General features: G+C 72.5%; 101 protein-coding genes, 1 pseudogene and 1 riboswitch (1 of these 103 running past the window's edge). Of the genes and pseudogenes, 69 read left to right on the top strand and 33 right to left on the bottom strand.

The window, feature by feature from the left end; all coding sequences use genetic code 11:
* Both ACIBTX_RS31140 and ACIBTX_RS31135 read left to right on the top strand, forming a co-directional pair.
* Window positions 1-103, top strand: the 3' end of a protein-coding gene (locus ACIBTX_RS31140) for an MBL fold metallo-hydrolase (protein ID WP_357122354.1). Its footprint begins 530 nt before the window's first position; only the last 103 of its 633 coding nucleotides appear in the window; its start codon lies off the left edge, out of view; it ends in the stop codon at window positions 101-103.
* 4 nt (window positions 104-107) lie between these two features.
* Window positions 108-854: an MBL fold metallo-hydrolase gene (locus tag ACIBTX_RS31135; protein ID WP_363660841.1), complete on the top strand. Its 747-nt coding sequence runs from the start codon at window positions 108-110 to the stop codon at window positions 852-854.
* Window positions 855-920: 66 nt separating this feature from the next.
* Here the strand turns inward: ACIBTX_RS31135 and ACIBTX_RS31130 are convergent, their stop codons facing one another.
* Window positions 921-1,307 carry a hypothetical protein gene (locus ACIBTX_RS31130; RefSeq protein WP_357122360.1) on the bottom strand — a complete coding sequence of 129 codons (387 nt, stop codon included), beginning with the start codon at window positions 1,305-1,307 and terminating at the stop codon, window positions 921-923.
* Between the two features lie 456 nt (window positions 1,308-1,763).
* Here ACIBTX_RS31130 and ACIBTX_RS31125 point away from each other — a divergent pair, with 456 nt between their 5' ends.
* The 7 genes from ACIBTX_RS31125 to ACIBTX_RS31095 all read left to right on the top strand — a co-directional run bounded on the left by ACIBTX_RS31125 (window position 1,764) and on the right by ACIBTX_RS31095 (window position 12,468).
* Window positions 1,764-3,302, top strand: coding sequence for an amino acid permease (locus ACIBTX_RS31125; protein WP_357175119.1), 1,539 nt, complete (start codon window positions 1,764-1,766; stop codon window positions 3,300-3,302).
* 138 nt (window positions 3,303-3,440) lie between these two features.
* Window positions 3,441-4,805 carry a glutamine synthetase family protein gene (locus ACIBTX_RS31120; protein ID WP_357122366.1) on the top strand — a complete coding sequence of 455 codons (1,365 nt, stop codon included), beginning with the start codon at window positions 3,441-3,443 and terminating at the stop codon, window positions 4,803-4,805.
* Between the two features lie 282 nt (window positions 4,806-5,087).
* The gene (locus tag ACIBTX_RS31115; RefSeq protein WP_357175258.1) at window positions 5,088-6,437 is read left to right on the top strand and encodes an aldehyde dehydrogenase family protein; all 1,350 of its coding nucleotides are present in this window, start codon (window positions 5,088-5,090) and stop codon (window positions 6,435-6,437) included.
* Window positions 6,438-6,442: 5 nt separating this feature from the next.
* Entirely contained in the window at window positions 6,443-7,210 is a 768-nt protein-coding gene (locus ACIBTX_RS31110) for a 3-oxoacyl-ACP reductase (protein ID WP_357122369.1), read from the top strand.
* A gap of 20 nt (window positions 7,211-7,230) precedes the next feature.
* Window positions 7,231-8,013: a gamma-glutamyl-gamma-aminobutyrate hydrolase family protein gene (locus ACIBTX_RS31105; RefSeq protein WP_396833352.1), complete on the top strand. Its 783-nt coding sequence runs from the start codon at window positions 7,231-7,233 to the stop codon at window positions 8,011-8,013.
* A gap of 47 nt (window positions 8,014-8,060) precedes the next feature.
* A complete protein-coding gene (locus ACIBTX_RS31100) occupies window positions 8,061-8,612 on the top strand; it encodes a pyridoxamine 5'-phosphate oxidase family protein (protein ID WP_357122375.1) in 552 nt (183 codons plus the stop codon).
* 196 nt (window positions 8,613-8,808) lie between these two features.
* Entirely contained in the window at window positions 8,809-12,468 is a 3,660-nt protein-coding gene (locus tag ACIBTX_RS31095; RefSeq protein ID WP_357122379.1) for a SpoIIE family protein phosphatase, read from the top strand.
* Between the two features lie 17 nt (window positions 12,469-12,485).
* On the opposite strand, the gene ACIBTX_RS31090 is transcribed toward ACIBTX_RS31095, so the two are convergent.
* Window positions 12,486-12,800, bottom strand: coding sequence for an STAS domain-containing protein (locus ACIBTX_RS31090; RefSeq protein WP_357122383.1), 315 nt, complete (start codon window positions 12,798-12,800; stop codon window positions 12,486-12,488).
* A 95-nt stretch (window positions 12,801-12,895) separates the two neighbouring features.
* Between ACIBTX_RS31090 and map the strand changes: the two genes are divergently transcribed.
* Window positions 12,896-13,753: a type I methionyl aminopeptidase gene (gene map, locus ACIBTX_RS31085; protein WP_357122386.1), complete on the top strand. Its 858-nt coding sequence runs from the start codon at window positions 12,896-12,898 to the stop codon at window positions 13,751-13,753.
* A 55-nt stretch (window positions 13,754-13,808) separates the two neighbouring features.
* Window positions 13,809-14,522 (top strand): VIT1/CCC1 transporter family protein, encoded by a 714-nt coding sequence (locus ACIBTX_RS31080; protein WP_357122389.1) that lies wholly within the window; start codon window positions 13,809-13,811, stop codon window positions 14,520-14,522.
* A gap of 7 nt (window positions 14,523-14,529) precedes the next feature.
* Here the strand turns inward: ACIBTX_RS31080 and ACIBTX_RS31075 are convergent, their stop codons facing one another.
* The 7 genes from ACIBTX_RS31075 to ACIBTX_RS31045 form a co-directional block, all read right to left on the bottom strand.
* Window positions 14,530-15,240, bottom strand: coding sequence for a nucleotidyltransferase domain-containing protein (locus ACIBTX_RS31075; protein WP_357122392.1), 711 nt, complete (start codon window positions 15,238-15,240; stop codon window positions 14,530-14,532).
* A 36-nt stretch (window positions 15,241-15,276) separates the two neighbouring features.
* Complete coding sequence (locus ACIBTX_RS31070) at window positions 15,277-15,777, bottom strand: nitroreductase family deazaflavin-dependent oxidoreductase (protein ID WP_357393697.1); 501 nt, start codon at window positions 15,775-15,777, stop codon at window positions 15,277-15,279.
* Window positions 15,778-15,851: 74 nt separating this feature from the next.
* The gene (locus ACIBTX_RS31065) at window positions 15,852-18,626 is read right to left on the bottom strand and encodes an FtsX-like permease family protein (RefSeq protein ID WP_357122398.1); all 2,775 of its coding nucleotides are present in this window, start codon (window positions 18,624-18,626) and stop codon (window positions 15,852-15,854) included.
* A gap of 17 nt (window positions 18,627-18,643) precedes the next feature.
* Window positions 18,644-19,378 carry an ABC transporter ATP-binding protein gene (locus tag ACIBTX_RS31060; RefSeq protein ID WP_396833351.1) on the bottom strand — a complete coding sequence of 245 codons (735 nt, stop codon included), beginning with the start codon at window positions 19,376-19,378 and terminating at the stop codon, window positions 18,644-18,646.
* A complete protein-coding gene (locus ACIBTX_RS31055; RefSeq protein ID WP_357122401.1) occupies window positions 19,375-19,977 on the bottom strand; it encodes a PadR family transcriptional regulator in 603 nt (200 codons plus the stop codon). Before ACIBTX_RS31055 ends, ACIBTX_RS31060 begins: the two co-directional genes overlap by 4 nt.
* A gap of 52 nt (window positions 19,978-20,029) precedes the next feature.
* Window positions 20,030-20,467, bottom strand: a complete 438-nt coding sequence (locus tag ACIBTX_RS31050; RefSeq protein ID WP_355051637.1) for a ferritin-like domain-containing protein — start codon at window positions 20,465-20,467, stop codon at window positions 20,030-20,032.
* Window positions 20,464-20,991, bottom strand: coding sequence for a hypothetical protein (locus ACIBTX_RS31045; RefSeq protein ID WP_357123341.1), 528 nt, complete (start codon window positions 20,989-20,991; stop codon window positions 20,464-20,466). The genes ACIBTX_RS31050 and ACIBTX_RS31045 overlap by 4 nt, the downstream gene beginning before the upstream one ends.
* A 153-nt stretch (window positions 20,992-21,144) precedes the next feature.
* Here ACIBTX_RS31045 and rimP point away from each other — a divergent pair, with 153 nt between their 5' ends.
* The 10 genes from rimP (at window position 21,145) to ACIBTX_RS30995 (ending at window position 31,027) form a co-directional block, all read left to right on the top strand.
* Entirely contained in the window at window positions 21,145-21,846 is a 702-nt protein-coding gene (gene rimP, locus ACIBTX_RS31040) for a ribosome maturation factor RimP (protein ID WP_357393699.1), read from the top strand.
* The gene (gene nusA, locus ACIBTX_RS31035) at window positions 21,843-22,886 is read left to right on the top strand and encodes a transcription termination factor NusA (protein ID WP_357122410.1); all 1,044 of its coding nucleotides are present in this window, start codon (window positions 21,843-21,845) and stop codon (window positions 22,884-22,886) included. The genes rimP and nusA overlap by 4 nt, the downstream gene beginning before the upstream one ends.
* Before the next feature lie 16 nt (window positions 22,887-22,902).
* Window positions 22,903-23,235 carry a YlxR family protein gene (locus ACIBTX_RS31030; RefSeq protein WP_357122413.1) on the top strand — a complete coding sequence of 111 codons (333 nt, stop codon included), beginning with the start codon at window positions 22,903-22,905 and terminating at the stop codon, window positions 23,233-23,235.
* A 93-nt stretch (window positions 23,236-23,328) separates the two neighbouring features.
* On the top strand, window positions 23,329-26,346 hold the full coding sequence (gene infB / locus ACIBTX_RS31025; RefSeq protein WP_357122416.1) for a translation initiation factor IF-2: 3,018 nt from the start codon (window positions 23,329-23,331) through the stop codon (window positions 26,344-26,346).
* A 90-nt stretch (window positions 26,347-26,436) separates the two neighbouring features.
* Window positions 26,437-26,733 (top strand): DUF503 domain-containing protein, encoded by a 297-nt coding sequence (locus tag ACIBTX_RS31020; protein WP_357175144.1) that lies wholly within the window; start codon window positions 26,437-26,439, stop codon window positions 26,731-26,733.
* A gap of 128 nt (window positions 26,734-26,861) precedes the next feature.
* Complete coding sequence (gene rbfA, locus ACIBTX_RS31015) at window positions 26,862-27,359, top strand: 30S ribosome-binding factor RbfA (protein ID WP_357122422.1); 498 nt, start codon at window positions 26,862-26,864, stop codon at window positions 27,357-27,359.
* Window positions 27,356-28,414: a bifunctional oligoribonuclease/PAP phosphatase NrnA gene (locus ACIBTX_RS31010; RefSeq protein ID WP_357122425.1), complete on the top strand. Its 1,059-nt coding sequence runs from the start codon at window positions 27,356-27,358 to the stop codon at window positions 28,412-28,414. The genes rbfA and ACIBTX_RS31010 overlap by 4 nt, the downstream gene beginning before the upstream one ends.
* 113 nt (window positions 28,415-28,527) lie before the next feature.
* Window positions 28,528-28,935: a hypothetical protein gene (locus ACIBTX_RS31005; RefSeq protein ID WP_357122428.1), complete on the top strand. Its 408-nt coding sequence runs from the start codon at window positions 28,528-28,530 to the stop codon at window positions 28,933-28,935.
* Entirely contained in the window at window positions 28,935-29,144 is a 210-nt protein-coding gene (locus ACIBTX_RS31000; RefSeq protein ID WP_396833354.1) for a DUF6186 family protein, read from the top strand. The genes ACIBTX_RS31005 and ACIBTX_RS31000 overlap by 1 nt, the downstream gene beginning before the upstream one ends.
* Window positions 29,145-29,704: 560 nt before the next feature.
* Window positions 29,705-31,027, top strand: coding sequence for an MATE family efflux transporter (locus tag ACIBTX_RS30995; RefSeq protein ID WP_357122431.1), 1,323 nt, complete (start codon window positions 29,705-29,707; stop codon window positions 31,025-31,027).
* A gap of 12 nt (window positions 31,028-31,039) precedes the next feature.
* Here the strand turns inward: ACIBTX_RS30995 and ACIBTX_RS30990 are convergent, their stop codons facing one another.
* Together ACIBTX_RS30990 and ACIBTX_RS30985 are read right to left on the bottom strand one after the other, a co-directional pair.
* Entirely contained in the window at window positions 31,040-32,050 is a 1,011-nt protein-coding gene (locus ACIBTX_RS30990; protein ID WP_396833350.1) for a hypothetical protein, read from the bottom strand.
* Window positions 32,051-32,061: 11 nt separating this feature from the next.
* The gene (locus tag ACIBTX_RS30985; protein ID WP_357122437.1) at window positions 32,062-32,364 is read right to left on the bottom strand and encodes a hypothetical protein; all 303 of its coding nucleotides are present in this window, start codon (window positions 32,362-32,364) and stop codon (window positions 32,062-32,064) included.
* 187 nt (window positions 32,365-32,551) lie between these two features.
* On the opposite strand from ACIBTX_RS30985, the gene truB reads away from it, so the two are divergent.
* The 6 genes from truB to dapB all read left to right on the top strand — a co-directional run bounded on the left by truB (window position 32,552) and on the right by dapB (window position 39,816).
* The gene (gene truB, locus ACIBTX_RS30980) at window positions 32,552-33,436 is read left to right on the top strand and encodes a tRNA pseudouridine(55) synthase TruB (RefSeq protein WP_396833349.1); all 885 of its coding nucleotides are present in this window, start codon (window positions 32,552-32,554) and stop codon (window positions 33,434-33,436) included.
* A 114-nt stretch (window positions 33,437-33,550) separates the two neighbouring features.
* Window positions 33,551-34,480, top strand: a complete 930-nt coding sequence (locus ACIBTX_RS30975; protein WP_357122443.1) for a bifunctional riboflavin kinase/FAD synthetase — start codon at window positions 33,551-33,553, stop codon at window positions 34,478-34,480.
* Window positions 34,481-34,671: 191 nt separating this feature from the next.
* Entirely contained in the window at window positions 34,672-34,941 is a 270-nt protein-coding gene (gene rpsO, locus ACIBTX_RS30970; protein WP_007456699.1) for a 30S ribosomal protein S15, read from the top strand.
* Between the two features lie 226 nt (window positions 34,942-35,167).
* Complete coding sequence (locus ACIBTX_RS30965) at window positions 35,168-37,558, top strand: polyribonucleotide nucleotidyltransferase (RefSeq protein ID WP_357122447.1); 2,391 nt, start codon at window positions 35,168-35,170, stop codon at window positions 37,556-37,558.
* 47 nt (window positions 37,559-37,605) lie between these two features.
* A complete protein-coding gene (locus ACIBTX_RS30960; protein ID WP_363660444.1) occupies window positions 37,606-39,003 on the top strand; it encodes a pitrilysin family protein in 1,398 nt (465 codons plus the stop codon).
* Window positions 39,004-39,063: 60 nt separating this feature from the next.
* A complete protein-coding gene (gene dapB / locus ACIBTX_RS30955) occupies window positions 39,064-39,816 on the top strand; it encodes a 4-hydroxy-tetrahydrodipicolinate reductase (RefSeq protein ID WP_357393707.1) in 753 nt (250 codons plus the stop codon).
* A gap of 221 nt (window positions 39,817-40,037) precedes the next feature.
* On the opposite strand, the gene ACIBTX_RS30950 is transcribed toward dapB, so the two are convergent.
* On the bottom strand, window positions 40,038-42,143 hold the full coding sequence (locus ACIBTX_RS30950; RefSeq protein WP_396833348.1) for a glycogen debranching N-terminal domain-containing protein: 2,106 nt from the start codon (window positions 42,141-42,143) through the stop codon (window positions 40,038-40,040).
* A 145-nt stretch (window positions 42,144-42,288) separates the two neighbouring features.
* Between ACIBTX_RS30950 and ACIBTX_RS30945 the strand changes: the two genes are divergently transcribed.
* The 4 genes from ACIBTX_RS30945 to ACIBTX_RS30930 all read left to right on the top strand — a co-directional run bounded on the left by ACIBTX_RS30945 (window position 42,289) and on the right by ACIBTX_RS30930 (window position 46,631).
* Entirely contained in the window at window positions 42,289-43,275 is a 987-nt protein-coding gene (locus tag ACIBTX_RS30945) for a substrate-binding domain-containing protein (protein WP_357393711.1), read from the top strand.
* Window positions 43,276-43,300: 25 nt separating this feature from the next.
* Window positions 43,301-44,548, top strand: a complete 1,248-nt coding sequence (locus ACIBTX_RS30940; RefSeq protein WP_357122462.1) for an extracellular solute-binding protein — start codon at window positions 43,301-43,303, stop codon at window positions 44,546-44,548.
* 75 nt (window positions 44,549-44,623) lie between these two features.
* The gene (locus tag ACIBTX_RS30935; protein WP_357122465.1) at window positions 44,624-45,745 is read left to right on the top strand and encodes a sugar ABC transporter permease; all 1,122 of its coding nucleotides are present in this window, start codon (window positions 44,624-44,626) and stop codon (window positions 45,743-45,745) included.
* 1 nt (window position 45,746) lies between these two features.
* On the top strand, window positions 45,747-46,631 hold the full coding sequence (locus tag ACIBTX_RS30930) for a carbohydrate ABC transporter permease (RefSeq protein WP_357122468.1): 885 nt from the start codon (window positions 45,747-45,749) through the stop codon (window positions 46,629-46,631).
* 10 nt (window positions 46,632-46,641) lie between these two features.
* Here ACIBTX_RS30930 and ACIBTX_RS30925 read toward each other — a convergent pair whose 3' ends face one another.
* A complete protein-coding gene (locus ACIBTX_RS30925; RefSeq protein ID WP_357122471.1) occupies window positions 46,642-47,235 on the bottom strand; it encodes a GNAT family N-acetyltransferase in 594 nt (197 codons plus the stop codon).
* Between the two features lie 35 nt (window positions 47,236-47,270).
* Between ACIBTX_RS30925 and ACIBTX_RS30920 the strand changes: the two genes are divergently transcribed.
* Window positions 47,271-48,545, top strand: coding sequence for a glycosyltransferase 87 family protein (locus ACIBTX_RS30920; RefSeq protein ID WP_357122474.1), 1,275 nt, complete (start codon window positions 47,271-47,273; stop codon window positions 48,543-48,545).
* On the opposite strand, the gene ACIBTX_RS30915 is transcribed toward ACIBTX_RS30920, so the two are convergent.
* A complete protein-coding gene (locus tag ACIBTX_RS30915) occupies window positions 48,444-48,995 on the bottom strand; it encodes a GNAT family N-acetyltransferase (RefSeq protein WP_357175164.1) in 552 nt (183 codons plus the stop codon). The genes ACIBTX_RS30920 and ACIBTX_RS30915 overlap by 102 nt on opposite strands.
* Before the next feature lie 80 nt (window positions 48,996-49,075).
* On the opposite strand from ACIBTX_RS30915, the gene ACIBTX_RS30910 reads away from it, so the two are divergent.
* From ACIBTX_RS30910 to ACIBTX_RS30890, 5 genes are all read left to right on the top strand, one after another.
* On the top strand, window positions 49,076-50,305 hold the full coding sequence (locus ACIBTX_RS30910) for a DNA glycosylase AlkZ-like family protein (RefSeq protein ID WP_357122480.1): 1,230 nt from the start codon (window positions 49,076-49,078) through the stop codon (window positions 50,303-50,305).
* Between the two features lie 4 nt (window positions 50,306-50,309).
* A complete protein-coding gene (locus ACIBTX_RS30905) occupies window positions 50,310-50,891 on the top strand; it encodes a DUF2752 domain-containing protein (RefSeq protein ID WP_396833347.1) in 582 nt (193 codons plus the stop codon).
* Window positions 50,892-51,417: 526 nt separating this feature from the next.
* Window positions 51,418-52,158 carry an FAD-dependent thymidylate synthase gene (gene thyX / locus ACIBTX_RS30900; protein WP_210786506.1) on the top strand — a complete coding sequence of 247 codons (741 nt, stop codon included), beginning with the start codon at window positions 51,418-51,420 and terminating at the stop codon, window positions 52,156-52,158.
* A 47-nt stretch (window positions 52,159-52,205) separates the two neighbouring features.
* The gene (gene dapA / locus ACIBTX_RS30895) at window positions 52,206-53,132 is read left to right on the top strand and encodes a 4-hydroxy-tetrahydrodipicolinate synthase (protein WP_357122483.1); all 927 of its coding nucleotides are present in this window, start codon (window positions 52,206-52,208) and stop codon (window positions 53,130-53,132) included.
* Window positions 53,133-53,184: 52 nt separating this feature from the next.
* A complete protein-coding gene (locus tag ACIBTX_RS30890; RefSeq protein ID WP_357122486.1) occupies window positions 53,185-54,873 on the top strand; it encodes a ribonuclease J in 1,689 nt (562 codons plus the stop codon).
* Window positions 54,874-55,041: 168 nt separating this feature from the next.
* Here the strand turns inward: ACIBTX_RS30890 and ACIBTX_RS30885 are convergent, their stop codons facing one another.
* Together ACIBTX_RS30885 and ACIBTX_RS30880 are read right to left on the bottom strand one after the other, a co-directional pair.
* The gene (locus ACIBTX_RS30885) at window positions 55,042-56,601 is read right to left on the bottom strand and encodes a YbjN domain-containing protein (RefSeq protein WP_396833353.1); all 1,560 of its coding nucleotides are present in this window, start codon (window positions 56,599-56,601) and stop codon (window positions 55,042-55,044) included.
* Between the two features lie 95 nt (window positions 56,602-56,696).
* Complete coding sequence (locus ACIBTX_RS30880; RefSeq protein WP_355051666.1) at window positions 56,697-57,167, bottom strand: YbjN domain-containing protein; 471 nt, start codon at window positions 57,165-57,167, stop codon at window positions 56,697-56,699.
* A 113-nt stretch (window positions 57,168-57,280) separates the two neighbouring features.
* On the opposite strand from ACIBTX_RS30880, the gene ACIBTX_RS30875 reads away from it, so the two are divergent.
* Window positions 57,281-59,734, top strand: coding sequence for a DNA translocase FtsK 4TM domain-containing protein (locus ACIBTX_RS30875; RefSeq protein WP_357122490.1), 2,454 nt, complete (start codon window positions 57,281-57,283; stop codon window positions 59,732-59,734).
* A 66-nt stretch (window positions 59,735-59,800) separates the two neighbouring features.
* On the opposite strand, the gene ACIBTX_RS30870 is transcribed toward ACIBTX_RS30875, so the two are convergent.
* Together ACIBTX_RS30870 and ACIBTX_RS30865 are read right to left on the bottom strand one after the other, a co-directional pair.
* Window positions 59,801-60,046, bottom strand: a complete 246-nt coding sequence (locus ACIBTX_RS30870; protein WP_357122493.1) for a hypothetical protein — start codon at window positions 60,044-60,046, stop codon at window positions 59,801-59,803.
* 73 nt (window positions 60,047-60,119) lie between these two features.
* Window positions 60,120-60,434, bottom strand: a complete 315-nt coding sequence (locus tag ACIBTX_RS30865) for an SMR family transporter (RefSeq protein ID WP_357122496.1) — start codon at window positions 60,432-60,434, stop codon at window positions 60,120-60,122.
* A 33-nt stretch (window positions 60,435-60,467) separates the two neighbouring features.
* Window positions 60,468-60,539: riboswitch (guanidine-III (ykkC-III) riboswitch) on the bottom strand.
* A gap of 92 nt (window positions 60,540-60,631) precedes the next feature.
* Here ACIBTX_RS30865 and ACIBTX_RS30860 point away from each other — a divergent pair.
* The 7 genes and pseudogenes from ACIBTX_RS30860 to ACIBTX_RS30830 all read left to right on the top strand — a co-directional run bounded on the left by ACIBTX_RS30860 (window position 60,632) and on the right by ACIBTX_RS30830 (window position 67,092).
* Entirely contained in the window at window positions 60,632-61,555 is a 924-nt protein-coding gene (locus ACIBTX_RS30860) for an ornithine cyclodeaminase family protein (RefSeq protein WP_357175167.1), read from the top strand.
* Between the two features lie 80 nt (window positions 61,556-61,635).
* Window positions 61,636-63,144, top strand: a complete 1,509-nt coding sequence (gene rimO, locus ACIBTX_RS30855) for a 30S ribosomal protein S12 methylthiotransferase RimO (RefSeq protein WP_357122502.1) — start codon at window positions 61,636-61,638, stop codon at window positions 63,142-63,144.
* 77 nt (window positions 63,145-63,221) lie between these two features.
* Window positions 63,222-63,815, top strand: coding sequence for a CDP-diacylglycerol--glycerol-3-phosphate 3-phosphatidyltransferase (gene pgsA, locus ACIBTX_RS30850; RefSeq protein WP_357175170.1), 594 nt, complete (start codon window positions 63,222-63,224; stop codon window positions 63,813-63,815).
* 137 nt (window positions 63,816-63,952) lie between these two features.
* A pseudogene (locus tag ACIBTX_RS30845) lies at window positions 63,953-64,456 on the top strand (CinA family protein); the annotation flags it as partial.
* A 291-nt stretch (window positions 64,457-64,747) separates the two neighbouring features.
* On the top strand, window positions 64,748-65,206 hold the full coding sequence (locus tag ACIBTX_RS30840) for a helix-turn-helix transcriptional regulator (protein ID WP_357122511.1): 459 nt from the start codon (window positions 64,748-64,750) through the stop codon (window positions 65,204-65,206).
* Window positions 65,207-65,408: 202 nt separating this feature from the next.
* The gene (locus ACIBTX_RS30835; protein ID WP_357175175.1) at window positions 65,409-66,281 is read left to right on the top strand and encodes a PspA/IM30 family protein; all 873 of its coding nucleotides are present in this window, start codon (window positions 65,409-65,411) and stop codon (window positions 66,279-66,281) included.
* 25 nt (window positions 66,282-66,306) lie between these two features.
* A complete protein-coding gene (locus ACIBTX_RS30830; RefSeq protein WP_357122517.1) occupies window positions 66,307-67,092 on the top strand; it encodes a hypothetical protein in 786 nt (261 codons plus the stop codon).
* A 28-nt stretch (window positions 67,093-67,120) separates the two neighbouring features.
* Here ACIBTX_RS30830 and ACIBTX_RS30825 read toward each other — a convergent pair whose 3' ends face one another.
* Window positions 67,121-70,774 carry a hypothetical protein gene (locus ACIBTX_RS30825; RefSeq protein WP_396833346.1) on the bottom strand — a complete coding sequence of 1,218 codons (3,654 nt, stop codon included), beginning with the start codon at window positions 70,772-70,774 and terminating at the stop codon, window positions 67,121-67,123.
* 168 nt (window positions 70,775-70,942) lie between these two features.
* Entirely contained in the window at window positions 70,943-71,752 is an 810-nt protein-coding gene (locus tag ACIBTX_RS30820) for a DNA-formamidopyrimidine glycosylase family protein (RefSeq protein ID WP_357393729.1), read from the bottom strand.
* Window positions 71,753-71,861: 109 nt separating this feature from the next.
* Here ACIBTX_RS30820 and ACIBTX_RS30815 point away from each other — a divergent pair, with 109 nt between their 5' ends.
* Window positions 71,862-73,130, top strand: coding sequence for a hypothetical protein (locus ACIBTX_RS30815; RefSeq protein WP_396833345.1), 1,269 nt, complete (start codon window positions 71,862-71,864; stop codon window positions 73,128-73,130).
* A gap of 27 nt (window positions 73,131-73,157) precedes the next feature.
* On the opposite strand, the gene ACIBTX_RS30810 is transcribed toward ACIBTX_RS30815, so the two are convergent.
* Together ACIBTX_RS30810 and ACIBTX_RS30805 are read right to left on the bottom strand one after the other, a co-directional pair.
* Window positions 73,158-73,400, bottom strand: a complete 243-nt coding sequence (locus ACIBTX_RS30810) for a CPCC family cysteine-rich protein (RefSeq protein ID WP_039905669.1) — start codon at window positions 73,398-73,400, stop codon at window positions 73,158-73,160.
* 37 nt (window positions 73,401-73,437) lie between these two features.
* A complete protein-coding gene (locus ACIBTX_RS30805; RefSeq protein ID WP_357175186.1) occupies window positions 73,438-74,238 on the bottom strand; it encodes an SAM-dependent chlorinase/fluorinase in 801 nt (266 codons plus the stop codon).
* A gap of 194 nt (window positions 74,239-74,432) precedes the next feature.
* Between ACIBTX_RS30805 and ACIBTX_RS30800 the strand changes: the two genes are divergently transcribed.
* Entirely contained in the window at window positions 74,433-75,041 is a 609-nt protein-coding gene (locus ACIBTX_RS30800) for a hypothetical protein (protein ID WP_357122535.1), read from the top strand.
* 346 nt (window positions 75,042-75,387) lie between these two features.
* Here the strand turns inward: ACIBTX_RS30800 and ACIBTX_RS30795 are convergent, their stop codons facing one another.
* Window positions 75,388-80,070, bottom strand: coding sequence for a DEAD/DEAH box helicase (locus ACIBTX_RS30795; protein WP_396833344.1), 4,683 nt, complete (start codon window positions 80,068-80,070; stop codon window positions 75,388-75,390).
* 178 nt (window positions 80,071-80,248) lie between these two features.
* On the opposite strand from ACIBTX_RS30795, the gene ACIBTX_RS30790 reads away from it, so the two are divergent.
* The 10 genes from ACIBTX_RS30790 (at window position 80,249) to ACIBTX_RS30745 (ending at window position 90,493) form a co-directional block, all read left to right on the top strand.
* Window positions 80,249-80,635: a hypothetical protein gene (locus ACIBTX_RS30790; RefSeq protein WP_357122540.1), complete on the top strand. Its 387-nt coding sequence runs from the start codon at window positions 80,249-80,251 to the stop codon at window positions 80,633-80,635.
* A gap of 149 nt (window positions 80,636-80,784) precedes the next feature.
* The gene (locus ACIBTX_RS30785) at window positions 80,785-83,619 is read left to right on the top strand and encodes a Na+/H+ antiporter subunit A (RefSeq protein WP_357122543.1); all 2,835 of its coding nucleotides are present in this window, start codon (window positions 80,785-80,787) and stop codon (window positions 83,617-83,619) included.
* A 55-nt stretch (window positions 83,620-83,674) separates the two neighbouring features.
* Complete coding sequence (locus tag ACIBTX_RS30780) at window positions 83,675-84,163, top strand: Na(+)/H(+) antiporter subunit C (protein ID WP_357122546.1); 489 nt, start codon at window positions 83,675-83,677, stop codon at window positions 84,161-84,163.
* Window positions 84,160-85,665, top strand: a complete 1,506-nt coding sequence (locus tag ACIBTX_RS30775; protein WP_357393739.1) for a Na+/H+ antiporter subunit D — start codon at window positions 84,160-84,162, stop codon at window positions 85,663-85,665. The genes ACIBTX_RS30780 and ACIBTX_RS30775 overlap by 4 nt, the downstream gene beginning before the upstream one ends.
* Window positions 85,662-86,258, top strand: a complete 597-nt coding sequence (locus ACIBTX_RS30770; protein ID WP_357393741.1) for a Na+/H+ antiporter subunit E — start codon at window positions 85,662-85,664, stop codon at window positions 86,256-86,258. Before ACIBTX_RS30775 ends, ACIBTX_RS30770 begins: the two co-directional genes overlap by 4 nt.
* Complete coding sequence (locus ACIBTX_RS30765; protein ID WP_357122555.1) at window positions 86,258-86,521, top strand: monovalent cation/H+ antiporter complex subunit F; 264 nt, start codon at window positions 86,258-86,260, stop codon at window positions 86,519-86,521. The genes ACIBTX_RS30770 and ACIBTX_RS30765 overlap by 1 nt, the downstream gene beginning before the upstream one ends.
* Window positions 86,521-86,904 carry a monovalent cation/H(+) antiporter subunit G gene (gene mnhG / locus ACIBTX_RS30760; protein ID WP_357122558.1) on the top strand — a complete coding sequence of 128 codons (384 nt, stop codon included), beginning with the start codon at window positions 86,521-86,523 and terminating at the stop codon, window positions 86,902-86,904. Before ACIBTX_RS30765 ends, mnhG begins: the two co-directional genes overlap by 1 nt.
* 161 nt (window positions 86,905-87,065) lie before the next feature.
* On the top strand, window positions 87,066-88,433 hold the full coding sequence (locus ACIBTX_RS30755; RefSeq protein WP_357122561.1) for a hemolysin family protein: 1,368 nt from the start codon (window positions 87,066-87,068) through the stop codon (window positions 88,431-88,433).
* Window positions 88,430-89,494 (top strand): hemolysin family protein, encoded by a 1,065-nt coding sequence (locus tag ACIBTX_RS30750; protein ID WP_357122564.1) that lies wholly within the window; start codon window positions 88,430-88,432, stop codon window positions 89,492-89,494. Before ACIBTX_RS30755 ends, ACIBTX_RS30750 begins: the two co-directional genes overlap by 4 nt.
* A 72-nt stretch (window positions 89,495-89,566) precedes the next feature.
* Entirely contained in the window at window positions 89,567-90,493 is a 927-nt protein-coding gene (locus ACIBTX_RS30745) for a sporulation protein (RefSeq protein ID WP_396833343.1), read from the top strand.
* A gap of 125 nt (window positions 90,494-90,618) precedes the next feature.
* On the opposite strand, the gene leuE is transcribed toward ACIBTX_RS30745, so the two are convergent.
* Both leuE and ACIBTX_RS30735 read right to left on the bottom strand, forming a co-directional pair.
* Window positions 90,619-91,290, bottom strand: coding sequence for a leucine efflux protein LeuE (gene leuE, locus ACIBTX_RS30740; RefSeq protein WP_396833342.1), 672 nt, complete (start codon window positions 91,288-91,290; stop codon window positions 90,619-90,621).
* Window positions 91,290-92,531, bottom strand: a complete 1,242-nt coding sequence (locus ACIBTX_RS30735; protein ID WP_396833341.1) for a bifunctional pyridoxamine 5'-phosphate oxidase family protein/GNAT family N-acetyltransferase — start codon at window positions 92,529-92,531, stop codon at window positions 91,290-91,292. Before ACIBTX_RS30735 ends, leuE begins: the two co-directional genes overlap by 1 nt.
* 34 nt (window positions 92,532-92,565) lie before the next feature.
* Between ACIBTX_RS30735 and ACIBTX_RS30730 the strand changes: the two genes are divergently transcribed.
* Together ACIBTX_RS30730 and ACIBTX_RS30725 are read left to right on the top strand one after the other, a co-directional pair.
* A complete protein-coding gene (locus tag ACIBTX_RS30730) occupies window positions 92,566-93,906 on the top strand; it encodes an aminotransferase class I/II-fold pyridoxal phosphate-dependent enzyme (protein WP_396833340.1) in 1,341 nt (446 codons plus the stop codon).
* 259 nt (window positions 93,907-94,165) lie between these two features.
* Window positions 94,166-94,870, top strand: coding sequence for a UdgX family uracil-DNA binding protein (locus ACIBTX_RS30725; RefSeq protein ID WP_396833339.1), 705 nt, complete (start codon window positions 94,166-94,168; stop codon window positions 94,868-94,870).
* 40 nt (window positions 94,871-94,910) lie between these two features.
* Here the strand turns inward: ACIBTX_RS30725 and ACIBTX_RS30720 are convergent, their stop codons facing one another.
* Window positions 94,911-95,141 (bottom strand): hypothetical protein, encoded by a 231-nt coding sequence (locus ACIBTX_RS30720; protein WP_357122582.1) that lies wholly within the window; start codon window positions 95,139-95,141, stop codon window positions 94,911-94,913.
* Window positions 95,142-95,229: 88 nt separating this feature from the next.
* On the opposite strand from ACIBTX_RS30720, the gene ACIBTX_RS30715 reads away from it, so the two are divergent.
* From ACIBTX_RS30715 to rny, 7 genes are all read left to right on the top strand, one after another.
* The gene (locus ACIBTX_RS30715; RefSeq protein ID WP_363660432.1) at window positions 95,230-95,919 is read left to right on the top strand and encodes a TetR/AcrR family transcriptional regulator C-terminal domain-containing protein; all 690 of its coding nucleotides are present in this window, start codon (window positions 95,230-95,232) and stop codon (window positions 95,917-95,919) included.
* A 111-nt stretch (window positions 95,920-96,030) separates the two neighbouring features.
* A complete protein-coding gene (locus tag ACIBTX_RS30710; protein ID WP_357122588.1) occupies window positions 96,031-97,635 on the top strand; it encodes an FAD-dependent oxidoreductase in 1,605 nt (534 codons plus the stop codon).
* A 249-nt stretch (window positions 97,636-97,884) separates the two neighbouring features.
* Window positions 97,885-99,306: an MFS transporter gene (locus ACIBTX_RS30705; RefSeq protein ID WP_357122591.1), complete on the top strand. Its 1,422-nt coding sequence runs from the start codon at window positions 97,885-97,887 to the stop codon at window positions 99,304-99,306.
* A 4-nt stretch (window positions 99,307-99,310) separates the two neighbouring features.
* Complete coding sequence (locus tag ACIBTX_RS30700) at window positions 99,311-99,511, top strand: DUF3046 domain-containing protein (protein ID WP_357122594.1); 201 nt, start codon at window positions 99,311-99,313, stop codon at window positions 99,509-99,511.
* 184 nt (window positions 99,512-99,695) lie between these two features.
* Window positions 99,696-100,742 carry a recombinase RecA gene (gene recA / locus ACIBTX_RS30695; protein WP_354884861.1) on the top strand — a complete coding sequence of 349 codons (1,047 nt, stop codon included), beginning with the start codon at window positions 99,696-99,698 and terminating at the stop codon, window positions 100,740-100,742.
* Window positions 100,743-100,756: 14 nt separating this feature from the next.
* Window positions 100,757-101,449, top strand: a complete 693-nt coding sequence (locus ACIBTX_RS30690; RefSeq protein ID WP_396833338.1) for a regulatory protein RecX — start codon at window positions 100,757-100,759, stop codon at window positions 101,447-101,449.
* 633 nt (window positions 101,450-102,082) lie between these two features.
* A complete protein-coding gene (gene rny / locus ACIBTX_RS30685; RefSeq protein WP_357122602.1) occupies window positions 102,083-103,849 on the top strand; it encodes a ribonuclease Y in 1,767 nt (588 codons plus the stop codon).
* 107 nt (window positions 103,850-103,956) lie between these two features.
* On the opposite strand, the gene ACIBTX_RS30680 is transcribed toward rny, so the two are convergent.
* From ACIBTX_RS30680 to ACIBTX_RS30665, 4 genes are all read right to left on the bottom strand, one after another.
* Window positions 103,957-104,829, bottom strand: coding sequence for an amino acid ABC transporter permease (locus tag ACIBTX_RS30680; RefSeq protein WP_357122605.1), 873 nt, complete (start codon window positions 104,827-104,829; stop codon window positions 103,957-103,959).
* An 85-nt stretch (window positions 104,830-104,914) separates the two neighbouring features.
* The gene (locus ACIBTX_RS30675; protein WP_357122608.1) at window positions 104,915-105,571 is read right to left on the bottom strand and encodes an amino acid ABC transporter permease; all 657 of its coding nucleotides are present in this window, start codon (window positions 105,569-105,571) and stop codon (window positions 104,915-104,917) included.
* An 82-nt stretch (window positions 105,572-105,653) separates the two neighbouring features.
* Complete coding sequence (locus ACIBTX_RS30670; protein ID WP_357398697.1) at window positions 105,654-106,589, bottom strand: glutamate ABC transporter substrate-binding protein; 936 nt, start codon at window positions 106,587-106,589, stop codon at window positions 105,654-105,656.
* A gap of 57 nt (window positions 106,590-106,646) precedes the next feature.
* Complete coding sequence (locus ACIBTX_RS30665) at window positions 106,647-107,402, bottom strand: amino acid ABC transporter ATP-binding protein (protein ID WP_357122614.1); 756 nt, start codon at window positions 107,400-107,402, stop codon at window positions 106,647-106,649.
* Between the two features lie 194 nt (window positions 107,403-107,596).
* Between ACIBTX_RS30665 and selD the strand changes: the two genes are divergently transcribed.
* Together selD and ACIBTX_RS30655 are read left to right on the top strand one after the other, a co-directional pair.
* Complete coding sequence (selD, locus tag ACIBTX_RS30660; protein WP_396833337.1) at window positions 107,597-108,586, top strand: selenide, water dikinase SelD; 990 nt, start codon at window positions 107,597-107,599, stop codon at window positions 108,584-108,586.
* Between the two features lie 240 nt (window positions 108,587-108,826).
* Window positions 108,827-109,306, top strand: coding sequence for a hypothetical protein (locus ACIBTX_RS30655; RefSeq protein ID WP_357122620.1), 480 nt, complete (start codon window positions 108,827-108,829; stop codon window positions 109,304-109,306).
* 101 nt (window positions 109,307-109,407) lie between these two features.
* On the opposite strand, the gene ACIBTX_RS30650 is transcribed toward ACIBTX_RS30655, so the two are convergent.
* Complete coding sequence (locus ACIBTX_RS30650) at window positions 109,408-109,662, bottom strand: DUF2277 family protein (protein ID WP_396833336.1); 255 nt, start codon at window positions 109,660-109,662, stop codon at window positions 109,408-109,410.
* Between the two features lie 56 nt (window positions 109,663-109,718).
* Here ACIBTX_RS30650 and miaB point away from each other — a divergent pair, with 56 nt between their 5' ends.
* Window positions 109,719-111,218, top strand: coding sequence for a tRNA (N6-isopentenyl adenosine(37)-C2)-methylthiotransferase MiaB (miaB, locus tag ACIBTX_RS30645; protein WP_357122626.1), 1,500 nt, complete (start codon window positions 109,719-109,721; stop codon window positions 111,216-111,218).
* A 46-nt stretch (window positions 111,219-111,264) separates the two neighbouring features.
* Here the strand turns inward: miaB and ACIBTX_RS30640 are convergent, their stop codons facing one another.
* Entirely contained in the window at window positions 111,265-112,644 is a 1,380-nt protein-coding gene (locus tag ACIBTX_RS30640) for a cellulose binding domain-containing protein (RefSeq protein WP_357175231.1), read from the bottom strand.
* Window positions 112,645-112,988: 344 nt separating this feature from the next.
* On the bottom strand, window positions 112,989-114,596 hold the full coding sequence (locus ACIBTX_RS30635) for a cellulase family glycosylhydrolase (protein WP_355053246.1): 1,608 nt from the start codon (window positions 114,594-114,596) through the stop codon (window positions 112,989-112,991).
* Window positions 114,597-114,968: the final 372 nt, after the last annotated feature.

The raw sequence follows: 114,968 nt of genomic DNA, 5'->3' as shown, positions 1-114,968 counted from the left end.
ACTGTCGGCGGACGTCGGCTATGAGAACTTCGACGGCTGGATGGAGTACAAGGGCGCAACCGAATACCGGCGGATCCCCGTCGGCGACAGCGCGACCCTGTGATCGCGTGCGCATCGTGGTGCTCGGCGGTCTCGGCGCCTGGCCCTCGGCCGACCAGGGCTGTGCCGGCTTCCTGGTCGAGCGCCAGGGTTTCCGGCTGCTGATCGATCCCGGCTACGCGACCCTGCAATCGCTGCTGACCCGGCTGCCCGCCTCGGCGGTCGACGCCGTGTACGTCAGCCACGGCCACCCCGACCACTGCGCCGACCTGCAGCCACTGCTGCGGGCCAGGGCGTTGGCCGACCGACCCGCCCCGGCGCTGCCGGTGTACGCGCCCACCGGCAGCCTCGATGCGCTGCTCGCGATCGACGATGCGGGGCTCGTCGACACGGCGTACGAGCTGCACGAGTTCACCCCCGGCGACACCTTCGACATCGGTCCGTTCACCCTGCGGACCTGGTCGTTGCCGCACTGGGTGCCCAACGCGGGAGCCCGCATCACCGCCGGCGGGACGGCGCTGGCGTACACCGGGGATACCGGCCCGAGCCCGATGCTGGCCGAGCTGGCCCGCGACGCCGACCTGCTGATCGCCGACGCGACGTACGTCGACGAGATCCCGGACCGGCAGGTCGGATTCCTGTCGAGCGCAGCCGAGGTGGGCCGTCACGCCAGTACGGCACGCGCCAGAGCGGTCCTGTTGACCCACCTGTGGCCCGGCACGGACCCGGAGGCGGCGATCGCCGCGACGCGGCAGGCGTACGCGGGACCGGTCGCCGTGGCCCGACCGGGCGTGGTGCTCGATCTGCCCGGCTGACGTCCGGGCCCGGCGGGACAGGGGGTGCCCGGTCAGCCGACCGGGCACCCCTCAGGGGCGTAGGCCCTAGTAGTCCTGGTAGGCGGTATACCGGCGGCTGCCCGTCGTGCCGTCCTGCACCCACACGGTCACCCGGACGGTATCGCTCAGCTTCGGCGTGGGATAGGCGTGGTTGCCCTCGTCGCAGGTGTCGTTGAAGCCGTCGGCGTCCTCGGCGGTCGCGATGACCTTGCCCGTGGTGAGGTTCCGCATCTCCGCCCGCGCACGGTAGCCGTCCTTCTTGTCGTCGCAGACCGACAGCTCCCAGGCGTTGTAGACCTCCAGGTACGCCGTCGCGGAGTCGTTCGTGGTCTCCACGGCGATCTCGTAGAGGGCGGCGGTCCGCGCGGCAGCGGTGCCCGCCTGGGCCGCCGTCGCGCCGACGGGCAACAGCATGAGCGTGGCCAGAGCCATGGTTGAGATCCTTCGCAGCACTGTTCGTCCTCCCGGTCGTGTGCCGGCCGGAATCAGGTCGGCCGGATGACTCCACGATGGGGAGGCCGGATCAACCGGGGCAACGGTGGACGGCGTTCGGGACGGATCCGAACAGCCCTGCCGGGGCCGGGCGCGGCGGCGCGGGGCACCTTCGTCGGATACGGCGGGAGGCCGTACGCGAGAGAGAGGCGGCGCCCCGCGCCACCGTGTGCCGGACGTTGCCGAGCGCCCGGCGGAGCCCGTCGCGATCGGGCCTGGTCACGGGTAACAGCATGCGGTCGTCAAGCGTGCGGTGGCAACGGGATTAGCGGGACGGTACCCGCGACGTATTGACCGCCCCTGATCATCGGGACGACACTTTGCGCACTCGTTGACGGAACCACCTCAGGGAGGTGCGCAGTGGCCACGACGCCCGTTCCGACCGCAGAGCAACCGATGGATGACGACGCCCGGCGTCTCGCCGAACTCGGCTACAAGCAGGAACTGCGCCGCAAGTGGAGCGGCTTCTCCAACTTCGCCATCTCGTTCTCGATCATCTCGATCCTGGCCGGCTGCTTCACCACGTTCGGCCAGGCGTGGAACAACGGCGGACCGGTCGCCATCTCCTGGGGTTGGCCGCTGATCTCACTGTTCATCCTGATCATCGGCTTCTGCATGGCCGAGCTGGTGTCGGCGTACCCGACGGCGGGCGGCATCTACTGGTGGGCGGCGACCATGGGTCGCCCGGCGCACGGCTGGTTCACCGGCTGGTTGAACCTGATCGGCCTGGTCGCCGTCACCGCGTCGGTCGACTACGGCTGCGCGACCTTCCTCAACCTCACCCTGTCGGCGCTCTTCGACGGCTGGGCCGGGACGCTGCGGCAGGCGTTCATCCTGTTCGTGATCATCCTGGCGCTGCACGGCCTCATCAACATCTACGGGCACCGGATCATCGACGTACTCCAGAACGTCTCGGTCTGGTGGCACGTGGCCGGCGCCGCCGTCGTGGTGGCCATCCTGGTGTTCGTCCCCGACAACCACCAGAGCTTCCAGTTCGTGTTCACCGAGCGGTTCAACAACTCGGGCTTCGGTGACGGTGACACCGGCGGCCTGACCTTCTGGTTCTACGTGCTGCCGCTGGGCTTCCTGCTCACCCAGTACACGATCACGGGCTTCGACGCCTGCGCGCACGTGTCCGAGGAGACCCGGGGCGCGTCCCAGGCCGCCGCCAAGGGGCTCTGGCAGTCGATCTTCTACTCGGCGGTCGGCGGCTGGATCCTGCTGCTGGCCTTCCTGTTCGCGGCCACCGACGTCGAGGCGGTCAACGCCGCCGGCGGCTTCTCCGGCGCCATCTTCGAGTCCGCGCTGACCCCGGTCTTCTTCAAGGTCGTCATCATCATCTCCACCATCGGGCAGTTCTTCTGCGGCATGAGCTGCGTGACGTCGATGAGTCGCATGGCGTACGCGTTCAGCCGTGACCGGGCCGTGCCGGGCTGGCGGCTCTGGTCGAAGGTCGACCGCAACGGCACCCCGGTCAACGCGATCATCGGCGCCACGGTCGCCGGCCTGGTGCTCACCCTGCCGGCGCTCTACGAGAGCTCGGCCGGTATCCCGATCGCCTTCTACGCGGTGGTCTCCGTCGCGGTGCTCGGCCTCTACCTGTCCTTCCTCATCCCGATCGCGCTGCGGCTGCGCATGGGCGACCGATTCGTGCCCGGTCCGTGGACGCTGGGACGCAAGTACAAGCTGTTCGGCTGGGTCGCGGTCATCGAGATCGCGGTCATCGCCGTGTACTTCGTGCTGCCGATCGTGCCCGCCGGGGTGCCCGGCGACGACGAGTTCACCTGGTCCGCGGTGAACTACGCGCCGCTGGCCGTCGGCGGGGTGCTGCTGGTGGTGGCCGTCTGGTGGTACGCCTCGGCCCGGAAGTGGTTCACCGGCCCGGTCCGTACCGTCGAGGAGCGGTCCGCGCGTACGCCCGCCGAAGGCTCCTGACCCCCCTGCGGTGTAAGGAAGGGCCCCTTGTTCAACAAAATCCGATAACAAGGGGCCCTTCCTTGCATCCGGGGCGGTGCGCGGGGGCATTGACGGTGATCCGGTTTGCCAGTAGACCTTGGTGATGGAGGCCCGCTCATGAGGAATGCGCCGCTCACGCTGGAACAACTGCGGGTCGCCGTCGACGATGGCGAGATCGACACCGTGGTGCTGGCCCTGGTCGACATGCAGGGCCGGTTGCAGGGCAAGCGGTTCCACGCGCCCTTCTTCCTCGACCAGGTCGTCGAGGGCGGCAGCGAGGGCTGCAACTACCTGCTGGCGGTGGACGTCGACATGAACACCGTCGACGGGTACGCGATGTCGAGCTGGGAGCGCGGCTACGGCGACTTCGCCATGGTGCCGGACTTCGCCACCCTGCGCCGGGTGCCCTGGCAGCCGGGCTCGGCGATGCTGCTGGCCGACCTCGCCTGGCTGGACGGCTCCGGTGACGTGGTCGCCTCGCCCCGGCAGATTCTGCGCAAGCAACTGGACCGACTGGCTGAGCACGGGCTGACCGCGTACGCCGGCACCGAGCTGGAGTTCGTGCTGTTCCGCGACTCGTACGAGGACGCCTGGCGGCGCGGCTACCGCGACCTCACCCCGGCAAACCAGTACAACGTGGACTATTCCCTGCTCGGGACCGCCCGGGTGGAGCCGCTGCTGCGTCGGATCCGTACCGAGATGGCCGCCGCCGGGCTCACCCCGGAGAGCGCCAAGGGCGAGTGCAACCTCGGCCAGCACGAGATCGCCTTCCGGTACGACGAGGCGGTGGCCTGCGCCGACCACCACGTCATCTACAAGAACGGCGCGAAGGAGATCGCCGCCCAGGAGGGCATGTCGATCACCTTCATGGCCAAGCCGAACGAGCGGGAGGGCAACTCCTGCCACATCCACTTCTCGCTCCGGGACTCGTCCGGCTCGTCGGCCATGCTCGGTGACGGGCCGGCGCACCTGAGCGAGACCGGGCAGCGGGTGCTTGCCGGGTTGCTCGCCACCATGCGGGAGTTCAGCCTGCTCTTCGCGCCGAACATCAACTCGTACAAGCGCTACCAGCCGGGCTCGTTCGCCCCGACGGCGCTTCGCTGGGGTGTCGACAACCGCACCTGCGCGCTGCGGGTGGTCGGGCACGGGCAGGGCATGCGGGTGGAGAACCGGGTGCCCGGCGCCGACGTCAACCCGTACCTGGCGATCGCCGGGCTGGTCGCGGGCGCGTTGCACGGCATCGAGCAGGGGCTGGAGCTGGGCGCGGAGTGCGCCGGCAACGCGTACGACGACCCGGACGCCGAGCGCGTCCCCAGCACGTTGCGCGACGCCCTGACCCTGTGGGAGGCGTCCGAGGTGGCCCGCGAGGCGTTCGGCGACGAGGTGGTGGCCCACTACGCCAACCAGGCAAAGGTGGAGCTGAAGGCCTTCGACGCGGCGGTAACGGACTGGGAGCTGACCCGTGGCTTCGAACGCCTCTAGGGCCTGTTTCATAAGAACTGGCCGGCCTGCGGCGGGCCCGGACGACGACCGGCGGCGTTGCGGTGTCGTCCGGATACAACACCGGTATCCGGACGACACCGCGCCTTGCCGGATCGCCGCCCGGACTCCGCCTCGGCTCGACCGCCCTTATGAAACAGGCCCTAGGGCCTGCCTCCGCCGCGATCTTGCACTTTCTGTCGTTGGTTTGGGGCGACTCGCGGCTTATGTCGGCACAGAAAGTGCAAGATCGCGCGGATTGGGTGAGGGGTGGGACGCGTGAGCGTGCTTGTTGATCCGGCTTCCGGGGTGGGGTTTCGGGAGGTTACCGGGGCCTCGGTGGGGGAGGTGGATGCTGCCATCTCGCGGGCCGCGACGGCGTTCGAGACGTGGCGGGAGGTGGCGCCGGGGGATCGGGGGCGGCTGTTGCGGCGGTTCGCCGCCGTCGTCGACGCGCACCTGGACGAGCTGGCCCGGTTGGAGGTGCGCAACTCCGGGCACACCATCGGCAACGCCCGCTGGGAGGCCGGCAACGTCCGCGACGTGCTGGACTACTACGCCGGTGCGCCGGAGCGGTTGACCGGCCGGCAGATCCCCGTACCCGGTGGCCTCGACGTCACCTTCCACGAACCGCTCGGCGTGGTTGGCGTGATCGTGCCGTGGAACTTCCCGATGCCCATCGCCGCCTGGGGGTTCGCCCCGGCCCTCGCCGCCGGCAACACGGTGGTGCTCAAACCCGCCGAGCTGACCCCGCTCACCGCGCTGCGCCTGGCCGAGCTGGCCCGCGAGGCCGGCCTGCCCGAGGACGTGTTCACCGTGCTGCCCGGCGAGGGCGCGGTGGTGGGGGAGCGGTTCGTCAGCCACCCGGCCGTTCGCAAGATCTGCTTCACCGGCTCCACCGAGGTCGGCACGCGCATCATGGCCGGCTGCGCCGCCCAGGTGAAGCGGCTCACGCTGGAGTTGGGCGGCAAGAGCGCCAACATCGTGTTCGCCGACGCCGACCTGGAGACCGCCGCCGCGACCGCGCCCGGCGCGGTCTTCGACAACGCCGGCCAGGACTGCTGCGCACGGTCGCGGATCCTGGTCCAACGACCGGTGTACGACAGGTTCCTGGAACTGCTCGAACCAGCGGTACGCGCCGTCCGGGTCGAGGACCCGTCCCGCGACACCGCCGAGATGGGCCCGCTGATCTCGGCGGCCCAGCGGGACCGCGTCGCCGGTTACGTGACCGGCGCGAAGGTCGCCTTCACCGGCTCCTGCCCCGACGGCGCCGGCTTCTGGCACGCGCCGACCGTGCTGCTGGCCGATTCGCCCGCCGACCGGCACTGGCGGGAGGAGATCTTCGGGCCGGTGGTCTCGGTGCTGCCGTTCGACGACGAGGCCGACGCGGTGCGGCTCGCCAACGACACCGAGTACGGCCTCTCCGGCTCGATCTGGACCCGGGACATCGGGCGCGCGCTGCGGATGGCGCGGGCGGTCGACTCGGGCAACCTCAGCGTCAACTCGCACTCCTCGGTGCGCTACTGGACCCCGTTCGGCGGGATGAAGCGCTCCGGACTCGGCCGTGAGCTGGGCCCGGACGCGCTGCACTCCTTCACCGACGTCAAGAACGTGTTCATCGCGACGAAGGAGTGAGGCCAGTGCAGGGTCGGTTGCAGGACCGGGTGGCCGTGGTCACCGGAGCGGGCAGCGGCATCGGGTTGGCCACCGTCCGGCGGTTCGCCGCCGAGGGGGCGCGGGTGGTCTGCGTCGACATCGACGCGGCGGCGGGCGAGAAGGCCGCGCAGGAGTGCGGCGGCGAGTTCGTCCGCGCCGACGTCGCCGACGAGGCGGCGGTACGTGACCTGTTCGACGGGGTGGCCGACCGGCACGGTCGGGTGGACATCGCGTTCAACAACGCCGGCATCTCCCCGCCGGACGACGACTCCATCCTGGACACCGGCCTGGACGCGTGGGAGCGGGTGCTGCGGGTCAACACCACGAGCGTCTACCTGTGTTGCAAGTACGCGATTCCGCACATGCGGCGGCAGGGCAAGGGGTCGATCATCAACACGGCCTCGTTCGTCGCGTTGATGGGAGCGGCGACGTCGCAGATCGCGTACACCGCGAGCAAGGGCGGCGTGCTGGCGATGACCCGCGAGTTGGGCGTGCAGTTCGCCCGCGAGGGCATCCGGGTCAACGCGCTCTGCCCCGGCCCGGTGGCCACCCCGCTGCTGCTGGAGCTGTTCGCCGCCGACCCGGAGCGGGCCGCCCGCCGGCTGGTGCACGTGCCGATGGGTCGGTTCGGTGAGCCGGCGGAGATCGCCGCCGCGGTGGCCTTCCTGGCCAGCGACGACGCCTCGTTCATGACCGCCGCGCAGTTCGTGGTCGACGGCGGTATCACCGGCGCGTACGTCACTCCGCTATGAGCGCGAGGAGTGAGCCGGGTTTGCGAGCCCCGCAGTCGCGAACACCAGCGGCTCCGCGGCGGCCCCTGATCGGGATCAGCGCGTACGTCGAGCCCGTCGACTGGGCCGTCTGGCGTGGTGTGCGGGCGGTCCTGGTGCCCGAGGCGTACGTGCGGGCGGTGACCGCCGCCGGTGGCCGGGCGGTGGTGCTGCCCCCGGACGACGTCGACGCCGACGTGCTGGCGGTCCTCGACGGGCTGCTGCTGGCCGGGGGCGCCGACGTGGGCCCGGGGCGGTACGGCCAGCAGCCGCACCCGCGGACCGAGGACCGGCCGGACCGGGACGCCGGTGAGTTGACCCTGCTGGCGGCTGCCCTCGCCGCCGACCTGCCCGTGCTCGGGGTCTGCCGGGGGATGCAGCTGCTCGCCGTCGCCTACGGCGGCACCCTGCACCAGCACCTGCCGGACGTGCTCGGCTCCGAGGCGCACCGGCCGGCGCCGGGCGTCTACGGCGCCCATCCGGTGCGGTTCGCGCCGGGCAGCCTCGCGGCGCGGACCCTGGCCGGGGTTCAGCAGGTCAACTCGTACCACCATCAGGCGGTCGCCACCGCGGGCCGGCTCACGGTGACCGGCTGGGCGGCCGACGGCGTGATCGAGGCGGTGGAGGATCCGGCCCGTGCGTTCGTGCTGGGCGTGCAGTGGCATCCGGAGAACGAGCCGGACCCACGCCCGATCACCGCGCTGGTCCGGGCCGCCCGGGGCACCGGCCCGCCGGTGAGCGACCACGACGAGGGGGTACGCGTGGCCGGATCACCGGTGCTGTGACGCAGGTCGCCCCCGTCGCATGGGTCGGGCGGTGGGAGGATCAGCGTATGGGCAAGGTCTATCCGGAGATCGACGGTCGTCTGCGGGAGTTCATCGCGGCCCAGCAGGTCTTCTTCGTGGCTACCGCGCCGTCCGGTCCCGAGGGGCATGTCAATGTCTCACCGAAGGGCATGACGGGCACCTTCGTGGTCCTCGGCCCGCACCGGGTGGCCTACCTCGACTATCACGGCAGCGGGGCGGAGACCATCGCCCACCTGCGGGACAACGGCCGCATCACGCTGATGTTCTGCGCCTTCGACGGGCCGCCGAAGATCGTGCGCCTGCACGGCAGGGGCCACACCGTGGCGGTGACCGAGGCGGGCTTCGCCGACCGTCTCGCCGAGTTTCCCGCTCCACCGGACGTGCACGCCGTACGGGCCGTCATCACCGTCGACGTGCAGCGGGTCAGCGACTCCTGCGGCTACGCGGTGCCGCTGATGGACTACCGCGCGGAACGCGACCTGTTACTCACCTCACACTCCCGTCGCACGGCCGATGATCTGGTGACCTACCGCGCCACCAAGAACGCCGCGAGCATCGACGGATTGCCGGTCTTCTGAGTGCTCAGGACACGTGTGCGCCCCCGTCGGTGCGCCGCGTCCGCCCCCGTGCCGTCGGGTCGGCGACCACCGGAGTGCACGTAACCAGCGTCCGCGGGTCGTCATGCGTTACGTTGCTGGTCCGCCGGGGTACAAGTCGGAGCACGGCGCGTGGAGATCAACGGCTGAGGGGTACGGCCGAAGCGGGGGAGGCTGCATGAGCTCGGCCCAGGGGGGCGCGGACGCGGGGCGTTCCTTCGCGGACGGCCACGAGATCCCCCCGCTGTTGGCCGCCGCCTTCGCGAACGGCGGTGAGCTGGGCGAACGGCTCCGCGCCCTCGACTGGTCCACCGCGCCGCTGGGCGGGCCGTCCCGCTGGCCGGTGGCCCTGGCCAGCGCCGTCGGCATGATGCTCTCCTCCAGCGCGCAGATCGTCATGTTCTGGGGCGACGACCAGCTCGCCTTCTACAACGACGCGTACCGGCCGACCATCGGCAGCAAGCATCCGCACGTGCTCGGTCAGCCGGCCCGACACCACTGGGCCGAGACGTGGGACGTCCTCGGCCCGCTGCTCGAAGGCGTCCGCAGCACCGGGCTCTCCTACCGGGGCGCCGACCACCCCTTCCTGCTGGACCGCTCCGGCTTCGTCGAGCAGACCTACTTCGACGTCTCGTACGACCCGATCCGCGGCGCCGACGGCTCGGTCAGCGGCGTGTACTGCATCGTCAACGAGACCACCGGCCGGGTGGTCGGTGAACGCCGACTGCGGGCGTTGTCCGAACTGGGCGCCGAGCTGGCCGACGTGAACAGCGCCGGCGAGCTGGGCCGGACCGCCGCCGACGTGCTCGGCCGGCACTCCGCCGACGTACCCTTCGCGCTCATCTACCTCGCCGACGACACCGGTGAGTTCCGGCTCACCGGGGCCAGCGGCGTCGATCCGGCGGCGGTCGACGCTCCACCGGCGACGTTCGCCGAACTGGTCGCCGAGGGCGCCTCCGCCACCGTGCGGGTGCGCGACCTGGTCGCGCGGCGACCGGCCGACGCCTCCGACGTGGCGCTCGTGCTGCCCGTGAAGGCGACCAACGAGACCGTCGGCGCGCTGGTCGTCGGCGTGGCCCGCCTGCTGCCGCTCGGCGACGAGTACCGCGACTTCCTCGACCTGGTGGCCGCGCAGGTCTCCCGGGCGGTCGGCACCCAGCGGGCGTACGAGCAGGAGCGCGCCCGAGCCGCCGAGCTGGCCGCGCTGGACCGGGCGAAGACCAACTTCTTCGCCAACGTCAGTCACGAGTTCCGCACCCCGTTGACGCTGGTGCTCGGCCCGCTGGAGGACATGCTGGCCGACCCGGAACTGCCCGCCGCCTACACCGACCGACTCGTCGTGATGCACCGCAACGCGATGCGGCTGCTCAAGTTGGTCAACACCGTGCTCGACTTCTCCCGGTTGGAATCCGGCCGGCTCGCGGCCCACTACCAACCCACCGACCTGGCCGACTACACCGCCCGACTGGCCAGCACCTTCCGCTCGGCCACCGAACGCGCCGGCCTGCGGCTGGTCGTGGACTGCCCGCCGCTGCCCGCGCCGGTCTTCGTCGACCGGGACATGTGGGAGAAGATCGTCCTCAACCTGGTGTCGAACGCCGTGAAGTTCACCTTGGACGGCGAGATCCGCGTGCGGGTCCGGGCCGACGGCGATCTCGCCCGGCTGGATGTCGTCGACACCGGCGTCGGGATCGTCCCGGACGAACTGCCGCACGTCTTCGAGCGTTTCCACCGGGTGCCCGGCGCGCGCGCCCGTACCCATGAGGGCACCGGTATCGGGCTGGCGCTGGTCCGCGAGCTGGTCGAGATGCACGGCGGTACGGTCGGCCTGACCAGCCAGGTCGACGAGGGCAGCACCTTCACGGTGACCGTCCCGTTCGGGTCCGATCACCTGCCCGCCGACCGGGTGGTCGCGTTCGCCCCCCTGCCGACGGGCGAGCCCGAGCAGGCCCGGCTCTTCGTGGCGGAGACCGCCCTGTGGGCCGCCGAGGACGGCACCGGTGAGGCCGGCCAGCAGCCGACCGCACTCGCCCCGAGCGGCCGGATCCTGGTCGTCGACGACAACGCCGACCTGCGTGAGCACGTCACCCGGTTGCTCTCGCCGACCTGGGAGGTGGTCACCGCCAGCGACGGTCGGGCGGCCTTGACGCTGGCCCGCGAGGGCGGGTTCGACCTGGTGCTCAGCGACGTGATGATGCCCCGGTTGGACGGGTTCGGTCTGGTCGGCGCGCTGCGCGCGGACCCCCGTACCCGTGATGTGCCGATCGTGCTGCTCTCCGCCCGCGCCGGCTCCGCGGAGGCGGTCGCCGGCCTCGCCGCCGGCGCCGACGACTACCTGACCAAGCCGTTCTCCGGGCAGGAGCTGATCGCCCGGGTCCGGGCCAACGTCGAGCTGGGTCAGCTACGCCGCCAGATCATCCGTCGTCTGCGGGCGCTGGCCGACGCGGCGGTGGCGGTCAACACAGCCCGGTCCACCGCCGACGTGCTCCAGGTCGCCGCCCGGCACGCGCTCAGCCTCGCCGAGGCGGCCCGGGTCGTGGTCAGCGCGGCCGGCTCCCGGTTCGAGGCCGACGCTGGCGGTGAAACGGCCGCCGATCCGACCTTCGTGGCCCCGCTCACCGGGACCAGCCGCGAACAGCTCGGCGAGCTGCGGGTCTGGCGGGCCGCCGACGACGACGCGCAGGCCGACGAGGCCGCGCTCACCCAACTGGCCCGGCTGGTCGGCGTCCGACTCGAGAACGCCCAGCTCTACGAGGCCGAACACCACATCGCCACCACGTTGCAGCACAGCCTGCTGCCGAGGACGCTGCCCCAGCTGCCGGGCGCGGTCGTCGCGAGCCGCTACCTGCCGGGCAGTGCCGACGTCGAGGTCGGTGGGGACTGGTATGACGCGCTCGCGCTCGACGCGGACAACCTCGTGCTGGTCATCGGCGACGTGGTCGGCAAGGGCGTCCAGGCCGCCGCGGCCATGGGCCAGCTGCGCAACGCGCTGCGGGCGTACCTGCTGGAGGGCTTCGACCCGGGCGAGTCGCTGACCCGGCTCAACCGGCTGGTCGTGTCCACCGAGGAGTCGTCGTTCGCGACGGTGGTCTGCCTGCTGTTCAGCCCCCGCACCGGTCGCCTGCGCTACGCCAGCGCCGGTCACCCGTCCCCCCTGCTGATCCGAGGAGACGACGTGGCGTTCCTGCACGACCGTGCGCTCGGCCCGCCGGTCGGCGCCATCCCCGGCACCACCTACCGGACCGTTGAGGGTGAGCTGCCCGCGGGCAGCCGACTGCTGCTCTACACCGACGGGCTGATCGAGGACCGTCACCTCGGCATCGACGCCGCGCTGGCACAGTTGCGGGTCGACGCGGCCGCGCCGGGCCACCATGTGGCGGATCTGGTCGACACGGTCGTCGAGCGGGTGACCGGGCGACCACGTCGCGACGACGTGGCGGTGCTCGCCGTGGAGGCGGCGGAGCTGAACCGGTTCGCGTTGCGACTGCCGGCCGACCCGACCCGACTGAGCGTGCTCCGCAAGCGCCTGGAGGACTTCCTCGTCGCGCACAACGTCGGCGAGACGGACCTGTTCGACCTGACCGTGGCGGTCTCGGAGGCCGCCGCGAACGCCATCGAACACCCCGTCCAGCCCGCCGAGGCGGTGATCACCGTGGAGGTGGCCATCGAGGACCGGACGGTGATCGCCACCGTGCGTGACACCGGCCAGTGGCGGGAGTCCACCGACTCCGGCTTCCGGGGGCGCGGACTGTCGCTGATCAAGGCGTTGGGTGACCTGATGGTGCGGCGTACCGACGGGGGGACCGAGGTGACGCTGCGCCGGCAGTTGCAGGGCTGACGGGGCGCGGCCGGGTCTCAGACCGGATCGAGCCAGGGCTGATCGCCCAGCCCGGAGATCTCCAGCACGCGGCGTACCTGCCGGGACGGCAACACGGTGAGCGTGCCGGAGAACCGCTGGGCGAGCCGGACCACCGCGTGGATGGCCGCCGAGTCGAAGAAGGTCACCGCCCGCAGGTCGAGGGTGAGCCGGCTGGCGGGCTCGCGTAGGGCGGTCTGCGCCATCGTGTCGGCCGTCGCCATGTCGACCTCGCCGGTCACCACCACGTGGAGGTGCTCTCCGTCGATCTCCGCGCGGGCGGAGAAGACGGGTGGTGCTCCCCCTTGATCCACGCAGACACGATGGCACAGCCGACCAGGCAGGGCAACAACCGGTACCGACCGGCCGTGGCACGGGTCACGGCGTCAGCGACGATAGGCTGGGGGGCATGACCGTCCGTGCGCCGCTGACCCCCGGCACGCTGTCCCCGACGCGACCGGTGCCCGCCCACATTCCCCGCCCGGAGTACGTGGGTAAGAAGGCGCCGCAGCAGTGGCGCGGCTCGCACGTGCAGACGCCGGAGACCATCGAGAAGATGCGGATCGCCAGCCGCCTCGCCGCCCAGGCGACGCAGCTCGCCGGCGAGCACTGCAAGCCCGGCGTCACCACCGACGAGATCGACCGCGTGGTGCACGAGTTCCTCTGCGACCACGACGCGTACCCGTCGACGCTCGGCTACCGGGGCTACCCCAAGTCCTGCTGCACCAGCCTCAACGAGGTCATCTGCCACGGCATCCCGGACTCCACGGTCCTGGCCGACGGCGACATCATCAACGTCGACGTGACCGCGTTCATCGGCGGTGTGCACGGCGACACGGATGCCACCTTCTGCGTCGGCGAGGTCGACGAGGAGGCGCGGCTCCTCGTCGAGCGCACCCACGAGGCGATGATGCGCGGCATCCGCGCGGTCGCGCCGGGTCGCCAGATCAACGTGGTGGGCCGCGTCATCGAGTCGTACGCCAAGCGGTTCGGCTACGGCGTGGTCCGCGACTTCACCGGCCACGGGATCGGCGAGACCTTCCACAGCGGCCTCTACGTGCCGCACTACGACAGCCCCCGGCCGACGGACGTCATGGAGCCGGGAATGACCTTCACCATCGAGCCGATGATCACCCTCGGCACCTACCAGTACGACATGTGGGACGACGGGTGGACCGTGGTCACCAAGGACCGCAGGTGGACCGCGCAGTTCGAGCACACCATCGTCGTCACCGACGACGGCCACGAGATCCTGACCCTGCCGTGAGCGCGAGGAACGCGGCGAAGCGGAGTCCCGCAGTCGCGAACGAAGGGCAGACGCCGTGACCGAGACCCCCGCCGCCCTGCGCGAGGCGCACCACGCGGACGTCTCCGGTGGCTGGCTGCGCCCGGCGGTCTTCGGCGCGATGGACGGCCTGGTGACCAACATCGCCCTCATCGCCGGCGTCGGCGGCGGTGGCGTCTCGCCGCACAGCATCGTGCTGACCGGCACCGCCGGCCTGGTGGCCGGCGCGATCTCAATGGGGCTCGGCGAGTACACCAGCGTGCGCTCGGCCAACGAACAGGTCGCCGCCGAGGTCGCCAAGGAGCGGCGCGAGCTGGAACGGCACCCCGAGGCGGAGGCGCGCGAGCTGGCCGACGCCTGGGTGGCCCGGGGCCTGCCCCGCGACCTCGCCATGCAGGTCGCCGAGGCGGTACGGCGCGACCCGGAGGAGGCGCTGCGGGTACACGTCCGCGAGGAGTTGGGCGTCGACCCCGACGATCAGCCGAGCCCGTGGGCGGCGGCGATCTCCTCGTTCGTGTTCTTCTCGCTGGGGGCGCTGGTCCCCCTGCTGCCGTACCTGTTGGGCGCCACCGACCTCTGGCTGGCGCTCGCCGTCGGCGGGCTCGGGCTGTTCGCCGCCGGCGCGGTGGTGGCCCGGTTCACCAACCGACCCTGGTGGACCAGCGGCCTGCGTCAACTCGTACTGGGCGCCGCGGCGGCCGGGGCCACCTACCTGGTCGGTTCGCTGATCGGGGTGCAGGGCGGGCTGTGACGCCCGGTCAACCGCCGAGCAGATCGTCGATCGTGCCGTCGACCGGGCGGCCGCGCGCCGCCAGCTCCTCGGCCTGCCGGGTCAGTACCGCACCGACCTCGGTCATGTCCGCGCCGGCCAGACCCGTACGCCGCACCGCGTCGCCCGGATCGCGGAAGTAGGTGCGGCCCAGCAGGCCGGTCACGGTCGCCGCGGCCAACCGCGCCTCACCGAGCATCAGCAGCGCCTGGTCGGTCTCGTACCACTCGGCCAGTCGGGCCGCCCGCGCGTGCGCGGCGCTGCCCCGGTACCAGGCCTGCCGCGCCGCCGTGCTGAACTCCGCCGGCCGGGCCCGGGCGAGTCGGCCGAGGTGCTCGTCGCGCAACGTCCGCAGCCAGCCCGTCGGGTCGAACAGCGACCGGGTGGTGACGTACCGGTCGGCCGTCAGCGGCCACAACGGAGAGAGCATCCGGGCCTGTCCGAGGTAGTCGTCGGCGGCGGCCACGGTCAGGTCGACCAGCACGCCGTCCACCCGCCGGGTCGCCGGCGGCGGCCCGCCACCCGGCCGGTAGGTGACCACCAGCATCCCCACCTCGCCGTTCCCGCCACCGTCGTCGTCGCCGTGCGCGAGGGGCCCGTGGACGGCGATCGCCAGCACATCGGCCGGGAAACGTCGCTGGATCGCCTCGGCCACCCGCTCCGCCACCGACCACCGTCGGTCATCACCGAGCGCGCTCACGGGTCCACAACCTCCCCTGGGGCGACTGGCGTCAGCCTAGCCAGCCGACGGCGGGCTGGCCGGCCCGCCGCGCCCGGTCGGCACCAGCCGGAAGATGCGGATCTCACGGCCCCCGGCCCGCTCGACGTACGTGCGGTACGCCGGCCACTGGGCGACGAGCAGGTCCCACAGACGGTCCCGCTCGGCCCCGGACGCCGGCTCGGCCCGCACCGGGAGCCGGCGGCCCTTCACGTCCACCTCGGCGGCCGGGGCGGCGAGCAGGTTCATCGCCCAACCGGGCTGGTGGGTCTGCCCCCAGTTGGAACCGATCACCACGTACGCGTCGCCGTCGGGCACGTAGAGCAGGGGGTTGCTGCGCGGTTTGCCGGACCGGCGGCCGGTCGTGGTGATCACCAGGGACGGCAGTAAGCCGAGCGCGACCACCCGTCCGCGGGTGAGCCGGCCGACGATCCGGTCGGCGGGTACGAGCAGGCGGGCGGCGGTCCCGAACCAGCGGTGGTGGCCGAGTCGGCGGGTGAGGGTGGTGAGGGCTGACACGCGGATCAGTCTGCCGGTTGCCCGGCACCGGCGGCACCCCCGGACGGTCCGCTTCCGATGGTGCGGTCAAGGCCTCAGTCGAGACGACGTTCGATCGGCAGCCGGGCCCGGGTGAACAGGCCCGCGCCGAACATCGCCACCACCGGCACCAGCACCAGGACGCCCAGCGCCGGCCACGGCACCAGGTACGGGTACGGCTCCATCGCCGGCCAGGCCGTCGCGTACTCCCGGTTGGCCGAGAACAGCACGATCGCCGCGGTGCCGAGACCGGCCACGATGCCGAGCGCCGAACCGAGTCCCGCGATCACCCCGGCCTGACAGATCGCCAGCAGCCGGCGTACGGCGGGGGCCGCGCCGACCGCCGCGAGCGTGGACAGCTCGGCGCGGCCCTCGGCGGCGGCGAGCGCCGTGGCGATCCCGGCCGCGCCCATCGTGATCACTCCGGCCGCGGCGGCGAGCAGCAGCAGCAGCGGCGAGTCGTCACGGGGGGCGGCACCCTGCTCCACCTGGAGGGAGAACGTTCCGAAGCCCCGCAGGTCGGCGGTGAACCGGTCCTGGCGATGTTGGCTGGGCGGCGTCGACGTATTGATCACCCAACCGTTCGAGACCGGCTTCAGGGCGAGCTGCCGGGCTGCCGTCGCGGACAGCAGGAGGCGAGGCTGGCCGCGTGTCGGCGTCAGGGCGTACCCGGGCAGGTCCCATCGCGTGGTGGTCACCTCGTCCCGGCCGGCCCGTACCTCGTTCACCTGCACGGTCACCAGGCCGTCGTGCAGGTAGCGCGGATCGGTCACCACCACGCCCCCGGCGTGCAGCACGGCGGTCGCGGCGGTGGTCGCCGCCGGGTCGGCGCCGGTGAGGAGCGGCAGCGCGCTGCCGTCGTCCACGAGCGTCTGCACGTAGCTCCCGAAGTAGTCCGCCGCGCGGTCCCGGCAGCGCGGGTCGGCCAGCGCCTGCCGACGTTGGGTCGCGGACAGGTTGTCCCCGGGCTCAAAGGGGCAGGCATGATCCGCCGGGAGTTCCGGTACGACGGAGCAGTAGCTGGCCGGGCCGCCCACCGACGGGCAGGCCGTGCCCTGCACCAGGGCGACGGCGCTGGCGCCGAGGTGGTGCCGGGCGGCGGTGCTGACCTGCTCCAACGACGGTTCCGGCCGCAGCGCCGGATCATTGCGGTTGACCAGGACGTGACCGGTGGGCAGCAGCGGCTGATAGGTGCGGGCGTCGCGGACCGCGTCGCTGGCCAGGTAGCCGCCGAGCGCGACGCTGCCGGCCACCGCCGCCATCACGGCGCAGATGGCCGGCGCTGCGGCGGCCCGGTTACGGCTCGCGTCGCGCAGCGCGATCCGGGGCGCCGGCGGCAGCACCCGACCGAGCCGGGCGAGCCCGCCGATCAGGGTGGGTGTGCAACAGACCAGGCCCAGCTCCCCGAGGATCAGACCGGCCAGGATCACCGCGGGGGACGTCCGACTGGCCCCGAACGCCGCGAGCGCCGCCCCGCCGACGACCAGCGCCAATCCGCTGACGAGCGCCCGGGCCCGGGGCGGGGGAGGGGTCCGTCGACCGGCGAGCCCGGCCATCACGTCCTGCCGGGCCGCCGTCCAGGCCGGCGCCAACGCCGCCAGCACTCCGGCCAGCACCGCGACCCCGCCGAGCACGACCAGGGCCAGCGGCCAGCAGCGGTACGCGCCGAAGCGGGTGCCGAACACGTACTGCTCCATGACGGGACGTCCGGCGAACGCCGCGCCGACGCCGAGCAGCAGCCCGGCCACGGCGCCCAGCACCCCGAGCACCACCCCGTCGGCGAGCACGACCCGGCGCAGGTGGGCCGCGTCACCGCCGGCCACCGCGACCAGGGCCAGGTCACGGCGTCGACGGCGGACCCCGACGGCGAACGCCGGCCCGACCAGCAGCACCACCTCCAGCAACCCCAGCCCGGCGATCAGCACCATCGTGCTCAGGTCGCTGGTGTTGGCGGGCCCGACGTACCCGATGAAGCTCCGGGAAGACGTCATCGAATCCGGCACGTGGCGGCGCGCCACCACCACTCCGCGTTCGTTGAGCCGGCCGACCATCGCCGCGTCGACGGTGCCGGGCACGTCGATCAGCCACCTGCTGTCCGGCTGCGCATCGGCCCGGCCGACGGCCGCCGGGTGCAGCGCGATCACCGGGCCGAGGTCGTCGGGGAACTCGACCACACCGACCACCGTGTACGTCCGGGTCCGGTCGGCGGTGGGCACCGCCTCGCCGAGGCGTCCGTCCAGCCGGCGCAGCGCCGTCGGACTCAGCGCGACCTCTCCGGGTTGCTGCGGCGCCCGCCCCGAGCGGAACCGCACCAGACCGCGGGCCAGCGGGTCGGTGAGGTCGAGAATCCAGGCCTGGAGGGTCTCGTCGCCGCGCGGGCCCCGCACCGTCACCGGGCTGCCGGCACGTATCTCGGTGACCCGGCTGCCGGGGCCGAGCAACGCGGTCACCTCGTCGGCCGTGGTCGGACGACTCATCGCCGATTGGCCGTCGTCACGGGGATACCAGGTGTCGCCCCACTCGTCCTGAACGACCGGGGTGTCGGCGAACCACCGCAGCTCCGCGTCGGCGACGCCGAGCCGGCGGTCGAGCTGCTCCTGCGGTGTCAGCTCGGCCATGTCGTAGCTCGCCGCCAGAAAGGCCAGCACCAGCACCGGAAGCGCGATCATCGCCAGCACCAGGGCGGTACGCCGTCGCGCCCGTCGCGACTCCCGGCGAGCGATCCGCAGCGCCGCCCGCCACGAGCCGGTCAGTTCGGCGAACCGTCGCCGCCGCCCGGGTTCGAGCGGTGTCGGCGGCCCGACCGGAGGGTCGGCGCTGCCGCGTGTCACCGGCGTCCGGCGCAGGGTCAACGGTCGCTACCGGAGAGGAGTTGCTCGACGCTGCCCAGCGGCGCGGTCGTGTCGACCAGCACGCCGTCGCGCAGGAACACCACCCGGTCGGCCCAGCCGGCGTGCCGCGCCTCGTGGGTGACCAGGATGCCGGCCGCGCCCGCGTCGACCCGGCGGCGCAACAGGTGCAGCACCGCCTCACCGGTCTGCGAGTCGAGCGCCCCGGTGGGTTCGTCGGCGAGCACCAGCCGGCGCTCGCCGACCAGCGCGCGGGCGATGGCCACCCGCTGCTGCTGGCCGCCGGAGAGTTGATCGGGGAAGCGGTCACCCAGCGCGGGCAGGCCCACCTCGGTCAGCGCGGCCAGGGCGGCCGCCCTGGCCCGCCGGCCGCCGACGCCGTCGAGTTCCAGCGGGAGCGCGACGTTCTCCAGCGCGCTCAGGCTGCCGAGCAGGTTGAGGTGCTGGAAGATGTAGCCGATGCGGCGTCGGCGTAGCTGCGCCAGCCCGCGGCGGTCCAGCGCGCCGAGCGGCTGCCCCTCCACCCGGACGTCGCCACGGGTCGGGCGGTCGAGGCCGCCGGCGAGGGCCAGCAGCGTCGACTTCCCGGAACCGGACGGACCCATCACGGCGACCAGCTCGCCCGGCCGAACGACGAGGCTGACACCGCGCAGCGCGTGCACCGCCGCCGGGCCGACCCCGTGGGTGCGGTGGACGGCGCGCAGGTCAAGCACCGCGTCGCCCGATCCGCTCACCGTCGCGCCTCCTCATCGGCCCACCGTGCGGCGTCGGACGCGTCACCAGCGCCCGGTCGGGGCGGGTGCGGCGGCGGTCCACCCGGCCGGTGCCGCACCAGACTGCTCTCGCAGTGGTCCAGCCAGCGCACCTCGGCTTCGGCCTGGAACACCATCGAGTCCAGGACCAGCCGCCACGGCAGGTCCTCCGGCCGGTCGCTGCCGTACTTCAACCGGGTCAACTCCTGCAACGCGCGCATCGTCGCGCTGCGCTGGGCCTGCACCACCGAGCGGACGTCCACGCCGGGCGTGGTGAGTGCCAGGGCCAGTTTGATCGCCAGCTCGTCGCGCGGCCGGTCGGTACGGCTGATCGGCGTGGCGAACCACAGGGTGAGGTCGGCCCGGCCGGCGTCGGTGATCTCGTACGGGCGCTGGCCGGCCTCGCTCTCCGGCAGCGGGCGCACCAGGCCGTCCCGTTCCAGCCGGGCCAGCGTGGTGTAGACCTGCCCGATGTTCAGCGGCCAGGTCGAGCCGGTCGACTCCTCGAAAGCGGCGCGCAGCTGGTAGCCGTACATCTGGCCGCGTTCGAGGAGGGCGAGCAGCCCGTGACGGATGGACATGGCAACGGAGTATGCATACCTGGTATGGGCTCCGCAACCGGGGCGGATCGGTTCAGCTCGGGCGGCCGGGAAATGCGACAGTCGGTGGGGCCACCCCGGCGGCCTTGCGCCACTTGGTGGCCCGCACGGCGTACTCGACGAGGGCGGCCAGCGCCTGGTCCCGGTCGGCGCCGGTGGTGGACGCCAACGCGGCACGCCAGTGCGCCGCGGTGCGCTCCTCCACCTCGATGGCCAGCCGGAGGGCGCTCGCCCGGTTGGTGACCGGGAACGGCAGCGCGTAGCCGGCCCGGCCTGGTGGAACGGTGCCCCCGGCGGCGCTCAACTGCACCACCACCGCGTCGCGTCGGCGTCGGTGCGCGGCCTCCGCCTGGTGGGCGGCGTCGCGGACCGCGCCGGTGAGTCGGACCCCGATCCGCCCGTACGCGTAGATGGCCGCGTACTCGGCGGTGAGCGCGGCGGCGAGGGCCTCCTCGGCGGTGGGCTGCTTCACTTCAGTGCCTCCTGGTGGGTGGCCCGCGCCGCGGCGATCGATCCGAGCAGCGCGGCCCGTGCGGCGGGCGCGGCGGCGCAGGCGGCGGTGGCGGACTGCTGGGCGGCCTTCTCCCGCGCGCGAAGGTCGGCGAGCGCGCCCGCCGGCTCGGTGGCCGCGGTGGCGCTCGGGTCGACGGCGGGCGCGGACGGCAGGGTGATGCCGACGACCCGGGCGAGTTCGGTGGCGTGCGCGGTGTGCGTCTCGGCGATGGGATTGAGGCGGTCGGCCAGGTCCGGGTGGGCGGCGGCGCTCGCCCGGTACGCCGTGGCGAGGCTCAGTGACTCGTCCACCATCGACCGCAGCGGGTCCGGCGGTGGCGTCGGCTCGTCGTCACGGTCGAAAAGATCACAGCCTGTCAGCGGCGCCACCGCGCCGCCGAGTGCCAGGAGAGCGCCGGCCCGGAGGAGCTTTCGCCGAGATTGCCCGAATACTTCGTCGCGCTGAGTCGTTCTGCCGATCCCCACCGGGCAAGTCAACACCATCGGGTCGGGTCCGGGCGTCACCGGCGTCGGTGCGCCGCCCGGCCCGTCGCCCGGCAGGCGCGTTACGCTCTGCGCAGCCACCGGCGCGTCCGCTCCGGTGGCGTGCCGGCATGGCGGGACGACGTCCCGATCGACCAGGGAAAGGGTGCGTACATGACGCAGCGTGGCCGTACCACCAGGTCGACGGGTCGACCCCGCGACGGCGCGGGCCCCCGCGCTCCACGCGGCGGCGGTGATCTCGCGGCCCGCCGTACCCGGTTGCGGACCGTGATCGAGCCGGTGGTCAACGGCGTGGGCTACGACCTGGAGGACCTGTCGGTCTCCCGAGCCGGACGCCGGCACGTGGTGCGGGTGATCGTGGACGCGGACGGCGGGATCGACCTGGACGCCGTCGCGGACGTCTCCCGCGCGGTCTCGAAGGCGCTGGACGCGGCCGAGGAGGCCGACGGCGACATCGTCGCCGGGGAGTACCAGCTCGAGGTCAGCTCGCCCGGCGTGGACCGGCCGCTCACCCTGCCCCGGCACTGGCGACGCAACGTAAGCCGACTGGTCAAGGTCACCGTCCGGGGCGCCGCGGCGCTGCCCGGCCAACGCGGCGAGCAGCCCTCGGGGGACCGTCAGGTGACCGGCCGGGTGCTCGGGGCCGACGACGAGGGCGTACGGCTGGAGACCGACGGCGGCGAGGTCCAGTGGGCATACGCCCAGCTGGGCCCGGGCCGGGTGCAGGTCGAGTTCACCCGCCTCGCCGAGCTGGGTGAGCCGGACGAGTTCGACGACGCGGACGAGACCGACGAGTACGACGATGCAGAAGACATCGACGACGACGATGATGATGTGGAGGACGAGGAGAGGTGAACATCGACCTCGCGGCGCTGCGCGCACTCGAGCGCGAGCGGGAGATCCCGTTCGACACGATTCTCGCGGCGATCGAGACCGCGTTGCTGACCGCCTACCGGCACACTGACGGCGCTGAGCCGCACGCCCGGGTGGAGATCGACCGTAAGTCCGGCGCGGCCCTGGTGTACGCGCAGGAGATGGACGAGGACGGCTCGCTGGTGCGGGAGTGGGACGACACCCCGCACGACTTCGGCCGGATCGCCGCCATGACCGCCAAGCAGGTGATCCTTCAGCGCCTGCGGGAGGCCACCGACGAGGTGCACTTCGGCGAGTACGTGGGTCGCGAGGGTGACCTGGTCACCGGCGTGGTGCAGGCGCACGAGACGCGTACCGAGAAGGGCATCGTCAGCGTCGACCTGGGCAAGCTGGAGGGCGTCCTGCCGCAGTCCGAGCAGGTGCCCGGCGAGCGGTACGCGCACGGTGAGCGCGTCCGGTGCGTGGTGGTGCACGTGGCCAAGGGCATGCGCGGGCCGCAGATCACCCTGTCCCGCTCCCACCCGGCGTTGGTCAAGAAGCTGTTCGCGCTGGAGGTGCCGGAGATCGCCGACGGCACCGTCGAGATCGGCGCGATCGCGCGTGAGGCAGGTCACCGTACGAAGATCGCTGTCCGCTCCACCACCCCCGGCGTGAACGCCAAGGGCGCCTGCATCGGTCCGATGGGTCAGCGGGTGCGCGCCGTGATGAGCGAGCTGCACGGCGAAAAGATCGACATCATCGACTGGTCGGATGACCCGGCCACCTTCGTCGGAAACGCGTTGTCGCCGGCCAAGGCGCTACGGGTCGAGGTCGTGGACCTGGCTGGCCGGGCCGCCCGGGTGACCGTTCCTGACTTCCAGCTTTCGCTCGCCATCGGTCGCGAGGGGCAGAATGCCCGCCTTGCTGCCCGCTTGACCGGTTGGCGGATCGATATTCGGTCCGATGCGGAGCAGCCGGCTCCGGCCGCGCGCGGGGCCGTGGATCAGGTGCGGGAGCCGGGCGGCGCGATCTCGGGCAGCTAGGGGTAGACTTCTTCCAGTGGTACGACGCACTCAGCCGGAGCGCACCTGTGTGGGCTGCCGGCAACGTGCGCCGGCCAGCGAATTGCTGCGGGTCGTCGCGATCAGAGACGAGGCTGGTCACAGCCTCCGGCCTGATCCGCGCCGCAGGCTGCCGGGTCGGGGAGCGAACATGCACCCGGATCCGGCCTGCTTCGCGCTGGCGGTGCGGCGCCGCGCCTTCGGGCGAGCGCTGCGCATCACCGAGGTCCTCGACCACGGTGTGCTGGCAGAGCACGTCGATGCGCCAACCACTACGTCCGGTCAGCCCGACCGGGCGAGGGTCGCTAGCAGGGTAGGACGACCGACATGAGCACACGATGAAGTCCCTGAAATGACCAGGCTTCAAGTGCACGAGTGAGGTCGCTGCGGGTGCTGCCCGCACGACCTCGGAGTGAGGAGTGCAGTGGCAGGCAAGGCCCGCGTACACGAGCTTGCAAAAGAGCTCGGGGTCGAGAGTAAGACCGTTCTCGCCAAGTTGAAGGAAATGGGCGAGTTCGTGAAGTCCGCGTCCAGCACCGTCGAGGCGCCCGTCGCCCGGCGACTGCGTAACGCGTTCGTCGCGTCCGCCGGGTCCCCGGCTCCGGCCGCCCCGTCGGCGCCCGTGTCGACGCCGGCTTCCAACCCGACCCCGACGCCGTCACCGACCCCGGGCGCGCCCCGGGTCTCGGCCAAGCCGATGCCGCCGCGGCGGCCGGCTGCGCCGGTACCCGGTCCGAAGCCCAAGGGTCCGGTGCCCGGTGCGCCGCAGTCGGCGGCCCCGGTCGCCAAGCCGGCGAGTGCCCACGACATCGAGGTGGCGGCCGCGGAGGCGCGCGCCGCCGCGCTGAAGGCTGAGCAGGAGGCCGCGGTCAAGGCCGCGCAGGCCGCCCGCCAGCAGCAGCGTGACAACCCCGTCCGCCGGGAGCCCCCGGCCGACGGCAACCGGCCCGGTCCTCGGCCGGGTCCTGCGGCGATGCCGCCCCGTCCCGGTTCACCGGCGGCTCGTCCGAACACGCCGGCTCCGGGTCCGGGTGCCCGCCCCGGCGGTCGTCCGCCGGCGCGTGGCGCCGGTAACAACCCGTTCGGCATCCAGGGTGGCCAGCAGCAGCAGCGGCCCCCGGCCGCCGGCGCGGGTGGCCCCCGGCCGAACAGCCCGGCGGGTATGCCGCCGCGGCCGAGCCCGAACTCCATGCCGCCGCGGCCCAGCCCGGCGTCCATGCCGAGTCAGCGTCCGGCCGCCGGTCGTCCCGGCCCCGGTGGCGCGGGTCGCCCCGGTGGCGGCGCGGGCCGTCCCGGTGGCGGTGGCGGCGGGTTCCGTGGCGGTCCCGGCGGTGGCGGTGGCGGCGGCGGTGGTTACCGCGGCGGCCCCGGTGGCGGTGCGGGTGCCGGCGGTGGCGGTGGCTACCGTGGCGGTCCCGGCGGCGGTGGCGGTGCTCCCGGTGGCGGTTTCCGTCCGGGTGGTCCGGCCGGTGGCGGCGGTCGTCCGGGTGCGGGCGGTCGTGGCCGTGGCGGCGGTGCCGCGGGTGCCTTCGGGCGTCCGGGTGGTCGGCCGACGCGCGGTCGCAAGTCCAAGAAGCAGCGCAGACAGGAGTTCGACAACCTGTCGGCTCCGACCATGAGCTCGGGTGCTCCCCGGGGTCAGGGTCAGGTCGTCCGGCTCTCCCGTGGCGCCTCGCTGTCGGACTTCGCCGACAAGATCAACGCCAACCCGGGTTCGCTGGTCCAGGAGATGTTCAACCTGGGCGAGATGGTCACCGCGACCCAGTCCTGTTCTGACGACACCCTGCACCTGCTGGGTGAGCACCTGGGCTTCGACATCCAGATCGTCAGCCCGGAGGACGAGGACCGCGAGCTGCTCGCGCAGTTCAACATCGACCTCGACGCGGAGGTGGCCGAGGAGCGTCTGGTCAGCCGTGCGCCGGTGGTGACCGTCATGGGTCACGTCGACCACGGTAAGACCAAGCTGCTCGACGCCATCCGTAAGGCGAACGTGGTGGCCGGTGAGGCGGGTGGCATCACCCAGCACATCGGTGCGTACCAGGTCCACGTCCCGCACGAGGGCGAGGACCGGGCGGTCACGTTCATCGACACCCCGGGTCACGAGGCGTTCACCGCCATGCGTGCCCGTGGCGCCCAGGTCACGGACATCGTGATCCTGGTCGTCGCGGCCGACGACGGCGTGATGCCGCAGACCATCGAGGCGTTGAACCACGCCAAGGCGGCCGACGTGCCGATCGTGGTCGCGGTCAACAAGGTCGACAAGCCGGACGCCAACCCGGACAAGGTCCGCCAGCAGCTGACCGAGTACGGCCTGGTCGCCGAGGAGTACGGCGGCGACACCATGTTCGTCAACGTGGCCGCGAAGCCGGGCATCGGCATCGAGGAACTCCTCGAGGCCGTCCTGCTCACCGCCGACGCGTCGCTGGAGCTGACCGCTCCGATCGACGGGCCGGCACAGGGTGTGGCCATCGAGGCGCACCTGGACAAGGGCCGCGGTGCGGTGGCGACGGTGCTGGTGCAGAAGGGCACCCTGCGGGCGGGCGACTCGATCGTCGCCGGTGGGGCGCACGGCCGGGTCCGGGCCATGCTCGACGAGAACGGCAACCAGCTCTCCGAGGCTGGTCCGGCGCGTCCGGTCATGGTGCTGGGTCTGACCGCGCCGCCCGGCGCGGGTGACACGTTCCTCGCCGCGGCGGACGACCGTACGGTGCGGCAGATCGCCGAGCAGCGCCAGGCACGGCGGCGGGCGGCGTCCTTCGCCAACTCCCGTGGCCGGGCCACTCTTGAGACGCTCATGGAGCAGCTCAAGGAGGGCGAGAAGACCTCGCTCAACCTCATCCTCAAGGGCGATGTCTCCGGTTCGGTGGAGGCCCTCGAGGACGCGCTGTTCAACCTCGACATCCCCGAGGAGGTCCAGCTCAAGGTCCTCGACCGGGGCGTCGGCGCGATCACGGAGAGCAACGTCATGCTCGCCAGCGCGTCGTCCGAGCCGGTCACGATCATCGGCTTCAACGTGCGGGCCTCGAACAAGGTCCGCGAGATGGCCGACCGCGAGGGCGTGGAGATCCGGTACTACACCGTCATCTACCAGGCCATCGAGGAGATCGAGGCGGCGCTCAAGGGCCTGCTCAAGCCGGAGTACGAGGAGGCCGAGCTGGGCACCGCGGAGATCCGCGACGTGTTCCGCTCGTCCAAGATCGGCAACATCTCCGGTTGCATCGTCCGGTCGGGCATCATCCGGCGCAACGCGAAGGCTCGGCTGCTTCGGGACGGGACGGTCGTGGCGGACAACCTCACGATCACCTCGCTCAAGCGGTTCAAGGACGACGCCACCGAGGTCCGCGAGGGCTTCGAGTGTGGTCTGACCCTGGGTGGTTACAACAACGTCCAGGTCGGCGACGTCATCGAGACCTTCGAGATGCGGGAGAAGGTTCGCGCCTGATCCGGCAGTGACACGCTGATCAAGGGGTTTACGCCGGCCGGCGTAAACCCCTTGATCATGCGGGGTGGGGTGGCGGTATCGTCCGGGGCGATGTTCACCGGAACCGCGGTCTTCGACCTGTTGCTGCCGGGCGACTCCCGGTCGCTCAAAGCCAAGAGATCATATGTACGGCCGATCGTGGCGGCCCTGCGCCGCTTCGAGGTGTCGGCCGCCGAGGTGGGAGCGCTCGACCTACACGGTCGAGCCCAGATTGCGGTGGCCGTGGTCGCCGCCGAGGCGGCGCACGTCCGCGAGGTGCTCGACTCCTGCGAGCGCCTGATGGCCGCCCGTCCCGAGGTCGAACTGCTGTCGGTTCGACGCCGGCTGTACGGCGTGGACGACGACTGACCCACGGGGCCGGCGGTGCCCGGCGACCGGCGCCGCCGCGAAGGTAGTGTTCGAGATGTTGGCCGGTCGGCCGGCGGCCTCCAGGGCCGCCGGGCCGGCCGGGAGCGGGACGCCGTGGAGGTGGCGAGATGTCTGATCCGGCCAAGGTACGCCGGCACGCGGAACGAGTGCGTGAGCTGGTCGCTTCGGTGGTGCGGAGCCAGATCAAGGATCCGCGTCTGGGCATGATCACCATCACCGATGCCCGGATCACCGCCGACCTGCGCGACGCGACGGTCTTCTACACGGTGCTGGGTGACGCGGTGGCCCAGGCGGACACCGCGGCGGCTCTGGAGAGCGCCAAGGGGTTGCTGCGCAGCACGGTCGGTAAGGCGCTCGGGCTGCGGCACTCGCCCACGCTGACGTTCGTTCTCGACGACGTGCAGGACCAGGTCAAGCACATCGACGACCTGCTCGCCGCCGCGCGCAACGCCGACGCGGAGGTGCAGCGGCTCGCCGCGCGCGCCGAGTACGCGGGCGACGCGCAGCCGTACCGCGTCGAGGACGAGGACGAGGACGAGACGGACGAGGAGGCCGACGCGGCCGCCGACGCCACGGAGACCCCCCGGGGTGGGGCGGCGCGGTGACGGGCGCCGCCGGTGCCCAACTCGCCGCGACGGTCGACGGCGGCCCGTCCGAGGCGGACTGGGCGGCGGCCGAGGCGCTGATCCGTGCTCTCCCGTCGACCGGCCGGGTGTTGCTGATCTGCCACGTCAACCCGGACGGTGACGCGCTGGGCAGCATGCTCGGCTTCGGTCTGGGCCTGCGTCAGTTCGGCGTACACCGGGTGCAGGCGACCTTTCCCGGGCCGCCGGAGGTGCCCGAGCCGTTGCGGGGTCTGCCCGGGATGGAGCTCCTGGTCCCGGCGGGCGACGCCGACCCCGCGCCGGACCTGGTGATCTGCTTCGACGCGGCCAGCGAGTCGCGCCTCGGCGCGCTGGCCGACCGGCTGTCGACGGCCGGTGCGGCGCTGGTGCTCGACCACCACGCCTCGAATCCGGGCTTCGGCACGGTCAATCTGATCGACCCGGGTGCCGCCGCCACGTCGGTGGTCGCCGATCGGCTCCTGGCGCGGCTGGGCGTGACGACGGACCGGGCCATCGCCGAGTGCCTGTACGTGGCGCTGACCACGGACACCGGCTCGTTCCGCTTCGAGGCGACCACTCCGGCCGTACACCAGATGGCCGCCCGGTTGCTCGCCACCGGCATCTCGCCCGGTGACATCTCCCGGCGCGTCTTCGACACCCGACCCTTCGGAGCGGTTCGGCTCTTCGGCGAGGTGCTCGGCCGTGCCCGTCTGGAGCCGGCCGCCGCCGACGGTCGGGGCCTGGTGTGGACTACCGCCACCCTCGATGACTTGGCCCGCCACGACCAGCCGCCGTACGTGCTGGAGGCGCTCATCGACTCGGTGCGGTGCACCGCCGAGGCGGACGTGAGCTGCGTGCTGAAGCAGACCGCGCCCGACGAGTGGGCCGTGTCGATGCGCAGCAAGGGCGCGGTGGACGTCAGCCGCGTGGCGGTCGCGATGGGCGGGGGCGGCCACCGGTTCGCGGCCGGGTTCACCGGCCGGGGGAGCGCCGAGCAGGTCGTCGAGGCGATCCGCGGCGAGTTGGGCGCGGCGCTGGTCTCCGGCGTCGGCTGATCCCCGGCGGCCCGCCCGCTGCGGTGGCGCTGGTGGTCCGCACGGCAAGTTCAGGGTCAGCTCCGGGGAGTGTTGGCCTTCCCGCGCTGGGTGAGACCGGGAAGAATTGCGGGATGGAGCAGCCGCACGATCTCACCGTGGAGGCCCCCCGAGCCTGGGACCGGCCCGCCGTCTCCGTTCCGGTTCTCCTCTGCCTGTCCCTCGTCGGGGGGCGGTTCGCGTCGTTCTCCACGGAGGCGAATCTCTACACGCTCGGCACCGGCGGGGTGTTGATCTGGCTCGGTCTGAGCAACCGGGTGCCCCGGCGTCCGGCGCCGCCCCGGCTGCGCGCGGGGGCGGCCTGGTGGGCCCTGCCCGTCGTGATCTTCGGTGTCTTCGAGGGCGCCACCTTCGTGCTCGCCGTGGGCGACGACTTTCCCACCTTCTCCCGGCTCGCCGACCCCCTGCTGGAAGATCATCTGACTCGGTCGGTGGCGTGGTTCGCCTGGTTGGCCGCGTTCTGGGGATTGGTGCGGCGATGATGCGGGCCCTCGCGATCGGCGGTTTCCTGGCCGCGCTCGTGCTCTTCGCCGTCATCGAGGTGCTGGCCCGCCGGGAGGGCTCCCAGATCCCCACGATGAGCGACGTGTGCGCGTACGTGATGCGCTACGAGGTCGGCCCGGTGCCGGTGGGCAGGATCGGTCTGTTCGGCTTCTGGTGGTGGCTGGGCTGGCACTTCCTGGCCCGGTGAGGCGGGCTGCCGAGAGTCCAAATGGCGGGAACCGTGGGCAGCATATGGACCTGAACGATAACTTGGGAAGTGGCCGGCATCACGGTGTGGTGCAGGTCGTGGGTGGTGGTGCCACACCTCGCGCCGCCTCCCTCCAGGGTCGGACCGACCCGGGCTCGCTGCCCAGTCGGCTGCTCCGGTAACCCCGGACCGCCGTGGGGCGCTCAGCACGACCGCCCGTGAGGGCCGCCGCGTGCCGGTGGCTCGCACCCTGGAAGGAGCGCCACCATGCCGAACAAGCCCAAGCCCGAGACCACCGACGACGCCCGCGAGCAGGCCCGCCGCGCGCTGCAGACGTCGATGGACACCCGTCAGTGACCCCCTGGTAGACCAGCGCACTCAAACACCCACCCGGTCTGCCGATCTTGCACTTGCGGTGGCGACAAAGCTGGTCGAAAGGCGCATTTCGCCAGCACAAAGTGCAAGATCGACGAGGTTGGGCACCGCTGCTGGCTCGGTGCGGGGGGTAAGCCTCTGACGCGCTTGTGATCCTTACCGCGCTCGTGTCAGGATCGTCGGCGATGAGCCAGACCGCCACCGTCGACCGATCCGCCTCGCCACGTCGGATCGCGAGCCTCGCCCTGCCGGCGCTCGTGGTGCTCGCCGCCGAGCCGCTCTACGTGCTCGTCGACACGGCCGTCGTCGGGCACCTCGGTCGCGTACCGCTCGCCGCGCTCGCCGTCGGCGGCACGGTGATGACGCTCACCGCCTGGCTCGGAACGGTCGTCGCGTACGGCACCACGGGGCGTTCGGCCCGTCGCTTCGGCGCCGGCGACCGAGCGGCGGCGGTGGCCGAGGGAGTCCAGTCGTCCTGGCTGGCGCTCGGCGTCGGACTGCTGGTGGCGATCGGCATGCAGATCGGCGGGGGCGCGTTGGCGCGTACCCTCGCCGGAGGTGGTGGCGACGTGGCCGGCGCCGCCGCCGCGTGGCTGCGCGTCGCGGCGCTCGGCGCCCCTGGCCTGCTGCTCGCCGCCGCCGGCAACGGCTGGCTGCGCGGCGTGCAGGACACCCGTCGCCCGCTGTACTTCGTGCTCGGCCCCAATCTGGTCTCCGGCCTGCTCTGCCCGCTGCTGGTCTACCCCGCCGGCCTGGGGCTGACCGGCTCGGCGGTCGCCAACGCGGTCGCGCAGACCCTCTCCGGCGTGCTCTTCGCCGGGGCGCTGGTCGCCGAGCGGGTGTCGCTGCGGCCCCGGCCGCGCCTGATCCGCGACCAGTTGGTGCTCAGCCGGGACCTGCTGATCCGGGGTCTGGCGTTCCAGGCGAGCTTCCTCTCCGCGACGGCGGTCGCCGCCCGCTTCGGCGCCGCCGCCGTCGGCGCCCACCAGATCGCCCTGCAACTGTGGTTCTTCACCGCGCTGGTGCTCGACGCGCTCGCCATCGCCGCGCAGTCCCTCATCGGCGCCGCGCTCGGGTCGGGCGACGCGGCGGGCGCGCGGGCGCTGGCCCGCCGGATCGGACTGCTCGGCGGCGTCTGCGGCGTCGCCTTCGCCGTGGTCATCGCCGCCGGCGCGGGCGTCGTGCCGTCCTGGTTCAGCTCCGACGGGCAGGTACGGGAGCAGGCAATGGTCGCCTGGCCCTGGTTCGTCGCCATGCTGCCGCTGGCCGGTGTCGTGTTCGCGCTCGACGGCGTGTTGATCGGCGCCGGTGACGTCCGTTACCTGCGCAATCTCACCATCGTGGCGGCGCTCGGCGGCTTCCTGCCGGCCATCTGGCTGGCGTACGTGCTCAACCTGGGACTCGGTGGCATCTGGGCGGGACTCACCCTGTTCGTGGTGATCCGACTCGTCGCCCTGTTGCTGCGGGTCCGCTCCGGCGGCTGGGCGGTCGTCGGGGCGGTTCGCTGACCCGCCCGCCGGTCAACAGCGGACGGTGGTCGGCGGGGGCGCGTCGAGGTCGAAGATCGTGCCCGGGTCGCCCGCGGGTATCCGATCCCCGTGCGTGTCGGCCACCCAGAACTGCTCCTGCACCCAGCCGTCACGGAGCTTGCCGCAGTCCGCGTTCCAGGTCACCAGCTTCGCTGAGACGATCCGCAGGCCTTGAGTGGAAGCCGGCACGTCCTCCGGGTGCGGCACCTGCCACACCACACGGTCACGCAGCGCCACCACACTGGCGCCGGCCGGCGCTCGCAGGTCCACGTCGAAGGGGTACGCCCACACGAACTCCGTGGAGACCTCCAGCATCCGGGTGCCGTTCTCCGTGGTGGCCCGGTAACTGACCCGTCCGTCGGCCCGGATACCGAGCTCCCAGTCCGAGGGCGACGCCATCCGGGTCGCGTACCGCAGGAAGGCGTTGCCGGTGAAGTCCGACCTGAGCTGCTCACGAATGTCCGGGGCGAGCAGCCGGAGGAACGGTTCCGGGTCGCCCGAGAGCATGGACGTGTCCAGTCGGCTCTCGATCAACCCTTTACGCACCGTCTCCAACGCCGCCCCTACCTGGGCCTCGGTGAAGGGCCCGGTGGCCTTCGCCGTCGGCATCCGCACGGCCTGTTCACCGGGGGCGAAGGAGGCTGCCGGTGAGCCGGCGAACAGGTCCCGCGGTTCGCCCACTCTGCTCACCGCTGCGGTGCCGCTCGGGGTGGGAGTCGCCGAGGTGGACGTGCGGACGTTGTCGGCCAGCCGGTCGACGATCACCAGGCCTCCGCCGACCATCGCCACAGCCAGCAGGAGTCCAAGTCCCAGCATCAGCGCGCCGTTGTGCCGGGCGGAGAAGAAGCGGACCCGATCCCAGCCGGCGGGCTGGTGCTCGGTCCGCGCCGAGTTCATCCACTCCGGGAGCGCCACCGGGTTGACCTCCGCGACGGCGGCCGGCGGCGAGGGCGGATCGGTCGGGCCCGGGGGTGTGGGCTCGTTCGGCGCAGTCTGCGTCATGGCTCTTCCCGTCAGTAATCGCCGCTGGCGGCCAGCGCGAGCAGATAGTAGGCGCCCGTCACCAGAGCGGTGCCGAGGACACCAGCCGCGATGAAGGACAGCACGGCGACGAGGTGTGGATGCGTCTCGCTCCACCGAGCCCGGTCGCGCCGGTGCCACATCGCGCGGCGGGCCGTGCGCAGCGGCGGCGACCGTTCGATCAGATCGTCGACGTAGCGTGCCGGGGTTCGCCGCTTCGGTGTCGGCTGCCGCATCCACTGCGGCAGATCGACCCGAGCGCGGTGCTCGTGGGCCGGACGGCGGTCGGGGGTCATCGGAGTCCTGGTCCTCGTCTACGGGTGCGGGCGGATGATCTTCGCATCTTCGAGAGGACGTTGGCCGACCCGTGGGACAAACCGACCGAACCAGCGAATCGGCCGGACCTGCGCAAGCGGAGGCTCCGGTCACGGCGGGCGTGCCCACGCAGCGCGCGGTCCGGGTCGTCTGGCAGGCTTGGCCGACGTGAGCACCGATGGTCTGATCGTCGTCGACAAGCCCGGCGGCATGACGTCGCACGACGTGGTGGCGCGGATCCGCCGACTGGCGAAGACCCGGCGGGTGGGACACGGCGGCACCCTCGACCCGATGGCCACCGGCGTACTGGTGATCGGCGTCGGCCGTGCCACCCGGCTGCTGACCTACGTGATCGGTGCGGGCAAGAGCTATACCGGCACCATCCGGCTGGGGCAGGCCACCGTCACCGACGACGCCGAGGGCGACGTGATCGCCACGACCCCGGCCGGTCACGTCACCGACGAGGCCGTCCACGCCGCGCTGACCGCGCTGAGCGGCGAGGTCGACCAGGTGCCGAGCGCCGTCAGCGCCATCAAGATCGACGGGCAGCGGGCGTACAAGCGGGTACGCGACGGTGAGCGCGTCGACCTGCCCGCGCGTCGGGTGACCATCTCCCGGCTGGAGGTGCTGGCGATCCGCCGCGGCGAGCCGGACGTGGTGGACGTGGACATCGACGTGACCTGCTCCTCGGGCACGTACATCCGGGCCATCGCCCGGGACGCGGGCCTGGCCCTCGGTGTCGGCGGGCACCTCACCGCGCTGCGCCGGACCGCGGTGGGTGGCTTCGCCCTCGCCGAGGCGGCCACCCTCGAACAGCTTGAGGAGCGCGCCCCGGAGGTGGTGAACCTGCCGCTCGACGCGGCGGCCGACCGGTTCTTTCCCCGCCGTGACGCGACCCCTGACGAGGCGAAGGTGCTCGGCCACGGCGGGCCGCTGGAGCCGGCCGGCATCGCCGGGCCGTACGCCGTGTTCGGCCCCACCGGAGGTCTGATCGCTATCGTCAGCGAGCGGGACGGCCGAGCCCGCGCGGAAATCGTGCTCGCCCCGGCCTGACAGCCGGCGCTGGCGCATCGCTCTGCGCACGGCGCGCGTCGATCAGCGTTAACAAGGTGCCCTTCCTATGCACCAGGCGTTAGGAGGGGGCCCTTCCTTACGGAGAGGAACGGCATGCAGCGGTGGCGGGGGTACGACGCGGCGCCCGGAGGATGGGGGCGCTCGGTCGTCACCATCGGCGTCTTCGACGGCGTGCACAAGGGGCACCAGGCGACCATCGGACACGCCGTGGCCCGTGCCCGGGAGCTGGGCGTGCAGTCCGTGGTGGTCACGTTCGATCCGCACCCGGCCGAGGTGGTCCGCCCCGGCTCACATCCCGCGATCCTCACCGAGCCGGGCCGCAAGGCCGAGTTGATCGAGGCCCTCGGCGTGGACGTGCTGTGTGTGGTGCCGTTCACTCCCGAGTTCTCGCGGCTGCCGCCCGAGCAGTTCGTGCACGACATCCTGGTCGAACACCTGCACGCGGCGCTGGTGGTGGTCGGCGACAACTTCCGCTTCGGGCACCGCGCGGCCGGCGACGTGGCACTGCTGGAGCGGCTGGGCCAGACCTTCGGCTTCGGTGTGGAGGGCAGTCCGCTGATCGCCGCGGCCGGCACGGTCTTCTCCTCCACGTACATCCGCTCCTGCGTCGACGCGGGCGACGTGGGCACCGCGGCGGACGCGCTGGGGCGCGCGCACCGGGTGGAGGGCGTGGTGGTCCGTGGTGACCAGCGCGGCCGGGTGCTGGGCTTCCCCACCGCGAACCTGCTCTGCCACCGGTACGCGGCGGTGCCCGCCGACGGGGTGTACGCGGCCCGCATGATCCGCCGGGGCCAGCCCGAGCCGCTGATGGCCGCGGTGTCGGTCGGCACCAACCCGACCTTCTCCGGCCGGGAGCGGCGGGTCGAGGCGTACGCGCTGGACTTCTCCGGTGATCTCTACGGCGAGCGACTGGCGCTGGACTTCGTGACGCACCTGCGCGGTCAGGTCCGGTACGACTCGATCGAGCCGCTGATCGCCCAGATCGAAGAGGACGTCGAGCGCACCCGACGCGCGCTGGGCTGACCATCCGGGGGGCCACGCGGGGCCTTGGCCGGGTGTTACCGGCGGGTGCTGGTAGTCTTGCGGAGACGTCGGGTGACCGGCGTGGGGCCTCGCGTGCCTGCTCGACGCCGCGGGTGCGAGGAACCGGTCCGTTCCCGGTCTCATCGGGACGACGGACACCTACTTGATCAACCCACCGAAACAGGGAGAACATGGCGCTCGACCAGGAAGCCAAGGCCAGCATCCGCGCGGAGTACGCGACCGCCGAGGGCGACACCGGTTCGCCGGAGGTCCAGGTCGCGGTCCTCACCAAGCGGATCGCCGAGCTGACCGAGCACCTGAAGGTGCACAAGCACGACCACCACAGCCGCCGAGGGCTGCTGCTGCTGGTCGGCCGTCGCCGTCGGCTGCTCAACTACGTCCAGAAGAAGGACATCGCCCGCTACCGGACGCTCATCGAGCGGCTCGGTCTGCGCCGGTGACGTGACGGGGGAGCGGCCGTACGGCGGCTCCCCCGACCCGCGTCCCACCTGAAAGAAAACGGGCCGCGCGACCACCCGAGAGGGAGCCGGTCAGCGTACCGGTCTCCGGTAGTGGCCCCCGGGAACCCGGCAGCACGCCGGCCACCCGGGCGCTTCGATCGAAGACCGGCCGGCTGAGCAGCTCCCCGACGTCGTGGGCCCACGACGCGAAGGAGCACGACAGCACATGACCGAGACCAAACTCGGCACCGAATCCCGCACCGCCGTGATCGACAACGGGGCCTTCGGCACCCGCGAGATCACCTTCTCCACCGGTCGGCTGGCTCGCCAGGCCGCCGGTTCCGTCATCGCCCAACTGGGCGAGACGGTCGTCCTCTCCGCCACCACCGCCGGCAAGCAGCCGAAGGAGCAGTTCGACTTCTTCCCGCTGACCGTCGACGTCGAGGAGCGGATGTACGCCGCGGGCCGCATTCCCGGCTCGTTCTTCCGCCGCGAGGGCCGGCCCAGCGAGGACGCCATCCTCACCTGCCGCCTGATCGACCGGCCGCTGCGCCCGTCGTTCGTCAAGGGCCTGCGCAACGAGGTCCAGGTCGTCGAGACCATCCTCGCGCTCGACCCGGCGCACCCGTACGACGTCGTGGCGATCAACGCCGCCTCGATGTCGACCAAGCTCTCCGGTCTGCCGTTCTCGGGCCCGATCGGCGCGACCCGCGTCGCGCACATCGACGGCCAGTGGGTCGCCTTCCCGACCCTGGAGGAGCTGGCTCGCGCCACCTTCGACATGGTCGTGGCCGGCCGCACCCTGGAGGACGGCGACGTCGCGATCATGATGGTCGAGGCCGAGGCCACCCCGAACGCCGTGACCCTGATCGCGGGCGGCGCCACCGCGCCGACCGAGGAGGTCGTCGCCAGCGGCCTGGAGGCCGCCAAGCCGGCCATCCGCGAGCTGTGCCGGGCGCAGGCCGAGCTGGCCGAGGTCGCCGCCAAGCCGGTCGCCGAGTTCCCGGTCTTCCTGGACTACCAGGACGACGTGTTCGACGCGGTCGCCGACGTGGCCCGCGCCGAGGTCGCCGAGGCGATCACCATCGCCGGCAAGGCCGACCGCGAGGAGGCCCTGGACCGGGTCAAGGCTCGGGTCGCCGAGGAGCTGGGCGCTCGGTTCGAGGGTCGGGAGAAGGAGCTGTCCGCTGCCTTCCGGTCGCTCACCAAGTCCGAGGTGCGCAACCGCGTGCTGCGCGAGCAGGTCCGCATGGACGGGCGTGGCCCGCGCGACATCCGGGCGCTGACCGCCGAGGTCGGCGTGCTGCCCCGGGTGCACGGTTCGGCGCTGTTCGAGCGCGGCGAGACCCAGATCCTGGGCGTCACCACGCTGAACATGCTCCGCATGGAGCAGATGGTGGACACGCTGTCCCCGGAGAACCGCAAGCGCTACATGCACAACTACAACTTCCCGCCGTACTCGACCGGTGAGACCGGCCGGGTCGGCTCGCCGAAGCGGCGCGAGATCGGCCACGGGGCGCTCGCCGAGCGGGCGCTGATTCCGGTGCTGCCGTCGCGCGAGGAGTTCCCGTACGCCATCCGGCAGGTCTCCGAGGCGCTCGGCTCCAACGGCTCCACCTCGATGGGCTCGGTCTGCGCGTCGACGCTGGGCCTGCTCTCCGCGGGTGTCCCGCTGAAGGCGCCGGTCGCCGGCATCGCGATGGGGCTCATCTCCGACGAGGTGGACGGCAAGACCCAGTACGTGACGCTGACCGACATCCTCGGTGCCGAGGACGCGTTCGGTGACATGGACTTCAAGGTCGCCGGCACCCCGGAGTTCGTCACCGCGCTGCAGCTCGACACCAAGCTCAACGGCATCCCGTCGGACGTGTTGGCCGCCGCCTTGCAGCAGGCCAACGAGGCCCGGCAGGTCATCCTCGGTGTCATGAAGGCGGCGATCGAGGCTCCGGCCGAGATGTCCGACTACGCGCCGCGGGTCACCACCGTCAAGATCCCGGTCGACAAGATCGGCATGGTGATCGGCCCGAAGGGTCAGACCATCAACGCGATCCAGGACGAGACCGGCGCCGAGATCTCCATCGAGGACGACGGCACGATCTACGTCGGCGCCACCAACGGCCCGTCGGCCCAGGCGGCCGTCGACCGGATCAACGGGATCGCCAACCCGACGCTGCCGAAGCAGGGCGAGCGCTTCCTCGGCACGGTGGTCAAGACCGCCGCGTTCGGCGCGTTCATCTCGCTGCTGCCGGGCCGCGACGGCCTGCTGCACATCTCCAAGGTGGGCGACGGCAAGCGGGTCGAGCGGGTTGAGGACTTCCTCAACGTCGGCGACCGGGTCGAGGTCGAGATCGCGGACATCGACGCCCGCGGCAAGATCTACCTGGACAAGGTCCGCCCGGAGGGCGCCGAGGCGCCGGCCGCTGGTGAGGCCGCGGGTGGCGACCGCCCGTCCGGCCGGGACCGGGGCGACCGGGGTCCGCGTGACCGGGGTGACCGCGAGCGTGGCGGCGACCGGGGCGGGCGTGGCCCGGAGCGTGGCGGCGAGGGCGGCAACGGCGGCGGCGAGGGTGGTGGCGACGGCGGCGAGCGTCCGCGTCGCCGGACCCGGCACAGCTGACCACCAGCACCTGTAACACCCACCCCTCGTCGAACCGGGAGCACCACGTGAGTCGGGCCTTCAGTGCGCCGTTTCCACCGGATCGACGGGGGGTGGCACCGTCTCGGGACACCGCGGCGGGCCGCTCCGGCGGCACCGCCCGCGCGGTCACGCGGACGCTCAGCGACGACCCGCTGGGCGGCACGATACGACGTACCGTGCTGCCCAGCGGCCTGCGCGTGCTCACCGAGGCGATCCCGGCGATGCGCAGCGTCTCGTTCGGCATCTGGGTGGCGGTGGGCTCGCGGGACGAGACCCGTCCGCAGGCCGGCGCCGCGCACTTCCTGGAGCACCTGCTCTTCAAGGGCACCCACAAGCGGACCGCGCTGGAGATCTCCTCGCAGATCGAGGCGGTCGGTGGTGAGACGAACGCCTTCACCACGAAGGAATACACCTGCTACTACGCCCGCGTGCTGGACGAGGACCTGCCGCTGGCGATCGACGTGATGTGCGACCTGGTCGCCGACTCCCTGCTGGAGCCGGCCGACGTGGAGACCGAGCGTGGCGTGATCCTCGAGGAGATCGCCATGCACGACGACGAGCCCGGTGACGAGGTGCACGACCTCTTCGCCCAGGCCGTCTACGGTGACCACCCGCTGGGTCGGCTGATCTCCGGTACCGAGGAGACCGTCACGCCGATGACCCGCCGGCAGATCCAGACCTTCTACCGGGGTCGCTACACGGCGCCGCAGATCGTCATCGCCGCCGCCGGCAACCTCGACCACGCCGCCGTGGTCAAGCTGGTCCGGCAGGCAGTGCGGGGCACCCCACTGGACAGCGACCCGGCCGCGCCGGCCGCACACCGCGCGGCGACCCCGGCGGTACGCACCAAGCCGGCCACCACCGTGGTCGAGCCGAAGGAGACCGAGCAGGCGCACGTCATCCTCGGCTGCCCCGGCATCGACCGGCTCGACGATCGACGTTTCGCCCTCGGGGTGCTCAACAACGTGCTCGGCGGCGGCATGTCCAGCCGCCTCTTCCAGGAGATCCGCGAGCAGCGCGGCCTCGCGTACTCCGTCTACTCCTACGCCAGCCAGTACGCCGACAGCGGCCTGTTCGCCGTCTACGCCGGGTGCGCCCCGGGCAAGGTGGACGAGGTGCTGGCCCTGACCCGCGCCGAGCTGGCCCGGGTGGCCGCCGACGGGTTGACCGAGGCCGAGGTGGCCCGGGGCAAGGGGATGAGCAAGGGGTCGTTCGTGCTCGGCCTGGAGGACACCGGCTCGCGGATGAGTCGACTGGCCAAGGGGGAGCTGCTCTACGGCGACCTGATGCCGGTGGACGAGCTGCTCCGCCGGGTCGACGAGGTCACCGTCGAGGACGTGAACACCCTCGCCGCCGAGTTGCTGAGCCGGCCGATGTCGCTGGCCGTCGTCGGTCCGTTCGGCGAGGGCGACTTCTCCGGCTGAGGCCGGTCGGGATCTGTCCCGGCCGGAAGGACACGTCCCGATTGGGATAGGTTGTGCCCCGTGACTGACGAGCAGGAGAAGACCCGGGTCGGCGTGTTCGGTGCCCGTGGTCGGATGGGCGTCGAGGTCTGCAAGGCCGTGGACGCCGCTGACGATCTCGAACTGACCGCCGCGGTCGACCAGGGCGACGATCTCGACGCCGCGTCCGCCGCTCGGGTGGTCGTCGACTTCACCACGCCGGACGTCGTCATGGACAACCTCCGGTGGTGCATCGCGCAGGGCATCCACGCGGTCGTGGGCACCACCGGCTTCACCGAGCAGCGGCTGGCGCAGGTGCGTGGCTGGCTGGCCGACAAACCCGAGGTGGGCGTGGTCATCGCCCCGAACTTCGGTATCGGCGCGGTGCTGATGATGCAGTTCGCCGCGCGGGCCGCCCGGCACTTCGAGTCCGTTGAGATCATCGAGCTGCACCACCCCGGCAAGCTGGACGCCCCGAGCGGCACCGCCACGCACACCGCCCGGCAGATCGCTCAGGCCCGCGCCGAGGCTGGCCTCGGCCCGGTTCCGGACGCGACGAAGGACGAGGTGCCGGGCGCGCGGGGTGCCGACATCGACGGGGTACGCGTGCACGCGGTACGCGCCACCGGTCTGGTCGCCCACCAGGAGGTGCTGTTCGGCGGCACCGGCGAGACGCTGACGATCCGGCACGACTCGTACGACCGGGTGTCCTTCATGCCCGGCGTGCTCCTGGCCGTCCGCGCCGTCCGCACCCGCCCCGGCCTGACCATCGGCCTGGACCCCCTCCTCGCCTAACCCCCCAGCGCCGACGCTCCTCCGCGATCTTGCAGTTCCTGTCGCGACAAAGGCGGCATCCTCGCCCATCTCGGCAACACAAACCGCAAGATCGCGCAGGGCGGGGCGGGCCTCGCCTCCCCGTCGGCGTCGATCATGGAGTTGTGGTGCCCCGTATTTGGGGCAGGTGTGGAGCTTTCGCTCGCCACGACTCCATGATCGACGGGCTGGGAGGGGCGAGGTTAGCTCGGGAGGGGGGATCGGGGGGTGCGTTGGGTGGGGAGGATTGGGGCGGTTAGGGGGGTGGGGAGGCCGGTTACCTCGGCTTCGCCGACGTGGTTGACGGTGACACTCACCGGGGTGCCGGCTACCCGGAGGTTGGTGGCGCGCACCGCGCCGAAGTCGGGGCCGGCCAGGGGGGCTACGCGGACCGTGCCGCCCGGCACGTCCGGGTAGAGGCCCGTCGCGGCCTGAAGGAGCAGGACCGCGCCGGCCGCGGCCCACGCCTGTGGACGGCAGGCCGCCGGGTACGGCACCGGGCGGCGCAGCAGCGTCCGGTCGTCGCCGCCGTACAGTTCGGGCATCCGGTAGTCGAACGCCTCGGCCGCCGAGAGCAGCCCTTCGGCCAGGCCGAGCGCGGCGTCCCGATGCCCGCCGCGAGCCAGCCCGGCGAGCACGATCGCGGTGTCGTGGGTCCAGATCGAACCGCAGTGGTACGACAGCGGGCTGAAGCCGGCGTCGTCGGTGGACATCGTCCGTAGCCCGAAACCGCCGGCCAGCGTGTCCGTGGTGAGCAGGCGGGCGATCTGCGCCTCCTCGTCGGCGTCGAGCAGACCGGTGCCGAGCAGGTGACCGATGTTGCTGGTCAGCGAGTCGACGGGGCGCTTGTCCCGGTCGAGGGCCAGGGCGGGCTGCGGGCCGTACCGGCCGTCGACCCAGAAGCTCTCCCGGAACCGGCGGGCGAGGGCGGCGGCGTGTTCGCGCCAGCGGTCCGCGCCGGGGCGGCCGAAGGCGTCCAACAGTGCCGCGCCGTTCACCGCCGCCTCGTGCGCGTACGCCTGCACCTCGGCGAGCACGATCGGCGCGGTGGCCAGGCTGCCGTCGCGGAAGCGTACGGCGTCGCCCGAGTCCTTCCAGCCCTGGTTGGACAGTCCGTGCCCGGTGGTGTCGATGTACTCGACCAGGCCGTCGCCGTCCGGGTCGGCGTGGTCGCCGAGCCAGCGCAGGGCCGCCTCAAGGTGCGGCAGCAGCGGGGTGACCTGCTCGGCGGGCAGGCCCCAGCGCCACGCGTCGTGCAGCAGGTTGATCCAGAGCATGGTGGCGTCGACGGTGCCGTAGTAGGCCGGCGGCAGCCGGAGCCCGTCGTCGGGCAGCGTGAACTCGTGGCGGCGCAGCTCGTGCAGGATCTTGCCGGGCGCCTCCCCGGTGCTCGGGTCGACGCGGGTGCCCTGGCGGCGGGCCAGGACGCGCAGGGTGCCGGCGGCCAGGTCGGTGCCGAGCGGCAGCATCATCCGGGCGGCCCAGAGGCTGTCCCGGCCGAACAGGGTGAGGAACCAGGGGACGCCAGCGCCGAGGAAGACGTCCCCGGGAGCGCCGGTCTCGGCCAGCCGTAGCCCGCGCAGGTCGTCGAGGCCGCGGTCGAGGAGACGGACCAGCCGTCGGTCGTCGGCGGTCACCTCCGGTCGGGCCCACTCCGGCTCGCCGGTCGGGCCGACCACCACGGCGCGGGGGTCCGCGACGGCCAGCCGCCAGCGCAGCACCGTCTCGCCGCGCGGAGGCAGGTCGATCGGCCAGGCCAGCCGGGGCGCGGTGGCCCGCTCGTCGGTGGCGAGCACGGCGGCGTCCGGCGCGGTGACGGTGACGGTGATCCCGTCGGCGGCCCAGGTGAGCAGGCCCGGCTGGCCGGTCTTGGCCTCCAGTGGCGCGGCGGCGCCACCGGACTTGACCACCTCGATGGGCGCCAGGTCGCAGGCGAGGTCGACGCTGACGGTGGCCCGTACGCCGACCGTGGCGGTCGAGACGATCCGCAGCTCCTCGGTGAGGCCGTTGTGGGTGGCCCGGCGGGAGCGGTCGACGCGGACGGTGGGGTCGGGAGTGGGATCGCCGAGCCAGCGGGCCAGAGCCACGAAGCGGGCGCCGTGTGGGCCGTCCTCGCCGTGGGTGAGCCCCTCCAACTCCTGGTCGTCCACGCGCAGCTCGGCCCGGGAGAGCACGCGGGCGTCGGCGTGGAAGACCCCCTGGACGCCGGTCGGGCGGATCTGTCCGGTCGCGTCCCCCAGCGCGCTGGTGGGGGCGAGCACCACCCCCACCAACTCGTGCAGAAGGGGTTGCAGCTGGCGGTCGGTCACGGTGCGGCTCCAGATCATCGGGGTGCGGGGCGGATGTCTTGACAACGCGCCCCGGGCGGTGCAAAGTGCGAAACATTCCAGAAACTTGAACGATCTAATCCTGCACTATCCGAATTGGATCGTTCAAGACGGCGAGAGGGATTAAGTGCCTGAAAAGGTAACCATCGCGACGGTGGCCCGGCACGCCCGAGTGAGCCGCCAGACGGTCTCCAACGTGCTCAACACCCCGCACATCGTGCGCCAGGAGACCCGGCAACGGGTCGAGGACGCGATCGCCGCGCTCGGCTACCGGGCCAACCAGGCCGCCCGGCAGATGCGCACCGGCCGGTCCCGACTCATCGCCGCCCGCATCGAACCCACCCGCGACGGCATCAACGGCTCCGTGCTCGACCGCTTCCTGCACGGCCTCACCGAGACCGCCGACGCCGCCGGCTACCGGGTGCTGCTCTACACCGCCACCGACGACGAGCGGGAGATCGCCACCTACGACGACCTGCTCGGCACGTACGAGCTGGACGCGTTCGTGCTGGTCGGCACCAAGTACGGCGACCCGCGTACCGCCTGGCTCGCCGAGCGGGAGGTGCCCTTCGTGACGTTCGGTCGGCCATGGGACGCGCTCGACGCGCATCCCTGGGTCGACGTGGACGGCGCGGCCGGCACCGCCGCGGCCACCCGGCACCTGCTGGACGCCGGGCACCGGCGGATCGCCTTCATCGGCTGGCCGACCGGTTCCGGCGTCGGCGACGACCGGCGTGCCGGCTGGCGCGACACGCTGCACGCCGACGGCGTCGACCCCACCGGACTGCACCGGGAGACCGAGGACGGTGTCGCCGAGGGGGAACGCCTCATGCGCGACCTGCTCGCCGCCGAGACGCCGACCGCCGTGGTCTGTGCCAGCGACTCGCTCGCGCTCGGTGCCCTGCAGGCGATCCGCGACCTCGACCCGCCGGTGTCGGTGATCGGCTTCGACGACACGCCGGTGGCCGCCGCCATCGGCCTGTCCAGCGTCAGCCAACCACTCGGCGAAGCCGCCGCCCGCTGCGTGGACCTGCTCACCGGCGTCCTCGACGGCAACCAGACACCCACCCCTGTGCTGCTCGCGCCCTCACTGGCCCTGCGGCACACCGCGTAACCCACCCCCCCACCAGGAGAAACCCATGGCACCCAGAACCCTCACCCGGGCAGCGGTCGCCGGCCTCGCCGCCGTCGCGCTGCTCGGCTCCGCGGCCTGCGGCAGCGGCTTCGACGACTCCGGCGACGCCGCCCAGTCCAGCGGCCCGGCCAACCTGCAGATCCTCATCGGCTCCTCCGGCGACGCCGAGACCAAGGCCGTGCAGGACGCCGCCGCGAAGTGGGCCAGCAGCTCCGGCAACAGCGCGACGGTCACCCCGGCGCAGGACCTCACCCAACAGCTCGGCCAGTCCCTCGCCGGCGGCACCCCGCCGGACGTCTTCTACGTCGACGCGGCCCGCTTCGCCGACTACGCGAGCGTGGGCGCGCTCGAGCCGTACGGCGACAAGCTCGCGGACAAGGGCGACTTCTACGAGAGCCTGCGCACCACCTTCACGTACGACGGCAAGCTCTACTGCGCTCCGAAGGACTTCTCCACCCTCGCCCTGCAGATCAACACCGACCTGTGGGCCAAGGCCGGGCTGACCGACGCCGACGTGCCGACCACCTGGGACCAGCTCACCGCGACCGCCCAGAAGATCAAGGCGAAGGGGCAGGTGGCCCTGGCGCTCGGCGACACCCGGGACCGGATCGGTGCCTTCCTGGTGCAGAACGGTGGCTGGCTGATGAGCGAGGACGGCAAGCAGCCCACCGCCGACAGCGCGAAGAACCTGGCCGCCCTGGAGTACGTCAAGACCCTGCTCACCTCGGGTCTGGCCAAGTACCCGAAGCAGCTCGACTCCGGCTGGTCCGGCGAGGCGTTCGGCAAGGGCAAGGCCGTGATGACGATCGAGGGCAACTGGATCAAGGGCGCCATGCAGAACGACTTCCCGAACGTGAAGTACAAGGTGGTGGCGCTGCCGGCCGGGCCGGGTGGTCAGGGCACCCTCTCCTTCACCCAGTGCTGGGGCATTGCCGCGAAGAGCAAGTACAAGGACCAGGCGATCAAGTTCGTCGAGGCGATGACCAGCGGCGAGCAGCAGCTGACGTTCGCCAAGGCGGTCGGCGTCATGCCGTCCCGGCAGTCGGTGCGCGACCAGTACACGGCTGCCTTCCCGGCCGACAAGGTCTTCATCGACGGCGCCGCGTACGCCCAGGGCCCGGTGAACGCGCCGAAGATGGACAGCGTCCTCAAGGACCTCGACACCGGCCTGCAGGGCCTCGCCAACGGTGACCCGAAGACCGTGCTGCAGAACTTCGACAAGAACGCCAAGGCCGCGCTCGGCGGCAGCTGACTCGTTAGGAAGGGCCCCTTCCTATGCACTAGGCGATAACAAGGGGCCCTTCCTTCAGTAAAGGGGGTGAGGACGATGGCAACCGAGACACTGACCGCCGCGGTCACCGCGCCCGGCGCGGGCCGCCGCCGACGCCGTCGTGGCGTTCGCGGCAACGAGAACCTCGCCGGCTGGCTGTTCGTCGCGCCGGTGATCGTCATCCTGGGGCTGTTCCTGCTGCTGCCGATCCTGATGGCGTTCTGGGTCAGCCTGACCGACTGGAACGGCCAGGGCAGCCCGTTCACCGGCGACGTCCCGTTCGTCGGGGGGCACAACTACACCCGGTTGTTCACCGAGGACGGGCTGGCTCGCCGCGACTTCATGACCAGCATCCGCAACACCATCTACTACGTGGCGATCGTGGTGCCGGCGCAGACCGTGCTCGCGCTCGGGTTGGCGCTGATCGTCAACAACCGGATGCTCCGGGGCAAGAGCTTCTTCCGCAGCGCCTTCTACTTTCCCTCGGTCACCAGCTCGGTCGCGATCAGCGTGGTGTTCCTGTTCCTGTTCGCCAACTCGGGCGCGGTTAACGCGCTGCTCGGCTTCGTCGGGATCGACGGACCGGAGTGGTTCGCCGACTCCCGGGGCGTCCTGCACCTGCTGTTCGGCGCGGTCGGCGTCGACACGCCCCCGACGGCGCTGACCGGCGGCGGCCCGTTCGGGCTGAGCTGGTGGGACTGGCTGGCCGGCCCGAGCGTCGCGATGACCTCGATCATCACGCTGGTCGTCTGGTCCACCTCCGGCACGTTCATGTTGATGTTCCTGGCCGGACTGCAGAACGTCCCGGTGACCCTCGACGAGGCGAGCACCCTCGACGGCGCGTCCCGCTGGCAGCGCTTCCGTCACGTTACGCTGCCGATGATCAGGCCGACCACCTTCCTGGTGCTCACCCTCGGCCTGATCGGCTCCTGGCAGGTCTTCGACCAGGTGTACGTCATGAGCCAGGGCGACCCGGCCAAGACCACCCTCACCCCGGCGTACCTGTCGTACCGGACCGCCTTCCGGGACTTCGACTACGGCTCCGGCGCGGCGATCTCGTTCGTGTTGTTCCTGATCATCATCGTGCTCACGCTGGTCCAGCGCCGCGTGCTGGCCGAGCGGGACACCGACCGGCCGCGTCGCGGCCGGTGGCGTCGGCGCGTACCGGAGAGGTCCTGAGATGGCCGTGCTCACCGACCGCCCGGCGGGGCCCGCGCGCGGTGACCAGCGCGGGGCCCGCACGCTGGCCACCCGCTTCCTGGGGTACGCGACGCTGGTCTTCTTCGGGTTGGTGTTCCTCTACCCGTTCGTCATCCAGATCGCCAGCTCGCTCAAGACCGAGCCGGACGCGGCGGCCAACCCGCTCTCGCCGTTCCCGGACCCGCTCACCCTGGCCGGCTTCGAGCGGATCTTCGCGGGCACCAACTTCCCGCTCTGGCTGGGCAACTCGCTGCTGGTGACCGTGCTGGTCACCGTCGGGCGGGTGTTCTTCGACTCGCTCGCCGGGTACGCCCTGGCCCGGCTGCGGTTCGCCGGGCGCGGCGGGTTGTTCGCGGCCGTCATCGCGGTGATGGCGGTCCCCGGTGTGGTCCTGCTGATCCCGAAGTTCCTGGTGCTCAACCAGCTCGGCATCTACAACAGCTACGCCGGGCTCGTGGTGCCGCTGCTGGCCGACGCGGCGGGCGTGTTCATCATGAAGCAGTTCTTCGAGTCGATCCCGGTGAGTGTGGAGGAGGCCGCCCGCATCGACGGGGCGAGCATCTTCCGCACCTTCTGGTCGGTGGTGCTGCCGATGGCGAAACCGGCGCTGATCACCCTGACCATCCTGTCGTTCCAGGGCTCCTGGAACGAGTTCCCGCACAGCCTCGTGTCGGTGCAGGACCCGGACCTGTTCACCCTGCCGCGTGGCCTCGCCGACCTGGTCAGCGGCTCGCTGGGCAGCGGCAACCAGTACCCGCTGAAGCTGGGCGCGGCGCTGCTCGCCACCATTCCCGTGGCGATCATCTTCGTGGTGTTCCAGCGCTACTTCGTCCGCGACGCCAACGACGGTTCGGACAAGGGCTGACCCGGCCGGGTCACTCGCCGGGGCTGTCCTCGGCAAGTGGCTCGGCCGGTACGGCCACGTGCAGGCGCACCTGAGGCACCAGCATGTCGTCGACGTCCAGCGCCCGCGCGGCGCCGTCGGGTTCCCAGCCGGTGCTGGTGAGGAACTTGCGGGTCGCCTCGTCGCCGTCGAACGCCCAGGCCACCGCCCGAGCCATCCCGTCTTCGCGCCACAGGTCGACGGTGGCGGCGAGCAGCCGGCTGCCGTGCCCACGCCGACCCCAGCGCGGTTCGACCAGCAGGTCGGTCACCGCTGCCACGTCCGGGCCCAGGGCGTCGGCCGGCTCACCCGGGGCCAACGCCTCGCCGTCGGCCGGGCCGGAGGCGGCGAACCCCACCAGATACGATTGCTCGGCCTGTTCGACGGCGACCAGCACCCGGTGCGCGCCCGAGGGCGGCTCCAGCACCGCGGCGCTCCACCGCCGGGCGAGGAACGCCTCGTCCAGGTTGTCGAGCACATGCCGAGGCAGGATCCGGCGGTACGCGACCCGCCAGGTCGCGAGCTGGATGCGTGCGATTTCGCCGGCGTCCTCGGGACGCGCCGGGCGGACGTACCCGAGAGCCATGGGACGGAAGCCTACGCAGGGCGGGGGAGGCGGCGGTGGCGCAGGGTGCCAACAGGACGGCCGTGCAGGTCGTCGGGGTGGTGGTGCTCGCCGTGGCGGTCACCGCGTTCCTCTCCGTCGCGGCCGTACGGCACGGCTTCTTCGACCTGAAGGTCTACTACGGCGCGTTGACGTGGTGGGTGCACGACGGTGGCGAGATCTACGACTACCTCAAGCCCAGCACCCAGTACGGCTTCACCTACCCGCCGTTCGCCGCGCTGGTCATGCTGCCGATGGCGTACCTGCCGTGGACGGCCGCGATCGTGGTGAGCGTGCTCGCCAGCGTGGCCACCACCACCGTGCTGATCTGGTGGTTCGTCGACCCGATCGCCCGGCGGGCCGGGTGGACCCGCTGGTTCGCCCTCGCCGTGGCGCTCTGCCTGGCCGCCGCCTTCGAACCGATGCGCGAGACGATCAACTTCGGGCAGGTCAACACGCTGCTGCTCTTCCTGGTCGCGGTGGACCTGCTCCGGCTGCTGCCCGCCGGCAACCGGTGGGCGGGCGTGGGCATCGGGCTCGCCACCGCGATCAAGCTGACCCCGGGCATCTTCATCGTCTACCTGCTGGTCACCGGGCGGTGGCGGGCGGCGCTCACCGCCAGCGGCGCCGCCGCCGCGGTGACCGTGCTGGCCGGCGCGCTCTTCCCGGACGCGTCCCGGGAGTTCTGGACCGAGGCGCTGTGGAACACCGCTCGGGTCGGTGAGTTGGCCTTCGTCTCCAACCAGTCGCTGCGCGGCGTGGTCGCCCGCCTCGACCCGCGGCACCCGAGCACCCTGCTCTGGCTGCTGCTGGTGCTCGGCACCCTGGCGCTGTGGGCCTGGCGTTCCCGCGCGGCCGTCGCGGCCGGCGACGAGGCGACCGGCCTGGCCCTGACCGGCGCGGTGATGTGCCTGGTCAGCCCGGTCACCTGGGTACACCACCTGGTCTGGCTGCTGCCCGCGCTGATCCTGCTGGTCGACAACGCGATGGCCGCGCCGGCCGGCCGCCGCCGGCGCGTCCTGCTGATCGCCGCGACCATCGGGTACGTCCTGCTGATCAGCCGGACCGTCTGGTTCTGGGAGAAGGACTTCACCGGCGCGGACGGCTTCCTCGGCAGCAACGCGTACGTCTGGATCAGCCTGGCTCTGCTGGCCTTCCTGCCGATCCGCCGGTGGCTGACGCCGGGCGGGTCAGTCGTCGAGGCGTCCGGCGTACCGCAGCTCGACGAGCCCGACCGGCCCGCGCCCGCCGGCGAGCGGCACCTGGTAGGTCGACCGCTCACCGTCCGGTGACAGCCCGGCCCGTTCGTAGAACCGGCGGGCCCGCCCGTTGTCGGCCAGCACCCACAGCCGGTAGCCGGTCCAGCCGCGCTCGACGAGACCGGCGCGGGCGGCCGCGAGCAGCGCGGTGGCTGTCCCGTCACCCCAGAACGCCGGCTCGACGTAGAGCGCCAGCACCTCGCCGACGCTCGGGTCCAGGTCGTCCCGGTCCTGGTTGCGGCGGTACGGCCCGAAAGTGGTGAAGCCGATGGCCAGCCCGTCCACCTCGCCGAGGAGCGTGGTGAACGGGTGCTCCGGGTCGGCGGTGCCCACCTCACGGCGGCGCTGCGCCCAGGCCGCCACGTTGAGCCGGCCGAGCACCTCGTCCGGCATGAAACCGGCGTAACCCGACTGCCAGCCGTGCACGTGCACCCGGGCGATCGCCTCGGCGTCGTCCGGCTCCTCCCGGCGGATGGTCAGCATTGCACCGTTCTATGCCCCCGTGACGGTCGGAGTCCAGCTTCCCGCACCGACGTCGTACCGATGATTTATCGTCGCCGACGATGGCCGCACCGGATTCACTCTCGCTCGCGCAGGCCCGGCGGGTGGCGCTCGCCGCCCAGGGCTTCGCCGACCCGCCGCCGACCGGCGTGCCCACCCGCCGGCACCTGCGCCGGGTCCTCGACCGGGTCGCCCTGATCCAGATGGACTCGGTCAACGTGCTGCAACGGGCGCACTACCTGCCGCTCTACAGCCGACTCGGTCCCTACCCGACGACCTTGCTCGACCAGGCCGCCTACCGCCGCCCGCGCGACCTGTTCGAGTACTGGGGCCACGAGGCGTCCCTCGTGCCGGTCGGGCTGCACCCGCTGCTGCGCTGGCGGATGGCCCGGGCTCGCAGCGAGGCCTGGGGTGGCATGCGGCGCATCGCCCAGGAACAGCCGGACCTGGTCGCCTGGGTGCGCGACGAGGTGGCCGCCCGGGGTCCGCTGACCGCCGCCGAGATCGAGCACGACGCGCCCCGGCAGACCGGCAACTGGGGGTGGAACTGGTCGGCCGTCAAGCAGGCGCTGGAGTTCCTGTTCTGGGCGGGTGAGGTGACCGCCGCCGAGCGCAGCACGTCCTTCGCCCGCCGCTACGACCTGCCCGAGCGGGTGCTGCCGGCGTCCGCGCTGGCCGCGCCCACACCGACCGCCGCCGAGGCGTACCGCGGTCTGGTGGCCCTGGCCGCGCGGTCGCTCGGGGTGGCCGCCGAGCCGGAGCTGCGCGACTACTTCCGGCTGCCGGTCGCCGGCGCCCGCCAGGCGGTCGCCGAGCTGGCTGAGGCCGGCGAGCTGGTGCCGGTCACCGTGGCGGGCTGGCGGCAGCCGGCCTGGCTGCACGCGTCGGCACGGCTGCCCCGCTGGGTCCGGGGCAACACGCTGGTCAGCCCGTTCGACCCGCTGATCTGGGAACGTGCCCGCACCGAGCGGCTGTTCGGCTTCAGCTACCGGATCGAGATCTACGTGCCGGCGCCGCAGCGGGTCTACGGCTACTACGTGCTGCCGTTCCTGCAGGGCGACCGGTTCACCGCCCGGGTCGACCTGAAGGCCGACCGCAGGGCCGGGGTGCTGCTGGTGCCGGCCGCCTGGCTCGAGCCCGGCGCCGACGCGGGGGACACCGCCGTGGCGCTCGCCGCCGAGCTGTACCGGCTGGCCGGCTGGCTCGGGCTGGACGCGGTCGCCCCACCCGCCGCCGGTGACCTGGCCGGTCCGCTCACGGCCGCCCTGGCGAGCGTGTCGGGTGTACCGTGAACGCGTGACGAGCGTTCCCGGACCGGTCGACCAGTCACCGCCCACCGTCGGCGCCGTCCACACGGTGCCCGCCCCCGATGCTGCGCAGAACGGATGGTCGGCGGAGCCGCCCGTCGGTTACCACTACCCGACGCCCGAACCCGACCGGCTCACCCGGCTCGTCCTGCGGATCCACGAACGTTCGCCGCGCTGGGCCGTGCCACTGGCCGCGGTCGGCTGCGTCGGGCTCGGCATGGCCTACGCGCTGGTGAGCAACCCGACCCACGCCGACCCGGACGCCGCGCCCACCTGCATTCTCAAGCTGACCACCGGGTTCGACTGCCCGGGCTGCGGCGGCACCCGCGCGCTCTGGTACGTGCTGCACGCCGACCTGCCGGCCGCCGCCCGACACCACTTCCTGTTCGTCTTCTCGCTGCCCTTCCTGGCGTACCTCTTCGTGGCCTGGGCGGGCAACCAGGCGTTCGGCTGGCGGCTGCCCGAGCTGCGGATCAGCCCCAAGGTCATCGGCGGCTTCATGGCCGCGTGGCTGGCGTTCACGGTGGTGCGCAACCTGCCCTGGGCGCCGTTCACCTCGCTCTACGTCTGACCGCAGGGCTCTTGCGTCTGACCGCAGGGCTCTTCGTCTGACCGGGCTGCTCTTCGTCTGACCGGCCTGCTCTTCGTGTGACCGGGCTGCTCTCACGTCTGGCGCCGCTGCTGCCTGACGCGGCCCTGCCCCGACCCGTTCGCCAGCGGGAGGCAGGACGTGGTGGCGTGTCCCTGTCGAGCTGCCCCAGATGTGGGGCGCCAGAGGACGGTAGCGGCGGCACCCCAAGCGAGGGCGTGGGCGCTGCGGGGTGTGCGCTGCGTGCGTGCTGCGGGCGGGCGCTGTGGGGTGGGGCTGCTCCGGGGTCGGTGGGGTGGGGCCGGTGCGCTGTGGGTGCCGGTTCCGTCGGCGGGAGAGAGCCCTTGGCCGTGCGGCTCCTGCCCCAGATTTGGGGCAGCTCGACAGGCTACGAGGGAGACCCACGGTTCCGCGGAGCCCTGGCACGGCTGTCGAGATCTTGGACACCAACGGTACCCGGTGATTCGGGAAGGGGCCGCCGGCCACTACAGTCCCAGGCATGCCGGAGATGGTGCAGCCCCAGGTCAAGTTGATCGCGTGGACCCAGTTCGCGGCCCCGGACGACGTGCCGTGGTCGACCGACGCCGAGGGCGGCCAGGCGCTGGCTGAGTTCGCCGGGCGGGCCTGCTACCAGTCCTGGAAGAAGCCGAACCCGGCCACGGCCACCAACGCCGGCTACCTGGCGCACATTCTCGAGGTGGGCCACCTGAGCGTGCTGGAGCACGGCTCGGTCACCTTCTACTTCACCGGGGTGTCCCGCTCCTTCACGCACGAGCTGATCCGGCACCGGCACTTCTCGTACTCCCAGCTCTCGCAGCGGTACGTCCCCGAGCGGGACGCGGCCATGGTCGAGCCGGCGGTCATCGCCGACGACCCGGAGCTGCACAAGAAGTTCGTCGAGGCCGCCGAGGCGAGCGTGCGGGCGTACACGGAGCTGTTGGAGGGTCTGGAGCAGCGCTTCTCCGACGAGCCGAACCCGACGCTGCGCCGCAAGCAGGCCCGGCAGGCCGCCCGCGCGGTGCTGCCGAACGCCACCGAGACCCGGATCGTGGTCTCCGGCAACTACCGGGCCTGGCGGCACTTCGTCGCGATGCGGGCCACCGAGCACGCCGACGTGGAGATCCGCGAGCTGGCCGTGGAGTGTCTGCGTCAGCTCCAGGGGGTCGCCCCGAACGTCTTCGCCGACTTCGTGATCACCACGCTGCCGGACGGCACCGAGGTGGCGGCCAGCCCGCACGAGGCGTCCTGAGCCCTTCCCCGGCGGGCTCCGGCTGGTCGTCCGCTAGGTTGGAGGGTATGACGCAGGACCACCCCGACGCCGCCGCCCGACCGGTGTCCCGCCCCTTCGGGCGGGTGCTCACGGCCATGGTGAGCCCCTTCACCGCCGACGGCTCACTCGACCTCGACGGCGCCGCCCGGCTGGCGAGCCACCTGGTCGACGAACAGGGCAACGACGCGCTGGTGGTCAACGGCACCACCGGCGAGTCGCCGACCACCACCGACGCGGAGAAGGAACGCCTGATCCGGGCCGTGGTCGAGGCCGTCGGTGACCGTGCCCGGGTCGTGGCCGGTGTCGGCACCAACGACACCCGGCACACCATCGAGCTGGCTGCCGCCGCCGAGAAGGCCGGCGCGCACGGTCTGCTGGTGGTCACGCCGTACTACAACAAGCCGCCGCAGAGCGGGTTGCTGCGGCACTTCACCGCCGTGGCCGACGCCAGCGGACTGCCGGTGATGCTGTACGACATCCCGCACCGCTCCGGTGTGCCGATCGACACCGAGACACTGGTCCGACTCGCCGACCACGGCCGCATCGTCGCGGTCAAGGACGCCAAGGGCGACCTGATCGCCACCAGCTGGGTGACCAGCCGGACCGGCCTCGCCTACTACAGTGGCGAGGACGCGCTCACCCTGCCGGCGCTGGCCGTCGGATGCGTGGGCGTGGTCGGCACCTCCACGCACTTCACCGGGGCGCTGACCGCACAGATGATCCAGGCGTACGACGCGGGGGACATGCCCACCGCGCTGGCCCTGCACCGGCGGCTGCTGCCGCTGTTCACCGGCATCTTCCGCACCCAGGGCACCATCCTGGTGAAGGCAGGTCTGGCATCGCTGGGCCTGCCGGCCGGTCCGGTGCGACCCCCGCTCGTGCACGCCACCAACGACGAGATCGCCCAGCTGCGCGCGGACTTCGCGGCAGCGGGCCTGGAGCTACCCGAATGATCGAACGACACGACGGACGCCGAGTGACGGCGTCGCAGAATGAGGTGGACGCGTGACCGAGGCGCACATCGAGGCGGAACTACCCCCGCCGCTGCCGGAAGGTGGCCTGCGGATCATCCCGCTCGGCGGGCTCGGCGCCATCGGTCGGAACATGACCGTCTTCGAGTACGACGGCAAGTTGCTGATCGTCGACTGCGGGGTGCTCTTCCCCGACGTCGAGCAACCGGGCGTGGACCTGATCCTGCCCGATTTCGGCCCGATCCTGGACCGGCTGGCCGACGTGCAGGCGATCGTGCTGACCCATGGCCACGAGGACCACATCGGCGCGGTGCCGTACCTGCTGGCCCACAAACCCGACATCCCGCTGGTCGGCTCGCAGTTCACCCTCGCCCTGGTCGAGGCGAAGCTGGCCGAGCGGCGGATCCAGCCCTACACGCTGACCGTGCGCGAGGGCGGCCGCGAGCGGCTCGGGCCGTTCGAGTGCGAGTTCTTCGCGGTCAACCACTCCATCCCGGACGCGCTCGCGGTGGCCATCCGTACCCCGGCCGGCCTGGTGCTGCACACCGGCGACTTCAAGATGGACCAGCTCCCGCTGGACGGCCGGATCACCGACCTGGCCGGTTTCGCGCGGCTCGGCGCCGAGGGCGTCGACCTGCTGCTCTCCGACTCCACCAACGCGGAGATCCCCGGCTTCGTCACCCCGGAGCGGGAGATCGGGCCGGTGCTCGACTCGATCTTCGCGAAGGCGAAGGGTCGGATCATCGTGGCCTCGTTCGCCTCGCACGTCCACCGGGTGCAGCAGGTCTTCGACTCCGCGCTGGAGCACGGTCGCAAGGTCGCCCTGATCGGCCGGTCCATGGTCCGCAACATGGGTATCGCCCGCGACCTCGGCCTGCTCAACATCCCGGCCGGCCTGGTCATCGGGATCGAGGAGGCGACGACGCTGCCTCCGGACCAGATCGTGCTGATGTCCACCGGGTCGCAGGGCGAGCCGATGAGCGCGCTCGGTCGGATGGCCAGCGGCGACCACCGGCACATCACCATCGCCCCGGGGGACACCGTGGTGCTGGCCTCCTCGCTGGTGCCGGGCAACGAGACCTCGGTCTACCGGGTCATCAACCGGCTCGCCCGCGCCGGGGCGGTGGTCGTGCACAAGGACGTCGCGAAGGTGCACGTCTCCGGGCACGCGCCGGCCGGCGAACTGCTCTACCTGCTCAACGTCGTCCGGCCCAGCAACCTGATGCCCGTGCACGGCGAGTGGCGTCACCTGCGGGCGCACGCCCGGCTGGGCATCGAGTCCGGGGTCGCCCCCGACCGGGTGGTGATCTGCGAGGACGGCGACGTCGTCGACCTGGTCGAGGGCCGCGCCAGCCTGGTCGGGCACGTGAAGAGCCGGTACGTCTACGTCGACGGCCTCGCCGTCGGTGACGTCAGCGAGTCGCTGCTCACCGAACGGCGGATCCTCGGTGACGGCGGGTTCATCGCCACGACCGTCGTCGTCGACTCGGTCACCGGCAAGGTGGTCGCCGGTCCGACGTTGTCCGCGAAGGGCTTCTCCGAGGACCCGGAGGCGTTCAACCCGGTGATCCCGCTGGTCACCGAGGCGCTCAACCGTGCCGCCTCGGACGGCATCACCGACCCGCACCAGCTTCAGCAGATCGTCCGGCGGACCGTGGGGCGGTGGGTCAACGACGCGTACCGACGGCGGCCCATGATCGTGCCCACCGTCGTCGAGGTCTGACGCACGCGTGACCGGGCCGGTCGCCGACGTCCCCCGTGGATGTCGGTGGCCGGCCCGGATTCTGTTGCGGACCACGGCGGTACCACAGCCGTTGCGCACGTCCGGTTGCGCGCTGTCGGATGTCGCACAGTCACCCGTCGGGCCGCAACCTTCGGGCCCGCTCGCGGGTCAGGGCAGGGCGGCGACGGCCTCCGCGTACGCGACGCCGGTGGCGATGGCGGCGTCCACCAGCACCCGCAACTGCGCCGGCGCGACCCCGTGCGCCAGGTCGGTGGCCGCGTCCCCGGCGAGCACGATCTCGCTGTCGAGGTCGTGCGCGTACGCCTTGGGCAGCAGCCGGTCGTGGTTCCACGCGTTGCAGAAGGCGTACGCCTCGGACCGCCGCGTGGCCGGCAGCCGCCGGTCGGCCATCGCCCGGGTGTGCAGCACCTCGCCCCGCTCGCCAGCCCGTCGGAACTGGATCACCGCGGCGCCCCACCGGCCGACCACCGTGCCGTCGTCGTCGATCAGGTACCGGTCGCCGCGCCGGTCCAGGGTCGCGGTGATGAGGTCGGCGGTGAGCGCCATCAGCTCCCGCTCGGACTCCCCGTCCGGCCCGGGACCGGCGTCGTCCTCCTCGTCGGCGACGTCGCCGCCATCCGGCAGCGGCACCGCCGCCGCGGCGGGACGTTCGGCCAGCCAGGCCGCGATCCTGCCGGACTGGTGACCGGTGCCGTTGCGGGCGTCGAAGCTGCCGGCCAGGTCGGTGGCGAGGCCGAGCAGCAGCGCGCCGAGCGTCGACACGTCCAGTTCGGTGGCCGGACGCTCGCCGTACGCCGGGCGGCGCACCCGTCGCTCGCCCAGCCCCGTCTCGTCGGCCAGCCCGCAGACCAGCGCCCCCGCCGCGGCGAACTCCATGGCGGCGAGGTCGTCGGTGGGCCGGTCCAGCCGGGGCAGCTGCTCGGTCAGGATGGCCAGCCCGCGCTCCAGATGCCCGCCGAGCGCGCAGAACCGCAGGTGGGTCGCGAGATGCCCGAACGCGGCGCGCTCGCGCCGGTGCCGCCGGTACGCCCGCACGTGCGCCGCCGCGGCCTCCTCGGCCGCGCCGAGCCGTAACCGTGGCAGCAGTCCGGCGACCAGCGCCCGCTCGGGCTGGTCGGTGCAGGCCGGGGCGTCGGTGTCGTACGCCTCCAGCTCGGCGCGGGCCTCCCGCCACTCGCCCCAGCCGGCCAGCAGTTCCGCGCGGCGGGCCGGGGCGCAGCCGGGGCACCCGCCGGCCGGACCGCCACGCGTACCCGCCCACTGCCGGTAGAAGTGCCGGGCGGTGGGTTCGTCGCCCAGTTGGTCGGCGATCCGGCAGCGCAGTTCGGCGACGGTCGGCCCGTCGAGCCCGCCCGTCCCCACCCGCTCGGCCAAATCGGTCAGGAGTAGTCGGGTCTGGTCCAGCCCCACCCGGGGGGTGCCGAGCAGCGCCTCCACCGCGTACCGCTGGTAGCGCGTCAGCAGCACGGTCTCGGGGTCGCCGAGCAGCGTGGGCCACCGGTCGGCGGCGGCCCGGCAGCGCCGTACCGGCTCGACGATCCGCCACCGCTCGCCGTGCAGCAGGTACGCCTCGATGAGCGCGAACCTCGCGTCCAGCGCGGACCGGGCGTCCGCGGCGGCGTCGGCGCGCTCGGCGACCCGTTCCAGCGCGGCCAGCCGGCCGGACCCGTCGGGCAGGTCCCGGGCGTCGGCGAGCGCGGACACCAATGCCGGGACGCGCTGCCCGACACCCCGGCCGCCGTCTCCGCTGGCGGGCGCGTGCGCCCGGTCGGTACGGCTGCCCGTGGTCTCCTCCCGGCCGGTCACGTCGACACCGCGCCGGGCAGGCGACCGACCGCCACGGCGAGTTGGCAGCCGGTCGTGATGCCGCAGTCGAGCAGTCGGTCGAGCTGGTGGGGCGTGACGCCACGTTCCAGGTCGGTGATCACCTCACCGTGGATCCGGGCCCGGCCGGCGTCGTCGACGTGCACGAACGCCTTCGGCCAGAGCCGGTCGTGGTTCCACGCGTTGCAGAAGGCGTACAGGTCGGGCACCCGTTCGATCCCGAAGGTCGGCGCGACCATCGTGCGGACCTGGAGCAGCTCGCCATCGGCGCCGAGGCGCAGGAACCAGATCAGGTTGTCGTCGAAGCGTCCCACGAGGTCACCGTCGGGGGCACGGCCGACCGGGCGGCCGCGCGCGGCGAGCACCGCGGCGATCAGCTCGCCGGTCAGCGGGCGTACCGCACCGGGGTGCCCGGCCAGCGGATCGTCCTCGATTCCCGGCGACGCCATCGGGCATCCCTTCTGAGGCGGATATCACGACCGGCGGCGGGGTCCGTGCTGCGACGCGCGGACACGACCCGGAAAAGCGGCGATCTGCCCGGCCCCACCGTTACCGTGACTCTATGGCGGGCCGTACCTCTCAGGCGAGCCGGCGACGCGGCGCGTCGCCGCGCGGTGGCACCAACAGCCGTGCCCGTCAACCGGCGAAGAAGACCCGGGCACCGGTACGGCGACGCACCACACCCGCCCGTCCGGGCCCCGCCGTCTACGTGGGCCGCGCCGTCGGTGCACTGTGGATGGGGCTGGCGCACGGGATGGGGTGGGCGGTGCGGGCCGCCGGCCGGCAGGCCGCCTCCGCCCGCGACCTGGACCCGGAGCACCGCCGTGACGGGGCCGGACTGCTGCTGTTCGGGCTGGCCCTGCTCAGCGCCGTGGCGCTGTGGTTCTCCGGCGCGGGCCCGGTGGGCGCCCGCCTGGCCGACACGGTCCGGCTGTTCCTCGGCGCGATCTCCGTCGTGGTGCCGGTGCTGCTGATGATCGGGGCGTGGCGGCTCATGCGTCAGCCGATCGATCCGGAGCACCGGGGTCGAGGGCTGATCGGGTGGGGTTCGCTGCTGGTGTCGACCGCGGCGCTGCTCCAGATCGGCCAGGACCCGGTGGACACCGTGGAGCGTGACTTCGCCGGTGGCCTCGTCGGCGCCGGCGTGGGCGGGCTGCTGGAACGGGCGGTCACCGCCTGGGTGGCCGTACCCCTGCTGGTCCTGCTCCTGCTCTTCGGCCTGCTCGTGGTCACGGCGACGCCGATCAACAAGATCCCGGAGCGGCTGGGCCTGCTCGCCGGAGGGCTGGTCGCGTCTCCGGAGAGCACCGAGGAGGACGACGAGCCGGTCGCGCGGCCCGCGCGCAGGCGTCCGTCGAAGCGGATGCCGCCACCGATCGACCCGGACGACTTCGAGGACACCGAGGGCGCGGACCTCCAGGAGACCATGGTGTTGCCGCGCAAGGCCCCGGCGAAGGTGCCGGCCAGCCGCAAGCCGGCCGAGCCGCCCGAGCACTCGCCCGCGCCCACCCGCGCCGAGCAGCTCGCGTTGACCGGGCTGGCCGGCGACTACACCCTGCCGCCGGCGAACATGCTCAGCGGCGGAGCCGCGCCCAAGACCCGCAGCAAGGCCAACGACGAGGTGATCGCCGCGCTGACCGGCGTCTTCGACCAGTTCGACGTGGACGCCGCCGTCACCGGCTTCACCCGGGGTCCGACGGTCACCCGCTACGAGGTGGAGTTGGGGCACGGCGTCAAGGTCGAGCGGATCACCCAGCTCTCCCGCAACATCGCCTACGCGGTGAAGTCGCCGGACGTCCGGATCCTCAGCCCGATCCCGGGCAAGAGCGCGGTCGGCGTGGAGATCCCGAACACCGACCCGGAGAACGTGGCCCTCGGCGACGTGCTGCGTTCGCGGGCGGCGACGAGCGACCACCATCCGATGGTGGTGGCGCTCGGCAAGGACATCGAGGGCGGCTACGTGGTGGCCAACCTCGCGAAGATGCCGCACATCCTGATCGCCGGGGCCACCGGCGCGGGCAAGTCGTCCTGCCTCAACACCCTGCTGGTCTCCGTGCTCACCCGGGCCACCCCGGACGAGGTGCGGCTGCTGCTGATCGACCCGAAGCGGGTCGAGATGACCGGCTACGAGGGCATCCCGCACCTGGTCACGCCGATCGTCACGAACGCCAAGAAGGCGGCCGACTCGCTGGACTGGGTCGTCCGCGAGATGGACATGCGCTACGACGACCTCGCGGCCAACGGCGTCCGGCACATCGACGACTTCAACCGCAAGGTGCGCAACGGCGAGATCAAGGCGCCGCCGGGCAGCGAGCGGGAGATGCGCCCGTACCCGTACCTGCTGGTGATCGTGGACGAGCTGGCCGACCTGATGATGGTCGCGCCGCGTGACGTGGAGGACTCGGTCGTCCGGATCACCCAGCTGGCGCGGGCCGCCGGTATCCACCTGGTGCTGGCCACCCAGCGGCCCTCGGTCGACGTGGTGACCGGTCTGATCAAGGCGAACGTGCCGTCCCGGCTGGCGTTCGCCACCTCGTCCCTCGCGGACTCGCGGGTCATTCTCGACCAGCCGGGCGCGGAGAAGCTGCTCGGCCGGGGTGACGGGCTCTTCCTGCCGATGGGCGCGTCGAAGCCGGTCCGCATCCAGGGCGCCTGGGTCACCGAGCGCGAGATCGCCGACGTGGTGAAGTTCTGCAAGGACCAGCGTGAGCCGGAGTTCCGGCCGGACGTGCTGGCCCCCGCCAAGGACAATCAGAAGAAGATCGACGAGGACATCGGCGACGACCTCGACCTGCTGGTGCAGGCGGTGGAGCTGGTGGTCACCTCGCAGTTCGGCTCCACCTCGATGCTCCAGCGCAAGCTGCGGGTCGGTTTCGCCAAGGCGGGCCGGCTCATGGATCTCATGGAGACCCGTGGGGTCGTCGGGCCGTCCGAGGGGTCGAAGGCGCGCGACGTGCTGGTCAAGCCGGACGAGCTGGAGGAGGTCCTGGTCGGTCTGCGCGGCGACGTCGACTGACCACTCGCGACCCCGGACACCCGACGGGCCCGCCGGATACCGGCGGGCCCGTGACGTCGGGGTGGGTCAGTTGTTGATCAGAGCCGCGACGACCACCAGGCCGATGATCGCGGCCACGCCGCTGGCCGCGGCGGCGTACCAGCCCAGCGGCTTGTCACCCAGGACCGCGCCGACGATGCCGGCGATGATGCCGAGCACGCCGAAGATGATCGGGTTGAGCAGCAGGGCGAGCACCGCGAACACGAAACCCACGATGGTGAGGATGCGGGCGGCGTTGCTGCGCGGGCGGGCGGTGGTGGGGATGTCGGCCATGTCGTCCTCCGGATGAGAGCCTGTCGTGACGAACCGATCACTACCCACTGTGGGCGCTCGCCACGCGTGATCGTCAATGGAAGATCTTCAGGCCGACCACGCCGGCGACCACCAGCAGCAGGCAGAAGACCCGGGGCAGGCTCACCGACTCGCCGAGCGCCACCATTCCGACCAGCGCCGTGCCCACCGCGCCGATACCGACCCAGACGGCGTAGCCGGTGCCGACCGGGATGTCGCGCAGCGCGTACGCCAGGCCGCCCATGCTCAGCGCCAGGGCCACCACGAACACCACCGAGGGGAGCAGCCGGCTGAAGCCGGCGCTGCGGTCCAGGGCGACGGCCCAGGCCGTCTCCAGCAGCCCGGAGATCACGAGTACGAGCCAGGCCATCGTTCACCTCACGAGGACGAGTCGGGTCAGTCTGCTGGGGCGTCTTGGCCTGACCGGGTACGCCCACCGCTCGTCCGGAGTGACCACCGCGTCCGGGGCCACCACGGCCGACGCTAGCACCGGCTGGCGGCCCCGGACGGTGACCCACGCCACCACGCATTGACCTCTACTTCGCTTCAACTTGCACTATGGCGGGCATGGCCCTGCTCTATGCCGACCCCGAGGTCGCCGCCGCCCTGGACGCCGCCACCACCGTCGACGCCATGCGGGCCGCCCTGGTGGCCGCGTACGAGGGGCGCCTGGTCGCCCCGCCCCGGGCCGCCGCCCCGCTCGGTGGCGGGCGGATGGTGCTCACCGCCGGGCACCTGGTCGGCGAGTGGTACGGCTACCGCTCGTACGACACGTTCGGCCACCCCCAGGGCGAGCAACTGGTCGTGTTGCACGACGCCGCCACCGGGGCGGTGCGGGCGGTCGCCGTCGGCGAGGAGCTGGGCTCCCGTCGCACCGGTGGACTGGGCGGCGTCGCGGTGGACGCGCTGGCCCGGCCGGACGCGACCACCCTCGGCGTGATCGGCTCCGGGCGGCAGGCCTGGACCCAGGTGTGGGCCGCCGCGGCCGTGCGCCCGCTGCGCGAGGTGGTGGTGCACAGCCGTTCGACCGCGCGCCGGGACGCCTTCGCCAGCCGGGTACGCGCCGAACTGGGCGTGCCGGCCCGCGCGGTCGCCGACCCCGGCGCGGCCGTCACCGGCCGGGACATCGTGGTGCTCGCCACCACGAGCCCCACGCCGGTGCTGCGCGCCGCCGACGTGAGCCCCGGCACGCACGTCAACACGGTCGGCTTCAAGCAGCACGACCGCAGCGAGTTCGGCACCGACCTGCTGGACGCCGCCGACCTGCTGGTCACCGACTCGCCGGCCCAGGCGGCGGACTACCAACCGCCGATGCTCGCGGCGCTGCCCGCGTACGCCGGACGGCTGCGGGACCTGGGCGGCATCCTGGCGGGCGCGGTTCCCGGCCGGACCACGGCGGACCAGGTCTCCGTCTTCTGCTGCACGGGCCTGGCCGGTACCGAGGTCTTCCTGCTCGACGCCCTGACCCGGGCGACCGCCGTGACCCGGTGACCGACGCCCGCACGTGGTGTGATCCCGCCGGCCGCCGTGCCCGCGTGCGCGGGCTACCGCGAGCGGCCCGGTACCCTCGGATGGTGTCTGCCACCTCTCCTTCCGCTTCCGACAACGCCGAGGGCCGTCGCGTCGCCCTGCTCACCCTGGGCTGCGCCCGTAACGAGGTCGACTCGGAGGAGTTGGCCGCCCGGCTGCACGCCGACGGCTGGCAGGTGAGCACCGACGGCGAGGGTGCCGACGTGGTGGTCGTGAACACCTGCGGCTTCGTGGAGAAGGCCAAGCAGGATTCCATCCAGACGCTGCTCGCCGCCGCCGGGACGGGCGCGAAGGTGGTGGCCGCCGGCTGCATGGCCGAGCGGTACGGCAAGGAGCTGGCCGACAGTCTGCCCGAGGCGCAGGCGGTGCTGAGCTTCGACGACTACCCGGACATCGCCGCCCGGCTCAACGCCGTGGTCGCCGGTGAACAGGTCACCGCGCACACCCCGCGGGACCGCCGGGAGCTGCTGCCCCTGACGCCGGTGAAGCGCCGCGACAGCGGGGTGTCCCTGCCCGGGCACGGCACCGTGGCGCGTGCCGCCGTCGAGACCGACGAGCACACCCCGGCGCACCTGCGTCAGGTGCTGCGCCGTCGACTCGACACCGGCCCGGTCGCGTCGTTGAAGCTCGCCAGTGGCTGTGACCGGCGCTGCGCGTTCTGTGCCATCCCGGCGTTCCGTGGGGCGTTCGTCTCGCGAACCCCGGACGAGCTGCTCGCCGAGGCGGAGTGGCTGGCCAAGACCGGCGTACGGGAGCTGGTGCTGGTCAGCGAGAACTCGACCTCGTACGGCAAGGACCTGGGCGACCCGCGCGCGCTGGAGAAGCTGCTGCCGCAGCTCGCCGCGGTGTCCGGCATCGTCCGGGTGCGGGTGAGCTATCTCCAGCCGGCCGAGACGCGGCCCGGGCTGGTCGAGGCGATCGCCGGTACCCCCGGGGTGGCCCCGTACTTCGACCTGTCGTTCCAGCACTCCAGCGAGCCCGTGCTGCGCCGGATGCGGCGTTTCGGCTCCACCGACCGGTTCCTGGAGCTGCTGGCCAGCGCCCGGGCGCTGGCTCCGGAGGCGGGCGCGCGGAGCAACTTCATCGTCGGCTTCCCCGGCGAGACCCGCGCCGACATCGACGAGCTGACCCGGTTCCTGACCGAGGCCCGGCTCGACGCGATCGGCATGTTCGACTACAGCGACGAGGACGGCACCGAGGCCGCCGGACTGCCCGGCAAGGTGTCCGCCGCGACCATCAAGCGGCGGTACGACCGGCTGAGCGCGCTCGCCGACGAGCTCTGCTCCCAGCGGGCCGAGGACCGGCTCGGCTCGACCGTCGAGGTGCTGGTCGACGCGATCGTGGACGGCGTGGTGGAGGGCCGGGCCGCGCACCAGGCGCCGGAGGTGGACGGATCGACCACCCTGGTCGCGCCGGTCGACGGCGGGGTCGACCTGAGCGCACTGCGCCCGGGTGACCTGGTGCGGGCCACGGTGACCGGCACCGAAGGGGTGGATCTGCTCGCGGTGCCGGATGAGATGATCTCGGCGGCGCCCGGCGCGGCACGGTGACGGCGGGTCCGGACGGAGCGGGGGAGCCAGGTGGTGCGGTGTCGGGAACGCCACGGCGGCCCGAGCGGAGCGAGACGGTGACCGGGGCGACGGAGTCGACGCCGGCCCGGGTGGTCGCGCGGGTGCCCGTGCTCAACGCCGCCAACGCGCTGACCGCCCTGCGGCTGGTGCTGGTGCCGGTCTTCGCCGCCTCGGTGATCGTGTCGGGGATGACCCACGCCGGCTGGCGGATGGCCGCCTGCCTGATCTTCGCGGTGGCCTCGGCGACCGACCTGGTGGACGGTTGGATCGCCCGCCGGTTCGGGCTGGTCACCTCGGTCGGCAAGGTGGCCGACCCGATCGCCGACAAGGCGCTCACCGGCGCGGCTCTGGTGCTGCTCTCCTGGTACGACCGGCTGCCCTGGTGGGTGACGGCGCTGATCCTGGTCCGCGAGCTGGGCATCACCGGGCTGCGGTTCTGGGTGATCCGGCACGGGGTGATCGCGGCCAGCCGTGGCGGCAAGATCAAGACCGCGCTGCAGATCCTGGCCATCGCCTGGTACCTCTGGCCGATGCCGGCCGCCCTCGCCGCCGTCGGCCCCTGGATCATGGTTGCCGCCGTCCTGGTCACGGTGGCAACCGGTTTCGACTACATCCTCCAGGCCCTCCGCCTCCGCCGCCCCCACCCCTAACCCGCCCCGCGCCCGTCGCCCCGGCGCGTGATCATGACGTTGTTGCGGTTCGGGCCGGCGTGTCGAGGCGATAACTTCATGATCCACGGGGTCCGGCCGGGAGGGTTGGGGGTTGGCGGGTGGGGAAGGACGGGATCATGCAGCGGGACGAGAACGCGACGGGGAGCGCGGCGGCGGCTGTCGTGCACAGCCTTTCGCAGCGGCACGAGACCCTCGCCACCGTCGAATCGCTCACCGGCGGGCTGCTGGCCGCGTCGATCGTGGAGATCGCCGGGGTCAGCCGGATCTACCGGGGCGGGCTGGTCGTCTACGCCACCGAACTGAAGGCCACGCTCGCCGACGTGCCGTCCGACCTGCTGGCCGAGCGCGGACCCGTCGACCCCGACGTGGCGGCGGCGCTCGCCGAGGGTGGTCGGCGGCGCTGCGGGGCGGACTGGGGGCTCGCCACCACCGGGGTCGCCGGCCCGGAGCCGCAGGACGGCAAGCCCGTCGGCCTGGTCTACGTCGCGGTCGCCGGCCCGACCGGCCTCGAGGTCCGCGAACTCGACCTCGACGGGGGGCGGGACCACGTACGCTCGGCCGCCGTGATCGAGGCGTTGCGGCTGCTCGCCGAACACATCCACGCCGCCGACGAGGCCGCCATCGAGGGCCTGGAGACAACGGACGTGGCCGCCCCCGCTGGCGAGAAGACGGCCGCCGGGGTCGCTGGGAACGGCTCGGGAGCGGCCGCCGAAAGCGTCCGGGACGGTCTGGGCGCGGCCGGCGCGGGGCGTCCGTGAGCCGTCCCGCCAGGATCCGACGGGCGGGGTGGGATGTCGCCGGGGCGCGCAGCGGGTACGGTTGCGGGAAGGCTCCGACGCTCGGAGCCGGCGCGGTCCGCCGCGGCCGGCTGCCCGACGCCGGGCGTGAGGTATCCCTCAGGGGGAGGTGCGATGGTCCTGCTACGCCGGGTGATCGGTGACGCACTGCGGGCGCGCCGGCAGGGACAGCAGCGCACACTGCGTGAGGTGTCCACCGCCGCCAACGTCAGCCTCGGTTACCTCTCCGAGATCGAGCGGGGGCACAAGGAGCCGTCCAGCGAGCTGCTGGCCGCGATCTGTGACGCGCTCGGCGCCCGCCTTTCCGAACTTCTCCGCGAGGTGAGCGACACCGTGGCGCTCGCCGAGCAGATGCCCGCCGGGGTGCTCGTCGGCATGCAGGACGAGCCGGCCGAGGCCGCGCCCGTCGCGCCGGCCGCCGTGCGCAAGGCCGCCAACCGGGGCGTCCGCCAGGTCACCTCCGACGGCAAGGTCGCGGTGTCGGTCCGGCAGGATTCCCCGCTGCGGGCGACGCTGCGCAGCACCCGGGTCCGGCCCACCGAGCGCGACCGGGACGTGGTCTGCGCCGCCTGAGCACCGTGCGTCCGTTGCCCATGGGCGAGGTGGCCCCGGCCGCGTAGGGTTGCCCGCAGGAGCCGACGGTGCCCGTCGTGCGCCCGGTACGGATGCCGCGCTGGCGTTCGGCTGGGACGATGGAGACCGGCCGGGTCGCGGTCGGTCGGCGCAATCCGGCCCGACCGCGGTGCAGCGACGCTACTGAGGGGATACCGCGGAGATGGCGAACCCGTTCGTCAAGGGCTGGAACTACCTGATGGCGCTCTTCGGCGCGAAGATCGACGAGCACGCCGACCCGAAGGTGCAGATCCAGCAGGCCATCGAGGATGCCCAGCGGCAGCACCAGGCGCTGGTCCAGCAGGCGGCCGCCGTCATCGGCAACCAGCGTCAGCTGGAGATGAAGCTGTCCCGGCAGATGTCCGAGGTCGAGCGGCTCCAGGGCAACGCCCGGCAGGCCCTGGTGCTGTCCGACCAGGCCCGCGCCAAGGGCGACGAGGCCGAAGCGGTGCGGTTCGAGCAGTCCGCGCAGGCCCTGGCCACCCAGCTGGTCTCCGCCGAGCAGGCCACCGAGGACCTGAAGACCCTGCACGACCAGGCGCTCGGCGCGGCCGCGCAGGCCCGCCGCGCCGTCGAGAACAACTCGATGATCCTCCAGCAGAAGCTCGCCGAGCGCACCAAGCTGCTCAGCCAGCTGGAGCAGGCCAAGATGCAGGAGACCGTGGCCCGCTCGTTGGAGTCGATGTCGTCGCTCACCGCACCCACCAACACCCCCTCCCTGGACGAGGTGCGGGACCGGATCGAGCGGCGGTACGCCAACGCCATGGGCCGCGCCGAACTGGCCGGCAACTCCGTCGAGGGTCGGATGCTGGAGATCCAGAAGGCGACCATCGACTCGGCGGGCTCGGCCCGGCTGGAGCAGATCCGTTCCAGCATGGCGGGGGAGCAACTCGGCGGCACGGCGCAGCGCCCGGCGGTCCCACAGGGCGAGCAGGCGGGCCCGGGCAGCGACCCGGCCGCCGCCGCCCGGCTGGACGAGCTGCGCGCGAGCATGGCCCGCGAGCGGGGCACCGGCGACCCGACCGCCGCCGGCTGAACGACCGGTCCGAGGGGGTCTTTCGGTGGCAGACGAGCGGACACGCTACTTCCGTCAACTGGGTCGGCTGCGCCGGTCCGCCCGGCGGTGGAGCGTACTGGCCGGTGGGCTCGGCGGGGCCACGGCGGTGCTGACGCCGTACGCCGGGCTCGGTCTGCCGGATGCGGTCTGGGCCGGCGCCGCGGGCAGCGCGCTGGCGTTGGCCGCCTGGCGCTGGATCGACCTGCGGGCGCTGGCCGCCCGGCCCGCGCCCCCGGCGCTGGACCCGGCCGAGGCCGCCGCCCGGTCCCGGGCCCGGCTGGTGGCCGCCGTGGAGCGACTGCCGGTCGGCTCGGGCGTGCTGGCCGAGGTACGCCGGGTGCGCGGCCGGGTCGCGCTGCGTGGCACCACCGCCGGCCAGCAGTGGGCGCGACTGGACCGTGCCTCGCTCACCCTGGCGGGGATGGCGCCCCGGCTCACCGGGCTGGCCGAGCCGGCCGTGCTGGAGGCCGCTGCCGCCGACCGGTCGCTGCGGGAACTCGCCAACCGGGTGGCCAGCGTCGAACGGGCCCTGCGGCTCGCGCCGACCGACGCCCGGACGCCGCTGGCCGACGCGCACGCCGCGTTGACCGCCCAGTTGGAGAGCGGGGTGGCGGCATACGAGCGGTTGGTGGTCGCCGCCGCCGGCTACCTCGCCGAGGACGCCCGCCCGGAGCCCACCCACCCGGCCGCCGACCGGCTCACCGAGGCCACCGACCTCCTGCACGGCGTGGCCTCGGCCCTGGCCGAGCTGCGCGCCGGCGGCGCCGGCCTGCGCGCGCCCACCCGCTGAGCCGCACCCCACGCGCCGCGCCCGCCCGTCACGGTGGCGTCGTGACCGGGATCGGACCGCTGTACGGCGAGCTGCCCACCACGTTGAACGACCGGATCCGGTAGTGGTAGGTCACGCCCCGGGCCAGACCCGTGTTGGTGAAGCCGCGACCGGTCACCGTGAAGGTCGCCACCTCGTGCGCGAACGTCGGGTCCAGCGCCCGCTGCACGATGAACCCGGAGCCCGGGCCGACGGGGGTGTTCGCCGTCCAGACCAGCACCACCGTGGCGGTGTCCGGGCCCGGCGCGCTCGCGGTGGCGTTCACCTCGCCGGGGGTGCTCGGCGCGGGCGGAGTGCTCGCCGCGGCCACCGTCGACCACGCCGAGGCGGCGCCCAGGTACGTGGTGCGGACCCGGTAGTAGTACGTGGTGTCCGGCGCGGCCGTGGTGTCCAGGTGGTTGTCGCCGACCCCGATCGCGGTGGTGCCCGGCCCGCTGGTGAAGGTCGGGTTGGTGGCCCGCTGTACGTCGATGCCGGTGGCGAAGGAGCGGTTCGTCCAGCGCAGCGCCACCCGCAGCGGCGCGGCGGGTGGGATCGCCGCGATCAGGCCGCCCGGCGCGGCGAGGTGCACCGAGGCGGGCACGCTGTTCGACCAGGACGAGTAGCTCACCTCGTTCTCCGCCCGGATCCGGTAGTGGTACGTGACGCCGGGGGTGACCGTCGCGTCGATGTAGCGGGTCGCGGTGGCCGCGACGGTGATCGTGGTGACGTCGCCGCCGAAGGACCCGTCGGTGGCCCGTTGCAGCAGGTGACTCGTCGCGGGCGGGCGACCGCCGTTGCCGGTCCAGGTCAGGGCGATCGCCGGTAGGGCGGTGGCCGAGCCGGGCACGGGTGTGGCGGTGAGTCCGGTGGGCGCCCGCGGCGTCACCCGCAGCACCAACGGTCGGCTCATCCCCAGGTCGCGATGGCCGGCGAGCTGGCTGTGCCAGCGGTACTCCCAACCCAGGTTGACCATCTGGTTGACGACCACGGCCGGTCGCCCGTCGGTCGGGCTGACCGGCGTCGACCCGGTCCGCGCGCCGGCCGGACGTCCGGGGTCGAGCAGCCGCACGCTGTCGCCCAGCTTGAACGGCAGGGCCGGGGCCACCGGACGCAGCGCCACCACCACGTCCTCGCGGGGGTTGACCCGGACGATCTGCTTCCAGCCCAGCTCCGCCGGGTGCGGGGGGCGCTGCGTGCCGTCCCAGCCCACCCGGTTGACGATCTGCACGTCGCAGCCGCCGAAGCGCAGCGGCTCGGTCTGCCGTACGTTGCCGCTGATCCGCCAGAGCTGCGTGCCGTCGGTCGGGGCGCCCACCGGTATGGCCGGGTCGGCCGCGAACAGCACCTCGGTCACCGGATCGGTCGACCCGAGCGGCAGGGTCGCCGGGGCGAGCGGCCCGATGTGCGGATGACCGACCCCGAGACGCCCGGCCAGCCGGCCGTGACCGGGCTCGAAGACCTGCTGCGCGGCCTTGACCTCGATCGGCAGCGTCACCGGACCGGTGCCCGCGAGCGGCGTGAACGTCACCGTGTCGGCGTGCGCGGAGACGACCGTCTCGGCCGTGGTCCGGCTGCCGAACGCCGGGTCGTACGCCGGCTGCGGCACGATCGGCGGGCGCTGGCTGGCCGCGTACGCCGCCGGCAGCCGCTCCCGCAGCCGGTCCACGTCGTACGGCCCGTCGGGCGTGCCGGCCACCCGGAACTGCAGCAGGGTACGGGTGTTCGGGCCGTACCCCGGTTCGGTGGGCGGCGGACCGCCCCCGGCCGTGCGGTCCGGCGCGTCGGTGTGCTGGTCGTAGCGCTCATCGAAGCCGGGCAGCGGCGCCGGGGCGTCGTTGTAGAGGATCAGCGTGCTGCCCGGTTCCACGCTGGAGAAGTCGACGAGCACGTCGGCTGCCTCACCCGGGGCGAGCAGGAGCGTGTGCCCGTCGACGTTCAGCACGGTCGGGTCGAGCCGGTCGTAGCGGTAGCCGATCGGCCGGTTCGGCAGCACCACCGGGGCGGGCAGCAGCCCGGCCTCGTTGCCGATCTGGACGAACTCCGGGCCGGCGGCGCGCGGGTCGGGCACACCGCCGTCACGCCCGTCGCTCGGCCAACCGGCCGGCCGGTCCGCCGACCGCACGGCGGGCACCATCGGCACCTCGCCGGCGTCCGCGTCGGCCAGGCTGCCGTCGTCGGCCCACATCGACGCGTCCGAGCAGGCCCGGTAGAGCTGGAGGTTGAGGCTGCGGTCCAGGCAGGCGTTGAGGATGCGCAGGCGGTACACCGTGGGGCGTACCCGCAGGTACGGGTACGCGACACCGTTGACCAGCGGGGTATCCCCGTACGCCGCGGGCACCGCCGACGGGTGCGGCACCCCGGGGCGCAGCGGTGGTTCGGCGTCACCGCCGACGGGGTCGTGGTGCGGGTTCGGCACCGGCCCCGGACCGGTCAGCGGCGGCTCGCCCGCGATCCGTTCGGCCATCGGCCAACCGTCCACGGTGGGTCCGCTGTCGTCCCGACCGCCGTCCGGCGCCGGACGGCGCGACCAGGGGCCGTAGTCCCACCGACCGGTGGGGTTGCGTCCGCCGGACCGGTACGGGTTCTGCCGGGGCTGGTAGACGTGGGGGTACCACAGGCTGCCGCGAGCCCCCCAGCGTTCCCGGTCCCAGGTCGGATCCTCGGCGGCCAGCTGGGTGTCGTCCGGCACGAACGTCTTGTCCTCGATCACCAGGAGCACCTGCTCGGCCGGCAGCACCCCCTCGGCGACGAGTTCGTCCTCGACCGGGTCGGTGAGCAGGTACGGCGCGAGTTGCCCACCGTAGACGGTGAGCCGGGCCAGCCCGAGGGTGTTGTCGTGGAACGACAGCAGCCGGCCGCTCTGCTCGTTGGGGAAGTAGAGCGTGGTGGCGCCGGAGCCGGGCGCCGGCATGTCCGGCACGGGCGTGAGGCCGGTCCCCGTCGGGTACGGGGTGATCTCCCCGGCCGGGGTGATCCAGTGTCCCGGGTTGCCCGCGCTGGTCCACCCGGTCTGCGCCCCGGCCAGGTGCAGCACCGCCCGGTTCTGCGGGTACGGCGCCGGGCCGTCCAGCGGCCCGAGACCGGCACCCTCGACCGTCTCGTCGACCGGCAGGAACAACTCGCCGGCCCGGCCGGTGGGAAGCTGGTTGATGAACTTCACCCGGACCGGTCGGCCGCGCCGAGCGCGGATCATCGGGCCGAGGTGCCAGGGCCGCTCCGGTGGCGCCACCGTGTTGTGGCCCGACGGGTCGGTGCCCAGGTTGAGCTGTCGGTAGCCGCGCAGCCGGGTGACCGGCAGATCCCGGTGCAGGCGTTGCGCGTACTCCTGGAGCCCGATCTCGTAGTAGTCGCAGCCCGGGTAGCTGATCGTGTCGGGCACCGCCACCGGCAGCGCCTGCTCGCCGGGTACGGGCAGCGCGTCGACGAACTTGCGCAGGCCCGTGCCCGGCACCGGCCGGCCATCGGGGTCACGCGTCGGGCGGGGACTGTACGCGACGTTCGGCACCGTTCCGAAGCAGCGTGGCTCGGCGGACGGATCCAGACTCGCCGTGGGCGCGGCCTCCTCGGCGGTACGCGCCGTGGGAACGGACGCCGTCCGACCGAGGCCGTCAGGGGCGGTCCGGTAGAAGAAGGTGGAGCGGAGTCTGCGGAAGATCGCCATGACTCTCCCCGGGGTCGGGGCACGAGGAAGAACACCACCCCGGCGTGGCGGCCCTCGGCACTCTGCTGACAGGCGGTGAGCACCCAACCGCAGCATGCGACGTCGAGGGGTCGGTTAGGAATTACCCAATCGTCCGTATCTGGGATGACCTCGATCCACAACGCCCGGTCAGCCCGGTGGCGGGCTTCCCGGCCGCTCGGGCTGGCACACCGGGCACCAGTAGGTGACGCGCTCGCCCAGCTCCTCCTTGCTGATGGCGGTGCCGCAGCGGCGGCACGGCTGGGCGCGGCGGCCGTACACGTAGCTGGTCTGCCCCCGGTGCAGCGAGCCGGTGGTGCTCTGCGTCCAGCGCCCACGGTTGGCGGCCAGCAGCCGCTGCGCGAGGGCGACCATACCCGGCAGATCGGGCACCGCGCCGACGGGCGTCCACGGCGACACGCCCCGCAGGAACAGCACCTCGCACTTGTAGAGGTTGCCCACCCCGGCCAGGTTGCGCTGGTCGAGCAGCGCCTCGCCGATGGTCTGCTCGGGATGTGCGGCGAGGCGCTGGGTCGCCTCGGCCGGGTCCCAGTCCACGCCGAGCAGGTCCGGCCCGAGGTGGCCCACCAGGGCGTCCTCCTCGACGGTGGGCACCAGGGTCAGCTCGTGCAGGTGGTAGCCCACCGCCACCGCGCCGGGGCTGCGCAGCACCACCCGGATCAGGTGCGCGGGCCGGCCGCTCCACCGTTCGCCCGGCGCGTACGCCCGCCAGGCGCCGTCCATCCGCAGGTGGGAGTGCAGCGTCCACGGCGCGTCGTCCGGGGCGGAGAGGCGGAGCAGCAGGTGCTTGCCCCGGCTGGCCGACTCGCGGACGGTCCAGCCGGTGAGGTCGGTGGTGGCCAGCCGGGGCACCCGGAAGTCGGAGCCGGACAGCCGCGCGCCGGCCAGCGCGCGGTGCAGCACGCGGGCGGTATTCCAGACGGTGTCACCTTCGGGCACGCTGCCATCCTCCCTCTTTCGAGCATGATTCGCATGTGTCGCTATTTGTAGCCAGGTTCCTCATGATCTCCGGACATGCGATGGTCAGGAGGTTCTGAGGAGAATGCCCATGAGACGACCTCATTGTCTTATCCGACCCTCCACGCTCGCCGCCATCCTCGCTCTCGCGCTCATCGCAGCCCTGGTGCCCGTCACCAGCGCCGCCCGGACCACCGTCCCCGCGACCGCCGGATCGCTCACCCTGACCGCCGCCGCACCGGCCGGGGAACGGTGGAGCGCCGACCTGTCGGTCGTCGACCGGGACGATGTCAACGTCCGCCGTACCGCCGCCGGACTGCGGCTGCGCGAGGCCCGCGCGGGCGGACGCAGCCCTCGCAGCCCGCACAGCGCGCTCGCCGAAGGCATGCTCCTCAGCGCCCCACGCACCCTCGCCCGCCCGGCTACCCGGGTCCGCGCCGAGATCGACGCGGACGTCCCCGCCGGCGCGAGCGCGGAGGCGCAGGTCCGCGGATGGCGGCTCAACGGCTGGACCGAGTGGCGGGCCGCGACCGCCGGCGCGACCTTCGACCGCCCGGTCAGCCGCGTACAGACCCGGGTGGTGCTGACCGCGCGGGCCGGCGGGGCCACCGCGACGGTACGCGCCGTCCAGCTCACCGCCGACGCGACCGCCGCCGTCTCCGCCGCCACACCCGGCCTCACCTACCGGGTGTACGCCACCCGGATCGGACTGGTCGGCGAACTGACCGCCAACGGCCGCACCGTACAGCCGCGCGACCACTTCGTGGCCCTACCGTCGCGCCGGGGCCTCTCGCCACTCAACAGCGGCGACTACACCGTGCGGGTCTGCACCACGACGGGCGCGCGCTGCGAGTACGCGCCGGTCTGGGACGTCGGGCCCTGGAACACCCGGGACGACTACTGGAACCCGTCCGCCGTACGCGAGAACTGGAAGAACCTGCCGCAGGGTCGGCCCGAGGCGCAGGCCGCCTACCAGTCCGGCTACAACGGTGGGCGCGACCAGTTTGGGCGTACCGTGCTCAACCCGGCCGGCATCGACCTGGCCGACGGCACCTTCTGGGACGGTCTGCAGCTCACCACCAACGCCTGGGTGGACGTCGCGTACCTGTGGACCGGCGGCGGTCCGCGCGCCGTGGTGGGCGACGGCCCGCTCAACATCCGCAGCGGGCCCGGCACGTCGTACGCGATCCGTGGCCTCGCCGCGCGGTTCGCCAACGTGCCGGTCCAGTGCTACGTCACCGGCCAGTCGGTCGCCGGCCCGTACCGCACCACCACCAGGTGGAACCGCCTGGCCACCGGGCAGTACGTCAGCCACGCGCACGTCGCCACCGTCTACGGCGGTACCGTACCGGTCTGCTGAGACGACCTCGCTTCGGCGGGCGCCGCGTCAGGGGCGCTCGTCGGGGCGGGCGGGACGCACCATGTCCTGGTAACGCGGGTGGCTGGCCCCGTAGACGGCGTAGTTGAGCCGGGCGTGCGACAGGCTCAGGTCGCCGTTGGCGCCGCCCCGCACCGCGTCCGCGTCGGCGTCGCTCTGGCCGTCGTCCGTCCAGAAGCAGACCGGGCAGGTCCCGCCGCCGGTCCGGGAGGCACAACAGGGACAGCCCACGGGAACTACGTGTTCACCCACCGGTTCACCCACCGGGGCAGCATTCCACAGTCGAATGTCACCCGGCCACCCGCAGGAGGTCACCCGGGCGTACGCCGAGGACGTCCACGGCCCGACCGCCGTTGACCGCAACCGCCACCAGGTCGGCCGAGTCCACGTACACCACCAGGGCCTGCTGCGGCGCGTCGCCGAACGTCCGTCCGTGTACCGCCGCGTGGGACGGCGTCGGCCCGGGCGGGCCGACCCGGACGGTGGCCGCGAGCGCGCCGAGCACCTCGCCGGGCGCGGCGAGCTGCACGTTGCCGAAGTGGTCGACGGTCAGCACCTCGGCGGTGAAGCCGTCGGCGTCACGGATCATGACCGGTGCTGGCAGCCGGACCAGTTCGCCCGGGTCTACGGCTGGACCGGCTTCGGCGAGTGACGCCCCGAGCGCCAGGCGTGCCGCCACCGGGGCGAAGACGTCCCGGCCGTGGAACGTGCCGGACACCCGGGCCGCCAGCCATCGTGGCGCGGTCAGCTCCACGGCGGCGCTGACCCCGCCGAGCGCGGTGGCCGCGTCGAGCAGCAACCCGTTGTCCGGGCCGACCAGCAGCCCTCCCGGGGTGGCCAGCGCGATGCCCCGTCGGGCGGTGCCGACCCCCGGATCGACCACGGCCACGTGCACGCCCACCGGCAGGTACGGCACGGTCTGCGCCAGCACGGCGGCACCGCGCCGGACGTCCGCCGGCGGCACCAGGTGCGTCACGTCGATGACCCGGGCGGCGGGAGCGATCCGGGCGATCACCCCGTGGCAGGCGGCCACGAAGCCGTCGTCGAGGCCGTAGTCGGTGGTCAACGAGATCCACGGTGTGCCGGACACCCCCGCAGGCTAGCGCCCCCGCCCCCCGCGCGTCCCGCGCCCAACGCCCCCCGCGCGTCCCGCGGGTGGTGGTCGGATCGGGCCGTATCGGTGCGGGCGACTGGCAACCCGGCTGACCCTGCTGGCAGATAGCGGACAGCGTGCTGGCCGACCGGCCCCTCGCGCCACCCAGCGTGGTTGGGCAGACTTCGCCTGTGACACTTCGGAGCCTGCCCGCCGTCGGGGTCCTGCTGGTCGCCGCTGCCGTCGTCGCCGGCTGCGGCCGTGGTGACGATCCCGCGCCGTCGAGTGCCGTCCCCGGTGTTACGTCCTCGACCGTCCAGGCCACGGATCTGCCGAGCGTGCCGAGCACCTCGGCGGGCCCGTCCCGCACCGACGGCGCTGCACCGCCGCCACCACGGTCCGTCGCGCCGTCCACCGTGCCGTCGGCGCCACCGCAGGGACCGGTCGAACGCCGGCCGGCCAGTCCGCCGCCGGTGGTACTGCCCCAGCGCCCGGCGGGCGCTCCCAGCGCCCGGCAGGTCATCGACGCGTTCCAGGCCGCCGGTCTGCGGGTCACGCACCCGAAGGACCGCTCGGTTGACTGTGGTCCGGACGGTCTCGGGCTGGGCTGCTCCGAGATCGTCACCACGGACGGCGTCACCGTCTTCGTGTTTCCCGACGAGACCAGCGCCGGCGACATCGCCGAGACGTGGGGCGGCCAGTCGTACCGGCGTGGGGCAGTGGTGCTCAACTACCTCGACGCGAAGACCCCGGCAGCCGACCGCGTGCGCTACGAGAAGGTTCTCAACGGCCTCCGCTGAGGCTGCTCCCGCTGCTCCCGCTGCCTCGCGGCCGCGTTGTCCATCAGGTGGCGGCCGGGGCACAACCTTTGGCTGTGATGCCTGTGAGTCATCAAGATGACTCACAGGCATCAACGTCGCAGAGGTGGTCGACGGTGCCTGGCACGGGAGAGCTACCAGATCGCGTGTGGATACCGCGCGAGGGCGGATCGGCCCCACCAGTGGTCGTCACGCAGGACAGCCCGCGACACCTTCGGAGGCCGGACGCGCGGTCGGCCAGGCGCGCAGGCAGGGGCTGAGCCACGCGTGCGCAGGCGGACGCTTCCACGGGTTGAGCGACCGGCAGACGTAGGCCGCGCGGGTCGGGTCAGCCGCGTAGGCGTAGGCCGCGCGGGGTGGCCCGGAAGCCGGCGGCGGTCAGCGCGTCACGCAGTGGCGACGAGTGCACCGCCTCGCCGTCGGCCCGTTCGACCGACATCGCGCCCAACGCTCCGGAGTGGACGGCGTCGGCCAGCGCCTTACCGGCCGCCGCGAGCGTCTCGGTGTCGTCGGTGAAGGAGAGCAGGGTCCGGCCACCGCGTTCCACGTACAGCACGAGGTCGCCGCCGACCTGCACCACCAGGGCACCGGCCTTACGGCCCGCCCGGTGCCCGGTCGCGGCGGTGGCCCCGTCGCCGGAGTCGACGACGCGGTCCGGCCAGGGGAGTGCCGCACCGTACGGGTTGGCCGGATCGGTGGCCGCCAGGACGGTGGCCGGCCCGCCCCGACCCCGGGCGCCGTCGGCGGGCTCCGCCAGGGCGCGTAGCCGGTCCACCGCGCCGGGAACCGCGAACTGTGCCGCGCCGAGACCTTCGACGAAGTAACCCCGGCGAGCCGCGCCACGCTCCTCCAGCGCCGACAGCACCGGGTAGACCGCCGAGAACCCACCGACGACCTGCTCGGCCATGACCGCGCCCCGGGTGACGACCCCGTGCCGTTCCAGCAGGACGTCGGCGAGGGCGGCGGCCCGCCTGGTCGGGTCGAGATCCCGATCCGGAAGCCGCGACCAGCGGCCGCCGACGGTCGGTGGGCCGCTGCGGGTGGGCAGCGCCACCCGGCCGGGCCGCCGGTAGCGGGTGCGCGGCGCGGACGGGCGCGACCGGTGCGCTCCACCCGCGCCGAGCACCGCCCGCAGCGGGGCGAGGGTGTCGTTGGTGAGGTGCCCGGCCCAGACCAGATCCCAGATGACACCGGTCAGCGCGGCATCGTCGGTGGCGCCGACCCGGTCGGCGAGCGCGCGGAAGAACAGCGCCTGCCCGTCGCCGAGGGCGTCGAGCACCGCGTCGTGCAGCGGGGTACGCGTCAACGCCTCATCAGGCGGCGGAAGCAGCAGCGGCGCGGCGTCCGCGTACGCCAGGGTGACCCAGCCGTCGCCTCCGGAGATCGCCCCGGAACCGGCCCAGAGCACCTCCCCGCTGGCACACAGCTCGTCGAGCTGGGCGGGGGAGTAGTCGGCGACCCGGCCGGGCAACACCAGCCGTTCCAGCGCGGACGCGGGCACGGCAGCGCCCTGCAACTGCTCCACCGTGGCGGCGAGCGCCTCCACACCCCGGGCGGACGAGCCGACCTGCTGCCAGCGGGGCAGGAACGTGGCGAGGGCCCGCGGTGGCACCGGCTCGATCTCCCGGCGCAGCGCCGCGAGCGAGCGGCGGCGCAGCATCCGCAACACCTCGGCGTCGCACCACTGCGCGCCGGCCGTGTCGGGCGTGAACTCGCCGGAGACGACGCGGCCGGTGGCGGCCAGGCTGCGCAGCGTCTGCTCGACCACGAAGACGCCGAGCCCGAAGCGAGCCGCGCAGGTCGCGGCGGCGAACGGGCCGTGGGTGCGGGCGTACCGGGCCACCAGGTCGCCCAGCGGGTCGGCCACCGGCGCGAGGTACGCCTCGGCCACCCCGACGGGCAGCGCCACGCCGAGCGCGTCGCGCAGTCGGGCGGCGTCCTCGATGCCGACCCAGCGCTGCTCGCCGGCGATCCGTACCCGCAGCACCCGGCGGGCGGCCTCCAGCTCGCTCAGCCAGCCCTCCGGCACGCCCCGCTCGGTCAGCTCGACGTCGCTGAGGTCGCCCAGCACCCGCAGCAGCTCGACCACGTCCTCCGCGTCGCGCGGGCGGCGCTGCTCGGTCAGCCAGCGCAGTTGCCGGTCGGTCTCGGCGAGCACCTCCGGATCCAGCAGTTCGCGCAGGTCGACCCGGCCGAGCAGCTCACCGAGGAGCGTGGAGTCCAGGGCCAGGGCGGCGGCCCGGCGCTCGGCGAGCGGGGCGTCGCCCTCGTAGAGGAACGCGCCCACGTAGCCGAAGAGCAGCGACCGGGCGAACGGCGACGGCGCGCTGGTCTCCACCTCGACGAGGCGGACCTTGCGAGCCGCGAGGTCGCGCATCAGCTCGGCCAGCGCCGGTTGGTCGAAGACGTCCTGCAGGCACTCCCGGGCCGCCTCCAGGGTGACCGGGAAGTCGGCGTACTCGCGGGCGACGTCGAGCAGTTGCGCGGCGCGTTGCCGCTGCTGCCAGAGCGGCTGGCGGCGGCGCGGGTCGCGGCGGGGCAGCAGCAGCGACCGGGCGGCGCACTCCCGGAAGCGGGCGGCGAAGAGCGCCGAGGTGCCGACCGACTCCTGCACGAGCTGGGCGATCTCGTCGGGTTCGAAGACGACCACGTCGGCGCCGGGTGGCTCGTCGGCGGTGTCCGGGAGGCGTACCACGATCCCGTCGTCGGAGGGCATGACCTGGGCGTCCACCCCGTACCGCTCGGCCAGCCGGCGACCCACGGCGAGAGCCCAGGGCCCGTTGACCCGCGCGCCGAGGACGCTGTGCACGGCGAGTCGCCAGTCGCCCAGCTCGTCACGGAAGCGCTCGACGACGACGGTCCGGTCGTCGGGCAGGGAGCGGGTGGCCGCCCGCTGGTCGCGCAGGTAGGCCATCAGGTTGGTGGCGGCCCAGTCGTCCAGGCCGCCCTCGCGCAGCGTGGCCAGCGCCGCCTCGTCGCTCTGGCGCAGCAGGGCGCGGACCCGCGCTCCGATGGCCCGGCCCAGCTCCACCGGGCGGCCGAGCTGGTCGCCCTTCCAGAACGGCATCCGCGCGGCCTGACCCGGCGCGGGGGAGACCAGCACCCGGTCGGGGGTGATCTCCTCGATGCGCCACGAGGACGAGCCGAGCAGGAAGACGTCGCCGACGCGCGACTCGTAGACCATCTCCTCGTCCAGCTCGCCGACCCGGGCGGCCCGCTCCGCACCGGCCAGGAAGACCCCGAACAGACCCCGGTCCGGGATCGTGCCGCCGCTGGTCACCGCCAACCGTTGCGCGCCGGGACGGCCGGTGAGCTGGTCGCTGGCCCGATCCCAGACCAGTCGGGGACGCAACTCGGCGAACGCCGTGGACGGGTAGCGGCCGGAGAGCATGTCCAGCACGGCGTGCAGGGCCGAATCGGGAAGCTCCGCGAAGGGCGCCGCCCGCCGGACCAGCACCGCCAGGTCGCCGACCTGCCACGGCTCCAGGGCCACCATCGCGACGATCTGCTGGGCCAGGACGTCCAGCGGGTTACGCGGGTAGTGCAACTCCTCGATCGCGCCGTCGGTCATCCGCTCGGCGACAACCGCGCAGGACAGCAGGTCGCCCCGGTGCTTGGGGAAGACCACGCCCCGGGAGACCGCGCCCACCTGGTGCCCGGCCCGCCCGACGCGTTGCAGGCCGGCGGCGACGCTCGGCGGGGCCTCGATCTGCACCACGAGGTCGACCGCGCCCATGTCGATGCCCAGCTCCAGGCTGGAGGTCGCCACCACCGCCGGGAGCTGGCCGGACTTGAGCGCCTCCTCGATGTGCTTGCGCTCCTCCCGCGAGACGCTGCCGTGGTGCGCGCGGGCGATCACCGGCGCTGCCCCGGCCGCCGCGCCGGACTGGGCCATCACCTCGGCCGGCGCGCGACTGCTGCCCGGGCCGGCGGGGCCACCCCACCGCTGCGCGCCGCTCGCCGGGCCGTCGTCGGCCGCCGGCTTATCGCCCGACGACGACCCCGGGGGTACGACGATCGCGCCCTCGCCCGACGCGGAGGCGATCGCGGCGGTGGCCACCTCCTCGGCGGCCAGCTCGTTGAGCCGTGCGCACAGGCGCTCGGCGCTGCGGCGGGAGTTGGTGAAGACGATGGTGGAGCGGTGCTGCCCGATCAGCGAGAAGACCCGCTCCTCGACGGCCGGCCAGATCGAGGCGCGGCGTGGCCCAGGCCCGCCGAGGGAGTCCTCGGGAGGCTGCTCCTGCTCGTCGAGGCGGGTCATGTCCTCCACCGGCACCTGCACGCTGACCTCGATCGTCTTCGCCGTGCGCGGCTGCACGACGTCGACCGGCCGGGCGCCGCCGAGGAACCGAGCGCAGGCGTCGATCGGCCGGACGGTGGCGGAGAGGCCGATCCGTTGTGCCGGCGTGGGCAGCAGCTCGTCGAGGCGTTCCAGGGAGAGGGCGAGGTGGGCCCCGCGCTTGCTGCCGGCCACCGCGTGGACCTCGTCGACGATCACCGTCTGGACGCCGCGCAGCGAATCCCGAGCGGCCGAGGTGAGCAGCAGGAACAGTGACTCGGGTGTGGTGATGAGGATGTCGGGTGGGGTGCGGGCGAAGGCCCGTCGCTCGTCGGCCGGCGTGTCACCGGTGCGCATCCCGACGGTGATGTCGGGTGGTGGGACGCCGAGCCGGGTGGCCGCCTGCCGGATGCCGGCCAGCGGCGCGCGTAGGTTGCGTTCGACGTCGACGGCGAGGGCCTTGAGCGGGCTGACGTAGAGCACGCGGCACCGCTGGCGAGCCTCGGTCGGCGCGGGCTCGCGGGCCAGCCGGTCCAGCGACCAGAGGAAGGCCGCGAGCGTCTTGCCGGAGCCGGTGGGCGCCACGACCAGGGCGTTACGGCCGGCCGAGACCGACTTCCAGGCGCCGGTCTGGGCGGCGGTGGGCGCGGCGAAGGCGGCGTCGAACCAGGCGCGAGTGGCGGGACCGAACCCGTCCAACACCTCGCCCTTGCCCGTGTCTGCCCCGCTCACCGGTCCATCGTGCCCCGTCGGTACGACAACAACGAACGACCCACGGCGGATCGTGCCGCGCTGTGTGGAAATTGCGCGTGATGCACCTTTAATACGTTAAGTCTCACTTAACTGCTTGCTTGTAAGGAGCAACATAAAGTAACTTCACCCGCAACGCGAATCGGGTGGGAGGGATCGGATGACCGGCGAGCCGCGACACGTCGAGCCCGGCACCGATGTGCTGATCCGCAAGGTCGACAGTCACCTCGCCACGCTCCGCGGCGGTCTGCACGGGCCCGAGCTGGAGCTCGCCGAGCGTCTCGCCGGCTGCCTGCGGGAGCTGGTCGTCTCCACCGCCCAGGCCAGCGCCGCCGACCGGGGGCAGGTCCGCGTCGCGGTGCACTACTTCGTGCTGCGCCGGGAGAGCCGGGGCCGCCTGCTCTCGATGCGGTCCCTCGCCGTCGCGGAGCGGGTCGTCGCCAAGGTCGCCCGCCAACTCGGTCGCGTCGACCTGCTGGCCGACCTGCGCCGAGGTCACCAGGATCTCGACGACGCGCTGCCGGTCGGCGACGCTCTGCTGCGCTGACCGCCGCCGCTGGCGCTCGCCGTTGATCGCACATTGAGCCCTATGGCGGGGCAATTCCGGTAAAACCGCCCGAGGCTCGGGGATCTGGCGTCTGATCGCTGAAGACACCACCGCTGTACGGGTGTCGGCCACCTCGATCGGGAGCGCGAGTGCTGGTACTGCTCATCCTCCACCTCGTGGCGGCCCTCGTCGCGCCGCTTCTCGTCCGGTGGTGGGGTCCGCGCGCGTGCTATCCGCTGGCGCTCGCGCCGGCCGCCGCGTTCGGCTGGGCGCTGGCCCGTACCCCGGCCGTCGCGCACGGCGGCGCGGTCGTCGAGACGTACCCGTGGATCGGGCAGTTGGGCCTCGACATCGCGCTGCGCGTCACCACGCTGTCGTGGCTCATGACCCTGCTGGTCGGCGGCGTCGGCGCGCTCGTGCTGGTCTACAGCGCCCGGTACTTCGACGCCGGCTCCCCCGGGATGGCCCAGGTCGCCGCCGTCCTGGTGGCCTTCGCCGGCGCGATGCTCGTCCTGGTGTTCGCCGACGATCTGCTGCTGCTCTACGTCGGCTGGGAGTTGACCACGATCTTCTCGTACCTGCTGATCGGGCACAGCACCGAACGCCGGGCCAGCCGCTGGGCGGCGGCGCAGGCGCTGACCGTCACCACGCTGGGCGGGCTCGCCATGCTGGTCGGGTTCATCCTGCTGGGCGAGCACGCCGGGAGTTACCGCTGGTCCGAGATCGCCGCCCACCCGCTGCCCGGAGGTGGCTACCTCGTCACGGCGGTGCTGCTGATCCTGGCCGGGGCGCTGTCCAAGTCGGCGGTGCTCCCGTTCAGCTCCTGGCTGCCGGTCGCGATGGCGGCGCCCACCCCGGTCAGCGCGTACCTGCACGCGGCGGCCATGGTCAAGGCCGGCGTCTACCTGGTCGGGCTGCTCGCGCCGGTGCTCGCCACGGTGGGTCCGTGGCGACCGCTGGTCCTCATCGCCGGGGTGGCGACCATGCTCGTCGCCGGTTGGGCGGCGCTGCGACAGAACGACCTCAAGCTGCTGCTCGCGTACGGAACGGTCAGCCAGTTGGGCCTGCTGGTCGCGGTGACCGGCTCGGGTACACCGGACGCCGCGCTGGCCGGCACGGCGATGCTGCTGGCGCACGCCCTGTTCAAGGCGGCGCTGTTCCTGGTCGTCGGCGTCATCGACCACGGCGCCGGGACCCGTGACCTGCGCGAGTTGTCCGGGCTGCGCCGCTGGTCCCGCCCGTTGTTCGGGGTCGCGGTGCTGGCGGCGGCGTCGATGGCGGGCGTACCGCCGCTCGTCGGGTTCGTCGCCAAGGAGGCGGTGTTCGCGGCGTTCACCAGCGATCCGGTGGTCCTCGCCGGGCTGGTCGCCGGAACGGTGCTCACCGTCGCGTACAGCGCCCGCTTCCTCTGGGGCGCGTTCGCCGACCGGCCGGGCGTCGAACCGGTACCACCCGGGCCGGTCGCCGCGTCGATGCTGCTCCCACCGGCGGTGCTCGCCGTCGTCGGGCTGCTCGCCGGTCCCGCCGCCGGCGTGCTGGACGGTCTGCTCAGTCCGTACGCCGAGCTGCTGGGGACCCTCGACGCGCACCTGACGCTCTGGCCCGGACCCACCGCGGCGCTCGGTCTGTCCGTGTTGGCGCTTGCCGGCGGCATCCTGCTCTTCGCGCTGCGCGGGCCGCTCGCCCCCGCGCTGGCCCGGCTCCGGTCGCCGGTCGGCGGCAATCAGGGGTACGAGTGGGTCGTGGGCCGGTTCGACCGGTTCGCCATCGGGGTCACCGGCGCGACCCAGCGCGGCTCGCTACCGCAGTACCTCGGCATCATTCTCGTCACCCTCGTGCTGCTGCCCGGTGGGGCGATGCTCGCCGCGGCGCCCTGGCGGGCCCGGCTCCCGCTCTGGGACAACCCGCTGCAACCGGTGGTCGTGGTGGTCATCGCGGTGGCCGCGCTGCTCGCGGTCGGCGCTCGTCGGCGGTTGACCGCGATGCTGCTGGTCGGCGTCACCGGCTATGGCACGGCCATGCTGTTCATCCTGCACGGCGCACCTGATCTGGCGCTCACCCAGTTCCTGGTGGAGACCGCGACCATCGCGGTCTTCGTGCTGGTGCTGCGCCGCCTGCCGCAGCGGTTCTCGGCCCGACCGCTGCGCCGCAGCAGGTGGACGCGTCGGGCGATCGGCGTGGCGATGGGCGTGGTGGCGGGCGGGCTCGCGCTCGTAGCGGCCGGCGCCCGCCGCGCGCCGGACATCTCCACCGTCTTCCCGGCCCTCGCGGTGGGCGAGGGGTACGGCCGCAACGTGGTCAACGTGACCCTCGTCGACATCCGGGCCTGGGACACCATGGGCGAGGTGTCGGTGCTGGTGGTGGCCGCGACCGGGGTGGCCAGCCTGATCTTCGAGCGGTCCCGTACCGGGCCGAGGCCGCGCCGGCCGGAGTCCGCCGAAGGGGCCGCCCCGCCGCACCGGCCCGTCTGGTTACGGGGTGGCCCGACCCTCTACGACGAGCAGCGCTCGCTCGTCCTTGAGGTGGTCACCCGACTGATCTTCCACACGGTGGTGCTGTTCTCGCTGTTCCTGCTCTTCTCCGGGCACAACGCGCCGGGCGGCGGATTCTCGGGCGGCCTGGTGGCCGGGCTCGCGCTGGTCGTCCGCTACCTGGCCGGCGGCAGGTACGAGCTGACCGACGCCGCCCCGGTGGGCGCTGGCCTGATCCTCGGCGCGGGGCTGGCCCTGGCGGTGGGTACGGGCGCGGTGGCGCTGCTGGCCGGCGGATCGGTGCTGCAGAGCGCGAAGCTCGACGTGTCCCTACCGCTGGTCGGCGACGTCCACCTGGTCACGTCGCTCTTCTTCGACATCGGCGTGTACCTGATCGTGATCGGGTTGCTGCTGGACATCCTGCGCAGTCTCGGCGCGGAGGTGGACCGGCACATCGAGGCCACCGGTACGGAGAGCGGCGGCCTGGCCATCGACAAGGGCGGACGGCCGTGAGCGCGAGGAGTGAGCCGGGTTTGCGAGCCCCGCAGTCGCGAACAGGGGCGCGGCCGTGACGGCGGGTGGCGCCGGGCCGACGCTGGTGCTGGTGCTCGCCGTCGCGGCGCTTGTCGGGTGCGGGGTGGTCCTGCTGCTGGAGCGCAGCCTCACCCGGATCCTGCTCGGCGTCATCCTGCTCGGCAACGGCGTCAACCTGCTGATCCTGCTGGGTGGCCGGTCGGGTGGCGCTCCCGTCGTGGGCACCGGCCCGGTGGACCGGATGAGTGACCCACTGGCGCAGGCGATGGTGCTGACCGCCATCGTGATCACGTTCGGGTTCACCGCGTTCCTGCTCGCCGTGGCGTACCGGAGCTGGTATCTCACCGGCGACGACGAGGTGCCCGACGACCTGGAGGACCGCCAGATCATCCGTCGCGCGGAGGACCACGGGGTGGGCGCGGTCGACCGTGGCGGGGAGGGTCCGAACGGCGATCCGGAGCAGGTCGACCCGGAGCCGGCCCGCCGCCGACTCCGACGTGGCCAGCCGGACGACGCGTCGTGAGTCGGCTCCTGCCCCTGCCGGTGGTGGTGCCGCTGCTCGGCGCGGCGCTGACCCTGTTGCTGGCCGACCGGCCCCGGGTGCAGCGTACGGTCAGCGTGCTCTGCCTGGCGGTGACGTTCACCGTTGCGCTGGTGCTGCTGGTGCAGGCGTACCGGCACGGGCCGGTGGTGCTCGCGGTCGGTGGGTGGCCGCCGCCGGTCGGCATCGTGCTGGTGGCCGACCAGTTGGCCGCGCTGATGCTGGTGGTGTCCTCGGCGGTGACCCTGTGCGTGCTGGTGTACTCGATCGGGCAGGGCCGCAGCGAGACCAGCGAGAGCGCGCCGGTGGTGATCTTCCACCCGACGTACCTGGTGCTCACCGCGGGCGTCACCAACGCGTTCCTGGCGGGTGACCTGTTCAACCTGTTCGTCGGCTTCGAGATCCTGTTGGCGGCCAGCTTCGTGCTGATCACGCTGGGCGGCACCGAGACGCGCATCCGCACCGGATCGACGTACGTGGTGGTCAGCGTCCTCTCCTCGATGATCTTCCTGACCGGCGTGGGACTGGTGTACGCGGCCACCGGCACGCTCAACCTGGCGCAGCTCGCACAGCGTCTCGACGACCTGCCGGACAACGTCCGGGTGACCCTGCAACTGATGCTGCTGCTCGCGTTCGCGATCAAGGCCGCGGTCTTCCCGCTGTCGGCCTGGCTGCCGGACAGCTATCCCACCGCTCCGGCCCCGGTGACCGCCGTGTTCGCGGGGCTGCTCACCAAGGTGGGCGTGTACGCGATCATCCGTACCGAGACGTTGCTCTTCCCGGGTGGCCAGGTCGACGACCTGCTCATGGTCGTCGCCGGGTTGACCATGGTGGTCGGCATCCTCGGCGCCGTGGCGCAGTCGGACATGAAGCGGCTCTTCTCGTTCACCCTGGTCAGCCACATCGGCTACATGATCTTCGGGGTGGCGTTGAGCACCGCGGCCGGGCTCGCCGGGGCGATCTTCTACGTGGTGCACCACATCACCATCCAGACGACCCTGTTCCTGGTCGCCGGGTTGGTCGAGGAGCGCGCCGGCAGCACCGACCTGCGTCGTCTCGGCGGACTGGCCCGGGTGGCGCCCCTGCTGGGCGTCCTCTTCTTCGTCCCGGCGATGAATCTCGCCGGGGTGCCCCCGTTCTCCGGGTTCCTCGGCAAGCTCGGGCTGCTCCAGGCCGGGGTGGCGGCCGGTGGGGCGCTGCCCGCGACGTTGGTGGCGGCCGGGACGCTCACCAGTCTGCTCACCCTGTACGTCGCCTCCCGGGTGTGGAACATCGCGTTCTGGCGGGCGCCCCGGATCGCCACCGACGAACCCGTCGTCCGGCTGCCCGCCCTGACGGTCGGCGCGACCGTCGCCCTGGTCGCCCTGGGGGTGTCGCTGACCGTGCTGGCCGGCCCCCTGTTCGACGTCACCGCCGACGCGGCCACCGACCTGCTCTCGCGTACGCCGTACGTGCGCGCTGTTCTGCCCGGCGGCGTGCCGTGACGGGCCGACGCGGCGCACCCCCGACGGACGCCGCCAGGGAAGGTCGGCTCGGGCGTTGGCGGGACCAGACGCTGGCGCTGAGCTGGCTGGTGCTCGTCTGGAACCTGCTCTGGGGCGAGATCAACCTGGCAAACATCATCGGTGGCCTGCTGGTGGGAGGCGCGGTCCTGCTGTTCTTCCCGCTGCCGGCGGTCACCTTCGGCGGGCGGCTGCGGCCGGGGGCGCTGCTGGCGTTCGCCGGTCGGTTCGTCGTCGAACTGGTCAGCGCGAGCCTGCACATCGCCCGGATCGCCGTGCAACCCGGTTACCGGCCCCGTGGCGCGATCATCGCCGTCCGGTTGCGGGTGCGTACGGATCTGATCCTGGCGCTCACCGCCGAGGCGGTCTCGCTGGTGCCCGGCACGCTGGTCCTCAAGGTGGACCGTGAGCCGGGGGTGCTCTACCTGCACGTGCTGGACACCCATGGCCCGGCCGACCTGGCGCTCGCCCGGGACCGCACCCTCGACGTCGAACGACGCATCGTCCGGGCGGTGGGCAGCGCGGACGAACTGCGCCGCGTGGAGCCCGGTCCCGCCGAGAAGGGATTCGCCTAATGATCACGTTCCTGGCCGTCGTCCTCACCGTCCTGCTGTCGGTGACCGCGCTGCTCGTGCTGATCCGGCTCTACCGGGGGCCCTCGCTGTTGGACCGGGTGATCGCGGCGGACATGCTGCTCGCCACCATGGTCGGCGCGGTGGGCGCGGAGGCGGCGGTCAACCGGCACGCCACCACGCTGCCGGTGCTGGTGGTGCTGTCCCTGCTCGGCTTCGTGGGCTCGGTCTCGCTGGTCCGCTTCGCCGTCCGGGAGCGTTCCTGATGCCGGGCGTGCTCGCGACGATCGCCGACTGGCTCGGGGCCGTCTGCCTGGTCGCCGGCGCGCTGCTCGCGCTGTGCGCCGGCATCGGTGTGCTGCGCTTCCCGGACGCCCTGTCCCGGATGCACGCGGCCACCAAGCCCCAGGTGCTCGGCGTGCTCCTGCTGCTGCTCGGGATCGCGCTGCGGCTGCGGTCCCGGGCCGACCTCGGCATGATCCTGCTGGTCGGGGTCTTCCAGTTGGCCACCGCCCCGGTCGCCGCGCAGATGATCGGCCGGGCCGCCTACCGGTCCGGCCGACTCGACCGGGGCCTGCTCGACGCCGACGAGTTGGCCGGGACCGAGTCGACCGGTGGGCGCGGCGAAAGCCGGTCCCGGCCGGGCTGAACAGGACGATCGACTCCTTCGGCCCACCCCCAGCGGAGTCCCAGGCAACGCCGATAAAATGACGGCATGATCGACTCCTCTGCCCAGGAGGGCAGCAGTAGCCAGCCGGGTCGTGCCCGGCGTATCCCCGTCCCGACGGCCCCGGGAGCCCTGAGCGTCCCGTGTTGATCGTCGTCGGTCTTCTTCTCATCATCGTGCTCACCGCCGCCACCGGTTACTTCGTGGCGCAGGAGTTCGGCTACGTCGCCGTTGACCGGGGCAAGCTGCGCCAGCTCGCCGACGACGGCGACCAGGCCGCCGCCCGGGCCCTCGCCGTCACCAGCCGGCTCTCCTTCATGCTCTCCGGCGCGCAACTCGGCATCACCGTCACCGCGCTGCTGGTCGGTTACGTCGCCGAGCCGTACCTCGGTGGTGGCCTCGCCGACCTGCTCGGCGTCGCCGGCGTCAGCGAGTCCGTGAGCCTGCCGCTGTCGGTGGCGCTGGCCCTGGTCATCGCCACCGTCGTGCAGATGGTCCTCGGCGAGCTCGCGCCCAAGAACCTCGCCATCGCCCGGGCCGTACCGCTGGCCCGGGCGCTGAGCCGGTCCACGCTCTTCTACCTGGCCATCGCCGGTCCGGTGATCCGGCTCTTCGACCGGGCGTCGGTCCGGCTGCTGCGCCGGGTCGGTATCGAGCCGATCGAGGAGCTGCCCAGCGGGGCGACCCCCGCCGACCTGGAACAGATCATCGCCGAGTCACGTGAGGAGGGCAGCCTGGACGCTGAGATGTCCACGCTGCTCGACCGGGGGCTCGACTTTCGTGAGCTGACCGCCGGCGAGGCCATGGTTCCCCGGGTCGACGTGCACATCGTCCGGGGGCACGAGCCGGTGAGCCGGGTGGTCGAGCTGCTGGACACCGGCCACTCCCGCTTCCCGGTCCGTGGCGCGGAGGGTGTCGACGACCTGCTCGGCATCGTCGGCATCGCCGACGTGCTCGGCGTACCCCCCGCCGAACGGGCCACCACCCCGGTCAGCGCGGTGGCGGGCCCGCCGCTGCTCGTACCGGAGACCCTGCCCCTGCCCACGGTGCTGGACCGCCTGCGCTCCGGGCACCGGCAGATGGCCTGCGTGGTCGACGAGTACGGCGGTTTCGCTGGCGTGATCACCCTGGAGGACATCGCCGAGGAGCTGGTTGGTCCGATCCGGGACGAGGACGACCCGCCGGAGCGGGCGCCCGCCCGCCAGGACGACGGCTCCTGGGTGGTGCCGGCCCGCTGGCGGATCGACGAGGTCGCCGACAGCACCGGCATCGCGCTGCCCGAGGCCCCGGAGTACGACACGCTCTCCGGGCTGGTCATGCGGGAGCTGGGCCGGGTGCCGGAGGTCGGCGACCGGTTGGAGATCAGTCTGCTGCCCGAGGGCGTCGAGGCCGACGAGGGCGAGGCGGAGCCCCGGGCGCTGGTCGAGGTGCTGGCCGTGGACCGGCACGTCGCCGACTCGGTCCGGCTGCAACTCACCGACCGTGGCGAGCGGCGCGAGGTGTCCGCATGAGCCCCGGCATCGCGTTGATCAGCTCCGGCGTCCTGCTGGGGCTGAACGGGTTCTTCGTGGCCGCCGAGTTCGCCCTGGTGGCCAGCAAGCGGTACCGGCTGGAGCAGGCGGCGGCCACCGGTGGCCGGGCGGCGCGGGCCGCGCTCGACGGCGTCCGCGAGCTGTCGCTGATGCTGGCCGGTGCGCAGCTCGGCATCACCCTGTGCACCCTGGGGCTCGGCGCGCTGGCCGAGCCGGCGATCGAGCACCTGGTCAGCCCGCTGCTGCACGTGGTGGGGCTGCCCGACGCGGCCAGTCACGTCATCGCCCTGGTCTTCGCCCTCGGGTTGGTGACCTTCCTGCACCTGGTGGTGGGGGAGATGGCACCGAAGTCGTGGGCGATCACCGACGCCGAACGGTCGGCGACGCTACTCGCGCTGCCGTTCCGGGCGTTCGCCCGGGTGTCCCGGCCGGTGCTGTCCGCGTTGAACGCGCTGGCCAACGCGATCCTGCGGCTGGTCGGGGTCAACCAGCAGGACCAGCTGGCCCAGGTGCACGGTCCGGACGAGCTGCGGATCCTGCTGGAACAGTCCCGCGAGCACGGGCTGCTCGGCGCCGAGCAGCACCAACTGCTCACCAGCATGCTCGAGCTGCAGGGCACGTCGGTGGCGCAGGTGATGGAGCCGTTCGCCACCATGGTCACGGTCCGGCGCGACGACCCGGCCGAGCGGATCGAGCAGGTCAGCCGGGATAGCGGCCGGTCACGGCTGGCCGTGCTGGACGCGGGCGGCGACGTCTGCGGTCTGGTGCACGTCCGGGAGGCGGTACGGGCGGTCACCACCGGCCGGGCCGCCGTGGCCGGGGAGCTGATGACACCGGCGTTCACCCTGCCGGCGACGTCCTCGGTCACCGAGGCGGTGGCCGCGATGCGCGCCCGGCAGTCGCAGCTCGCGCTGGTCCGCAACGGCGGTGGCCCGGCCCGCCCGATCGGTTTCGTCGCCCTGGAGGACCTGTTGGAGGAGGTCATCGGCGAGTTCGACGACGAGACCGACACGGTGCCGCGCGGTCGGCGACTCCGCTAGGAGAATTCCCGCAAGTTCCGGGTGACCCCCCGCCGGGTCCGCGACAGTTGAGGTGACCTGGCGGGGGGCGCGATGCGGTTGACGGGGGTGTCTCGGGAGTCCGGCTGGACCGGGCTGTCCGTACAGACCACGCTGGGAAACCCGAGCACCCGTCCGGGCCTGCGCCTGCCCGGGCGGGTGACTCTCGCCGCCGGGCCGGACGACGTGCTCGTACGCCATATCCGGCTCGGCCTGGTCACGACGGTCGAGCCGGACGACCCGGCGGCCCCGCGACGCCTCATGCAGTTCTTCCAGCTCCCGATCGCCGGGCGGTTCGTGGTCCCGGCGGGCCGCCGCCGGGCCGTCGACTTCGCGTTGCCGCTGCCGTGGGAGACCCCGGTGACCACCTTCGGTGGGGTGCCGCTGCTCAGTCTGCGGATGGGTCTGCGAACCGAGGTGTCCGTCGACCCGGACCTGGACCAGGGCGTCATGGTGCCGGTCTTCGTGCACCCGGTCCCCACCCAGCAGCACGTGCTGGCGGCGCTGGACACGCTGGGCTTCTCGATCCGCCAGGCCGGGCTGGTGGAGGGCGGCCTGCCCGGGGTGGAGCATGCTCTACCGCTGCACCAGCGCTGGGGCTACTGGGTGGGGCCGCTCTACGCCGGCCCGATCACCGAGCTGGAACTGATCTTCGTGACGAACTCGGCGGGCCTCGAGGTGATCACCTGGGTGGACCGCAAGCTGGCCCTGGCCGGGATTACCCACCAGAGCATCAGCCGGTTCCGGATCTGGCACGCCGACGCCGGGCAGCGGGACTGGGTCGCCACCGTGGACGGCTGGCTGCGCCACGCCATCAACCGCCACGCGGCGGCCGCCGCCCACGCCGACTGGTCCGCGCAGATCGGCCATTCCGCCCACGTCAGCCGCCACCCCGACGCCCCGATCAAACCCGGCTACGGACTGGGCGGCACAGCCGGAGGAGCCGGGGTCGGCGGCGGCGGAGGAGGCGACGGCACCTGACCCCCCGCGCCGATCTTGCACTTACTGTCGCCGTAGAGCGGTGCGAAAGGCGCAAAAAGACAGCACAAAGTGCAAGATCGCGGAGAGCGGTGGGGTCGGGTGGGCGACGAGCGGTGGGGTCGGGGTCAGCCGGCGCTGGCGGTGGCTAGTTTGAGGCTGAAGGCTAGGAAGAGCGTTGCCACCGCCGTGGTGCCGCCCACCGCGAGACGACGGCGGCGGCGGAACTGGGCCGCCAGGAACGTCCCCGCGAAGATCAGCGCGGTCAGGTAGAGCGCGCTGCTGACCTGGGCGATCAGGCCGAGCAGCAGGAACGACAGCGCCGGCCACGCGTACCCGGGGTCGACGAACTGGATGAAGAACGAGATGAAGAAGAGGATCGCCTTCGGGTTCAGCAGGCTGATCACCAGCGCCTTGCGGAACGGGCTGCGCAGCTGCGCCGGCTCCGCGGCGTCGATCAGCCGCGGCGTGGTCGGGTCGTTGCGGTCGCGCCAGCGCCGCCAGGCGCCGCGCAGCATGGTCAGCCCGACATAACCGAGGTACGCCGCGCCGGCGTACTTGATCACCAGGAACAACGGTGGGTACGCCTTGAGCAGCGACGCCACCCCGGCGGCGGAGAGGACCATCAGCACCCCGTCGCCGACGAACACCCCGCCCGCGGCCCGGTAGCCGGCCCCCACGCCCCGCTTGGCGGCGGTGGAGAGCACGAAGAGCGAGTTCGGTCCGGGCAGCAGGATGATGGCCACGGTGCCCAGCACGTACGTCCAGATGTCGGTGATCCCCAGCACGCCCGCCATCATCACGCCACCGACGCCGTACGGCGAAGTCTTTTCCGCAGCGTGGCCTGTGCGTTCGGCCACTCGTCGACGGTCATCGCGTACTGCACCGTGTCCCGCCATGAGCCGTCCGGGCGCTGGCGGTGCATCCGCAGCACCCCCTCCCGGGTCGCGCCGAGCCGTTCGATGGCCGCCTGGGACCGAACGTTGCGGATGTCGGTGTGCCAGGCGACCCGTACCGCGCCCAGCTCGTCGAAGGCCCGGCCGAGCAGCAGCAGCTTGGCCTCGGTGTTGATCCCGGTACGCCACCACGGACGGCCGAGGAAGGTGTGCCCGATCGCCACCGACCGCCGCTCCGGGTCGATCTCGTAGTACGAGGTGCTGCCGACCACCGTCCCGGTCGCCGCGCAGCGCTGCACCCAGGGCACCCGCTCGCCGCGCTGCTGGGCGGCCAGCGCGGCGGCGATCACCTCGGCGGTCCCGGCCGGCTCGGTGGGCCGTGGAACGGTCAGGTGCCGCCAGACGTCGTCGTCGGCGGTGGCGGCGTGCAGGTCGTCGGCGTGCGCCAGGTCCAGCGGTTCCAGCCGGACGTGCTCGCCGCTCAGCGGCGCCGGGTCGTGCCAGGGCGTACGGATCGTCCGCAGGTACGCCGGCAGCGGCGCGGCGACCCCGGCGGCGGGCTGCGGCAGCCCGGCGGTCAGCCGTAGCGGCAGGACGCCGGCCCAGTGCGGCAGGTGCAGGTCGGCCTCGTCCTCGCGGACGCCGCCGGTGCGCGACCGGACGGACACCTCGCGCAGCGGCAGCGCCAGCACGGCGGTCTCGGCCAGTTCGCGCCGGTTCGGCGGGCGACTGTCCGTGCTGCGGCCCGCGCCCACCTTCTCGACGAGCGCGGTGAGCATGGCGCTCTTCTCCGTGGCGTCGGTGACCAGTCGGGCGGTGCCGTGTGCGACCACCGAGCGGTAGTTGGCGCTGTGGTGGAACTGGGAGCGGGCGTACACCAGCCCGTCGAGCAGCGTGACCGCGACGCAGACGGCCAGACCGTCGCCCCGGGCGGCGAGCAGCGGGCGACTGCCGGTGGAGCCGTGCAGGTAGAGGGTGTCGCCGACGCGGACGTGCAGGGTGGGCAGTACGCGGGGCTCGCCGTCCACGGTGAAGCCGAGCGCGCAGTGGTACGCCTCGTCGAGGACGGCGTGTGCCGCCTCGCGGTCGTAGCTCATCCGCTCGCGGGAACGGGTGGCGGTGGTCCGGGCGGTGGATGGGTACATGCGCGCCCCTTTGTTCTAGTACAATCTCCTGTTTGTGTCAGCACGCTATCAGTTCACCGGGACGACGGCCGCCACGATTTTGGCCAGCATCGAATCGGGCATCCGCACCGGCGCTCTGCCACCCGGCGCGGCCCTGCCGCCGGTGCGGGCCCTCGCCGCCGACCTCGCCGTCAGCCCGGCGACCGTCGCCCGCGCCTATCAGGAGCTGCGCCAGCGTGGCGTGCTCACCACCGCCGGCCGGCGCGGCACCCGCGTCCGCCCACGGCCACCGGTGGCCGCCCGTCGCTCCGCGTTGCGCCCCGCGCCCCTGCCCGGCGCGCGTGACCTGTCCCGGGGCGAGCCCGACCCCCGGCTGCTGCCCCCGATCGGTCCGCACCTCGCCGCGCTCGCCGCCGACGCCGGCCCACCGATCGGCTACTCGCAGGCCGGAGTGCTCCCGGAGTTGGCCGAGGTCGCCCGCGCCCGGCTGCGCGCCGACGGCGTACCCGCCGACGACCTCACCCTCACCGGTGGCGCGCTGGACGGCATCGAACGCCTCCTCGGCGCCCACCTGCGCCCCGGCGACGCGGTCGCGGTGGAGGACCCCGGCTGGGCCAACCTGCTCGACCTGGTCGCCGCCCTCGGGCTGCGCCCGATCGGCGTACCGGTGGACGACGAGGGGCCGCTCACGGCCGGGGTGGCGGCCGCGCTGACCGCTGGCGCGCGGGCGCTGGTGGTCACCAGCCGCGCCCAGAACCCGACCGGCGCGGCCGTCTCCGCCGCCCGCGCCGAGGAACTGCGCGCGCTGCTCGCCGGGCGACGGGACCTGCTGCTGATCGAGGACGACCACGCCGCCGAGCTGGCCCGCGTACCCCTGCACCCGCTTGCCGGCACGACCGCGAGCTGGGCCTTCGTGCGGTCGGTGAGCAAACCCTTCGGCCCGGACCTGCGACTGGCGGTGCTGGCCGGCGACGAGACCACCGTGGCCCGGGTGACCGGCCGGACGCGGGTCGGCGCGGGCTGGGTGTCCACCGTGCTGCAACGGCTGGTGCTGGCCCTGTGGCGGGACCCGGCGGTCGACGACCTGGTGGGCCGTGCGGCGCAGAGCTACGAGCTGCGGCGCGCGGGTCTGGTGGCCGCGCTCGCCGAGCACGGCCTGACCGCCCACGGCCGCAGCGGCATCAACGTCTGGCTGCCGGTGCCGGACGAGACCAGCGTGGTCACCGCGCTACGTGACGCGGGCTGGGTGGTGGCGCCCGGCGCCCTCTACCGGATCGCCGCCCCGCCCGCCGTGCGCGTCACCGTCAGTTCCCTGGCCGTGGCGGACCTGACGCCCCTGGCCGCCGCGCTGGCCCGCGCCACCCGTCCCGATCCACCGTCCGGTTTCGCCACCTGACCCGTGGCGACCTCCGCGGGAGGTTTGCCGGGTCCGTGGCGGGTATGCGCGCCGGTGGAGGTGGCTGACATGGCTTCAGGCGGCAATCGAGGGCTCTGGATCGGGGTCGCGGTCGCGGTCATCGTGATCATCATCGTGCTGATCGCGCTCGCGTCGTGTGGTGGCGGTGGCGGTGGCGGCGGGTACTGACGGGGGGACCGTCGGATCTCACCTAAGGCAGATCCGGCAGGGCCGGCCGAACAGGTATATAACAGTCGGCATGGCCGAGCAGACCGACGCCGCCCCCGGCGCCCAGCGGTTCATCCCTCCCGAGGCCGACACCATCGAGGGGTTGCGGGCGGCCTCGGGCGACTGTCGTGGCTGCGAGCTGTACCGGGACGCCACGCAGACCGTCTTCGGGCGGGGTGACGAGAGCGCTCGCGTGGTGCTCGTGGGCGAGCAGCCCGGCGACATGGAGGACCAGAAGGGCCTGCCCTTCGTCGGTCCCGCCGGTCGGCTGCTGCGCAGGGCCGTCGACGACGCCGGCCTCGACCCGGCCGCGCTGTACCTCACGAACGCCGTGAAGCATTTCCGTTTTGAGGTGCGCGGCAAGCGGCGCATCCACCAGACGCCGGACCGGATCCACATCGTCGCCTGCCGTCCCTGGCTGGTCGCCGAGTTCGCCCGGCTCGACCCGGCGATCGTGGTGGTGCTCGGTGCCACCGCCGCCAAGGCGCTGCTCGGCCCGTCCTTCCGGGTCACGAGGCAGCGCGGCGAACTGCTGCCCTGGCCCGCGGCGGCCCAGCGCCCCGAGGACTTCCAGCGGGTCCCGGTGGACAGCGCCGGCGCGCTGGCCGACGCTCCGCCGACCCGGCTGCTGGCGACCATCCACCCGTCCGCGGTGCTGCGCGCCGACGACCAGGACGCCGCGTACGAGGGGCTGGTCGCCGACCTCACCGTCGCCGCCCGCGCCCTCGCCGGATAGCCGCGCGGCGCCGTCGCGCCCGCTCGCGTCGGGCCGGGCGTCAGCCGGCGGTGTCGGAGTAGACCTCGACGTCGTAGAGCAACTGGACGTTGCGGCGGCCGTTCGTGACGCCGACGAAGACCGGCTCCCCCGCCAGGGTCCGGCCCTGCCGCCACGCCTGTTCCCGGGCCGCCTCCCGCGACTCGTGATGGCTCCTGCCCTCCTGGTGCAGGTGCAGGACGCGCCGAGCGGTGCTCCGGTCGGTGTCGACGTGGACTCGCAGAAGAGGCATGAGGGGACCTCCGTGCGGTGGTCGGTGTACGGATGTTCAGCTAGCTTACCGACGTTAAGTTTCCTGTCCACCGTATTAGGGTGACGGCATGACAGAGCGCCGTTCTCCCTCGTCGGTGTGGCTACGCCCGGAGCCCTCCCGGACGCAGCGCCGGCCACCACTGACGATCGAGCGGATCGTGGGCGCGGCGGTCGACCTGCTCGACGAGCACGGCATCGACGGCCTCACGATGCGCAGCCTCGCCCAGCGCCTCACCGTGACGGCGACCGCCCTGTACTGGCACGTGCGGACCAAGGACGACGTGCTGGACCTGGCGATGGACCAGATCTTCGGCGACGTGCCGATCCCCGACGCGACCGACGACTGGCCGGAGGACGTCCGCCTCCTCGTCCGCGGCTGGCGCTCCGCCATGCTCCGGCATCCCTGGGCGCCGGGCCTGGTCGGGCGTCCGATGCTCGGCCCCAACGTGTTGGCCCGCACCGAGTTCCTCCAGGCGGCGCTGGTACGCGGCGGCTGCCGTGGCCGCCACCTCGCGGTGGCCACGCGAACACTGGCCAACTACGTCATCGGCGCCTCGCTCACCGAGGCCACCTGGCGCAGGAGCGCCGACCCGGACACGCGGGCCACCGCCCGCGACCATGTCACCGCCCACGCCGAGGCCTACCCGACTCTCAACGCCTCCGGCCACCTCGACGACTCCCGGTGGGGCGACGACCTGCTGTTCGAGGAGGGCCTGGACGGCGTTCTCCGCTCGGTGGCGCGGCACCCACCGTCCTGAGGGTCGCCACGGTATTCAGAAGACCGGATACCTACTGGAAACCGCGTTGCGTGAACGGTGTAACACGCCCTCCACAGACTCACGTGAGTCGATCTTGTAGGGGAGGCGTTCATGAGTGATCAGACGCAGTCGACGGTGAGCCGGCGTGGATTCCTGCGCGCGGTCGGGGTCAGCGGCGGGGCCGGCGCGATGCTCGCCACGATGGGCGCCATGGGTCTCGCGCCCAGCGCCGCCGCGTCGCCGACGCCGGCCTTCCGGGCGCCGGAGCCGTCCGACTTCACGCTGTCCGGGCGGCCGGGCGCCAGCGTCGTGGTGCTGGGCGGCGGCATCGCGGGGCTCACCGCCGCGTACGAGCTGGGCAAGGCGGGTTACCACTGCACGGTCCTGGAGGCGCGGCACCGCGTCGGCGGGCGGAACCTGACCATCCGTGGCGGCGACGTCGAGACCGACCTCGACGGCCACACCCAGCGGGCCGGCTTCTCCGACGGCGTCTACTTCAACGCCGGGCCGGGCCGGATCGCACAGTGGATGGTCACCATGGACTACTGCCGGGAGCTGGGCGTACCCGTCGAGGTCTTCACCAACCAGAACGCCGACGCCTGGATCTACAACGAGTCCGCCGGAATGACCGAGCCGGTCCGCTACCGCACCGCCAAGGCCGACGTCTACGGGTACGTCTCGGAGATGCTCGCGAAGGCCACCGACCAGGGCGCGCTGGACGCGCGACTCACCACCGAGGACCGGGAGCGGCTGCTGTCGTTCCTGCAGAGCTTCGGCGCGATCGGCGGGCGTGCCAGCGACTGGGCGTACACCGGGACCAGCCGACGCGGCTTCTCCACGTACCCCGGCGCGGGTAACGACGTCGGCAGCCTGCTCGGCGCGCCGCCGGCGCTCTCCGACGTCTTCGCCAGCAACGTGGGCCGGTACTTCTCCTTCGAGTTCGGCTACGACCAGGCCATGCTGATGTTCCAGCCGGTCGGCGGGATGGACCAGATCCCCCGCGCCCTCGCCAAGGCCGTCGGCGGGCACCGGATCCGCCTCAACGCCGAGGTGACCGGAGTGACGGACCGGGGCAGCCGGGTCGAGGTGACCTATCGCCAGGGCGGCCGGCTGTCGCAGATCACCGCCGACTACTGCGTGGCCGCGCTGCCACCGCACCTGATGGCCCGGGTGCCGCACAACCTCGGCGTCGACGTGACCGCCGCCCTGGCCGACTTCCCCGTCACCGCCGCCGGCAAGATCGGTCTGGAGTACCGCAGCCGCTGGTGGGAGACCGACCAGCGGATCTACGGCGGCATCACCGAGACCGACCTGGACCTGTCGCACATCTGGTACCCGTCCTACGGCTTCCACGGCAAGCGGGGTCTGGTCGTCGGCTACTACAACACCGGGGCGAACGCTCGGTCCTACAGCGGGCTCACCCCCGAGCTGCGCCAGGAGCGGGCGGTCAGCCAGGGCGTGAAGATCCACGGCGACAAGTACCGCAGCGAGCTGGTCAGCTCGTACTCGCACGCCTGGGACCGGACCCGCTACATCGAGGGCGCCTGGACCTCACCCCGGTACGGCACCGCCGGATACGACCGGCTGCTCCAGCCGGCCGGACGGGTCTACTTCGCCGGGGACTGGCTCAGTCACGAGGTGGCCTGGCAGCACGGCGCGTTCGTGGCGGCCCGCGCGGCGGTGTCCTCCCTGCACCAGCGGGTGATGACCGGCTGACGTCCACGCGTCCCCGCCGGTACTGACCAAGATCCGCGCACCTTCGGGGAACCTGCTGCTTCCCGGCGCGCCGAGCCAGCAACTTCCCTGAAGTTGCGCGGATCTTGCGGGCGTGCGGGCGTGCGGGCGTGCGGGCGTGCGTCCGGGCGTCCGGGCGTGCGGCAGGGCGGGGCGGGTAGCGCCGCCTGCGGGGCGTCGGGGTTCGGGGTGGGTGCGCGAGGATGGGAACCCCGTCCTCGAGGAGCGCCGATGGCCACCGACCTGACCGAGCCGCGTACCGCCGCCCGACTCGACGTCGCGCCGATTCAGCGGCGCACCATGCGGCTGCTCGTCACCACCCAGATCATCGGTGGCATCGGCGTGACCATCGGCATCTCCGTCGGCGCGCTGCTCGCCGCCCGGGTGGCCGGCACCGCGCTGGCCGGCATCGCGCAGAGTGCCGGGGTGGTCGGCGCGGCGCTGCTCGCCGTCCCGGTCACCCGGATCATGGCCCGGCACGGTCGCCGGCCCGGCCTGGTGCTGGCGTACACGGTGGGCGCCGTCGGTGGCGTCCTCGTGGTGTTGGCGGCGGCCACCCGCTCGGTGCCGCTGCTCCTTCTCGGCATGCTGCTGTTCGGTGGCGGCACCGCCGCCAACCTCCAGGCCCGCTACACCGCCGTGGACCTCGCCGAGCCGGCCCGTCGAGGTCGCCAGCTCTCATTGATCGTCTGGGCCACCACCATCGGCGCGGTGGCCGCGCCGAACTTCGCCGCCCTGGCCGACCGGGTGACCACCGGCTGGGGGCTGCCCGCGCTGGCCGGTCCGTTCGCGTTCAGCGCGGCGGCGTTCGTGCTGGCTGCCGTCGTACTCCTCGGCCTGTTGCGGCCCGACCCGCTGCTCACCGCGCGGCGACTCGCGGCGGCCGACGCCGCATCCGTGCCCGACGGTCCCGGGCCGGTCGCCGCCGTGCCGCCGGGCGGTGCGGCGGCGGCGACCGCCCCCACCGCCGGGACCGCCGGGTCGCCGGCGGGCGGTGGCGTCGGGCCGGCCGCCGCGCCGGTCGGTGCCCGCGCGCCGCGCGGCGCCGGGATGCGGGCGGCCTGGTCGGTGGTACGCGCTCAGCCCGCCGCCCGGCTCGGCATCGCCGCGGTGGCGGTGGGTCACCTGGTGATGGTGGCGGTGATGGCGATGACCCCGGTGCGGCTCGGTGAGTCGCACGCCGACGCCGACGTGCTGCGGCTGGTCGGGATCGTGCTGAGTCTGCACATCGCCGGCATGTACGCGTTCTCCCCGCTCGTCGGCTGGCTCACCGACCGGCTCGGCCGGCGGGCGGTGATCCTGGGCGGGGTCGGACTGCTGCTGGCCGCCTGCGCGGTGGCCGGCACCGCCGGGCACCACACGCCTCGGCTCTCGGTCGGTCTCGTCCTGCTCGGGCTGGGCTGGTCGGGGACGATGGTGGCCGGCTCGACGCTGCTCTCCGAGTCGGTGTCGGCCGATGTGCGGCCGAGCGTCCAGGGATTCTCGGACCTGATCATGGGGTTGGCGGGCGCGGGTGCCGCGGTGCTCAGCGGGTTTGTCATGCAGGTGGCCGGTTATCCCGTGCTCACCCTGCTCGCGGCGGTCGCGACCGTGCCCCTGGTGGCGCTAGCGTTGCGCCCGGTGCCGACCGGGGCGCCGGGTGAGGAGGATTGATCACGTGCGGCTGACCGACTTCTGGGCGCGGTTGGAGGAGGCGTTCGGGCCGGGTTACGCGGCCAGCATCGCCCGGGATCAGGTGCTGTCCCAGCTTGACGGCCGGACCGTCGAGCAGGCGTTGGCGGCGGGGGAGCGGACGAACGTGGTGTGGCGGGCGGTCTGCGCCGCGTATCCCGACCGCGTGCCCGCGCGACTACGCTGAGCAGCCTTTTCGTCGGGTCCGCGTGTCGCTTGTCGAGTCGTACACCTGTTCGGCTATTGTCCACAGCGGGGTGCTCGTCCACAGCTCGCGGCCCGTCGGCTGGTTTTCTGTCGGACCTAGCGCCTAGCGTGTCCGCGTGACGCGAAGCTCAGCAAAGACGCCGGCGAAGGCAGGGGTGGCAACCATGGCAGCAGGGCCTGACCGGGAGAAGGCACTCGACCTTGCTCTCGCTCAGATTGACAAGCAGTTCGGCAAGGGCTCGGTGATGCGGCTGGGAGAGCGGCCGGTCGTCCAGACCGCCGTGATCCCGACCGGTTCCATCGCGCTCGATGTGGCGCTCGGCGTGGGCGGCCTGCCGCGCGGCCGGGTGGTCGAGATCTACGGCCCCGAGTCCAGCGGTAAGACCACGGTGGCCCTGCACTCGGTGGCCAGCGCCCAGCGGGCCGGCGGCATCGCCGCCTTCATCGACGCCGAGCACGCGCTCGACCCGGAGTACGCGAAGGCCCTCGGCGTCGACACCGACGCGATGCTGGTCTCCCAGCCGGACACGGGCGAGCAGGCGCTGGAGATCGCCGACATGCTGATCCGCTCGGGCGCGATCGACATCATCGTGATCGACTCGGTGGCGGCCCTGGTGCCGCGCGCCGAGATCGAGGGCGAGATGGGCGACAGCCACGTGGGTCTGCAGGCCCGGCTGATGAGCCAGGCGCTGCGCAAGATCACCGGTGTGCTCAGCAACACCGGCACCACGGCGATCTTCATCAACCAGCTCCGGGAAAAGATCGGCGTGATGTTCGGCAGCCCGGAGACCACGACCGGTGGTCGGGCGCTGAAGTTCTACGCCTCGGTCCGGCTCGACGTGCGCCGCATCGAGAGCCTCAAGGACGGCACCGACGTGGTCGGTAACCGCACCCGGGTCAAGGTCGTGAAGAACAAGGTGGCCGCGCCGTTCAAGCAGGCCGAGTTCGACATCATGTACGGCAAGGGCATCTCGCGCGAGGGCTCGCTGATCGACGTCGGCGTGGAGCAGGCGATCATCCGCAAGTCCGGCGCGTGGTACACGTACGACGGTGACCAGCTCGGCCAGGGCAAGGAGAAGGCCCGGGAGTTCCTGAAGGAGAACCCGGACGTGGCCGCCGAGATCGAGAAGAAGATCCTGGAGAAGCTCGGCGTCGGGGTCGGCGCGGGCGACGCCGCCGGTGGCCCGGAGCTGCCGCCGGTCGACTTCTGACCGGTCGCTGACCGATGGCAGGACGACGCGCCCGTACGGGGCGGGGCTGGGATGCCAGTCCGCCTCGTACGGGCGATGACGCCGCTCCGCCGCGCCCTCGCCGGGGCGGCCGGCGGGCCGAGTCGCCGGCCGACGAGCAGGCGTCCACGCCGCGCGACGAGTCCGAGCTGGCGCGCGAGATCTGCCTGCGCCAACTCGCCGTGCGACCGCGTACCCGCGCCGAGCTGGCCGGGGCGCTGGCCAAGCGGGGCATCTCCGAAGAGGTGTCGGCCGACGTGCTCGACCGGTACGACGAGGTCGGCATCATCGACGACGCCGCGTTCGCTCGAGCCTGGGTGTCGAGTCGACACTCCGGGCGCGGTCTTGCCCGCCGGGCGCTCGCCAACGAGCTGCGCCGCAAGGGCGTGGACGGCGAGGTGGCCACCGAGGCGTTGGGCGAGTTGGACGAGGAGACCGAGGCGGAGACCGCCCGTGCCCTCGTGGAGCGCAAACTGCGTACCGCCCGGGGTGAGCCGGACGCGGTCTTCCGCCGGCTGGTGGGCATGCTGGCCCGCAAGGGTTACCCGCCCGGCGTGGCCATCCGGGCGGTGAAGGACGCGCTCGCCGCGCAGAGCGCCGAGGCGGCCGAGTTCGCCGAGCAGATCGACGCCGACGCCCTGGCCGACGCCGAGGGCGAGCTGGAGCGGGACAACCGCGCGATCGACTGAGCGGCACGCGCCGAGTGCGGTAGGGGTGTGACCCGATGCTGCTGAAAGCCTGCGGTCGATCCCGCGCTGACCCAGGGACGGGTGCGACGGGCCGACGTCGGGTCGCGGGTGTCACATTGACGGCCCGTCGGCGGACCTGTGCGGTCGCTGAACAGGCACGACGGTCGAATCGAGGCGTCGGCTCGCCGCCTTTGTCCTGCCGTGTCCGACACGACATCAGCTTTGCGTGACGCTGCAACTTCTCTCCGTTCGGGGGGTTTGATCATGAGTCCTTGACCAGACCGCCCTCGGAGACCTAGCCTCGCCATACAGGCTCACATTGCCCGACCATTGCAGGCTAAGCGCACAACATAGATCTCGTAACAGAACAGCATCACTTTGGCCGGCTCCACGGCCTTTGGCGGCAGTTCCGGACTGGCCGGTCCGGGACGTCGCGACAACTGCACCCGGTCGCCGACGATGCCCGAGGGCACCGCCGGCGGAGAGAGCTATCTACGGCCAGCCGCTCCGGTCGGGCGTCCACAGCCGCAGGAGTGTGCCCTGGGCACAGTCGCTGCGGTCATGACGTTCAGGGGAGGCGGCCATGGCGGGGCGGCGGCACAGGCGCACGGATGGACCTCGCGGGGTTCCGGCATGAACGCCCTCGACGTGGTGCTCCTCGCGGCCGTCCTGATCCTCGCCGTGGTCGTGGTCGCGGCGGTGCTGGTCGGCATCCGGACGCTGCGCCGGATCGGCTCGACGTCCGCCCCGGAGGATCCCGCCTTCATCGCCGAGAAGGACCGTCAGGAGCAGTCCCTGGCCGCCCTGCGCGACGCGGCCGACCAGGCGAACAGCACGATCGACGTGGCGAAGTCCGCCGCCTCCGCGGCCCGCGCCGAAGCGGCGGCGGCCAAAGCCGAGGCGAAGGCGGCCCGGGCCGAGGCCCGGCGAGTGCTCGACGACGCCCGCGCCGAGGCGGACACCGTGCTGGAACGGGCGCACAAGCAGGCCGAGGCGGACGCCGAGCAGCTCCGCACGGCCGCGCGCCGCAGCGGCGAGCGGGAGGTCGCGGTGCTCGCCGCCACGACCCGCGAACAGGCCGCCGAGGTGGAGCGGCGGGCGGCCCGGATGGACGAGCGGGAGCGGCTGCACACCGAGGAGGTGGAGCGGTTCGCCGAGCGGGAGCGGCAGCTCACGGCGGCGGGCGCCGCCCTCGCCGCCCGGGAGTCCGCGCTCGCCCAGCGCGAGACCGAGCTGGCCGAGGCCGAGGAGCTGCGCCGCCGGGAGCTGGAGCGGGTGGCCGGCCTCACCGCCGAGTCCGCCCGGCTGGAGCTGATCGAGGCGATCGAGACGTCCGCCAAGCGGGAGGCGGCGCTCCTGGTGCGCGACATCGAGTCCGACGCGCGCAACACCGCCGAGCAGCGGGCCCGGCACATCGTGGTGGACGCGATTCAGCGGGTCGCCAGCGAACAGACCGCCGAGAGCGTGGTGAGCGTCCTGCACCTGCCCGGGGACGAGATGAAGGGCCGCATCATCGGCCGCGAGGGCCGCAACATCCGGGCCTTCGAGTCGGTCACCGGCGTCAACCTGATCATCGACGACACCCCCGAGGCCGTGCTGCTCTCCTGCTTCGACCCGGTGCGCCGCGAGGTCGGCCGGCTCACCCTCGAGAAGCTCGTGCTGGACGGGCGGATCCACCCGCACCGGATCGAGGAGGTCTACGACCTGGCCCGCCAGGAGGTGGAGCAGCTCTGCCTGCGCGCCGCCGAGGACGCCCTGGTCGAGGTGGGTATCACCGAGATCCACCCGGAGCTGGTGACCCTGCTGGGCCGGCTGCGCTACCGCACGTCGTACGGCCAGAACGTGCTCAAGCACCTCGTGGAGACCGCACACATCGCCGGCATCATGGCCGCCGAGCTGCGGCTGGACGTGCCCACCATCAAGCGGTCGGCGTTCCTGCACGACATCGGCAAGGCGCTCACCCACGAGGTCGAGGGCAGCCACGCCATCATCGGCGCCGACCTGGCCCGCAAGTACGGCGAGCACGAGGACGTGGTGCACGCCATCGAGGCGCACCACAACGAGGTGCCGCCACAGACCATCGAGGCCGTCCTCACCCAGGCGTCCGACGCCTGCTCCGGTGGTCGGCCGGGCGCGCGCCGGGAGAGCCTCGAGGCGTACGTCAAGCGGCTGGAGCGGATCGAGGAGATCGCGGCCGGCAAGCTCGGCGTGGACAAGGTCTTCGCCATGCAGGCCGGCCGGGAGATCCGGGTGATGGTCAAGCCGGACGACGTCGACGACATCGGGGCGGCCGTGCTGGCCCGTGACGTGGCCAAGCAGATCGAGGAGGAGCTGACCTACCCGGGTCAGATCCGGGTCACCGTGGTCCGCGAGTCCCGGGTCACCGAGATCGCCCGCTGACCCTCCGACACGATCACCACGAATTCAGCAATATCGGGGTGTCCCCTCAATGGGGACACCCCGATATTGGCGAAACTGGGTCGATCACACTCCAGGCGGTCGTCCGGTCAGATCATCGCCGTTGAGTCTCGACCGAAGTCCTGGGACGGCACTATCTTGGCCGCAGTTCGCGGCATGCGGCCCAGCCGCCGCTGCAACCACCACGCGAAGATCGACAGCAGCCCGCAGATCGTGATGTAGACGGCCGCCACGATCAGGTACGTCGGCACGTACGGCAGCCCGAACGGCAACCGGCCGCCGATCTGCTTCCCGGCGAACAGCAGCTCGGGGTACGTGATGATGAAGCCCAGCGCGGTGTCCTTGAGCAGCACGACGAGCTGGCTGACGATCGCCGGGAGCATCGACCGGACGGCCTGCGGCAGCAGGATGAGCCGCAGTACCTGGTTCTTGCGCAAGCCGATCGCGTACGCGCCCTCGGTCTGCCCGTACGGCACCGCGTTGATGCCGGCGCGGAAGATCTCCGCGAGCACCGAGCCGTTGTAGAGCATCAGCCCGATGACCAGCGCCCACAGCTTGTCGATCGACCAGCCGTACTGCAGCGGCACGTAGTAGCCGAAGAAGATCAGGATCAGCAGGGGGATCGCGCGGAACAGCTCCACCACGAACGTCGACGGGGCCCGCAGGATCCACTTGTCGCTGAGGCGGCCGCTGGCGAAGATTGCGCCGAACAGCAGCGCCAGGACCGCGGCGATGCCGGCGGCCTTCAGCGTGGCCCACAGGCCGCCGAGCAGCTCGCGCTGCACCGAGGCGTACTGGAACTGCTCCCACTTGCGAGCCTCGAACTGCCCGGTGTCGGCGAACTTGTAGCCGATGTAGGCGAGCAGGGCGATGATGCCGGCGGTGGAGACGACGCCCAGGATCGCGTTGCGCCGCTTGGCGCGGGGACCGGGCAGGTCGTAGAGAATCGACGCCTGGCTCAACTCAGCCACCCTCCGTTCGCGACTGCGGGGCTCGCAAGCTCACTCCTCGCGCTCACCGCGCACCTTCCGTTCGCCGTAGCCGGGCTCACCGTGCCACCCGCCACTTGCGTTCGAGGAACCGCTGCAACGCCACCAGCGGCAGGATCAGGATCAGGAAGCCGATGGTGATCCAGAGCAGGACGGCGAACTGCGGCTCGCCCCGCTCGGCCATGTACGCGGGGATCGCGCCCGCTTCCAGCACCGAGAAGCCGGCGGCGATGGTGGTGTTCTTCAGCATGGCGATGAACACGCTGACCATCGGCGGGACCATCGCGCGCAGCGCCTGCGGCAGCACGATGAGCGTGAGTACCTGACCGAAGGTCATGCCCAGGGCGCGGGCCGCCTCGGCCTGCCCGGCGGCGACCGTGTTGACGCCGGAGCGGATCACCTCGCAGACGAACGCGGAGGTGTAGACGGTCAGCGCGATGGCGGCGCTGGTGTCGTAGTCGAAGTTGACGTCGAGCTTCGGCACCGCGAACACGAGGAACGCGAAGACCAGCGTCAGCGGGGTGTTGCGCACCAGGTTGACGTACGTGGCGCCGAACGCGCGCAGCGCCGGCACGGGCGAGACCCGCATCGCGCCGAGCAGCGTGCCGAGGACGAGGCTGCCGACCGCGGCGATCAGGAAAAGTTTGACGGTGTTGGTGAACCCGTCGACGAACAGTTGCCCGTTGTCCGTCAGTACGCGGAAGAACTCGCCCATGCCTCGCTCTCAGTCCCTCTCCACGGGCGCCGGACGGGGACGAACCCCGCCCGGCGCCGCTACTCGTGTCGAGCCGGGTCGATCAGTACCGCTCGACCTTCGGCGGGGTGCCGGCCGAGCCGGAGAGTCCGAGCGTGCCGTCGTAGATCTTCTGCCAGGTGCCGTTGGTGAAGGCGGCCTCGATCTGGTCGTTGACGTAGTCGCGCAGCGCCTTGTCGTCCTTCGGGAGGCCGATGCCGTACTTCTCGGTGCTGAACGGCTGGCCGACCACCTTGAGTCCGTCCGGGTCCTGCGCCGCGTAGCCCTTGAGGATCGCGTCGTCGGTGGTGACGGCGTCGACCTTCTTGTCCAGCAGCTGCGAGACGCACTCCGAGTAGGTCTTGAACTCGACGATGTTGTTCGCCTCGGTCAGACCCTCGTCGCGGACCCTCTGGATCGGCGTCGAGCCGGTGGCCGAGCAGACCTTCTTGCCCTTGAGGGTGTCCTTGCCGGTGATCGACGACTCGTCCTTGCGGACCAGCAGGTCCTGGCCGGCGACGAAGTACGGGCCGGCGAAGGAGATGTCGTTCTTGCGCTTGTCCGTGATCGAGTAGGTGCCGACGTAGTAGTCGACCTCACCACCCTTGATCGCGGTCTCCCGGTTGGCCGACGCGATCTCCTTGTACTGGATCTTCGCGGGGTCGATGCCGAGCGTGCTCGCGACGTACTGGGCGATCTCGATGTCGAAGCCGCACCGCTTGCCCTGGGCGTCCTTGTAGCCGAGGTTCGGCTGGTCGAACTTGACCCCGACGGAGACCGTGCCGGCCGTCTTGATCTTTTCGAAGGTCGGGCTGCCGGCGACGGCAGCGTCCGACTTCGGGGTGAAGGTCGCGCCGGAGCTCTTGCAGGTGTCTCCCTGGGCGGCGCCGGAGGCGTTGCCACCGGCGCTCGGCGTCGGCTCACCCTCCTTGCCGCAGGCCGCGGCGGAAAGGGCGAGGGAGGCCATCATGGCGACCGCCGCCACGCGCGTCATACGCATACTCTTCTCCTTCTTCGACGGAGCCCGCCCTTGTGCGGCGCGCTCCACTACGGACGCCTAGTGCGTGAGGATCTTGGAGAGGAAGTCCTTGGCCCGCTCGCTGCGCGGGTTCTCGAAGAACTCCGCCGGGGAGGCGTCCTCGACGAGCCGGCCGTCGGCCATGAAGATGACCCGGTTGGCGGCGTGCCGCGCGAAGCCCATCTCGTGGGTGACCACGACCATGGTCATGCCGTCGCGCGCCAGCGAGGTCATCACGTCCAGCACCTCGCCGACCATCTCCGGGTCGAGGGCGCTGGTGGGCTCGTCGAACAGCATCGCCTTGGGCTGCATGGCCAGCGCTCGGGCGATGGCCGCCCGCTGCTGCTGGCCGCCGGAGAGCTGGGCGGGGAACTTGTCCGCCTGGTTGGCGATACCGACCCGGTCGAGCAGGGCCAGACCGCGCTCGCGGGCCACGGCGGGCTTCTCCTTGCGGACCTTGACCGGCCCGAGGGTGACGTTCTCCAGGATGGTCTTGTGGGCGAAGAGGTTGAAGGACTGGAACACCATGCCCACCTCGCTGCGCAGGCGAGCGAGGGGCTTGCCCTCGGCCGGCAGCGGCTGACCGTCGAAGGTGATGGTGCCGGAGTTGATCGGTTCCAGTCTGTTGATGGCGCGGCACAGCGTCGACTTGCCGGAGCCGGACGGGCCGATGACCACGACCACCTCGCCCCGACCCACCGACAGCGAGACGTCGTCCAGCACGTGCAGCGGTCCGAACCACTTGTTGACCGCGTCCAGCACGATGAGCGGTTCGCCCGTCGTCACGTCGTCCACCGTCCCTGTCGTCTCCCCGGATCGGGGTCGGTCGACCCCCGGTTGGGCAACTGTAGGCGGCATGATGTGGCGGAACGCAACCCAGTTGGTCACGGAGCGGTAACACCGGTCACGATCGGCTACGGGGGTCCGGTTTCGGTCACCGGTGGGCCGCGACGGTGGCGGTGGCACGGCGTTGCCGAGATCATGGGGGGATGACCGAACCCGTACGGCTGACCCGATACGCGCGCGGCGGCGGCTGCGCCTGCAAGATCCCGCCGGGCGAGTTGGAGGCCATGGTGGCCGGTCTCGGCCCGGCCACCGGCACCGCCGAGCTGCTGGTCGGCCTCGACCACGGCGACGACGCCGCGGTGGTCCGCCTGGACGAGCGTACGGGCCTGGTCAGCACCGCGGACTTCTTCACCCCGGTCGTCGACGACGCGTACGACTGGGGGCGCATCGCCGCGGCCAACGCGTTGTCCGACGTGTACGCGATGGGCGGCATCCCGCTGGTGGCGTTGAACCTGCTCTGCTGGCCGCGGGACGTGCTGCCGCTGGAACTGGCGCGGGAGGTGCTGCGCGGTGGCCAGGACGTGGCCCGGGAGGCGGGCTGTCACCTGGCCGGTGGGCACAGTGTGGACGACGACGGTCCGAAGTACGGCCTCGCGGTCACCGGCACCGTACGCCCCGAAGAGCTGATCACTCTGGACGCGGGCCGGGCCGGGATACCGCTGTCCCTGACCAAGCCGCTCGGTGTGGGCGTGCTCAATACCCGACACAAGTCCACCGGCGAGAGCTTCCCGGAGGCGGTCGCCTCGATGAGCGCGCTGAACCGGGACGCGGCCCGCGCCGCGGTCGCCGCCGGCATCCGGTGCGGCACCGATGTGACCGGGTTCGGTCTGCTGGGGCACGCCTCGAAGCTGGCCCGCGCCAGCCGGCTGACGGTGGCCATCGACACGGCCCGGGTGCCGTACCTGGCGGGCGTGCGCGAGGCGCTGCGTGACGGGTACGTCAGTGGCGGGAGCCGACGCAACCTGGAGTGGGTCACCCCGTGGACGGACTTCGGCGCGGCCGACGAGGGAGAGCGGCTGCTGCTGGCCGACGCGCAGACGTCCGGCGGTCTGCTGGTCGCGGGTGAGCTGCCGGGCGCACCGGTGGTGGGAGAGCTGCTGCCCCGCGGGGAGCACCTGGTCGTCCTGCGCTGACCCACGGCCCACCGAACCGCTACCGATGGTGCCGGGACACGCTGGCCCGGTGGTTCGGCTGGCGCACGATACCCGATAAACTGTCACCTTCCCGCTACTCCGAGCAATGCCGCTCAGGGAAATTTTGCCCGGAATGGTCACAGACCGGTAACTTGTCCCCGGCTGAGGTCATATGCCCCCCACCATCGTCAGTAAGGCCCGATCCGGAGGCCGGTGGGACGAACGCAGCGAGGAGGCGGAATGACCGAGCTGTGGAACTGGAGAATCGACCGGGTCCGACCCGTGGAGGTCTACCCGGCGCTGGCCGAGGCGCTCGGTCGGGTGGTGATGCCGCTGGCCGCGGCGGACCCGGCGCGACTGCCCGCGTACGCGGTGGTGTGTGACGTCTGGCAGGCGCCGGGCGAGTTCCCGACGGTGATCGACTGTTACGGGGTGCCCGAGCGGCTCTCCGAGCACGCCAGCATCGCCGCGCTGGCCCGGCTGCTGGGCCGGGACTGCCTGCTGCGGGACGACACGTTGGACGCCAGCCGGCACCTGCTCGTCGCACCGGACGGCACGGTCCGCCCGGTGCACTTCGACGTCCGGGACACCGACGACGGCGAGGTGCTCAGCCGGCGACGGCTCTGCTCGCTGGGTGACCCGGGCTGCCGGGGTTGGTCGCAGTGTCACCGCTCCCGCTGGGCGCCCGACACCGTCGCGCCGGTCCTCGCCGCAGCCTGACCGCCGCCGAGCCGGCCGGGCCTACTCACGCCGGGCCGGCCGGGCCTGACCGCCAGCGAGCCGGCCGGGCCCGCTCACGCCGAGCCGGCCGGGCCGGGGCGTCAGCCGCGCCCCGGGGTGGTGGCGGCCGGCCGGTCGGCGGCGTTCGACCCACCCCGCACGACCAACTGGTCGAGCAGGGTGCGGGTGGCTTCGGTCACGGCGGCCACGGCGGCCTCGAAGGCGGCGGCGTTGTGCGCGGCGGGCGCCCGGAAGCCGGAGATCTTGCGGACGTACTGCAACGCCGCCGCCTCGATGTCCGCGTCGGTCACCTGCGGGGTGAACGGCTCCCGCAACGTCTTGATGCTTCGGCACATGTCGGGTGCTCCTCGGTTCGGGGTGATCCGGCCGACCCGGATACGCTGTCCAGGTCATGACTACCGCAGCGGCGGGCAGCCCGCGCACCTACCAGGTGCGCACCTACGGCTGCCAGATGAACGTGCACGACTCCGAGCGCATCTCCGGCCTGCTCGAACAGGCCGGCTACGTGCGCGCGCCCCAAGCCGACGACACCCCGGACATCGTCGTCTTCAACACCTGCGCGGTGCGGGAGAACGCCGACAACCGGCTCTACGGCAACCTCGGTCATCTGCGCCCCGTGAAGGACAAGCACCCGGGGATGCAGATCGCCGTCGGTGGTTGCCTGGCGCAGAAGGACCGTGGCGAGATCGTCCGCAAGGCGCCCTGGGTGGACGTGGTCTTCGGCACGCACAACATCGGCGCGCTTCCGGTCCTGCTGGAACGGGCCCGGCACAACGCCGCCGCCGAGGTGGAGATCCTGGAGTCGCTGGACGTCTTTCCGTCCACGCTGCCGACCCGCCGCGAGTCGACGTACGCCGGCTGGGTCTCGATCTCGGTGGGCTGCAACAACACCTGCACGTTCTGCATCGTGCCCTCTCTGCGCGGCAAGGAGAAGGACCGGCGCCCCGGCGACATCCTCTCCGAGGTGCGCGCCCTCGTCGACGAGGGCGTGCTGGAGGTGACGCTGCTCGGGCAGAACGTCAACTCGTACGGCGTCGAGTTCGGCGACCGGTACGCGTTCGGCAAGCTGCTGCGCGCGACCGGTGAGATCGACGGCCTGGAGCGGGTCCGGTTCACCAGCCCGCACCCGAAGGACTTCACCGACGACGTGATCGCCGCGATGGCCGAGACCCCGAACGTGTGCCACTCGCTGCACATGCCGTTGCAGTCCGGCTCCGACGACGTGCTGAAGGCGATGCGCCGGTCGTACCGCTCCGAGCGGTACCTGGGGATCATCGAGAAGGTCCGGGCGGCGATGCCGGACGCGGCGATCACCACCGACATCATCGTCGGCTTCCCGGGCGAGACCGAGGCCGACTTCCAGCGCACGCTGGACGTGGTGCGCGAGGCCCGCTTCTCGTCGGCCTTCACCTTCCAGTACTCCAAGCGCCCTGGCACCCCCGCCGCCACCATGGACGGCCAACTGCCCAAGCAGGTCGTGCAGGAGCGTTACGAGCGGCTGATCGCCTGCGTCGAGGAGATCACCTGGGCGGAGAACAAGCGCCTGGTGGGGGAGACCGTCGAGGTGCTGGTCGCGGTCGGCGAGGGGCGCAAGGACGAGCGGACCGGGCGGCTGTCCGGCCGGGCCCGCGACGGTCGTCTCGTGCACTTCGACGCCGGCAGCTTCGCCGGGTCGATCCGGCCCGGCGACATCGTGCACACCGAGATCACGTACGCCGCGCCGCACCACCTCAACGCCGACGGCGCGCCCCTGTCGCACCGCCGGACCCGGGCCGGTGACGCCGCCGAGGCCGGGCGCTCCCCGCGTACCCCCGGGGTGTTGCTCGGACTGCCCACGGTCGGTGCCCCGGCGGTCGCGCCCGCGCCCGCCGGCGGCTGCGCCGCGCACTGACGCAGGTCGGGGCCCGCCGGCACGGCGGACCCCGACCGACCCACGGTCAGACCGTGATGCGACCGGCGCCGGCGCCGCCCGTCACGATGGACTTGACGTTGCTCGCGGTGTCCAGTTGGTACGAGTACGGGATGCTGGCGACGCTGCCACCGGTCTGGCCGGCGGGCGAGTTGACGAAGTGGTTGTTGCGGGCCACCAGCCGGCCCGGCCCGGAGTCGGCCTCGCCGAGGTGGTACGTGTCGGGGACGTTCTCGAAGTAGTTGCCCTCGACGAGCACGCCCGCGTTCTCGGTGGAGGCCACGCCGTAGCCGGTGTTGGCCCGGTAGTAGTTGTTGTAGACGTGCACCGGGTTGCCGAAGCGCACCCGGGGGTTGCGCTGCTTGCTGCCGTCGAACCAGTTGTGGTGGTACGTGACCCGCAGGTGCCCGGTGTCCTGGGCGCCGTTGTCGTCGCTGTGCCCGAGCAGCATCGTCTTGTCGTGGTTGAAGACCCGGTTCCACGACACCGTGACGAAGTCCGAGCCGCGCTTGATGTCGACCGCGCCGTCGTACCCGTTGCTGAAGGTGTTGTGGTCGATCCAGATGTTGGTGGCCGACTCCTGCACGTTGATCGCGTCGTCGTTCCAGTCCCGGAAGGTCAGATTCCGGATGATGACGTTGCGGTCACCGCTGACGTTGAGCCCGCAGCCGACGATCGTCGCGCCGGAGTTGCCGAGGATGGTCTTGTTGGACCGCACCCGCAGCATGCCCGAGCAGGAGATGGTGCCGGACACCCGGATCACCGCCGACCCGGTCGCGTTCAGCGCGCTGGTCAGCGCCGAGGCGTTCGTGACGGTGGTCGCCGGTGCGCCGCCACCGCCGGTGGTGCCGCCGTTCTGGGTGGCCCAGCCGACCAGGCCGGTCTGCGGCGGAACGCTCGGCGGCGGATCGCTGGGAATCGGCGGCGTGGTGGGCGGGTTGGTGGGCGTGCCCGGGGTGGTCGGTGGGGCGATGGTCGGGGTGGTGGTGCCGCCGGTGCAGGCCACGTTGTTCAGGGTGAAGCTGGTCGGCGCCGGGTTGCTGGAGTTCCAACTCGCGTTGAAGCCGAACGAGGCGCTGCCGTTGGTGGCCAGGTTGCCGTTGTAGTCGACGTTGGCGGCGGAGACCTGGCTGCCGCTCTGCGTGACGGTGGCCCCCCACGCCTGGCTGACCTGCTGGCCGGCCCCGTATGACCAGCGCAGCGTCCACCCGGAGACCGGGTCGCCGAGGTTGGTGACCGTGACGTTGCCGGTGAACCCACCCGGCCACTGGCTGGCGACCGAGTAGGCGACCTGACAGCCGGCTGCCGCCTGGGCCGACACGGCCGTCAGGAGACCGCCGGTGACCAGCGCGGCGGTCGCGGCGGCGGTGGTGGCGAGCAGCGTCATCCGACGCTGTGTTGTGCGCATGCTGCTTCCTTTCGATGAGGCGGACACACTGTCGCGACGCCCATGCCCGTGGGCGGCTAGGTGATCCGGGATCTCAGGTCCCGGGTCCGCCGGTGCGTTTCGGTGCGAAGAAGCGGCTCCCGCGTTCGCGCCGGCCGCAGCGAAGGCAAGCGCTTTCCCGATGGAAGCATAGAAGAACCTTGATGTAAATGCTCCGTGCGGCCCTGGTCCGCCGCCCTACGGAGGGCTCGGTGTGCGCCTGCCCTGGCCTGGCCCGGCGTGCGCCCGGCTCTCGGCCCGGCACGGCGTGCGCCCGGCCCGAGGTGGCCGACGCCCTCGGCGTGGGCGTCGACCACCTCGGTTGCTCAACAGCTCGCGCCGTTGAGCTTCACGGTCGCCGGGGCGCTGGCCGTACCGTTGGCGGTGAAGCCCACGGTGACCGAGGCGCCCGCCGCCAGAGACGGCGCGTGGCTGGGCGCGGCGGCCGTGACCGTCGTACCGGACTGGGTGACGGTGGCGTTCCACCCGCTGCCCAGCGTCACGCCGGACGGCCAGGTCCAGGTGGCCGACCACGGATTCACTGCGGCAGTGCCGGTGTTCTTCACGGTCAACTCACCCTGGAAGCCGCCCTGCCAGGCGTTGACCTGCCGGTAGGTGGCCGTGCAGGCGCCGGGGGGCGCGCTCGTCGGCCCGCCGGTCGGCCCGCCCGTGGGGCCGCCGGTCGGCCCGCCGGTGGGTCCGCCGCCGCTCGGCGCGATCAGGTACGGCTGCAGGATCGCCTGCTTGGTGGTGTTGATGTTGGTCCAGTCGTCCAGCGCGATGCCGCCGGTGTCACCCGAGTTCGGGTTCCACGACCAGTAGGTGAACGACATCCCGGTCACGCCGGTGCCGGTGTACGCCATCAACTTCTCCAGCCACACCCGGTCCTTCGGGTCGGCCAGGGTGCTGCCGAACTCACCCATCATGATCGGGGCGATGTTCTGCTTGTAGAGGTAACCGAAGTACTTGTCCCAGATCGCCGGCATGTTCGCCGGGTAGTCCGGGGCGTCGAACCAGGTCTGCCGGTACACCGACGTCGCGTACTCGTGCGGCGAGTAGACCAGCCGGTTCGCCACGTTCAGCCGGACCGGGTACTGACCGGCCTTCGACAGGTTGCCGCCCCACCAGCCGCAGTCCTCGTCGTTGCTCGGGTCGTTGTCCCACACGTTGGAGAGACCACCGCTCGGGCAGCTCACCCCCTCCACGAAGATCAACCAGTTGGGTTGCACGCCGAGAATGGCGTTACCGGCCCGCTCCGCGGCGAGCCGCCAGTCCCGCGCCGTGTCGCCGCAACCCCAGCACGCGCCGGTGGCCGCCGGGTTCGTACCCTCGGCGTGCGGCTCGTTGTGCAGGTCCGCGCCGATCACCGTCGGATTGCCCGCGTACCGCTGGGCGAGCATCTTCCAGTCGTTGATCCAGGTCGCCTCGGAGACCGTCGACGTGTACCACAGCGGCGACTGCCCCGCCGACGTCGGCCGGTGCCGGTCCAGGATGATCCGCATCCCCTTGCTGCCGGCGTAGGCGATCACCTTGTCCAGGATCTGCAACGGCGACAGCCCCACCAGGTCCGGGTTGACGAAGTCGTTGATCCCGGTGGCGGTCGCGCCCGCCTTCAGCGCGTCGTTCGAGTACGGCACCCGCAGCGTGTTGTAGCCCAGCCGGGCCATCGTGTCGAGCTGACCCCGCCACGGATTGCTCGACCAGAGCCCGTGGAAGGTCTTGTTGTCGGTCTCCATGCCGAACCAGTTGATGCCGGTCAACCGGACCGTGGCCCCGGTGCTGTCCACGATCTGGCTACCGTTCGTGTGCAGATAACCGGTTCCGGTACCGGCGGCGGAAGCCGGGGTGGTGCTGACGGTGGCGGCGAGGAACACGCCGGCCGCGGCGGTGGCGAGCGCGGTCAGCGCGCTGCCGAGAGCTTTCGTACGGGTCATTCGAGCTCCACTTCGGACGCACGACGCCGTCCATCGACGACGTCGGCAGGCGGCCGTGCGCACATCACGGCCCCTTCGGGGGTACGCGGACAGTGCGCGACGGCCCATGTCACGCGGACGGGAAACTCGCGGCAGCTCACCGGCCGATCCTCGACGGCGATGCTCGCCGTCGGCGCCCTCGGCCCGGTGGCCCTACCTGACTCCGTCGCCCATTCTCATCAGCCCACCTCAATGCGTCAACTGCACACCCGGTCCCACCCGGTCCCACCCGGTCCCGCCCGGTCCCGCCCGGTCCCGCCCGGTCCCGCCCGGTCCCGCCCGGTCCCGCCCGGTCCCGCCCGGTCCCGCCCGGTCCCGCCCGGTCCCGCCCGG

The organism is Micromonospora sp. NPDC049359 (assembly GCF_044466585.1).
Classification (GTDB): domain Bacteria; phylum Actinomycetota; class Actinomycetes; order Mycobacteriales; family Micromonosporaceae; genus Micromonospora.
The sequence above is the reverse complement of the archived record's forward strand: the minus strand, read 5'-3'. Positions and strand labels throughout refer to the sequence as shown.

Bases quoted from the DNA above. Each gene is read 5' to 3' on its own strand.
- ACIBTX_RS30640 (WP_357175231.1), bottom strand. From the start codon at position 112,644: ATGCGCACAACACAGCGTCGGATGACGCTGCTCGCCACCACCGCCGCC.
- ACIBTX_RS30715 (WP_363660432.1), top strand. From the start codon at position 95,230: ATGACAGAGCGCCGTTCTCCCTCGTCGGTGTGGCTACGCCCGGAGCCC.
- ACIBTX_RS30870 (WP_357122493.1), bottom strand. From the start codon at position 60,046: ATGGCCGACATCCCCACCACCGCCCGCCCGCGCAGCAACGCCGCCCGC.
- ACIBTX_RS31100 (WP_357122375.1), top strand. From the start codon at position 8,061: ATGGGCAAGGTCTATCCGGAGATCGACGGTCGTCTGCGGGAGTTCATC.
- ACIBTX_RS31120 (WP_357122366.1), top strand. From the start codon at position 3,441: ATGAGGAATGCGCCGCTCACGCTGGAACAACTGCGGGTCGCCGTCGAC.
- ACIBTX_RS31045 (WP_357123341.1), bottom strand. From the start codon at position 20,991: ATGGTGTTGACTTGCCCGGTGGGGATCGGCAGAACGACTCAGCGCGAC.
- ACIBTX_RS30765 (WP_357122555.1), top strand. From the start codon at position 86,258: ATGATCACGTTCCTGGCCGTCGTCCTCACCGTCCTGCTGTCGGTGACC.
- ACIBTX_RS30790 (WP_357122540.1), top strand. From the start codon at position 80,249: ATGACCGGCGAGCCGCGACACGTCGAGCCCGGCACCGATGTGCTGATC.
- ACIBTX_RS30745 (WP_396833343.1), top strand. From the start codon at position 89,567: ATGCGGTTGACGGGGGTGTCTCGGGAGTCCGGCTGGACCGGGCTGTCC.
- ACIBTX_RS30670 (WP_357398697.1), bottom strand. From the start codon at position 106,589: ATGCGTATGACGCGCGTGGCGGCGGTCGCCATGATGGCCTCCCTCGCC.
- recA (WP_354884861.1), top strand. From the start codon at position 99,696: ATGGCAGCAGGGCCTGACCGGGAGAAGGCACTCGACCTTGCTCTCGCT.
- ACIBTX_RS30910 (WP_357122480.1), top strand. From the start codon at position 49,076: ATGGCCGCACCGGATTCACTCTCGCTCGCGCAGGCCCGGCGGGTGGCG.
- ACIBTX_RS30865 (WP_357122496.1), bottom strand. From the start codon at position 60,434: ATGGCCTGGCTCGTACTCGTGATCTCCGGGCTGCTGGAGACGGCCTGG.
- ACIBTX_RS30635 (WP_355053246.1), bottom strand. From the start codon at position 114,596: ATGACCCGTACGAAAGCTCTCGGCAGCGCGCTGACCGCGCTCGCCACC.
- selD (WP_396833337.1), top strand. From the start codon at position 107,597: ATGACCGAACCCGTACGGCTGACCCGATACGCGCGCGGCGGCGGCTGC.
- ACIBTX_RS31005 (WP_357122428.1), top strand. From the start codon at position 28,528: ATGGAGCAGCCGCACGATCTCACCGTGGAGGCCCCCCGAGCCTGGGAC.
- ACIBTX_RS30710 (WP_357122588.1), top strand. From the start codon at position 96,031: ATGAGTGATCAGACGCAGTCGACGGTGAGCCGGCGTGGATTCCTGCGC.
- ACIBTX_RS31125 (WP_357175119.1), top strand. From the start codon at position 1,764: ATGGATGACGACGCCCGGCGTCTCGCCGAACTCGGCTACAAGCAGGAA.
- rbfA (WP_357122422.1), top strand. From the start codon at position 26,862: ATGTCTGATCCGGCCAAGGTACGCCGGCACGCGGAACGAGTGCGTGAG.
- ACIBTX_RS30825 (WP_396833346.1), bottom strand. From the start codon at position 70,774: ATGGCGATCTTCCGCAGACTCCGCTCCACCTTCTTCTACCGGACCGCC.
- ACIBTX_RS30940 (WP_357122462.1), top strand. From the start codon at position 43,301: ATGGCACCCAGAACCCTCACCCGGGCAGCGGTCGCCGGCCTCGCCGCC.
- leuE (WP_396833342.1), bottom strand. From the start codon at position 91,290: ATGATGGCGGGCGTGCTGGGGATCACCGACATCTGGACGTACGTGCTG.
- rny (WP_357122602.1), top strand. From the start codon at position 102,083: ATGAACGCCCTCGACGTGGTGCTCCTCGCGGCCGTCCTGATCCTCGCC.
- ACIBTX_RS31095 (WP_357122379.1), top strand. From the start codon at position 8,809: ATGAGCTCGGCCCAGGGGGGCGCGGACGCGGGGCGTTCCTTCGCGGAC.
- ACIBTX_RS30975 (WP_357122443.1), top strand. From the start codon at position 33,551: ATGCAGCGGTGGCGGGGGTACGACGCGGCGCCCGGAGGATGGGGGCGC.
- ACIBTX_RS30875 (WP_357122490.1), top strand. From the start codon at position 57,281: ATGGCGGGCCGTACCTCTCAGGCGAGCCGGCGACGCGGCGCGTCGCCG.
- map (WP_357122386.1), top strand. From the start codon at position 12,896: ATGACCGTCCGTGCGCCGCTGACCCCCGGCACGCTGTCCCCGACGCGA.
- ACIBTX_RS31000 (WP_396833354.1), top strand. From the start codon at position 28,935: ATGCGGGCCCTCGCGATCGGCGGTTTCCTGGCCGCGCTCGTGCTCTTC.
- ACIBTX_RS30690 (WP_396833338.1), top strand. From the start codon at position 100,757: ATGGCAGGACGACGCGCCCGTACGGGGCGGGGCTGGGATGCCAGTCCG.
- ACIBTX_RS31130 (WP_357122360.1), bottom strand. From the start codon at position 1,307: ATGGCTCTGGCCACGCTCATGCTGTTGCCCGTCGGCGCGACGGCGGCC.
- ACIBTX_RS30935 (WP_357122465.1), top strand. From the start codon at position 44,624: ATGGCAACCGAGACACTGACCGCCGCGGTCACCGCGCCCGGCGCGGGC.
- ACIBTX_RS30650 (WP_396833336.1), bottom strand. From the start codon at position 109,662: ATGTGCCGAAGCATCAAGACGTTGCGGGAGCCGTTCACCCCGCAGGTG.
- ACIBTX_RS30860 (WP_357175167.1), top strand. From the start codon at position 60,632: ATGGCCCTGCTCTATGCCGACCCCGAGGTCGCCGCCGCCCTGGACGCC.
- ACIBTX_RS30675 (WP_357122608.1), bottom strand. From the start codon at position 105,571: ATGGGCGAGTTCTTCCGCGTACTGACGGACAACGGGCAACTGTTCGTC.
- dapA (WP_357122483.1), top strand. From the start codon at position 52,206: ATGACGCAGGACCACCCCGACGCCGCCGCCCGACCGGTGTCCCGCCCC.
- ACIBTX_RS31020 (WP_357175144.1), top strand. From the start codon at position 26,437: ATGTTCACCGGAACCGCGGTCTTCGACCTGTTGCTGCCGGGCGACTCC.
- ACIBTX_RS30965 (WP_357122447.1), top strand. From the start codon at position 35,168: ATGACCGAGACCAAACTCGGCACCGAATCCCGCACCGCCGTGATCGAC.
- ACIBTX_RS30995 (WP_357122431.1), top strand. From the start codon at position 29,705: ATGAGCCAGACCGCCACCGTCGACCGATCCGCCTCGCCACGTCGGATC.
- ACIBTX_RS30925 (WP_357122471.1), bottom strand. From the start codon at position 47,235: ATGGCTCTCGGGTACGTCCGCCCGGCGCGTCCCGAGGACGCCGGCGAA.
- rpsO (WP_007456699.1), top strand. From the start codon at position 34,672: ATGGCGCTCGACCAGGAAGCCAAGGCCAGCATCCGCGCGGAGTACGCG.
- ACIBTX_RS30815 (WP_396833345.1), top strand. From the start codon at position 71,862: ATGAGACGACCTCATTGTCTTATCCGACCCTCCACGCTCGCCGCCATC.
- rimO (WP_357122502.1), top strand. From the start codon at position 61,636: ATGGTGTCTGCCACCTCTCCTTCCGCTTCCGACAACGCCGAGGGCCGT.
- ACIBTX_RS30725 (WP_396833339.1), top strand. From the start codon at position 94,166: ATGGCCGAGCAGACCGACGCCGCCCCCGGCGCCCAGCGGTTCATCCCT.
- miaB (WP_357122626.1), top strand. From the start codon at position 109,719: ATGACTACCGCAGCGGCGGGCAGCCCGCGCACCTACCAGGTGCGCACC.
- ACIBTX_RS30735 (WP_396833341.1), bottom strand. From the start codon at position 92,531: ATGTACCCATCCACCGCCCGGACCACCGCCACCCGTTCCCGCGAGCGG.
- ACIBTX_RS30750 (WP_357122564.1), top strand. From the start codon at position 88,430: ATGAGCCCCGGCATCGCGTTGATCAGCTCCGGCGTCCTGCTGGGGCTG.
- ACIBTX_RS30930 (WP_357122468.1), top strand. From the start codon at position 45,747: ATGGCCGTGCTCACCGACCGCCCGGCGGGGCCCGCGCGCGGTGACCAG.
- ACIBTX_RS31055 (WP_357122401.1), bottom strand. From the start codon at position 19,977: ATGTCCATCCGTCACGGGCTGCTCGCCCTCCTCGAACGCGGCCAGATG.
- ACIBTX_RS30985 (WP_357122437.1), bottom strand. From the start codon at position 32,364: ATGACCCCCGACCGCCGTCCGGCCCACGAGCACCGCGCTCGGGTCGAT.
- ACIBTX_RS30990 (WP_396833350.1), bottom strand. From the start codon at position 32,050: ATGACGCAGACTGCGCCGAACGAGCCCACACCCCCGGGCCCGACCGAT.
- ACIBTX_RS30835 (WP_357175175.1), top strand. From the start codon at position 65,409: ATGGCGAACCCGTTCGTCAAGGGCTGGAACTACCTGATGGCGCTCTTC.
- ACIBTX_RS30840 (WP_357122511.1), top strand. From the start codon at position 64,748: ATGGTCCTGCTACGCCGGGTGATCGGTGACGCACTGCGGGCGCGCCGG.
- ACIBTX_RS30705 (WP_357122591.1), top strand. From the start codon at position 97,885: ATGGCCACCGACCTGACCGAGCCGCGTACCGCCGCCCGACTCGACGTC.
- ACIBTX_RS30880 (WP_355051666.1), bottom strand. From the start codon at position 57,167: ATGGCGTCGCCGGGAATCGAGGACGATCCGCTGGCCGGGCACCCCGGT.
- ACIBTX_RS30915 (WP_357175164.1), bottom strand. From the start codon at position 48,995: ATGCTGACCATCCGCCGGGAGGAGCCGGACGACGCCGAGGCGATCGCC.
- ACIBTX_RS30655 (WP_357122620.1), top strand. From the start codon at position 108,827: ATGACCGAGCTGTGGAACTGGAGAATCGACCGGGTCCGACCCGTGGAG.
- thyX (WP_210786506.1), top strand. From the start codon at position 51,418: ATGGTGCAGCCCCAGGTCAAGTTGATCGCGTGGACCCAGTTCGCGGCC.
- rimP (WP_357393699.1), top strand. From the start codon at position 21,145: ATGACGCAGCGTGGCCGTACCACCAGGTCGACGGGTCGACCCCGCGAC.
- mnhG (WP_357122558.1), top strand. From the start codon at position 86,521: ATGCCGGGCGTGCTCGCGACGATCGCCGACTGGCTCGGGGCCGTCTGC.
- ACIBTX_RS30720 (WP_357122582.1), bottom strand. From the start codon at position 95,141: ATGCCTCTTCTGCGAGTCCACGTCGACACCGACCGGAGCACCGCTCGG.